Source organism: Streptomyces sp. NBC_00984, from assembly GCF_045162475.1.
In the GTDB taxonomy this organism is placed as follows: Bacteria; Actinomycetota; Actinomycetes; order Streptomycetales; family Streptomycetaceae; genus Streptomyces.
The window spans coordinates 8,302,663-8,418,005 of sequence record NZ_CP108734.1; the positions used below are offsets into that span (position 1 = coordinate 8,302,663).

98 protein-coding genes and 1 pseudogene (2 of these 99 only partly in view) are annotated in these 115,343 nt (G+C 70.8%); 58 read left to right on the forward strand and 41 right to left on the reverse strand.

The window, feature by feature from the left end; genetic code table 11:
- A protein-coding gene (gene scpA, locus OG520_RS36960) for a methylmalonyl-CoA mutase (RefSeq protein WP_406016023.1) crosses the window boundary here: on the reverse strand, nt 1-655 show its 5' portion. The gene continues 1,547 nt to the left of window position 1, outside the view; only the first 655 of its 2,202 coding nucleotides appear in the window; it begins with the start codon at nt 653-655; the stop codon falls past the left edge of the window.
- Nucleotides 655-2,517 (reverse strand): methylmalonyl-CoA mutase small subunit, encoded by a 1,863-nt coding sequence (mutA, locus tag OG520_RS36965; protein WP_406016024.1) that lies wholly within the window; start codon nt 2,515-2,517, stop codon nt 655-657. The genes scpA and mutA overlap by 1 nt, the downstream gene beginning before the upstream one ends.
- 502 nt (nt 2,518-3,019) lie before the next feature.
- On the opposite strand from mutA, the gene OG520_RS36970 reads away from it, so the two are divergent.
- The 4 genes from OG520_RS36970 to OG520_RS36985 all read left to right on the forward strand — a co-directional run bounded on the left by OG520_RS36970 (nt 3,020) and on the right by OG520_RS36985 (nt 6,013).
- The gene (locus OG520_RS36970; RefSeq protein WP_406016025.1) at nt 3,020-3,817 is read left to right on the forward strand and encodes a tyrosine-protein phosphatase; all 798 of its coding nucleotides are present in this window, start codon (nt 3,020-3,022) and stop codon (nt 3,815-3,817) included.
- A gap of 167 nt (nt 3,818-3,984) precedes the next feature.
- Nucleotides 3,985-4,926 (forward strand): hypothetical protein, encoded by a 942-nt coding sequence (locus tag OG520_RS36975; RefSeq protein WP_406016026.1) that lies wholly within the window; start codon nt 3,985-3,987, stop codon nt 4,924-4,926.
- A 136-nt stretch (nt 4,927-5,062) separates the two neighbouring features.
- A complete protein-coding gene (locus tag OG520_RS36980) occupies nt 5,063-5,467 on the forward strand; it encodes a DUF1992 domain-containing protein (RefSeq protein ID WP_385327799.1) in 405 nt (134 codons plus the stop codon).
- Nucleotides 5,468-5,521: 54 nt separating this feature from the next.
- Nucleotides 5,522-6,013: a GNAT family N-acetyltransferase gene (locus OG520_RS36985; protein ID WP_399331484.1), complete on the forward strand. Its 492-nt coding sequence runs from the start codon at nt 5,522-5,524 to the stop codon at nt 6,011-6,013.
- A 70-nt stretch (nt 6,014-6,083) separates the two neighbouring features.
- Here OG520_RS36985 and OG520_RS36990 read toward each other — a convergent pair whose 3' ends face one another.
- Nucleotides 6,084-6,473, reverse strand: a complete 390-nt coding sequence (locus OG520_RS36990; protein WP_399331486.1) for a VOC family protein — start codon at nt 6,471-6,473, stop codon at nt 6,084-6,086.
- A gap of 211 nt (nt 6,474-6,684) precedes the next feature.
- On the opposite strand from OG520_RS36990, the gene OG520_RS36995 reads away from it, so the two are divergent.
- Nucleotides 6,685-7,200, forward strand: a complete 516-nt coding sequence (locus OG520_RS36995) for a DUF6328 family protein (RefSeq protein ID WP_406016027.1) — start codon at nt 6,685-6,687, stop codon at nt 7,198-7,200.
- A 24-nt stretch (nt 7,201-7,224) separates the two neighbouring features.
- On the opposite strand, the gene OG520_RS37000 is transcribed toward OG520_RS36995, so the two are convergent.
- Both OG520_RS37000 and OG520_RS37005 read right to left on the reverse strand, forming a co-directional pair.
- Entirely contained in the window at nt 7,225-8,052 is an 828-nt protein-coding gene (locus tag OG520_RS37000; RefSeq protein ID WP_406016028.1) for a VOC family protein, read from the reverse strand.
- Between the two features lie 136 nt (nt 8,053-8,188).
- Entirely contained in the window at nt 8,189-8,521 is a 333-nt protein-coding gene (locus OG520_RS37005) for a DUF6479 family protein (protein ID WP_399331492.1), read from the reverse strand.
- Between the two features lie 259 nt (nt 8,522-8,780).
- Between OG520_RS37005 and OG520_RS37010 the strand changes: the two genes are divergently transcribed.
- From OG520_RS37010 to OG520_RS37040, 7 genes are all read left to right on the forward strand, one after another.
- On the forward strand, nt 8,781-9,170 hold the full coding sequence (locus OG520_RS37010) for a hypothetical protein (protein ID WP_385327790.1): 390 nt from the start codon (nt 8,781-8,783) through the stop codon (nt 9,168-9,170).
- A 115-nt stretch (nt 9,171-9,285) separates the two neighbouring features.
- The gene (locus OG520_RS37015; RefSeq protein WP_406016029.1) at nt 9,286-9,852 is read left to right on the forward strand and encodes a 2Fe-2S iron-sulfur cluster-binding protein; all 567 of its coding nucleotides are present in this window, start codon (nt 9,286-9,288) and stop codon (nt 9,850-9,852) included.
- Nucleotides 9,849-10,835: an FAD binding domain-containing protein gene (locus tag OG520_RS37020; RefSeq protein ID WP_399331496.1), complete on the forward strand. Its 987-nt coding sequence runs from the start codon at nt 9,849-9,851 to the stop codon at nt 10,833-10,835. Before OG520_RS37015 ends, OG520_RS37020 begins: the two co-directional genes overlap by 4 nt.
- Before the next feature lie 42 nt (nt 10,836-10,877).
- Complete coding sequence (locus tag OG520_RS37025; RefSeq protein ID WP_406016030.1) at nt 10,878-12,977, forward strand: xanthine dehydrogenase family protein molybdopterin-binding subunit; 2,100 nt, start codon at nt 10,878-10,880, stop codon at nt 12,975-12,977.
- A gap of 150 nt (nt 12,978-13,127) precedes the next feature.
- Nucleotides 13,128-13,631, forward strand: coding sequence for an ATP-binding protein (locus tag OG520_RS37030; protein WP_266423892.1), 504 nt, complete (start codon nt 13,128-13,130; stop codon nt 13,629-13,631).
- A gap of 178 nt (nt 13,632-13,809) precedes the next feature.
- Nucleotides 13,810-15,234 (forward strand): NADP-dependent succinic semialdehyde dehydrogenase, encoded by a 1,425-nt coding sequence (locus OG520_RS37035; protein ID WP_399331500.1) that lies wholly within the window; start codon nt 13,810-13,812, stop codon nt 15,232-15,234.
- A 22-nt stretch (nt 15,235-15,256) separates the two neighbouring features.
- Nucleotides 15,257-17,644, forward strand: a complete 2,388-nt coding sequence (locus tag OG520_RS37040; RefSeq protein ID WP_406016031.1) for a phosphoketolase — start codon at nt 15,257-15,259, stop codon at nt 17,642-17,644.
- Between the two features lie 27 nt (nt 17,645-17,671).
- On the opposite strand, the gene OG520_RS37045 is transcribed toward OG520_RS37040, so the two are convergent.
- Entirely contained in the window at nt 17,672-17,995 is a 324-nt protein-coding gene (locus OG520_RS37045) for a plasmid stabilization protein (RefSeq protein WP_266423899.1), read from the reverse strand.
- A gap of 136 nt (nt 17,996-18,131) precedes the next feature.
- Nucleotides 18,132-19,247, reverse strand: a complete 1,116-nt coding sequence (locus tag OG520_RS37050) for a chemotaxis protein (RefSeq protein ID WP_406016032.1) — start codon at nt 19,245-19,247, stop codon at nt 18,132-18,134.
- A 503-nt stretch (nt 19,248-19,750) separates the two neighbouring features.
- Here OG520_RS37050 and OG520_RS37055 point away from each other — a divergent pair.
- Nucleotides 19,751-20,317: a hypothetical protein gene (locus OG520_RS37055; protein WP_406016033.1), complete on the forward strand. Its 567-nt coding sequence runs from the start codon at nt 19,751-19,753 to the stop codon at nt 20,315-20,317.
- Nucleotides 20,318-20,329: 12 nt separating this feature from the next.
- Nucleotides 20,330-21,679 carry a glutaminase A gene (gene glsA, locus OG520_RS37060; RefSeq protein WP_399331508.1) on the forward strand — a complete coding sequence of 450 codons (1,350 nt, stop codon included), beginning with the start codon at nt 20,330-20,332 and terminating at the stop codon, nt 21,677-21,679.
- Nucleotides 21,680-21,780: 101 nt separating this feature from the next.
- Here the strand turns inward: glsA and OG520_RS37065 are convergent, their stop codons facing one another.
- Entirely contained in the window at nt 21,781-22,605 is an 825-nt protein-coding gene (locus OG520_RS37065) for an endonuclease I family protein (protein ID WP_406016034.1), read from the reverse strand.
- Between the two features lie 250 nt (nt 22,606-22,855).
- Here OG520_RS37065 and OG520_RS37070 point away from each other — a divergent pair, with 250 nt between their 5' ends.
- From OG520_RS37070 to OG520_RS37080, 3 genes are all read left to right on the forward strand, one after another.
- Nucleotides 22,856-23,056 carry a hypothetical protein gene (locus OG520_RS37070; protein ID WP_266423914.1) on the forward strand — a complete coding sequence of 67 codons (201 nt, stop codon included), beginning with the start codon at nt 22,856-22,858 and terminating at the stop codon, nt 23,054-23,056.
- An 85-nt stretch (nt 23,057-23,141) separates the two neighbouring features.
- Nucleotides 23,142-24,299 (forward strand): methyltransferase, encoded by a 1,158-nt coding sequence (locus OG520_RS37075; RefSeq protein ID WP_406016035.1) that lies wholly within the window; start codon nt 23,142-23,144, stop codon nt 24,297-24,299.
- A 121-nt stretch (nt 24,300-24,420) separates the two neighbouring features.
- A complete protein-coding gene (locus tag OG520_RS37080) occupies nt 24,421-25,611 on the forward strand; it encodes an acyl-CoA dehydrogenase family protein (protein ID WP_406016036.1) in 1,191 nt (396 codons plus the stop codon).
- Between the two features lie 389 nt (nt 25,612-26,000).
- Here the strand turns inward: OG520_RS37080 and OG520_RS37085 are convergent, their stop codons facing one another.
- The 3 genes from OG520_RS37085 to OG520_RS37095 all read right to left on the reverse strand — a co-directional run bounded on the left by OG520_RS37085 (nt 26,001) and on the right by OG520_RS37095 (nt 28,496).
- Complete coding sequence (locus OG520_RS37085) at nt 26,001-27,260, reverse strand: MFS transporter (protein ID WP_399331516.1); 1,260 nt, start codon at nt 27,258-27,260, stop codon at nt 26,001-26,003.
- Nucleotides 27,251-27,751: a MarR family winged helix-turn-helix transcriptional regulator gene (locus OG520_RS37090; RefSeq protein WP_406016037.1), complete on the reverse strand. Its 501-nt coding sequence runs from the start codon at nt 27,749-27,751 to the stop codon at nt 27,251-27,253. The genes OG520_RS37085 and OG520_RS37090 overlap by 10 nt, the downstream gene beginning before the upstream one ends.
- A gap of 283 nt (nt 27,752-28,034) precedes the next feature.
- Entirely contained in the window at nt 28,035-28,496 is a 462-nt protein-coding gene (locus tag OG520_RS37095; protein WP_399331546.1) for a cyclic nucleotide-binding domain-containing protein, read from the reverse strand.
- Between the two features lie 472 nt (nt 28,497-28,968).
- Between OG520_RS37095 and OG520_RS37100 the strand changes: the two genes are divergently transcribed.
- Complete coding sequence (locus OG520_RS37100; RefSeq protein ID WP_406016038.1) at nt 28,969-29,850, forward strand: universal stress protein; 882 nt, start codon at nt 28,969-28,971, stop codon at nt 29,848-29,850.
- A gap of 353 nt (nt 29,851-30,203) precedes the next feature.
- Nucleotides 30,204-31,232, forward strand: coding sequence for a zinc-binding alcohol dehydrogenase family protein (locus OG520_RS37105; protein ID WP_406016039.1), 1,029 nt, complete (start codon nt 30,204-30,206; stop codon nt 31,230-31,232).
- A 54-nt stretch (nt 31,233-31,286) separates the two neighbouring features.
- On the opposite strand, the gene OG520_RS37110 is transcribed toward OG520_RS37105, so the two are convergent.
- The 4 genes from OG520_RS37110 to OG520_RS37125 all read right to left on the reverse strand — a co-directional run bounded on the left by OG520_RS37110 (nt 31,287) and on the right by OG520_RS37125 (nt 34,578).
- Nucleotides 31,287-31,910, reverse strand: a complete 624-nt coding sequence (locus tag OG520_RS37110) for a CBS domain-containing protein (RefSeq protein WP_399331553.1) — start codon at nt 31,908-31,910, stop codon at nt 31,287-31,289.
- Nucleotides 31,911-31,956: 46 nt separating this feature from the next.
- Nucleotides 31,957-32,418, reverse strand: coding sequence for a Crp/Fnr family transcriptional regulator (locus tag OG520_RS37115; RefSeq protein WP_406016040.1), 462 nt, complete (start codon nt 32,416-32,418; stop codon nt 31,957-31,959).
- Nucleotides 32,419-32,717: 299 nt separating this feature from the next.
- Nucleotides 32,718-33,539, reverse strand: coding sequence for a polyphosphate kinase 2 (ppk2, locus tag OG520_RS37120; protein ID WP_406016041.1), 822 nt, complete (start codon nt 33,537-33,539; stop codon nt 32,718-32,720).
- 142 nt (nt 33,540-33,681) lie between these two features.
- Nucleotides 33,682-34,578: a pyridoxamine 5'-phosphate oxidase family protein gene (locus OG520_RS37125; protein ID WP_406016042.1), complete on the reverse strand. Its 897-nt coding sequence runs from the start codon at nt 34,576-34,578 to the stop codon at nt 33,682-33,684.
- A gap of 504 nt (nt 34,579-35,082) precedes the next feature.
- Between OG520_RS37125 and OG520_RS37130 the strand changes: the two genes are divergently transcribed.
- Nucleotides 35,083-35,964 carry a universal stress protein gene (locus OG520_RS37130; protein WP_406016043.1) on the forward strand — a complete coding sequence of 294 codons (882 nt, stop codon included), beginning with the start codon at nt 35,083-35,085 and terminating at the stop codon, nt 35,962-35,964.
- Here the strand turns inward: OG520_RS37130 and OG520_RS37135 are convergent.
- Entirely contained in the window at nt 35,890-37,155 is a 1,266-nt protein-coding gene (locus OG520_RS37135) for a glutamate--cysteine ligase (RefSeq protein WP_406016044.1), read from the reverse strand. The two genes, OG520_RS37130 and OG520_RS37135, sit on opposite strands and share 75 nt — an antisense overlap.
- A 133-nt stretch (nt 37,156-37,288) precedes the next feature.
- On the opposite strand from OG520_RS37135, the gene OG520_RS37140 reads away from it, so the two are divergent.
- The 3 genes from OG520_RS37140 to OG520_RS37150 are packed head-to-tail and all read left to right on the forward strand — an operon-like array spanning nt 37,289 to nt 42,047.
- A complete protein-coding gene (locus tag OG520_RS37140) occupies nt 37,289-38,182 on the forward strand; it encodes an oxygenase MpaB family protein (protein WP_406016045.1) in 894 nt (297 codons plus the stop codon).
- Nucleotides 38,183-38,203: 21 nt separating this feature from the next.
- Complete coding sequence (locus tag OG520_RS37145; RefSeq protein ID WP_406016046.1) at nt 38,204-40,450, forward strand: tetratricopeptide repeat protein; 2,247 nt, start codon at nt 38,204-38,206, stop codon at nt 40,448-40,450.
- Nucleotides 40,451-40,502: 52 nt separating this feature from the next.
- Nucleotides 40,503-42,047 carry a phytoene desaturase family protein gene (locus OG520_RS37150; protein WP_406016047.1) on the forward strand — a complete coding sequence of 515 codons (1,545 nt, stop codon included), beginning with the start codon at nt 40,503-40,505 and terminating at the stop codon, nt 42,045-42,047.
- A gap of 10 nt (nt 42,048-42,057) precedes the next feature.
- Here the strand turns inward: OG520_RS37150 and OG520_RS37155 are convergent, their stop codons facing one another.
- The 11 genes from OG520_RS37155 to OG520_RS37205 are packed head-to-tail and all read right to left on the reverse strand — an operon-like array spanning nt 42,058 to nt 56,047.
- A complete protein-coding gene (locus OG520_RS37155) occupies nt 42,058-43,032 on the reverse strand; it encodes an acetylxylan esterase (RefSeq protein ID WP_406016048.1) in 975 nt (324 codons plus the stop codon).
- Between the two features lie 4 nt (nt 43,033-43,036).
- Nucleotides 43,037-45,529: a polysaccharide lyase 8 family protein gene (locus OG520_RS37160; RefSeq protein WP_406016049.1), complete on the reverse strand. Its 2,493-nt coding sequence runs from the start codon at nt 45,527-45,529 to the stop codon at nt 43,037-43,039.
- The gene (locus OG520_RS37165; RefSeq protein ID WP_406016050.1) at nt 45,486-46,637 is read right to left on the reverse strand and encodes an SGNH/GDSL hydrolase family protein; all 1,152 of its coding nucleotides are present in this window, start codon (nt 46,635-46,637) and stop codon (nt 45,486-45,488) included. The genes OG520_RS37160 and OG520_RS37165 overlap by 44 nt, the downstream gene beginning before the upstream one ends.
- Nucleotides 46,634-47,713: a DUF1565 domain-containing protein gene (locus OG520_RS37170; RefSeq protein ID WP_406016051.1), complete on the reverse strand. Its 1,080-nt coding sequence runs from the start codon at nt 47,711-47,713 to the stop codon at nt 46,634-46,636. Before OG520_RS37170 ends, OG520_RS37165 begins: the two co-directional genes overlap by 4 nt.
- Nucleotides 47,710-48,312 carry a DUF624 domain-containing protein gene (locus tag OG520_RS37175; protein ID WP_406016052.1) on the reverse strand — a complete coding sequence of 201 codons (603 nt, stop codon included), beginning with the start codon at nt 48,310-48,312 and terminating at the stop codon, nt 47,710-47,712. The genes OG520_RS37170 and OG520_RS37175 overlap by 4 nt, the downstream gene beginning before the upstream one ends.
- Nucleotides 48,313-48,314: 2 nt before the next feature.
- Nucleotides 48,315-50,300 carry a hypothetical protein gene (locus OG520_RS37180; RefSeq protein WP_406016053.1) on the reverse strand — a complete coding sequence of 662 codons (1,986 nt, stop codon included), beginning with the start codon at nt 50,298-50,300 and terminating at the stop codon, nt 48,315-48,317.
- Between the two features lie 3 nt (nt 50,301-50,303).
- Nucleotides 50,304-52,091, reverse strand: a complete 1,788-nt coding sequence (locus OG520_RS37185) for a heparinase II/III family protein (protein WP_406016054.1) — start codon at nt 52,089-52,091, stop codon at nt 50,304-50,306.
- Nucleotides 52,079-52,843 (reverse strand): SDR family NAD(P)-dependent oxidoreductase, encoded by a 765-nt coding sequence (locus OG520_RS37190; RefSeq protein ID WP_406016055.1) that lies wholly within the window; start codon nt 52,841-52,843, stop codon nt 52,079-52,081. Before OG520_RS37190 ends, OG520_RS37185 begins: the two co-directional genes overlap by 13 nt.
- A gap of 44 nt (nt 52,844-52,887) precedes the next feature.
- Nucleotides 52,888-53,811, reverse strand: coding sequence for a carbohydrate ABC transporter permease (locus OG520_RS37195; protein ID WP_266424035.1), 924 nt, complete (start codon nt 53,809-53,811; stop codon nt 52,888-52,890).
- Complete coding sequence (locus OG520_RS37200) at nt 53,798-54,766, reverse strand: carbohydrate ABC transporter permease (RefSeq protein WP_406016056.1); 969 nt, start codon at nt 54,764-54,766, stop codon at nt 53,798-53,800. Before OG520_RS37200 ends, OG520_RS37195 begins: the two co-directional genes overlap by 14 nt.
- Before the next feature lie 12 nt (nt 54,767-54,778).
- Nucleotides 54,779-56,047, reverse strand: a complete 1,269-nt coding sequence (locus OG520_RS37205; protein WP_406016057.1) for an ABC transporter substrate-binding protein — start codon at nt 56,045-56,047, stop codon at nt 54,779-54,781.
- Between the two features lie 226 nt (nt 56,048-56,273).
- Between OG520_RS37205 and OG520_RS37210 the strand changes: the two genes are divergently transcribed.
- Nucleotides 56,274-57,377, forward strand: a complete 1,104-nt coding sequence (locus OG520_RS37210) for a LacI family DNA-binding transcriptional regulator (protein ID WP_399331588.1) — start codon at nt 56,274-56,276, stop codon at nt 57,375-57,377.
- Nucleotides 57,378-57,414: 37 nt separating this feature from the next.
- On the opposite strand, the gene OG520_RS37215 is transcribed toward OG520_RS37210, so the two are convergent.
- Entirely contained in the window at nt 57,415-57,669 is a 255-nt protein-coding gene (locus tag OG520_RS37215) for an EamA family transporter (protein ID WP_406016653.1), read from the reverse strand.
- 71 nt (nt 57,670-57,740) lie between these two features.
- Between OG520_RS37215 and OG520_RS37220 the strand changes: the two genes are divergently transcribed.
- The 6 genes from OG520_RS37220 to OG520_RS37245 all read left to right on the forward strand — a co-directional run bounded on the left by OG520_RS37220 (nt 57,741) and on the right by OG520_RS37245 (nt 63,766).
- Entirely contained in the window at nt 57,741-58,574 is an 834-nt protein-coding gene (locus tag OG520_RS37220) for a MurR/RpiR family transcriptional regulator (RefSeq protein WP_406016058.1), read from the forward strand.
- Between the two features lie 347 nt (nt 58,575-58,921).
- Entirely contained in the window at nt 58,922-59,833 is a 912-nt protein-coding gene (locus OG520_RS37225) for an ABC transporter substrate-binding protein (protein WP_406016059.1), read from the forward strand.
- Nucleotide 59,834: 1 nt separating this feature from the next.
- Nucleotides 59,835-60,821, forward strand: coding sequence for an amino acid ABC transporter permease (locus tag OG520_RS37230; protein WP_399331596.1), 987 nt, complete (start codon nt 59,835-59,837; stop codon nt 60,819-60,821).
- Nucleotides 60,822-60,835: 14 nt separating this feature from the next.
- Nucleotides 60,836-61,588 carry an amino acid ABC transporter ATP-binding protein gene (locus tag OG520_RS37235; protein WP_389982416.1) on the forward strand — a complete coding sequence of 251 codons (753 nt, stop codon included), beginning with the start codon at nt 60,836-60,838 and terminating at the stop codon, nt 61,586-61,588.
- Entirely contained in the window at nt 61,588-62,838 is a 1,251-nt protein-coding gene (locus tag OG520_RS37240) for a M20/M25/M40 family metallo-hydrolase (protein WP_406016060.1), read from the forward strand. Before OG520_RS37235 ends, OG520_RS37240 begins: the two co-directional genes overlap by 1 nt.
- Nucleotides 62,839-62,866: 28 nt before the next feature.
- Nucleotides 62,867-63,766 (forward strand): MurR/RpiR family transcriptional regulator, encoded by a 900-nt coding sequence (locus tag OG520_RS37245; RefSeq protein WP_399331600.1) that lies wholly within the window; start codon nt 62,867-62,869, stop codon nt 63,764-63,766.
- 44 nt (nt 63,767-63,810) lie between these two features.
- Here the strand turns inward: OG520_RS37245 and OG520_RS37250 are convergent, their stop codons facing one another.
- From OG520_RS37250 to OG520_RS37265, 4 genes are all read right to left on the reverse strand, one after another.
- Complete coding sequence (locus OG520_RS37250) at nt 63,811-65,031, reverse strand: MFS transporter (protein ID WP_406016061.1); 1,221 nt, start codon at nt 65,029-65,031, stop codon at nt 63,811-63,813.
- Nucleotides 65,028-65,558, reverse strand: a complete 531-nt coding sequence (locus OG520_RS37255) for a diadenosine tetraphosphate hydrolase (RefSeq protein ID WP_389982404.1) — start codon at nt 65,556-65,558, stop codon at nt 65,028-65,030. Before OG520_RS37255 ends, OG520_RS37250 begins: the two co-directional genes overlap by 4 nt.
- Nucleotides 65,559-65,595: 37 nt before the next feature.
- On the reverse strand, nt 65,596-66,471 hold the full coding sequence (locus OG520_RS37260) for a phosphotransferase (protein ID WP_406016062.1): 876 nt from the start codon (nt 66,469-66,471) through the stop codon (nt 65,596-65,598).
- A 195-nt stretch (nt 66,472-66,666) separates the two neighbouring features.
- Nucleotides 66,667-68,517 (reverse strand): serine hydrolase, encoded by a 1,851-nt coding sequence (locus OG520_RS37265; RefSeq protein WP_406016063.1) that lies wholly within the window; start codon nt 68,515-68,517, stop codon nt 66,667-66,669.
- Nucleotides 68,518-68,699: 182 nt separating this feature from the next.
- Between OG520_RS37265 and OG520_RS37270 the strand changes: the two genes are divergently transcribed.
- From OG520_RS37270 to OG520_RS37280, 3 genes are all read left to right on the forward strand, one after another.
- Nucleotides 68,700-69,809 (forward strand): nitronate monooxygenase, encoded by a 1,110-nt coding sequence (locus OG520_RS37270; protein WP_399331610.1) that lies wholly within the window; start codon nt 68,700-68,702, stop codon nt 69,807-69,809.
- On the forward strand, nt 69,806-71,356 hold the full coding sequence (locus tag OG520_RS37275; RefSeq protein WP_406016064.1) for an acyl-CoA synthetase: 1,551 nt from the start codon (nt 69,806-69,808) through the stop codon (nt 71,354-71,356). Before OG520_RS37270 ends, OG520_RS37275 begins: the two co-directional genes overlap by 4 nt.
- 78 nt (nt 71,357-71,434) lie before the next feature.
- Nucleotides 71,435-72,541 (forward strand): calcium:proton antiporter, encoded by a 1,107-nt coding sequence (locus tag OG520_RS37280; protein WP_399331614.1) that lies wholly within the window; start codon nt 71,435-71,437, stop codon nt 72,539-72,541.
- 171 nt (nt 72,542-72,712) lie between these two features.
- On the opposite strand, the gene OG520_RS37285 is transcribed toward OG520_RS37280, so the two are convergent.
- Nucleotides 72,713-75,130: a penicillin acylase family protein gene (locus tag OG520_RS37285; RefSeq protein WP_406016065.1), complete on the reverse strand. Its 2,418-nt coding sequence runs from the start codon at nt 75,128-75,130 to the stop codon at nt 72,713-72,715.
- A 150-nt stretch (nt 75,131-75,280) separates the two neighbouring features.
- On the opposite strand from OG520_RS37285, the gene OG520_RS37290 reads away from it, so the two are divergent.
- Complete coding sequence (locus OG520_RS37290) at nt 75,281-76,780, forward strand: acyl-CoA synthetase (protein ID WP_406016066.1); 1,500 nt, start codon at nt 75,281-75,283, stop codon at nt 76,778-76,780.
- A 121-nt stretch (nt 76,781-76,901) separates the two neighbouring features.
- On the opposite strand, the gene paaK is transcribed toward OG520_RS37290, so the two are convergent.
- Complete coding sequence (gene paaK / locus OG520_RS37295) at nt 76,902-78,191, reverse strand: phenylacetate--CoA ligase PaaK (protein ID WP_406016067.1); 1,290 nt, start codon at nt 78,189-78,191, stop codon at nt 76,902-76,904.
- A 172-nt stretch (nt 78,192-78,363) separates the two neighbouring features.
- On the opposite strand from paaK, the gene OG520_RS37300 reads away from it, so the two are divergent.
- The gene (locus tag OG520_RS37300; protein WP_406016068.1) at nt 78,364-79,887 is read left to right on the forward strand and encodes an alpha/beta fold hydrolase; all 1,524 of its coding nucleotides are present in this window, start codon (nt 78,364-78,366) and stop codon (nt 79,885-79,887) included.
- A gap of 26 nt (nt 79,888-79,913) precedes the next feature.
- Here OG520_RS37300 and OG520_RS37305 read toward each other — a convergent pair whose 3' ends face one another.
- Nucleotides 79,914-81,542 carry an FAD-dependent oxidoreductase gene (locus tag OG520_RS37305; protein WP_406016069.1) on the reverse strand — a complete coding sequence of 543 codons (1,629 nt, stop codon included), beginning with the start codon at nt 81,540-81,542 and terminating at the stop codon, nt 79,914-79,916.
- A 267-nt stretch (nt 81,543-81,809) separates the two neighbouring features.
- Between OG520_RS37305 and OG520_RS37310 the strand changes: the two genes are divergently transcribed.
- From OG520_RS37310 to OG520_RS37340, 7 genes are all read left to right on the forward strand, one after another.
- Nucleotides 81,810-82,931: a SchA/CurD-like domain-containing protein gene (locus tag OG520_RS37310; RefSeq protein WP_406016070.1), complete on the forward strand. Its 1,122-nt coding sequence runs from the start codon at nt 81,810-81,812 to the stop codon at nt 82,929-82,931.
- Between the two features lie 76 nt (nt 82,932-83,007).
- Nucleotides 83,008-83,442, forward strand: a complete 435-nt coding sequence (locus OG520_RS37315) for a cupin domain-containing protein (RefSeq protein ID WP_399331627.1) — start codon at nt 83,008-83,010, stop codon at nt 83,440-83,442.
- On the forward strand, nt 83,439-84,707 hold the full coding sequence (locus OG520_RS37320) for a beta-ketoacyl-[acyl-carrier-protein] synthase family protein (RefSeq protein WP_406016071.1): 1,269 nt from the start codon (nt 83,439-83,441) through the stop codon (nt 84,705-84,707). The genes OG520_RS37315 and OG520_RS37320 overlap by 4 nt, the downstream gene beginning before the upstream one ends.
- Nucleotides 84,704-85,954: a ketosynthase chain-length factor gene (locus OG520_RS37325; RefSeq protein WP_399331631.1), complete on the forward strand. Its 1,251-nt coding sequence runs from the start codon at nt 84,704-84,706 to the stop codon at nt 85,952-85,954. The genes OG520_RS37320 and OG520_RS37325 overlap by 4 nt, the downstream gene beginning before the upstream one ends.
- Before the next feature lie 15 nt (nt 85,955-85,969).
- On the forward strand, nt 85,970-86,227 hold the full coding sequence (locus OG520_RS37330) for an acyl carrier protein (protein ID WP_266424106.1): 258 nt from the start codon (nt 85,970-85,972) through the stop codon (nt 86,225-86,227).
- A gap of 1 nt (nt 86,228) precedes the next feature.
- The gene (locus tag OG520_RS37335; protein WP_266424109.1) at nt 86,229-86,708 is read left to right on the forward strand and encodes an SRPBCC family protein; all 480 of its coding nucleotides are present in this window, start codon (nt 86,229-86,231) and stop codon (nt 86,706-86,708) included.
- Nucleotides 86,709-86,783: 75 nt separating this feature from the next.
- On the forward strand, nt 86,784-87,116 hold the full coding sequence (locus OG520_RS37340) for a TcmI family type II polyketide cyclase (protein WP_266424111.1): 333 nt from the start codon (nt 86,784-86,786) through the stop codon (nt 87,114-87,116).
- A 91-nt stretch (nt 87,117-87,207) separates the two neighbouring features.
- On the opposite strand, the gene OG520_RS37345 is transcribed toward OG520_RS37340, so the two are convergent.
- The 3 genes from OG520_RS37345 to OG520_RS37355 form a co-directional block, all read right to left on the reverse strand.
- Nucleotides 87,208-88,284, reverse strand: a complete 1,077-nt coding sequence (locus tag OG520_RS37345; RefSeq protein ID WP_406016072.1) for a methyltransferase — start codon at nt 88,282-88,284, stop codon at nt 87,208-87,210.
- Nucleotides 88,285-88,319: 35 nt separating this feature from the next.
- Nucleotides 88,320-89,387, reverse strand: a complete 1,068-nt coding sequence (locus tag OG520_RS37350) for a nitrous oxide reductase family maturation protein NosD (protein ID WP_406016073.1) — start codon at nt 89,385-89,387, stop codon at nt 88,320-88,322.
- A gap of 134 nt (nt 89,388-89,521) precedes the next feature.
- Nucleotides 89,522-91,150 (reverse strand): acyl-CoA synthetase, encoded by a 1,629-nt coding sequence (locus OG520_RS37355; RefSeq protein ID WP_406016074.1) that lies wholly within the window; start codon nt 91,148-91,150, stop codon nt 89,522-89,524.
- A 167-nt stretch (nt 91,151-91,317) separates the two neighbouring features.
- On the opposite strand from OG520_RS37355, the gene OG520_RS37360 reads away from it, so the two are divergent.
- The 8 genes and pseudogenes from OG520_RS37360 to OG520_RS37395 all read left to right on the forward strand — a co-directional run bounded on the left by OG520_RS37360 (nt 91,318) and on the right by OG520_RS37395 (nt 99,291).
- Nucleotides 91,318-92,118, forward strand: coding sequence for a crotonase/enoyl-CoA hydratase family protein (locus OG520_RS37360; protein WP_406016075.1), 801 nt, complete (start codon nt 91,318-91,320; stop codon nt 92,116-92,118).
- Nucleotides 92,119-92,133: 15 nt separating this feature from the next.
- On the forward strand, nt 92,134-93,078 hold the full coding sequence (locus OG520_RS37365; RefSeq protein WP_406016076.1) for a Zn-ribbon domain-containing OB-fold protein: 945 nt from the start codon (nt 92,134-92,136) through the stop codon (nt 93,076-93,078).
- Nucleotides 93,079-94,131 carry a thiolase domain-containing protein gene (locus OG520_RS37370; protein ID WP_406016077.1) on the forward strand — a complete coding sequence of 351 codons (1,053 nt, stop codon included), beginning with the start codon at nt 93,079-93,081 and terminating at the stop codon, nt 94,129-94,131. It abuts the gene before it with no gap.
- The gene (locus OG520_RS37375; RefSeq protein WP_406016078.1) at nt 94,124-95,290 is read left to right on the forward strand and encodes a thiolase domain-containing protein; all 1,167 of its coding nucleotides are present in this window, start codon (nt 94,124-94,126) and stop codon (nt 95,288-95,290) included. The genes OG520_RS37370 and OG520_RS37375 overlap by 8 nt, the downstream gene beginning before the upstream one ends.
- A 102-nt stretch (nt 95,291-95,392) precedes the next feature.
- Nucleotides 95,393-95,635 (forward strand): DUF397 domain-containing protein, encoded by a 243-nt coding sequence (locus OG520_RS37380; protein WP_266424132.1) that lies wholly within the window; start codon nt 95,393-95,395, stop codon nt 95,633-95,635.
- A 63-nt stretch (nt 95,636-95,698) separates the two neighbouring features.
- Nucleotides 95,699-96,094: pseudogene (locus tag OG520_RS37385) on the forward strand (ACT domain-containing protein); the annotation flags it as partial.
- Nucleotides 96,095-96,228: 134 nt separating this feature from the next.
- Nucleotides 96,229-96,729, forward strand: coding sequence for a hypothetical protein (locus tag OG520_RS37390; protein ID WP_018550733.1), 501 nt, complete (start codon nt 96,229-96,231; stop codon nt 96,727-96,729).
- A gap of 168 nt (nt 96,730-96,897) precedes the next feature.
- Nucleotides 96,898-99,291, forward strand: a complete 2,394-nt coding sequence (locus tag OG520_RS37395; protein ID WP_406016079.1) for a glycosyl hydrolase family 95 catalytic domain-containing protein — start codon at nt 96,898-96,900, stop codon at nt 99,289-99,291.
- On the opposite strand, the gene OG520_RS37400 is transcribed toward OG520_RS37395, so the two are convergent.
- On the reverse strand, nt 99,267-101,480 hold the full coding sequence (locus OG520_RS37400) for a germacradienol/geosmin synthase (protein WP_406016080.1): 2,214 nt from the start codon (nt 101,478-101,480) through the stop codon (nt 99,267-99,269). The genes OG520_RS37395 and OG520_RS37400 overlap by 25 nt on opposite strands.
- Nucleotides 101,481-101,865: 385 nt before the next feature.
- Here OG520_RS37400 and OG520_RS37405 point away from each other — a divergent pair, with 385 nt between their 5' ends.
- Complete coding sequence (locus tag OG520_RS37405) at nt 101,866-103,197, forward strand: N-acetylmuramoyl-L-alanine amidase (RefSeq protein WP_406016081.1); 1,332 nt, start codon at nt 101,866-101,868, stop codon at nt 103,195-103,197.
- Nucleotides 103,198-103,322: 125 nt separating this feature from the next.
- On the opposite strand, the gene OG520_RS37410 is transcribed toward OG520_RS37405, so the two are convergent.
- Entirely contained in the window at nt 103,323-104,510 is a 1,188-nt protein-coding gene (locus OG520_RS37410; RefSeq protein WP_399331655.1) for an ROK family protein, read from the reverse strand.
- Between the two features lie 165 nt (nt 104,511-104,675).
- Between OG520_RS37410 and OG520_RS37415 the strand changes: the two genes are divergently transcribed.
- The 6 genes from OG520_RS37415 (at nt 104,676) to OG520_RS37440 (ending at nt 113,428) form a co-directional block, all read left to right on the forward strand.
- Nucleotides 104,676-106,163, forward strand: coding sequence for a sugar ABC transporter ATP-binding protein (locus OG520_RS37415; protein ID WP_406016082.1), 1,488 nt, complete (start codon nt 104,676-104,678; stop codon nt 106,161-106,163).
- Nucleotides 106,160-107,176 (forward strand): ABC transporter permease, encoded by a 1,017-nt coding sequence (locus OG520_RS37420; protein WP_406016083.1) that lies wholly within the window; start codon nt 106,160-106,162, stop codon nt 107,174-107,176. The genes OG520_RS37415 and OG520_RS37420 overlap by 4 nt, the downstream gene beginning before the upstream one ends.
- Nucleotides 107,173-108,180 (forward strand): ABC transporter permease, encoded by a 1,008-nt coding sequence (locus tag OG520_RS37425; protein ID WP_406016084.1) that lies wholly within the window; start codon nt 107,173-107,175, stop codon nt 108,178-108,180. The genes OG520_RS37420 and OG520_RS37425 overlap by 4 nt, the downstream gene beginning before the upstream one ends.
- The gene (locus tag OG520_RS37430) at nt 108,177-109,391 is read left to right on the forward strand and encodes an ABC transporter substrate-binding protein (RefSeq protein WP_406016085.1); all 1,215 of its coding nucleotides are present in this window, start codon (nt 108,177-108,179) and stop codon (nt 109,389-109,391) included. Before OG520_RS37425 ends, OG520_RS37430 begins: the two co-directional genes overlap by 4 nt.
- Entirely contained in the window at nt 109,388-110,260 is an 873-nt protein-coding gene (locus OG520_RS37435) for a sugar phosphate isomerase/epimerase family protein (RefSeq protein ID WP_406016086.1), read from the forward strand. The genes OG520_RS37430 and OG520_RS37435 overlap by 4 nt, the downstream gene beginning before the upstream one ends.
- Before the next feature lie 72 nt (nt 110,261-110,332).
- Nucleotides 110,333-113,428 (forward strand): ThuA domain-containing protein, encoded by a 3,096-nt coding sequence (locus OG520_RS37440; protein ID WP_406016087.1) that lies wholly within the window; start codon nt 110,333-110,335, stop codon nt 113,426-113,428.
- 70 nt (nt 113,429-113,498) lie between these two features.
- On the opposite strand, the gene OG520_RS37445 is transcribed toward OG520_RS37440, so the two are convergent.
- Nucleotides 113,499-114,635: an aminoglycoside phosphotransferase family protein gene (locus tag OG520_RS37445; protein ID WP_406016088.1), complete on the reverse strand. Its 1,137-nt coding sequence runs from the start codon at nt 114,633-114,635 to the stop codon at nt 113,499-113,501.
- Between the two features lie 231 nt (nt 114,636-114,866).
- On the opposite strand from OG520_RS37445, the gene OG520_RS37450 reads away from it, so the two are divergent.
- Nucleotides 114,867-115,343 carry the beginning of a hypothetical protein gene (locus OG520_RS37450; RefSeq protein ID WP_406016089.1) on the forward strand. Its footprint extends 1,023 nt past the window's final position, so only the first 477 of its 1,500 coding nucleotides appear in the window; the start codon lies at nt 114,867-114,869; its stop codon lies beyond the right edge, outside the window.

Consider the following 115,343-nt stretch of genomic DNA (forward strand, 5'->3'; position numbering starts at 1 on the left):
GCTTCGGCGGATAGATGTAGGTGTTGCGGACCATGAACTCCTTCAGAATGTCGTTCTGAATGGTCCCGGCCAGCTTCTCGGGCCCGACGCCCTGCTCCTCCGCGGCCACGATGTACAGCGCCAGTACGGGGAGCACCGCGCCGTTCATCGTCATCGACACCGACATCCGGTCCAGCGGGATGCCGTCGAAGAGCTGTCGCATGTCGTAGATCGAGTCGATCGCCACGCCCGCCATGCCGACATCGCCGGTCACCCGCGGGTGGTCGCTGTCGTAGCCGCGGTGGGTCGGCAGGTCGAAGGCGACGGACAGGCCCTTCTGCCCGGCCGCGAGGTTGCGGCGGTAGAAGGCGTTGGACTCCTCGGCGGTGGAGAACCCGGCGTACTGCCGGATCGTCCAGGGCTGGTTGACGTACATCGTCGGGTACGGGCCCCGCAGATACGGGGCGATGCCCGGATACGTACCGAGGAAGTCGAGCCCTTCGAGGTCGTGTCCGGTGTACAGCGGCTTGACCGCGATGCCCTCCGGGGTCTCCCACAGCAGGTCGCCGTCGGAACTGCCGGAGGACTCCTTCACCGAGGTGCGCCACCGCTCCTCGGACACCTCGGCGGCGGCGCCCGGACCGAGCTCGATGCCGGAGAAGTCAGGGATACGCATTACGCCACATCCATACGGTCGAGGAGGGAGGAGAGCACGGCCACCACATCGGAGCCCGCGAAGACGTACTCGTCGACGTCGGTGTAGTCGCCGGGGCGGCCGGCGAGGAGCACCCGCAGCGCACCCGCCGAACCCAGCGCCTCGGCTACCGCCGCGGCCTGCTCGGCGTAGAGCGCGTCGCTGGAGCAGAGGCAGGCCACGGTGGCCCCGCTGGCCTTGAACGCGGCGGCGGCCGTGGTCGCGTCGACCGAGACCGGGTCGTGGACCGGTTCGATGCCGCCGGCCTGGAAGAGGTTGGCGGCGAACGACGCCCGCGCGGTGTGCGCCGCGGCGGGGCCGAGCGCGGCGAGGAACACCTTGGGCCGCTGCCCGGTCGCCGCGAGGTGGGCGTCCGACCGGGCGCGCAGCGCCTCGAACACCTCGTCACGGCGGACCCTGGGCAGACCGCCCGATGCCTCGGCCGGTACGGCGGGGGCCGGCTCGCGCTCCACCGGGCGTTCCGCCAGCTGCGGGAACTCGCTGACCCCGGTGATCGGCTCCTTGCGGCGCGCCAGGTCCTTGCTGCGCGCCGCCCAGGTGGCCGCGAGACGCTCGCCGATCATCCCGGAGCGAAGGGCGGCGGCCTGGCCACCGGACCGTTCGATCTCCTGGAAGAACGACCATGCGGCGTCCGCGAGTTCGGCGGTGAGCCGCTCCACGTACCAGGAGCCGCCCGCCGGGTCGATCACCCGGGCCAGGTGCGACTCCTCCAGCAGGATCGTCGACGTGTTACGGGCGATGCGCCGGGCGAACGCGTCCGGCAGGCCCAGGGCGTGATCGAAGGGCAGCACGGTGACGGAGTCGGCGCCGCCGACACCCGCACCCAGACACGCCAGCGTCGTGCGCAGCATGTTCACCCAGGGATCGCGCCGCGTCATCATCACCGACGACGTCACCGCGTGCTGGCGCTGCGCACCGGCTCCGGCCGCCCCGCACACCTCGGCCACCCGGGACCACAGCCGTCGCGCGGCCCGCAGCTTGGCGATGGTCAGGAACTGGTCGGCGGTCGCCGCGAACCGGAACTCCAGCTGCCCGCAGGCGTCCTCGACCGACAGCCCGGCGTCCGTCAGCGCCCGCAGACACGCGACACCGGTCGCCAGTGAAGCACCCAGCTCCTCGGCCGCCGAACCGCCGGCCTCGTGGTACGGCAGCGCGTCGACGGTCAGCGCCCGCAGTCCGGGAAACTCCTGTGCGCACCGCTGTGCCCAGTGGACCGCGGCCGACAGATCGGGTTCGGCGCCGCTGCGGGCGGCCTGCCCGAACGGGTCGGCGCCCAGGTTGCCGCGCACGCTCCCCGCGTCGACGCCCCGCTCCGCGCAGATCCGCAGCAACTCCGTCGCCGCGGCGTCGGTCTCGCCGCCGGCATCGAGCACCACGGGGGCCAGATCGAGGTAGACACCGTCCAGGGCCCCCGCCAGCGCCGACACCGGAACACCCGCGGCACCGCCCACGGTCAGCCACAGCGAGGTGACACCGTTCTCCAGATCGGCCAGCACCGCCTCGTTGAGGCGCGCGGGATCCGGGAGCGTGTGCCGCTGCCGTACGTCCCAGCCGCCCGCCGCGTTGCCCTCGGCCTTGCTGCCGCGGGTGAAGGGGGCGAAGCCCGGATATCCGGCATCGGGCGCGCTGTCGCGCGAGGTGTAGAGGGGGCGGGTGATGAGCCCGTCCTCCACTGTGGTGGACAGTGCTTCCTCGGCGGCCGAACCCGCGGCGTCCTTGCCCGACTTGCGCAGCACGCCTTCGACGAGGCGTTGCCAGTGCTCATGGGCGGGAGCGGGGAATTCGGCGGCCAACGAAAGCCCGTCGGCAGGCAGGACCGTCATGCCCAGATGCTAGGTCAGGGCGTTAGAGGGCAGCATGGGTTCCGCTTGTGACCTTGCCCTCTCCGAGCGCACTTGATCCTTCACCCAGCGTCGCGTAGACGACCGGGCCCGGCGCTCGGGTGATTCCTCCGATGGGCCCGGCAAGAACGTCGAGGCGGGCCGTGGTCGCTGTCGCCATCCTCTGACGGCGAAGAATCCGGGATCCGGCCCCCCGTGCCCAGAAGGGAATCGCAGCGCCAGGAATTCGAGGGTCGGCGTACCGTTCCGCGCATCGACCGCCGTTGCCCTTCCGACGGAGTTTCGGAGAATACGCCGCTATTGGTGTGGTACGCCCCTGACCTGGGTGAGGTCGGTTTCGATTTCACATTTCCTTTATCTCCGGACGTGCCCCCGATCGATACCTTCCGGCGTTTTACTTTGTCGATTTCCCGGCCGCGTGCGACGTTTGATACGGCCAGGCCGAATTAATTCGGATACGCGTCGGAAAAAGGGGAAGTTCATCGTGCAGACAGCCAGGGCCGTCCCGTCATCCACCGTCCTCAACCTGCGCGACCTGGGCGGCATCGCCCTGGGCCCGGACCACCGGGTCCGGGCGGGTGTCGTGCTGCGGTCCGGACAGCTCAGCGGGCTCGACGCGGCGCAGGATTCGCAGGTGGCCGCGCTCGGCATCCGCACCGTCGTCGATCTGCGGACCGCCGACGAGCGTGCCGCCGCACCCGACCGGCTGCCTCCCGGGGCGCGGCTGTTCGTCGCCGATGTGCTCGGGGACAATCCGGGTGTGGCGCCCGCCCGGTTGCGCGCGCTCCTCGCCGACCCCGTCGAGGCGGAGCGGATGCTGGGGGGCGGAAAGGCGGAGGGACTGTTCGCGGACACCTACCGGCAGATGGTGCTCTCGCCGGGCGCGTCCGCCGCCTACCGGGCCTTTGTCGAGACGGTCGCCGACGACCGCGCCCGGCCGGTGCTCTTCCACTGCACGGCCGGCAAGGACCGTACCGGCTGGGCCACCGCCCTCCTCCTGATGATGATCGGCGCGTCACGCGATGCCGTGCGCGCCGAGTTCCTCGCGGTGAATCCGGTGGTGCGGGTCGCCTTCGCGCCCTATGTGCAGGACTTCCTCGACGCGGGCGGCGACCCGGAGATCGCGTCCGCCATCACCGAGGTCCGCCCCCGCTATCTCGACACGGCACTCGACGCCATGGACGAGAGGTGGGGTGGGCTCGACGGGTATGTGCGCGACGGCCTGCGCATTCCTGACGTGGCGATGGAGCGGCTGCGTGGCGGACTGGTGGTGCCGGCCTGAACCGCGGGCCGTGACCCGGCCGGCCCTCCTGACGGAAGTGGCCACACATCCTCCCGCGCACCCGGGAAGCGATGGTGCGCTCCAGGGTTGACTTGATACCCCCAGGGGGTATGTTGTGGGGCATCGGGAAGCGCTGCCTCCCGGTCGACCCGATGGAGGAAACCGTCATGAACAACGCACTGAGGATCACCGCCTTCGCCGCCGCGCTCGCCGCGACCTTCGGGACCGCGTACGGAGTGGGCAGGGGTGTCGACCCGCTGGTGGCCGCCGAGGACCGCCCCGCTGGGCAGCACGGCGGCCACGGCGGGGGAGAGGAGGGCGGGGCGAAGGCGGCGACGGACCGTGCGGCCGGCGGGCTGGAGATCTCCGACGGCGGCTACACGCTGGCCCTGGAGACGCCGACGGTCCGGGCCGGGGTCCGGGCCGGGATCCGGTTCGCCGTCAAGGACGACAGTGGGCGCAAGGTCACCGCCTATCGGCGTGAGCACGGCAAGGAGTTGCATTTCATCCTCGCCTCGACCGACCTCACCCAGTACCGGCATCTGCACCCCGTCCGTGCGGCCGACGGCACCTGGTCGACCCCGGTCGACCTCCCCGAAGCCGGTGGCTACCGGGTGTTCGCCGACTTCACCCCGGCGGCCGCGGGTGCCGAGAACCTCACGCTGGGAGCGGATCTGGCCGTCTCCGGTGCCTACCGCCCCGCCCCTCTCCCGGCCTCGAGCGCCACCGCCGAGGTCGACGGCTACCAGGTCGCACTCGGCGGCGAACTCCGCGCCGGCCGGGTCGGCGAACTCGAGCTCGCCATCAGCAGGAACGGCCGTCCCGTCACCGATCTCCAGCCCTACCTCGGCGCGTACGGGCATCTGGTCGCCCTGCGCTCGGGCGACCTGGCCTATCTGCATGTCCACCCGAACGAGGGAGGTCCTGGTCCGGCGGTGTCCTTCACCGCGACGGCGCCCAGCGCGGGAACGTACCGGCTCTTCCTCGACTTCAAGCACGAGGGCAAGGTGCGCACGGCGGCGTTCACCGTCCGGGTGGCGGAGCCGGGCGACGGCGGCGACGGACACCGGGAGAGCGGCACCGGGGTGCCCGCCGCGCACGCGCACTGACGTGGACGACCCGGTTTCCGAAATGGCCCTGTGCCGAGGCGCGTTGAGGCGTGGGGGCCGGGGTGCGCCGGGTTCCCCCTCGGCTCCTGGGTATCGTGAAAGGACCAGATTTCGAATCCTCCGAGAGGGGCGTACGTTGACCGAGCGCAAGCCTGCGGGCGTCAGCTTCGAATCATGGGTCGACAAGCAGATCCGGGAGTCCGAGCAGCGCGGCGACTTCTCGCAGTTGCCGGGATTCGGCAAGCCGCTCGAAAGTCTTGAGGCTCCCTACGACGAGAACTGGTGGATCAAGCAGAAGATGCAGCGCGAGGGGGTGTCGGTGCTCCCGCCGGCGCTGGCCCTGCGCAAACAGGCGGAGGACGTGGCCGAAGCCGTGCCCGGGGCGCGGACGGAGGCCGAGGTACGGCGCATGCTGGCAGAGGTCAACGAGAAGATCCGGGCGGCCATCAGGCGGCCGCCGCCGGGACCGCCGCTGAACCTCAAGCCGTTCGACATCGACGCCGTGGTCGACGAGTGGCGCACGACGCGCGACCCCTCGTAGCCTCGACGGGCCCGTGGGGCGGTGCCCGGCCGCCGGATACGTAATACTCCATCCATGACATCGAGCATTACGCGCCGGGACGGCGGGGCGCGACGGGAGACCGTGCGCATCAGGCGGGCGACCGCCCGGGACGCGAAGCGGCTCACCCGGCTGGTCAGGACGTCCCGCGCCTACGAGGGGCAGTACGCCGCCATGGTCGCCGGATACCGGGTGGGTCCCGACTACATCGAGACCCATCGGGTCTTCGCGGCCGTGGAGCCCGGCACCGAGCGGCTGCTCGGCTTCTACTCGCTCGTTCTCGCGCCGCCGGAACTCGACCTGATGTTCGTCGCCGACGATGCGCAGGGACTCGGCATCGGGCGGCTCCTCGTCGGGCATCTGCGCGGCGAGGCGGAGCGTGCCGGCCTCACCGGCGTCCGCGTCGTATCGCATCCGCCCGCCGAGGGTTTCTACCGGAGTGTGGGTGCCCGGCGGACCGGCACCCTGGTGGCCAACCCGCCCGCGGTGATGTGGGACCGGCCCGAACTGCTGCTGCCGATCGCCTGAACCCACGCGGAGCGGTCCGGCCGGGACCCGTGCACGAGCCCCGGCCGAACCCTCTTACCGGGTCGCTGCGCTACGAGGCGACGCCCCCGTACGGGCGCGTGATGATCTCCATGGCATGACCGGCGGGATCGAGGAAGTACACACCTCGGCCGCCGTCGTTGTGGTTGATCTCGCCCGGATGCTTCTGGTGCGGATCCGCGTAGTACGTGAGCCCGAGCTCCTTGATCCGGGCGTACGCCGTGTCGAACTCCGCTTCCGAGACGAGGAAGGCGTAGTGCTGCATGACGATCGAGGCCTCGGGAATGGTCGCGAAGTCCAAGGTGACCCCGTTCGCGGTTTCGACCGCGACGAACGGGCCCCATTCCGCGCCGACTTCCAGCCCCAGTATGTCCGCGAGGAACTCGGCGGACTCCCGGTTGTCCCGGGCGTGAACGATGGTGTGATTCAACTGGACTGACACTGTGGAATGCCTCCAACAGGCATCTCCGGGCACCTCCACGCCTCACCCGGCCGGTGACCGACGCGCGATGCCGTACCTAAAATCCTAGGTGAGGTCGAACTGGTCGTCGAGTGCCGGTGATCGATCCGGCCATCACCCCGGCCCCGGTGACCGGCTACGGTGGGGGAGGGGGGAACGCGAAGTACTCCGGGTATTCGGACGGAGGCTCCCGGTGACCTCGACAGCACGTCTTCCCGACAGTCAGGGCAGCGACCACGGCCGCCACGAGACGCCCGAGGAACGAGCGGACCGGCGGTGGACCGATCTGCTCCAGGAACTGCGCGTGGCCCAGACCGGCGTCCAGATCCTGTTCGGCTTCCTGCTCGCCGTCGTCTTCCAGCCCCGCTTCGCCGAGCTCTCGGACACCGACCGCACCATCTACGTGGTCACCGTGCTGCTGGGATCGGCCACCGCCGCCGCCCTGATCGGGCCCGTCTCGTACCACCGGCTGCTGACCGGACGGCGGCTCAAACCGCAGACGGTCACCTGGGCCTCACGCATGACCGTGCTCGGGCTCGTCCTGCTGTTCTGCACCATGTGCTCCGCCCTGCTGCTCATCCTGCGGGTGGCCCTGCACAACTCCGTCGCCCTGTGGCTGGTCGGCGGCATGGCGCTGTGGTTCCTGATCTGCTGGTTCGTCTTCCCGGCCTGGGCGCTGGCCCGCTCCTCGTCCGGGCACGAGAAATGACCGCGGCGCGGGGGAACGGAACAGTCAGCCGGAATCGCCCGACGCGAGCCCCCGGACATCCGTGACCGTGAAGAGGCCGCCGTCCGGGTCCAGCAGGGTCGCCTCGCTGCCCCGAGCCAGCGGTCGCTGCTCGACCAGGCTGCCGCCGTACTCCCTCGCCGCAGCGACCGTGGCCGCCACATCGGTGACGGGGAAGTGCACCTGCCAGTGCGGGCGGACCAGCGGATCGGGCGCCGCCTCCACCGCACCGGAGCTGATCCGGGCGAGCCGGCGCCCGTCGCAGTCGACGATGACCTCGTCCTTCTCGTACGACACCTCGCAGCACCCCGGGCGCCCGCTCGCCCAGTCGAGCACCTCTCCGTAGAAGATCGCCGCGTCGAAGGCGTTCCTGGTGTGCAGACGCAGCCAGGCGTGCGAACGGTCGTCCGGCGCGCGCGGCGAGGTCGCGGGCTCGGTCCGCTCCCAGATACCGAACACCGCACCGTCCCGGTCCGCCGCCAGCGCCCCGCGCCCCTTGCCGAGCGCCATCGGCCCCACGGCGACTGTGCCGCTGCGCTCACGGATGCGTGAGGCGGCCGCGTCGGCGTCGGCGACGGCGAAATAGGGCGTCCAGGCCACGGCCACCCGGTAGGCGGTCGCCACCGCGCCGATGCCCGCGACCGGTACGTCGCCCCGGCGTGCGACCGAGAACTCCTGCCCCAGCTTGCCCGGACGGAAGGTCCACCCCAGCACGGCGGTGTAGAACTCCTGCGCCGATTCCAGATCGCGGGTCATGAGGTTGACCCAGCAGGGCGCTGCGGATCCGGTCAGCGGCGCCGGTGTCGGCGCCCTCCCCGGGTGGCTTCCGGTCATGGTCCTACTGCCTTCATCGGTTCCTAGGTCTGGGTCCGCGCGTGGCCGTCGGGCCCTCACCAGCCTCACCGGGGGCGGCCGCCCCCGCAACACGCGACGCCCTTCCCCGAGGACCGCTGCCGGAGAGGTCCGAGGGTCAGTCGCGCTGCTCGTCGGTCTCGCGACGGATGGTCTCGCTCCCGTGGTCGCCGAGCTCATAGGGCGAAAGGCCACGGCCGTCGGGCGGGAAGTGGTCGTCGCCGTGCACATCGCGTTCCTCGATGTGGCTGCGGTGGTCCGGCCGTGGTGGCTGCTCGTCGGGTCTGGGCGGTGGCAGCTCCTCGGCCCGGCGCCGCTTCCCCAGCCAGACCGCGCCGATCAACACGGCCACCAGCACCACTCCGACAATGCCCATCACCGACCCGGTCGCGCCCCGGCCGTCGGCAAGGATGAGGGCCAGCGAACTCAGGTCTGCGCTCGAAACGTCCATGCTTGCCGGATACCCCGAGGCGGAGGCCTCAGTCGATAATTCATATGAATTCATGTTTTAAGTGGATATGAACTAAAAGGTGTTTCGCGTCGAGCGGCCGCGATCGGCTCGTGCGCCGGCGGTCTCGTGTCGCCGTCGCCCTGTCACGGGGTGAGCCTGGAGACAGCCTCGAATCGCCTCAGGGGCACGGCGCCCGCCGCCGGGGCCATCGGTCCCGGGCGCGGGGCGCGCGGCGGAACACCGAGCGGAAGGAACCGCGGTGAACACCATCAAGGAGAAGCAGACGGAGGAGAGCGGGTACGGCCAGGAGGTCTCGGTCGTCATCAGCGGGTGCGAGAAGGCCGACGCGCGGATGGTCTTCGACGTGCTGCGCGCCGCGTTCACCACCGACCGGGCCTCGGTCGACGTACCGCAGAATCTTGCGGGGAAGCGCCCCACCGCTTGGGTGGTGACCGTCGATGTCACCGAGGCGAGGGTGGTCTCGGGGCCGGTCGCGCTCGGTGCGCCCGTGAGCGTCGATGTGCAGGGCGGCTACTGGGCGGTGGAGCGGCTCCGCCAGAGCCTGGCACACGCCTTCGACGTAAAGGTCGTCGGGACCGTCTCCGGTGACCAGGAGGAAGAGGTGCGGCTGCGTCTGGCGAGCCGGTAGACCGATGGGCCGACAGTCCGGAGGGCCACGGCCCGGCGGCGGGGCAATGAGGCGGGAAGCCACCGCACGTCTGGTAGAAAGCGGACAAAAGACCACCCCTGAAAGGTGCGAGTGCGTGGACCCCTCTCACGGGCGGGACGACGGTGCGCAACAGCCGGGAGCAACCGGTGACCGTTCCACCCTGACCCTGCAGATCAACGGAACCGAGCGGACGCTCACGCTCGACCACCGCACCACCGTCCTGGACGCCCTGCGCGAGCATCTCGACCTCACCGGTGCGAAGAAGGGCTGCGACCACGGACAGTGCGGGGCGTGCACCGTCATCGTCGACGGGCGGCGCGCCAACAGCTGCCTGCTGCTCGCCGTCGCCCACGACGGCGCCGCCATCACCACCGTCGAGGGCCTCGCCGAAGGCGACCTCCTCCACCCCCTCCAGGAAGCCTTCCTGGACTGTGACGCCCTGCAATGCGGCTACTGCACCCCCGGCCAGATCTGCTCGGCCGTCGGCATGCTCGGCGAGGCGGCGGACGGCTTCCCGTCCCATGTCACACCCCGGAGCGCACCCGTATCGGCCCCGGCACCGCTCGGCGCCGACGAGATCCGTGAGCGGATGAGCGGCAACCTGTGCCGCTGCGGCGCGTACCCCCGTATCGTCGAGGCGATCGAGGACGTGGCGCCGTGAAGCCCTTCGCCTATCTCCGTGCCCGGTCCACCGAGGAAGCGGTCCAGGAGGGCGCCGCCCGCCCCGGCGCCGCGTTCCTCGGCGGCGGCACCAACCTCGTCGACCTGATGAAGCTCGGTGTCGAAGCCCCCGAGCTGCTCATCGACATCCGTCGGCTGCCGCTGGACCACGTGGCCGACACCGCGGACGGCGGCCTGCGGATCGGCGCGACGGTGCGCAACAGTGACCTGGCCGCCCATCCCGCGGTACGCACCCGGTACCCCGCCCTGTCACAGGCGTTGCTCTCCGGCGCCTCCGGGCAGCTCCGCAACACCGCCACGACCGGCGGCAACCTGCTGCAACGCACCCGTTGCCCGTACTTCCAGGACACCTCCAAGCCGTGCAACAAGCGGGAACCCGGCACCGGCTGCCCGGCCCGCGACAGCGCCCAGCGCGATCTCGCCGTACTCGGCCACTCCGCGCAGTGCGTCGCCACCCACCCGTCCGACATGGCCGTCGCCCTGTCCGCCCTCGACGCCACCGTCCACCTGCACGGACCGGACGGCGTGCGGACCGTGCCCGCCACCGGATTCCACCGCCTGCCCGGCGACACCCCGGACCGGGACACCGAGATCCGGCCGGGCGAACTCATCACCGAAGTGACCCTGCCGCCGAGCCCCGGCGGCGCCGCCTCCCTCTACCGCAAGGCCCGCGACCGCGCCTCCTTCGCCTTCGCCCTCGCGTCCGTCGCCGCCGTACTGAGCGTCCGCGACGGCCGGATCGAGCACGCCGCGCTGGCCTTCGGCGGACTCGCCCACCGGCCCTGGCGCGCACGGGCCGCCGAGGACGTGCTCCGCGGCGCACCGGCCACCGACGAGACCTTCGCACGGGCCGTGGACGCCGAACTCACCGCGGCCCGGCCGCTGCGCGACAACGCGTTCAAGGTGGGCCTCGCCCGCAATCTGGCCGTCGGCGCACTCGCCGAACTCGCCGCCGACAGCTGAGCCACCGCACCCACGCCGACCCCCTGCCGTGAGGACCCCGTCATGAGCCAGGCCCCGCCACCACTGGGCACCCCCGTCGTCCGCCGTGAGGGCCGGGACAAGGTCACGGGCACCGCCCGCTACGCCGCCGAGCACACCCCGCCGGGGTGTCTGTACGGCCGGCCCGTCCCCGCCACGATCGCCCGCGGCCGCGTCGACGCCATCCGCGCGGACGAGGCACTGGCCCTGCCGGGTGTGCTCGCCGTACTCACCCATGACAACGCGCCCCGGCTGAAGGAGCCCGACGACCCGATCCTCGCCGTCCTCCAGAACGACCTGGTCCCGCACCGGGGCTGGCCCGTCGCGCTCGTGGTGGCCGACACCCCGGAGGGTGCCCGCGCCGGGGCCGAGGCGCTGCGGATCACGTACGAGACCAGCGGTCACGACGTCCTGCTGACCGAGGACCACCCCGGCCTCTACATCCCGGAGACGGTCAACGGCGGCTTCCCTGCCGTCCGCGAACGCGGCGACACTGACCGGGCCTTCGCCACGGCACCCGTGCAGGTCGACGCCACCTACACCGTCGGTGCCCTGCACAACCACCCCATGGAACCGCACGCCACGACGGCGCAGTGGGGCGAGGACGGACATCTGACCGTCCACGACTCCAGCCAGGGCTCCACCAAGGTCCGCGACAGCCTCGCGACCGCGTTCGGACTCCGGCCCCAGCAGATCACCGCCGTCTCCGAGCACGTCGGCGGCGGCTTCGGGTCCAAGGGCACCCCACGCCCGCAGACCGTCCTGGCCGCCATGGCCGCGCGTCACACCGGGCGCCCCGTCAAGATCGCGCTGCCCCGCCGCCAGATGGCCGCCGTGGTCGGCCATCGCGCACCCACCATCCAGCACGTCCGGCTCGGCGCCGACCTCGACGGCACCCTCACCGCGATCGACCACGAGATCATCACCCACACGTCCACCGTCAAGGAGTTCGTGGAGCAGGCGGCCGTACCGACCCGGATCATGTACGGCTCCGGCACCAGCCGCACCGCCCACCGGGTGGTCGCCCTGGACGTGCCGAGCCCCTCCTGGATGCGTGCACCGGGCGAGGCACCGGGCATGTACGCGCTCGAATCCGCCATGGACGAACTCGCCTCGGCCCTCGGCATGGACCCTGTCGAACTGCGCATCCGCAACGACCCGGCGAACGAACCGGACTCCGGACGCGCGTTCAGCAGCCGCGGCCTGGCCGCCTGTCTGGAGAAGGGCGCCGCACGCTTCGGCTGGTACGACCGGGATCCGCGCCCCGCTTCCCGCGAGGAGGGGCCGCTGCTGCTCGGCACGGGCGTCGCCGCCGCCACGTACCCCGTGTACATCGCCGCGTCCAGCGCCTCGGCGCACGCGGCCCCCGACGGCTCGTACCGCATCCGGGTCAACGCCACCGACATCGGCACCGGCGCCCGCACCGTGCTCGCGCAGATCGCGGCCGACGTCCTGGGCACCCCCGTGGAGAACGTCCGGATCGACATCGGCAGCAGCGAACTGCCCGACGCCCCGCTGGCGGGCGGCTCATCGGGCACCGCGTCCTGGGGCTGGTCCGTGCACAAGGCGTGCACCCTCCTGCGGCGGCAGCTGCGTGAGCGCACCGGACCGGTCCCGGCCGACGGGCTCACCGTCACCGCGGACACCCAGCAGGAGACCGCGAAGGAATCCCCGTACTCACGCCATGCGTTCGGTGCGCACTTCGCCGAAGTCGCCGTGCACACACTGACCGGAGAGGTGCGAGTGCGCCGGATGCTCGGCGTCTTCGCCGCCGGACGCATCCTCAACTCCCGTACCGCGCGCTCCCAGTTCATCGGCGGCATGACCATGGGGATCGGCATGGCACTGACCGAGGCCTGCACCATGGACCCCGTCTTCGGCGACTTCACCGAGAACGATCTCGCCTCCTACCATGTGCCGGCCTGCGCCGATGTGCCGGAGATCGAGGCGCACTGGATCGACGAAAAGGATCCGCATCTCAACCCGATGGGCAGCAAGGGCATCGGCGAGATCGGCATCGTCGGCGCCGCGGCAGCCATCGGCAACGCCGTCCGGCACGCCACCGGTATCAGACTGCGCAGCCTCCCGCTCACCCCGGACGCGCTGTTGCCGTATCTGCTGTGACCTGGGCGGTCGTCCCCTGTGTTGCGGGACCGGTTCCGCCGGGTCACTCTGTTGAGTGACCCATAAGTGACATCTGCTCACTCTTCGTGTTCGGAGGTCGTTCGTCCGACAGGGCGAAGCCAGTGAGCCTCGATGTGAGGAGCCTCGACGATGACCGTTCCACTCGACCGGCACTATCTGGTCGAACTCCAGGTTTCGACAGAGCGTGTGTCCCAGCTGCGGCGAATAATCGCGGCACACCTCCGCCACTGGAGTCTCGAACTCCACGTCCGGCCGGTGTGCCGGGGCGTGGAGGAGCTGCTGACCAATGTCCACCGGCATGTCGGTGACGACAACAACTGCGTCGTCGAACTCCGCTGGTCCGGGCGGCATCTCACGGTCTCCGTCGCCGACAACGGCTCCGAGATGCCGAAGCTGCTCAGCACCGGCGGCGGTGGCCTGAGCAGGGTCATGGCCCTGAGCGACAGCTGGGGCACCTGCCGCACGGCCGAGGGCAAGGTCGTCTGGTTCACCAGGTACGCCGAGGAGCCGTACAGCGTCGACCTGACGCCGCTCTCGCCGCTGCCCGGTGTGCGCGAGTCCCGCCGCTCGCCCGACACGGTCGCCGCCCCCGTCGCCGAGCCCGCGACGGCAGCCGACCCCGCTCTCGTCTGAGACGGGCCACCGGGACCGCCGGCTTGCGCCCCGCTGAAACGCCTCCCCGCCCGGCGCGGACGACGTGCACACGGCAGGCACGGACCGCGCCGGTCGGGTGTCCGCCCGGCGGGGCCCGCGTTGCGGCGCGGCGCACGGCGCGGCACGGTCGAAGAACCGAGGCTAGGAGGACACGGCCATGCCCATCGCGACGGTCAATCCCGCGAACGGTGAAACCCTCAGAACGTTCGAAGCGCTGGACGAGGCGGGGATCGAGCAGCGCCTCGACGCCGCCGACGCCGCGTTCAGGCAGTACCGGACCACCGGCTTCGCCGAACGGGCCCGTCTGCTGCACCAGGCCGCGGGGCTGCTCGACGAGGACCAGCAGGACATCGCGCGCACCATGACCACCGAAATGGGCAAACCCGTCAAGGCGGCCCGCGCGGAGGCCGCCAAATGCGCGAAGGCCATGCGCTGGTACGCGGCCCACGCGGAGGAACTCCTCGCGGACGAGCATCCGTCCGCCGCCGATGTGCGGGACTCCGGCGCCTCCCGGGCCTACGTCCACTACCGGCCGCTCGGCGCCGTGCTCGCCGTGATGCCGTGGAACTTCCCGCTCTGGCAGGTCGTACGGTTCGCCGCCCCGGCCCTCATGGCGGGGAACGTCGGCCTGCTCAAGCACGCCTCCAACGTCCCACAGACGGCGATGTATCTGGAGGGCCTGTTCCGCCGGGCCGGATTCCCGCCGGGGTGCTTCCAGACCCTGCTGGTGGGGTCGGGGGCGGTCGAGTCGATCCTGCGGGACCGCCGGGTCGCCGCGGCCACCCTCACCGGCAGCGAACCGGCCGGCCGCTCGGTCGCGTCGATCGCCGGCGACGAGGTGAAACACACCGTCCTGGAGCTGGGCGGCAGCGACCCGTATCTCGTCATGCCGTCGGCGGACGTCGCCAGGGCCGCCCGCACCGCCGTCACCGCGCGGGTACAGAACAACGGGCAGTCCTGCATCGCCGCCAAACGGTTCATCGTGCACACGGAGGTGTACGAGGAGTTCGCCGAGCGGTTCACCGTGGGCATGAGCGATCTGACGGTCGGCGACCCGATGCAGGAGTCCACCGACATCGGACCGCTCGCCAGCGAACAGGGCCGCACCGACCTGGAGGAGCTGGTGGACGACGCGGTGCGGCAGGGCGCGAGCGCGCTCTGTGGGGGCGGCAGGCCCGACGGTCTGGCCCCGGAGCTGGAACGCGGCTGGTTCTACGCCCCCACCGTCCTCGCCGGGATCACCCCCGCCATGCGCATCCACCGCGAGGAGACCTTCGGGCCCGTCGCCTCGCTCTACCGGGTCGACGGACTGGACGAAGCCGTGGCGCTCGCCAACGACAGCCCCTTCGGCCTCAGTTCCAATGTATGGACCCGCGACCCGGACGAGGCGCGTCGCTGCGTACGCGATCTGGAGGCGGGCGGTGTCTTCTTCAACGGCATGACGGCGTCCCATCCCGCGCTGCCCTTCGGCGGCGTCAAGCGCTCCGGCTACGGGCGTGAGCTCGCCGGTCAGGGCATCCGCGCATTCTGCAACGCGACCACGGTCTGGTACGGCCCCGAGCCCGTCGGCGCCACGTCCTAGAGCCCTTCGGCTGGAGACATCCATGAGCAACGCCCCCGCCCCGGCAGCCCCGTCCGGCCCGTCCGACGAAGAGATCGCGGAACTCGACGCGCACTGGCGGGCCGCCAACTACCTGGCCGTCGGCCAGATCTATCTGATGGCCAACCCGCTTCTGACCCGGCCGCTCGCCCGGGAGGACATCAAGCCGCGGCTGCTCGGCCACTGGGGCACCTCGCCCGGACTGAACCTGGTCCACACCCACCTCAACCGGGTCATCAGGTCCCGCGGCGTCCAGGGCCTCTGCGTCTGGGGCCCCGGCCACGGCGGACCCGCCGTCCTCGCCAACTCCTGGCTGGAGGGCAGCTACTCGGAGACGTACCCCGACGTCGGCCGCGACGCCGAAGGCATGGGGCTGCTGTTCAAGCAGTTCTCCTTCCCCGGCGGGGTGCCCAGCCACGTGGCACCGGAGACACCCGGCTCCATCCACGAGGGCGGCGAACTCGGCTACGCCCTCACCCACGCCTACGGGGCCGCCCTCGACCACCCCGACCTGCTCGTCACCTGCGTCATCGGCGACGGCGAGGCCGAGACCGGACCGCTCGCCGCGTCCTGGCACTCCAACAAGTTCCTCGATCCGGTGCACGACGGAGCCGTCCTCCCGGTCCTCCACCTCAACGGCTACAAGATCGCCAACCCGACCGTGCTCGCCCGCCTCCCCGAGACGGAGCTCGACGCCCTGCTGCGCGGCTACGGGCACGACCCCCTGTACGTCGGCGGCGACGACCCGCTCAACGTCCACCGGGCGATGGCCGCCGCGATGGACCGGGCCGTCGACCGGATCCGGGAGCTCCAGGACGCAGCCCGCACCGGCGGCGACACCGGCCGCCCGCACTGGCCGATGATCGTGCTGCGCACCCCCAAGGGCTGGACCGGCCCGGTGGAGGTCGACGGGGTGCCCGTCGAGGGCACCTGGCGCGCCCATCAGGTCCCGCTGCCCGGGGTCCGGGACAACCCGGACCACCTGCGGCAGCTGGAGGCGTGGATGCGTTCCTACCGGCCCGAGGAGCTCTTCGACGCGTCGGGGCGGCCCGGAGCCCAGGTGCTCGCCTGCGTTCCCGAGGGCGACGCCCGGCTCGGCTCGACCCCGTACGCCAACGGCGGTCTGCTCCTGCGCGACCTGCCCATCCCGCCGCTGGACGACCACGCCGTCGAGGTCGACAAGCCCGGCACCGTGCTGCACGAGCCGACGCGGGTGCTCGGCGGTCTGCTGGAGGCCGTCATGGCCGCCACCGACGAGCGCCGCGACTTCCGTGTCGTGGGCCCCGACGAAACCGCCTCGAACCGGCTCGACGCCCTCTACGGCGCCACCGCCAAGGCATGGCAGGAACGGACGCTGCCCACCGACGAGCACCTCTCCCGCGACGGCCGCGTCATGGAGGTGCTCTCCGAGCATCTGTGCCAGGGCTGGCTGGAGGGATACCTGCTCACCGGGCGGCACGGTCTCTTCTCCTGCTACGAGGCGTTCGCCCACATCGTCGACTCGATGGTCAACCAGCACATCAAATGGCTCAGGACATCCCGCCGGCTGGCCTGGCGCCGCCCCATCGCCTCGCTCAACTACCTGCTCACCTCGCACGTCTGGCGCCAGGACCACAACGGGTTCTCCCACCAGGACCCGGGTTTCGTCGACCACATCCTCAACAAGAGCCCCGAGGTCGTACGGGTCTATCTGCCGCCGGACGCCAACACCCTGCTCTCCGTCGCCGACCATGCGCTGCGCAGCCGCGACTACGTCAATGTGATCGTGGCCGGCAAACAGCCGTCCTTCGACTGGCTCACCATGGACCAGGCCCGCGCGCACTGCGCGCGCGGCGCCGGTGTGTGGGAGTGGGCGGGTACGGAGGACGGCAGCCGCGAACCCGACGTGGTGCTCGCCTGCGCCGGTGACGTACCCACGCTGGAGACACTGGCCGCCGCCGACCTGCTGCGCAGGCACCTGCCGGAACTGGCGGTACGGGTGGTGAACGTGGTCGACATGGCGCGGCTGTTGCCGCGCGAGGAGCACCCGCATGGAATGCCGGACTCCGAGTACGACGCGGTATTCACCAGGGACACCCCCGTGATCTTCGCCTACCACGGCTATCCGTGGCTGATCCACCGGCTCGCCTACCGGCGGGCGGGCCATGCGCAGCTGCATGTGCGGGGCTACAAGGAGGAGGGCACCACCACGACGCCCTTCGACATGGTGGTCCGCAACGACCTGGACCGCTACCGGCTGGTCATGGACGTCATCGACCGGGTGCCCGGCCTCGGTGTGCGGGCCGTGGCGGTACGCCAGGCGATGGCGGATGTCCGCACCCGCCATCACGCCTGGATCCGTGAGCACGGCACGGACCTGCCCGAGGTGGCCGGCTGGACCTGGAGCGGCTGACACCGCCCCGGTTCCCACGACGTGGGCTCAGCGGCCGACCGCGCGTGCCAGCTGGGCCTTCGTCATGTTCGACCGCCCGTGGATGTTCTTCTTCCTCGCCTCTTCGTAGAGCTGGTCGCGGGTCGGCCCTTCCGCTCCGCTGCGGGAGCGCAGACCGCCGCGCCGCGAGGACGACATGTCCTCGATGGAGGTACGGCTCGCCGTCCTCGACTCACCGGCGCGGGCGCGTGCCTTGTTGACCGTACGGGCCGCGATCTCCTCGGCCCGTTCCTCGCTGACGCCGCGCTCCTGCGCGCTCTCCTTGATGTGCTCGTACTGCCGTTCCCGCTTGGCGTCGTATCCGCGTGGCATGGTGCGATCACCTCTCTCCCTGGGACCTGCCTCGGGGCCCGGCGGGGCCCCTCCTCAGTCTCCCAGCGACCCCACGGGCCCGCACGCCTGAGGCGTGCGGGCCCGTGGGAGGGGTTGCGGCGTCGCGCCGGTCCGTTCAGTAGCGCAGCGTCGCCGCGATCCGTCCGTGCTCCGCGAGCGAGTCGTCCGGGAGGAAGACCACGTCGGCGCCGCTGTCCAGGGCCGCCTCGACGAGCTCGTCCACGATGTCCTCACGGACCGCGCCGTCCGTGAGGTCCGCGGCTTCGCCGCTCACCGGTTCCAGGTGCTCGTCCGTCACCCGAACGGTCTGCTGGAAGTGCTCCTCCACCGCGACCAGCCCGGCACGGCCCTCTCGCACGGCGGCCCACACCTCGTCGAGACCGCCGGCGAAGGCACGACGGCCGCGGGCCTCGTCCAGCTTGCCGTCGATCTCCGCCGCGAACCGCTGCTGCCGTTCGTCGAGCGCCGGCCGCAGCTCCTTGAGCAGGTCGCCCGGCGTCATGTCGGCAGGCGCACCCTTGGTGACCCGGCCGACGGCCGACTTGGCGCCCTCGCCGACCTCGTCCAGCAGAGCGAGCGCGGGGGCGAGGCCCATCAGATAGAGCGGCCGCGGGTCCGCGGCCAGCACCGCGCGCAGCTTCTCGTCGACCGTGCGCAGGAAATTGCGCGTCTCCTCGTCGCTGAAGGTGCTCGGGGTGTCGCCGATCCGCTCCTCGCGCTGTGGGTTGGGCGCCTCCTGCGGAGCAGCCAGCGGGAACCCGCCTGCCTGCTCCTCGCGCAGGGCGTCCGTCGTGCCGCTCCACAGGACCGCCCGGTCGGCCGACACGGTGAGCGCCCAGAACGGCTGGGCCTGTGCCTTCGCGGCGACCAGGTTGCGGGTCAGATAGGTGTCGCTGAGCACCACCCGTTCGGGCGCGGTGCGCGGAAGCTGCCAGATCTGGTGCTCGTCGGCGGTGACGAGGAGGACCAGGGCGTCCAGGGCCCGGCGGGGGTCCACCTCGGTGACCGCCCGGTCGAGCTGCTCCTTGAGCGCGGTCCGGGCCTCGCGGGTGACCTCGGGGTCCGCTTCCAGCCGCCCGGCGGCCTCGGCCACCAGGTTGCGCAGCCGAACGGCGTCCTGGGCATTGTCCGGAGCACGGCGGTGGGTCGGCATGGTCAGGGACAGGGCCGGATAGGGCTTGACCGCTCGCAGTTCCTGCAACAGGCCGGCGGTCAGGGCGTCCGTATCCATCGTTCTCTCCCAGGGTTTCGGCCGGTATCCGCTCCCGAGCGAAGCGGGTGAATTCGACGAGTCAATTCATACCTTTTGATCCTAATATGGGCGAGTTCTTCATTGTTGTTCTCAGGAGGTGCATGCGATGTCCACGCTCACTGTGTGGAAGTTCCAGTCGGCCGGGGCGCGGAGAGCATGGAGACATCGCTCAAGTCCCTTCAGGAGGAGGGGGTGACACCGGGCACTTCGGCCCTGTTCCTGCTGACCACGAACGAGGCGCCCGACCGGACCGGCGACGCGCGCCCGACGGCGGTGCCGAACTGCTCCACAGCAACCTGGACGCGCGGAGCGCGGAGCGGCCGCGCGAGGCCTTCGGTGGCGAAGCGGCCTGACCGGCCGGGGGAGAGCGGCGACCGCGCTCTCCCGGACTTGTCCCCTCCTCTCCTCCCTCATGCCCCCATCCCTCCTGCCTTTCCCTGTCCCTCCCTCTTCCCAGGCCCTTGCGAGCAGATGGAGCGTCCGTGAACCCGACCAGTCCCTTGCGGCACGCCCTCGGCGGCCGCGCAGCCCGCAGTCTGACCCTGGCCGTGCTGGCCGCGGTTATCATCACCGGTACCGCCGCCTGCGGCGGCTCCAACACCACCTCGTCGGGCACGGCCAGGAGTACCCGTACGATCTCCCCCGAACCGGCCAAGACCCCCTCCGCGAGTCCCACTCCCCGTACCCAGCGGGAATTTGCCGCCTCGGTCTCCGCCGCTGCCGAGCGCAACCGACAGCAGGCGGTGAAGCAGCTCGCGGGCGTGCAGGGCCGGGGCAACGCGGTCAAGGACGTCTCGGTGACCGGGCAGCCGGTCGCGAAGTCCGAGCAGTTCCGCAGCGCCCTCGTCCGCGTCACCAACCCCACGGACAAGGCCGCCTTCTACGCCGTCAAGGTGGACTTCGTCGACGCGTCCGGGAAGGTGCTCGACTCCGTGGTGCTCGGCTTCCCGGACGCCCCGCCCGGACGGACCGTCAGCCAGCATGCCAACAGCCGGAAGGCGGTCGGCGTCAAGACCTTCCCCCGGATCGCCCAGGCCGAGCGCAGCTGACGGCCGGGCCGGGTGAGTGCCGCCGCCGGCGCCGTCACCGACGCCCTGCGGGAACTGCACACACGGTTCACCGGGCTGCGGGACGGCCGACCCGCCGACTACATTCCGCAGTTGGCCCTGAGCGACCCGGATGCCTTCGGGCTGGCGCTGATCAGCATGGACGGCCACCGTTACAGCGCGGGTGACGCCGAGGCCCCGTTCACCATGCAGTCCGTGTCGAAACCGTTCGTCTACGCCCTCGCCCTGTCCGTCCTCGGGCTCGACGAGGTGGGCCGCTGGGTCAATGCCGAGCCCAGCGGCGAGGCGTACAACGCCATCAGCCTGGAACCGGACACCGGGCGACCCGACAACGCCATGGTCAACGCGGGGGCCATCATCACCACCGCGCTGATCCCGGACACCCCCGATGCCCCGAGGTTCGACCGCATCCTCGACTGCCTGAGCCGGTTCGCCGGCCGGCGGCTGGACGTGGACGAGCAGGTGTACGCCTCCGAGGCCGCCACCGGCGACCGCAACCGCGCCCTCGCCTACCTGATCCGGAGCACCGGCCCGCTGCCCGTCGACCCGGTCGCGGCGGTCGAGACGTACTTCAGGCAGTGCGCGGTCCGGGTCACCGCACTGGACCTGGCCGCGATGGCCGCCACCCTCGCGCACGGCGGCGTGAACCCGCTCACCGGTGACCCGGTGGTCCCGGGGCCGGTGGCCGCGCAGGTGCTGGCGGTGATGGCGACCTGCGGCATGTACGACGCCTCGGGCGACTGGCTGCTGCGCGTCGGGCTGCCCGCGAAGAGCGGTGTGTCCGGTGGGCTGATCGCCGCCGGCCCCGCGCGGTTCGGCCTGGCGACCTACAGTCCGCGGCTGGACCCGACCGGCACCTCGGTGCGCGGCCGCGCTGCGCTCGGCGCCCTGTCGGAGCGGCTCGGGCTGCATCTGATGCACAATCCGGCGCTGGCCGGTACCACCGTCACGCTCGTCGCCACCGCCGACGAGCTGCCCTCCGCCGGGGCCGCTCCGCAGGACCGTGTCCCGCGCGAACGGGTCGCCGTCGTCGCCGCCCAGGGCGCCATCGACTTCACCGCGGCCGAGCGGGTGCTGTACGCGCTGGACGAGTCGCGCCCCCGGGCGACGGAACCGGTCGTGCTGGACCTGGGACAGGTGACCGGCGTCGACGGGGTGGCTCGGGCGATGCTGCGCGGCGGGCTCGGCCGGATCGCGGCGGACGGGGTGCGCACCGCCGTCGCCGACCCGGCGCACCGGCTCGCCCTGCCCGGCCCCGGACGGCAGGACGGACCGACGGCCCTGCGGTGCTTCGCCACCCGTGCGGAGGCCGTGAACTGGTGCACGGGCGGCGGGCCCGGCTGAGCGCCGCCGCCCGCGCCGTCACGTCGACGGGCGGGCCGGCGACGTGACGGGGGCGGCAACGGGTCCGGCGGATGTCCGCCGGTCGTCCGGGGCGCTCGGGTCTACCAGATGGACTCGACCCACTCGGGGTGATCGATGAACGGGTTCCGGTTGTGCTGGTACTGGTCGAATATGACGTCGTTGCGCCGCTTCTCGAAGGTGTCCGGCGGGTCCTCCTGGCTCCACGTCTTCAGTACCGACAGGCGGCCGATGTTCGGGGCGGAGCCGTTGGACACCTTTTCGTTGGGTTCCAGGTCGGGGAACGAGTCGTCGCCCTCGTAGCGCACCGCCATGTAGAGGAGCATGCGGGCCACATCGCCCTTGACCGCGTCTCGCGGCTCGAAGGAGTCACTGTCGGTGTAGTTGCCCGGTGCGCCGCTGACCGCGCTGCCGCCGTTGTCGAAGTCCTTGTTGCCGCGGATCGAATTGACGGTGACATCCTCCGGGCGCAGGTGGTGGATGTCGGTGCCGGGGCCGGTGGCGGTGCCGAAGTCGCCGTGGGACTTGGCCCAGACGTGCTCGCGGTTCCAGTCCCCGACCGCGCCGCCGTTGGAGTTCTTGGACTGGGAACGTCCGGTGTAGAGGAGGATCACGTTCGAGCTGTTGGCGGGGTCCTCGTCGGTGTCCTTGAGGGCGTCCCAGACCTGGCTGTAGGAGAGCTTGGTCTGGTTGCTGATGATCTCGTGCAGGGCGCTCTTCAGCTGGGTCCCGGTCTTGCCGAGCGCGTCCTGGTAGTACGTGTCGTCGAGTACCCGCAGCGGTGTCGCGGTGGTGTGCGTGGCCTCGGGCGTGGCGGCCGGTGCGGCGGCGGCGGTGCCGCCGAGCACCGCGAAGGCGGCAAGGGTCGCCAGCAGCGGGCGCCGGTAACGAAGGTGACGACGGGACATGTGGGGTGTCCTCTCCGGAAATGCGTGCGCCACGACACCGTCACAAGGTGGGGGGCGGCGCCGCGGCGATCGTGTGGTACGTGGTAGCCGGGAGCCTTCCACACGCACCGTGACCATGGTGTGAACAGTGCGTACCTATCATGTGCAGGTCAAGTGATGGCTCGGCTGCGACGCCGGGAGCGGATCGTGGGGCCTCGGATGCGGCGGACCTGGCGCGGGGCGAGAATGACCGAAAGGACGAGGAGGCGGCATGAGCGACGAGCCCGAATCCGTATTCGCATCTCGGGGAGTGACTCCCGACAGCCTCTTGCACACCGGCGGCAGCGACAATCCGTCGGCAGAGGACCTGGTGCTCGCCTCCGGGCGGGACCTGACTCCGAAGAATCTTCAGTGGGCGGAGCGCAGGCTCGCCCGGGAGGGCCGGTCGGCGATCGACAAGGCGTTGCCGTAGCGGGACACGGCGGTCCGGTGGCCCGGTGGCCGGCGCGCGGGGAGTGTGTGGGCGCTCCCCGCGGCTCGGCTAGCCTGGGTGCACAATGAACCGTTTGACGACGTCAGGGGCCGGGTTCGAGCTCGCCCGCTACCCCGAGGACCCGCGCGACCCGTTCCGCGCCTGGGACGCTGCCGATGAGTACCTGCTGCGGCGACTGGAAGGGGCCGACGGGACGGATCCGGTCGATCTGTCGGGCGCCGTGGTCGTGGTGGGCGACCGCTGGGGCGCGCTGAGCACCGTACTCGCCGGGCACCGGCCCGTACAGATCACCGACTCCTACCTGGCGCAGCGCGCGACCCTGGCGAATCTGGACCGCAACGGGGTGGCCGCGGACGCGGTACGCCTGCTGTCGGCCAGGGACGCGCCGCCGGACCGCATCGACGTCCTGCTGGTACGTGTTCCGAAGAGCCTCGCGCTCCTGGAGGACCAGCTGCACCGGCTCGCGCCGGCCGTCCACCCGGGCACCGTGGTGATCGGCACCGGGATGGTCAAGGAGATCCACACCTCCACCCTCAAGCTCTTCGAGCGGATCATCGGTCCGACCCGTACCTCCCTGGCCGTCAAGAAGGCCCGGCTCATCTTCAGCACTCCGGGCCCGGGAACGGCCCGTACGCCCAGCCCCTGGCCGTACCACTACGACCTGCCCGAGGGGCTCGGCCCGGTCTCCGGCCGGACCGTCACCAACCACGCCGGGATCTTCTGCGCCGAGCGCCTCGACATCGGCACCCGGTTCTTCCTCGGTCATCTCCCCGCGCGCAGCGGCCCCGACCGGGTCGTCGACCTCGGCTGCGGGAACGGCGTCGTCGGGCTGGCCGCGGCGCTCGCCAACCCCGAGTCGGCGGTCACCTTCATCGACGAGTCGTACCAGGCGGTCGCCTCCGCGGAGGAGACCTTCCGGGCCAACACCGGCCCGGACGCCAAGGCCGAGTTCCTGGTCGGCGACGGGCCGGCGCAACTGCCGCCCGCCAGTGTGGACCTGGTCCTCAACAACCCGCCGTTCCACTCCCACCAGGCCACCACCGACGCGACGGCCCGCACCATGTTCCACGGGGCCCGCACCGCACTGCGGCCCGGCGGCGAACTGTGGGTCGTCGGCAACCGGCACCTCGGCTACCACACCCGGCTCCGTCGCATCTTCGGCAACTGCGTCACGGTCGCCGGTGACCCGAAGTTCGTCGTGCTGCGAGCCGTCAAACGCTGACCCCCGCCGTCGGGCGCCGACCCTGCCGGAACCGTCCCGGCCCTTCCGGATTCTTGCAACACGTTCTACTGTGTGCGCCGCCGCACACGGACGACGCGACCGCGAGACTCCCGGAGGGGCCGTGCACCTCGAATACACGCCTGAACAGCAGCAGTTGCGCGCCGAGCTGCGCAGCTACTTCGCCGGGCTGGTCCCCGACGACGCATACGCACGCTACGCCGCCCCGGCGGCCCAGAAGACCTTCTACCGGGAGACGATCCGCCGCCTCGGCACCGACGGCTGGCTCGGCGTCGGCTGGCCGACGGAGTACGGCGGACGCGGACTGTCCCCGATGGAACAGTTCATCTTCTTCGACGAGGCCGCACAGGCGGGCGTCCCGCTGCCGCTGATGGCCCTCAACACCGTCGGCCCGACGATCATGCGGTACGGCACCGACGAGCAGAAGGCGTACTTCCTGCCGAAGATCCTCGCGGGCGAGATCGACTTCGCGATCGGATACAGCGAACCCGACGCGGGCACCGACCTCGCCGCCCTCAAGACCCGGGCCGTGCGCGAGGGCGACGAGGCCACCGGCCACTACACGGTCGACGGGCAGAAGATCTGGACGACCAACGGCGACACCGCGGACTGGGTCTGGCTCGCCGTCCGCACCGACCCGGACGCGGCGCCGCACAAGGGCATCACCATGCTGCTCGTCCCGACCACGGACCCCGGCTACTCCTGCACCCTGATCAACACCCTCGCCTCGCACGACACCACCGCCAGCTACTACGAGAACATCCGCGTCCCCGTCTCCCGCCGCGTCGGCGAGGAGAACAAGGGGTGGCGGCTCATCACCAACCAGCTCAACCACGAGCGCGTCACCCTCGCCGCCCACGGCACCATGGCGATCCGCGCCCTCCACAACGTCCAGCGCTGGGCATCGGACACCCGGCTCGCCGACGGCCGCCGCGTGATCGACCTCGGCTGGGTCCGCGCCCTGCTGGCCCGCACCCACACCAGGCTCGACGCCATGAAGCTCCTCAACTGGCAGATGGTCTCCGCGGTCCAGAACGGAACCCTCACCCCGCAGGACGCCTCCGCCGTCAAGGTCTACGGCTCCGAGGCACGGCGCGACGCCTATGCCTGGCTGATGGAGGTCGTCGGCTCGGCGGGACCGCTCAAGGAAGGCTCGGCGGGCGCCGTGCTCCACGGCGAACTGGAACGCGGGTACCGCTCCGCCGTCATCTTCACCTTCGGCGGCGGCAACAACGAGATCCAGCGGGAGATCATCTCCTGGATCGGCCTGGGGATGCCGCGCGTACGGCGGTGAGGACGGGTGACGCGGATTTCTAGTTGGCACGAAAGATGGATAGTTGGCACTGCGCAAACTGCACATAGTGATACGCAAGGGTGCGTAGGGCCCGCGATGAAGGCGAAAGGTGGACGTTATATCACTTTTGATCCTTCGTCGAGTTGGCGCCGTTCGTACGTGATTCGTCCGCGACGACTTCAGCCATCGAGACAGTCAGAGGGAGGCCCCGATCAAACGCGGTGCTGATGCGCGCGGCGTAGAGATCCAAGCGCCGCCGGAGGCGCAGCCGCGCACCCAGCGTTCCAGGACTGGCGGGGTTCAGCGCGCCGGCGCGGGAGGTGAGTTCCCGCGCGTTCCCTCCGCTGCTCAGTCGGGATGCCGAAGGGCTGCTCCCAGCAGGAGCAGGCTCATGGGCTGGCAGAGCTTGTCTGGCCAGAAGAGGAGGGCGCGGAGGAACTGCGCAGGTCTGCCGTCGTGGCGCCCACCACGGCCACGGCCCCGAGACAGAGGAGGCCACCGCTGATGAGTGCTGTTGCTCCTGAGGAGGCATCTGCCACGAGGCCGCCGCGCATATTGCCGATGTCGGGCCCGGCTTGCCCGACGATCTGTTCAGCTGCACTGACGCGGCCAAGCAGCTCGTGAGGCGTGTGCATCTGGACGACGGTGCTCCGGGAGACGACGGAGACGGTGTCCGCGGCGCCGGCTATGACGAGGAAGGCCAAACCGACCCATCGGTTGGGTGCCATGCCGAACAGCGTCAATGCTGCGCCCCAGGTGGCGGAACCGCAAAGCATCACCAGGCCGGGGCGGGGGAACCGAGTGAAGGTTCCGGAGAAGAGTGATGCTGCAACGCCGCCGACAGCGATGGCCGTGAGGAACAGTCCGAGGGTGCGTGGGTTGCCGCCGAACCGTTCGGCGTTGATCAAGGGAAACAGGCTGATGGGCATCGACAACACGGTGGTGGCCAGGTCTGTGAGCAGAGCCCCGCGAATGACGGGGGTGCGGCCCAAGAAGGCCAGGCCGTCCAACACCCCCCGCAGGCCGGGCCGTGCAGGCTCGTCTCCGGGATTCATCTGCGGCAAGCCGAAGGCACCGTAGAACGCGGCGACGAACGTCAATGCGTCGATCAGGTAGCAGGCGCCGACTCCCAGCCCGCCCACGATCAATCCGCCGAGCGCGGGACCGAGCAGCATGGCGCCCTGGAAGGCGACTCGTTTCAACGCCAGTCCTGCAGCCAGTTGATGCTTGGGGAGAAGGTGCGGAATGAAGGTGCGTGAGGCCGGGCCGCCGCCTGCGACGAAGCATGACTGAAGTGCGACGAGCCCCAGCACGCCGGCGGCAGGAACGTGCCCGAGGAGGCCCTGAAGCGCGAGGAGGAGCGAACACACGGCTTGTCCGCTGGTCGTGAGCAGGTAGAACTTCCGGCGGTCCACCCGGTCGACGAGCGATCCGGCGAAGAGTCCGAGCGCGATGAGCGGAACCGCCTGTGCCAGCCCGACGGCACCCGTCCACGTGGGGCTCTTCGTCATCTGCCAGACCTGGAACATGACGGCGACGAGCGTCATCTGGCTGCCGAAACCGGACAGTGTCTGCCCGATCCACAACCGCCGGAACGGTGGTGACGACCGTAACGGAGTCACATCGATCAGCGTGCGTTTCAGCCCCATGAGGGATCCTCCGACAGCTTCTCGGCGATTCGGTCGTGGAAGCTCTTGCGCTCCAGAGCCCGCTCGAGATCGGTGACGACCTGGGAGAGCGGGTACGGAATCTCGGCTTCCAGGTCAGCGATGGCAGCCTCGGTGGCCCGCCATTCCGCCGCCAGGCGATCCACGACGCGGCGGGCTTTGTCGGTGAGCGTCACCTTCCTGGTGCGTGCGTCGTCGCCCACGGCGGTCTGAACCCAGCCGGCCGTGCGCATCGCCGCGACCTTCTGGCTGAGTGCCGAATGTGTGAGCTGAACCGACTCGGCCAGATCCGCGATAGTCATGGGTCCGCAGGCGTGAAGCCGGAGCAACTCCATGACAAAGCTGGGCTTGAGCCCGTCGATCTGTTGCTCGGAGTAGATACGGGCAATGTCGGCGTCCATGGACGCCTGCAGCAGACGCAGGGGTCGCCAGAGGCTCTGTTGCGTCGGGTCGAGCGCGTGGGTGTCGGCCATGCAACGCATCGTAACAGCGCTTATATAAGCACTGTTGCTTTTGCTGTTCTCCGCCGCTGTCACTACACCCGGCGCGGTCACTCCTTCGCGGGACAGGCCGGGCGAACCCGCCCCGCACTCGAGACCACCCCGCTACAATCCCCGCACCCAAGCCGTCGACCAGGACACACACCGAAGTCCGGCTGGAGTACCAATGCCAACTAGCAGTCCTGGTCACAGGACGGTCGGCCTTCCCCGGCGGACGACACCGGTACCGGGCCGAACGGTCCGTTTCCCGGTCCGCTCAGGCCTCGGGAGTGTCGGCCCGGGGACCGTACAGCTGCAGCAGCCGTGTCCGTGTTCCGTACAGGCGCTCCGCGACCGTCTCGGCGACGAACCTGTACACCGCCCGGCCCAGCGCCGCATCGGCCTCGCACAGCGAGCGGACGGCAGCGGCATCGAATTCCACTGCCTGCCCCGCCTGGATCACACGCGCACCCAGGTGCCACACGTGCGGCGGGAAGAGCCAGGACCAGCCCAGCAGATCATCCCGTCCCAGTGTCTCGACGACCGCCGCACGGCGGCCGGGCACATGGAGGTCGACCTCGACCCGACCCGAGCGGATGACCCAGAAGCGGTCGGCCCTTCTGCCTTCCTCGAAGAGCCGTGAGCCGAGGACCAGCGGCACTTCGCAGGCCGCCTCGTCGAGCAGGCGGGCCCGGCTCCCGGGCGGGATCACGTCGAGCAGACTTCTGGCCGTTGACACGGAACCTCCGTTCCCGGCGGGCGGTGTGTACCCGCACGCCCGCTCTGAACGATAGGCGTGCTTCCGTAGGAGCGCTCGGCCGTGCCGGGTGGTGCGGAGCGTCATGCCCACGCGTCCATCATGGGAATCCGGTCCAGCCATCGGGCCCGCCGCTGTTCCGCTGCTCCCCGTCCACTCCATCGCGTGCCGCCCGGGGCGGACGGCGCTTGCGCCGACCGGCCTGGTTCCGCGACCCGCTCAGCCCTTGCCGCGGGCCGCACGGCGCACGGCGCACGCAGGACGGTGGCGTCCGCTCCTGCCCGCAGGCATGGGGTTGGCTGGCGCCACGGTAGCGAACCGGACCACGCTTGGATGAGGCAACAGCGCATCAGGGGCAGGGGGGAGAGACGGAGCGGGACGAGGTGGAGGCCGAGCCGCCCGAGCGGCTACGAAAACGGCGGCGGATCGACACTCGTGACTTCGAGGAGAGACCATGGACAGCACTCGATCAAGCGTGACCGTGACGGGACCGGTCGTGGTCGGCACCGATGGTTCCGACCATGCGACGCGGGCCGTTCGGTGGGCCGCGGGCGAGGCTGCCGCTCGCAGTCGGCCGCTGCGGATCGTGTACGCCACCGGGACGAGCCACGGTGGTCTGTATCTCTCCCGGGAGGACATCCAGCGGATCGACGGCTTGGCGGAAGGTGTGCTGGAAGAGGCTGCCGCACTCGTACGCCGACTTGCTCCCGGCGTCCCCGTGACGACGGCCGTGTGCGAGAACGAGACGACAGCGTGCCTGCTCGGCGAAGCCGGTTCCGATGCCACGATCGTCGTGGGCTCCCGTGGACGCGGCGGATTCACGTTCCTGCTGGTCGGTTCGGACTCGCTCCGGGTGGCCGCGCGCTCCCAGGTCCCGGTCGTCGTCGTGCCCGGCGGTGAGGACCGTGAACCGGCAGGTGTCGTGTTGGCAGCGGTCCGGGACGAGCGTGACGAGGAAACGCTGTGCGTCGCCGCCGCTCTGGCCGCCCGGGAAGGTGTCTCGCTCCGGGTGCTCAGCACATGGGTCCTGCTAGAGAACGTCGGCAGCATGGCGACGATGTTCGACGGTGTGGACCGGCTCGCCGCGGATCGGGCGACCGCGACGGCGCGGCTCGTCGCGCCCGTGCGCAAGGACTTCCCGGACCTCACGGTGACCGAACACGTCGTTCGTGCCGGGTCCGTCCCCGAGGTGCTCGTGGCAGCGACCGCCGACGCCGACCTGATCGTCATCGGATCGCGTCGGCGTTCCCACCCCGTCGGCTCGCCGCTCGGCCGCGTGACGCATGCTGTCCTGCACCACGCGCACTGCCCGGTCGTCCTCGTTCCCAATCCTTGACCGCTTGATCAAAGGGATCACTTGATTCAGAGGCGCCCGTCGAGCGCCGGTGCCGCAATGCGCAGCCCCTGTCTGCCGACTCCGTGAGCGGCACCTCGGCACCTCGGCACCCGGGAACCGCTCCGGAGGCAGCAGCAGCGGGGGACGGGGCTCGCACCGGTCACGGTTCGACCCTCAGCAGCCCGGAGCACGGCCGGGCCGACCCTTCCGGGCTCTGACCTCCGTCCTCTCCGGGGGCAGCAGCTCGCCGGGGCCTGTGACGACCACATCGGCACCATGGCGGCGCAGTCCTGCCGAGTCGGCTTGTCCGGCCTGCGTTTGCGGGGCCCGTCGGCCGGCGCCAGGCTGGGAACATGGTCGGGACACCGGCTTCGCACGCGCTGACCGGGTGGGCTGTTCAGAGTCCTGGTCCGATCGCGGGCGGCCCACTGGTGCCCGTGCGGCGTGCCGTGCCCTCACCGGGGCCCGGTGAGCTGTGGCTGAGCGTGGAGGCGTGCGGGGTCTGCCGCACGGACCTGCATCTTGCCGAAGGAGACCTGCGCCCGCACCGGGCGTCGACCGTTCCCGGCCATGAGATCGTCGGCCGCGTGACCGCCGTCGGCGCGTCCGTCACGGGGTTCCGGGTCGGCGACCGAGCCGGTGGGGCATGGCTGCGCAGCACCTGCGGCCACTGCCGCTACTGCCGGGCCGGTCGCGAGAACCTCTGCCCGGCCTCCCTCTACACCGGCTGGGACGCGGACGGCGGTTTCGCCGATGTCGCCCTCGTTCCGGCGGACTACGCCTACCGGCTCCCGGACGACCAGGACGCCGCGCTGCTGGCGCCGCTGTTGTGTGCCGGGATCATCGGCTACCGGGCTCTGCGCCGCAGCGCCCTGCCGCCCGGCGGCCGGCTCGGGATCTACGGCTTCGGGGCCTCGGCACATCTGGCGGCGCAGGTCGCCCTGGCCGAAGGAGCGACCGTGCACGTGCTGACCCGTTCGGCACGCGCCCGCGAACTCGCCCTCGACCTGGGCGCCTCCTCGGTGAGCGGCGCCTACGACCGCCCGCCCGAACCACTGGATTCCGCGATCCTGTTCGCACCGGTAGGTGATCTGGTGCCCGTGGCACTGGAGGCACTGGACCGTTCGGGAACGCTCGCCGTCGCGGGCATCCATCTCACCGACATCCCCGTGCTCGATTACCACCGCCACCTCTTCGAGGAGCGGAATCTGCGCAGCGTCACCTCCAACACCCGGCAGGACGGACGCGACTTCCTGGACACGGCCGCGCGGATCGGCATACGGGTCACCGTCAGCCCGTATCCGCTGAGCCGTGCCGACCGGGCGCTGAGGGACCTGGCCGCCGACCGGGTCAGCGGCGCCGCCGTGCTCGTGCCCGGCTGACCCGCCGCGACATGCTCGGCGGGGGCAAGCCGGCCCTCCGGCCTCCGGGGTGCTTCAGTCAAGCTCCATGCGTACGTCCACGACGCCTTCGACCGCGCGAATGGCCCGAGCCAGCAGTGGTACCAGAGCACGGTCCCGGACGGGCCCTCGAACGGTGACGACACCGTCCAGCACAGTGAATTCCACCTGGTCCGGAGGAGACATTTCGGCGATGACAGCGGATTGGATCTCCTCGCCGATCTCCTCGTCCGGGCGCAGGAACACCTTCAGGAGGTCGCTTCGGCTCACCACGCCCTCCAGCATGCCGAGATCGTTCACGACGGGCAGTCGTTTCACTCGCTTGCGCACCATGATGCGGGCGGCCTCGGCAAGGGTGGCGTCGGCGTGGACGGTGACGGCCGGACTCGACATCAGCTCCTCGGCCAGTACGGCGTCGGCTTTGGACGCCTCCTCCAACTGGCCGGGCAGCTTCGGGTCGTCCTGCCGGAACTCCTCTTTCGGCAGCAGGTCCGCCTCCGAGACGACCCCGACGACGCGGCCCTCGCCCTCGAGGACCGGCACGGCGCTGACCCTCCACCGATGCATCAGCTCGACGATCTCCTTGTACGAGGCCTCGCGACCGATGGCCACGGCCGTGTGGGTCATGACGTCATCGACGGTGTACGGGGACGCGGCCATGGGTGCTCCTCGGGCGTGACTCCTGGGTGGTGGCACGACGGCGCACTCACATGAACCCACCGCTGCCATGAGGGGCGTAGAGATCGAGCAGACGGATCCGGGTGGCCTGCAACCGGTGGGCGAGGACCTCACCGACCCAATGGCCGATGGCCGAACCGAAGGGGGGATCCGCGTCCATCATGGTGCGCACCGTCTCCGCGTCGAACTCATGGGTACGGACAGGCGTCATCGCCTCTGCCCCGAGGTGCCAGATGTAGGGCTTGAACAACCAGGCCCAGCCGACCAGTTCGCCGGAACCCAGGCTCTCGATCGCGGCCGGGACACTGCCCGGCACGTGGATGTCCAGGGTGACGGTGCCCGAGCGCAGGATCCAGAAGCGGTCCGCGTGATCCCCTTCCTGGAAGAGACGGGTTCCCTGGGCGAAATTGACCTCCTGCCCGATCCCCATCAGACGGGCGCGGTACTCGGCGGGCAGAGCTGCCGTGATGCGAGTCGGAGAAGCGTTCATCGGCGGCCTCCTCTGTGGTCTCCGGTGTCAGCATCGCCGGGCAGTCGGTACGCGGCCATGGGCCGGGCCCCTGCCGCGGGCCCGTCCGGTCCCTCCACTATCGCCCGACGCGCCTCATGGGCCAACCGGACGCCGGGGCGGCGACGAGCACATTCGACGCCCGTCCTGCCGTTGCCGAGGAGCACGCCGTGCGTGCGGTCCAGCCGGACCACGACGAGGGCCGGACGTTCCGGTCCGGCCGGACCGGCCCGGTGGCCGTCGTACCTCTCGCGGCCCGATCGTGCCAGCCCCGCCTCGTCTCACTTCCCGAGCCGTGAGGCGTGGTCGGGCACGTATGTCTGCAGGCTTCTCGGCGGCCGTTGGTACCCGGTGGCCGGAGGCCGCGGGGGCAGTTCGATCACCGGCGGAGCGACCGTCTCGTACGGCACGGTCGACAGGAGATGGGCGATCATGTTCAGCCGGGCCCGGCGCTTGTCGTCGCTCTCGACGACGTACCACGGAGCCTCCGAGATATCGGTATGGATGAACATGTCGTCCTTCGCCCGCGAATAGGCCTCCCAGCGGGTGATCGACTCCAGGTCCATCGGCGAGAGCTTCCACCGGCGCGTGGGATCCCGCAGCCGGCGCCGGAACCGCTCCTGCTGCACCGCGTCACTGACCGAGAACCAGTACTTGCGCAGCAGAATGCCGTCCTCCACCAGCATGCGCTCGAAGATCGGGCACTGGCGAAGGAACCGCTGGTGCTCCTCCATGGTGCAGAAATCCATGACGCGCTCGACGCCGGCGCGGTTGTACCAGCTCCGGTCGAACAGGACCACTTCCCCCGCGGCCGGAAGGTGCTCTGCATAGCGCTGGAAGTACCACTGGCCGCGCTCGCGCTCGGTGGGCCGCGGCAGCGCGACGATACGTGCCACTCGGGGATTGAGGTGCTCGGTGACGCGCTTGATGGTGCTGCCCTTGCCCGCCGCGTCACGTCCCTCGAACACCACGACGAGCCGGGCGCCTTCGGCGCGTACCCACTCCTGAAGCTTCACCAGCTCGGTCTGGAGCCGGTACAGCTCCCGCTCGTACAGCGAGCGCGGCAGTTTTCCGGGCGTGCCCGAGCTCTTCTCGTCCGACATGGGACGACGTTACGGAGGAGACCACCCCCGAAGTCAAGTGTCAGCGCCGAGCGGGCTGCCGGGACCACGGTGCGGTCAGGACCGGATCGTGGCCGAGGAAGCCCACCGGATCGGCGGCGGTCCGCTGCCGGTCGGTCACCGATCAGGCCGGACCGATGCGTCGCCCGGTGAGGCGCGTGGGCCGGATCGACACCCACGTCGTGAGGTCGCCCCCCGCCCAGGGCGTGGTGTGGGCGCCCTCGGCAAGCCGCCGCAGTACGTCGGGCTCCGTGACGATCCGGGCCGGGCCCACGGCAAGCACGCTCCAGCCCTGGCTCATGGCCTCGTCCACGTGGTCGACCTCGAATGCGACATCTGTTCCCCCGGCTCTCACGGGCGCCGAGTCGGGCGTGGTCCGGAAAGCGATCGTGTCATCGATGACCTCGTAGTTCACCGGATAGACCGTCGGGCCGTCGGGTTCCGACACCGCGATGCGTCCTACGCCGTGCGTGGAGAGCCGGGCGCGGCATTCGTCGGGGGCCAGGTCCTCCAGCCGGGGATGCAGGGGCGCCCGGCCCCGGCCGGGTGGCAGATCGATGCCGCCTCCGCGCAGGGCCTCCACGGTGGTGCCGAGCACGTCGGCCAGGCTGATGAGACTCGCCGGACTCGGGTCGGCCGGTCGTTGTTCGAGGTAGGCGAGGTAGTCCGGCGCCATGTGGGCGCGGTGGGCCGCTTCTGCGCGGCTGAGCCCCTGTCGCTCGCGTTCCATGGCCAAGCGCCGGCCGATGTCGCCGGGGTTGGGTGCCCCGTCGGGCCGGGTCCCGGCGGACTCGGTACCGTCCCCGGCCGCCATGGCCGGCGGGAGTGGTTTGTCCTCAAGGTGGCGGACATGGGCGTCGGGCCCGGGGAACACGAGCGTCACCTGGCCGGTGTCCGACCAGTGCACGTCGTAGGGAGGGGTTCCGTCCTCGTGGTGCAGGCCGACGATCTCGCCGTCGCGCCTGCCGGCACCGGTGGCCGGGCTTTCGACAACAAGCTGATCGCCGAGGTGAGCTCGCATGATCGCCGCCGTTTCCTCATCGCGTTGCTGTACCCAACGTGCCACGCGTGACGTGCCGTCGCACGGGATGGGAAGCGGTGATTCCGCAGGGCCGAGCGGGCCGGCACCGGGCCCGTCGGTCCACCGGCGAGCCGGGGCGGCCCACCTGCGCCGCCCGCGGCCGACCGGTCCCGATCCGCTCGGCCCGTCGCCCGTCGCCCGTCGCACCGACGACGTCCGGGCTTCCCGTACCACCGGCCCGTGAGGCATCGGGGCAGGGCCGTGCGGGAATCCCCGGCCCCACGGGTTCTGCCGCACCGGGGTCGGCGTGCGGCAGAAGGAGATTTGCGGTACTCCTCGAATGAGAAGAAGCCGTGATCCGCTCGCCGGCGCGGATGCTCGCACCATCGACGGCCGCTCACCCCGTCCGGTCAGGGACGACAACAGGCCGGGCAGGCGGCCGCGCTCGCCGTCGTTCCGGCCTTCACGAGGCCGTACGGGACTCACGAGACGGAGACAGTCGCCATGGAGCCAGTCGTCACCGTGGGCCTCGACGGCTCACCCGAGAGCCTTGCCGCCGCTCGTTGGGCCGCCGACGAAGCCGAGCGGCGCAAGCTCACGCTGCGCCTCCTGCACGCGTGGCCGCTGCTGGTGCCGGAGTCGGCCCATGTCCCTGCGGAGATGGATCAGAACTACTGGGCGAGGCGGATCGTGCACAAGGCGCGGGCGGAGCTTCAGAAGCGTCACCCCGGCCTTCCCGTCGTCGGCAGCCTGGTCGCCGACGACGCCCAGCACGCGCTGCTGCGAGCGGCGGCGGAGTCCGAGATGACCGTGCTCGGTTCGCGCGGACTCGTGCCCGTCGAGAGCTACTTCCTCGGAGACATCAGCATGCCCGTCGTGGCGCGGGCCGACGGGCCGGTGGTGCTGGTACGCGACGGGACGGGCGGACGGGGGCCGCACCCCGCACCCGCACCGGCTGTGGAAGGCGGTGTCGTGGTGGCACTGAAACTGCACGGCCCCTGCGACCACCTCCTCGAATTCGCCTTCACCACCGCTGCGGCGCGAGGCGTGCCTCTTCGGGCCGTCCACGGCCAGAGCCTGCCGGTGGCCGCGTACACGCCCTGGGGCGTGGATCACGACGTGGCGGAAGAAATCGCTCTGGACGCGCGGAAGCAACTCGATCAGATCCTCCGCCCCTGGCGGGACAAGTTCCCGCACGTGGAGGTGGACGACGGCATCGTTCTCGAAAGCCCCGCCAAGGCCGTCGTGGGCGCCGCCCAGGGCGCGGGGCTGCTGGTTGTCGGCCGGCGCAAGCACCACCCCGCCTCGGCATCACACCTGGGATCCGTCACCCATGCCGCCATCCATCACGCGCGCTGCCCCGTCGCCGTCGTCCCCCACACCTGATCCGGGCGACCGCACGGAGCCGGTCCGGAAAGCCGGCGCCGCCGGTCCGGCCGCCCGGGGGCGGCGCAACCCGACGGCCGGGGACTGCGCCACCAACGCGTCCACGACGTCGAGGAGCGAACCGCGGCGCGCGTGGACGGCGCGCTGCCGGTCGGCGCCCGTGCCGACGGCCGTCAGCCGGCGGAGCAGCGCGACGGCGGTCTCCCGGTCGCCGGTCTCCTCCAGAGCGGGGCCGATGTGGCGCAGCAGGGACGGGACCTGGCCGTCGGCCGGTGACAGCCGCCCCGTGCGCGGATCCATGGTCTCGCCGCGCAGCCCGTCGCGCGCCGCTCGCCAGCACGCCGCCCGCAGCAGTTCGGCGGACGGTTCGGGGCCGGGGTCGCCCCGCTCGACGGCCCGCAGGGCGGTGATGGTCAGCGCCCGCACCAGCACGGCCAGCAGGGCGCTCTCCTCGGCCGTCACCGGGACGTCGGCCGCCCGCACCTCGATGGTCGGATAGCGGGACGAGAGCCGGACGTCCCAGAAGAGCGTGCGACGGTCCGGCAGGGTTCTGGAGTCGGTCAGCGCCGTGAGGAGATTCTCGTACTCGTCGTAGGAGGCGAAGTACGGCGGAGGTCCGGAGACCGGCCACCGCTGCCACATCATCCGGCGCCAGCTGGCGTACCCCGTGTCACGCCCGCAGAAGAACGGCGAGTTGGCCGACAGCGCGATCAGATGCGGAAGCCAGGGACGCAGATGGTTGCCCACGAGCACGGCGCGCTCCCGGTCCGGGACGCTCACGTGCACATGGGTCGCACAGATGACGTGCTCGTCGACCAGACCCCGGTAGTCCCGCAACTGCTCCGCGCAGCGGGGCCCGTCGCTGACCGGCATCGGGATCGGGGTGCCGAGCGGAACCGCGCCGACCGCTGCCGTGCGGGCTCCCATGGTCTCGGCAGCGGCTGCGACGGCCGTCCGCGACCGCCGTAGCTCCCCGTGCAGTTCTTCGAAGGAGCCGCACGGCGGAGTCCTCGTCTCCACCTGGTACCGGCCCAGTTCCCGGGACACCAGATCACCCAGGTCCTCCGCGGCCTTCCGCACCACATCGCCCGCGTACGGCACGACTTCACGGGTGAGGGGATCGACGAGAAAGTGCTCCTCCTCGACGCCCATGAGCGGCACCGAAGGACGTAATCCGCTCGAATCGGCCATGGAGGTCACCCTAGGAGCAACCCATGTACACCGCAATGGACCGTCCCGGCCCCGCCGCGGGAACCATGGGAGGTGTCGGCGCCCGCGCGTATCCTTCGCGTGCGTACGTCGCCGAGCGGGAGGTACGAACAGCATGGTGGACGCCGACCCCGGGCTCTTCGGGCCCGAATCCGTCACCTGGCAGATGCACGGCGACCCCATGATGTGGATCGCCGGAGTGCGGGCGCTCTACCTCCAGGCACTGCACCCGCGAGCCGTACGCGGCGTGATGCAGAACTCCGACTTCCGCAAGGACGCCTGGGGGCGGCTGATGCGTACGGCCGGCTTCGTCGGCACGATCACCTACGGCACCACCGAGGCCGCCGAGCAGGCCGGTGCCCGGGTCCGCAGGATCCACCGGCTCATCAAGGTCACCGACCCGGAGACCGGGGAGACCTACGGGGTCGACGAGCCGGAACTGCTGCTCTGGGTGCACTGCGCGGAGGTCGACTCCTACCTCCAGGTCGAACGCCGCTCGGGCTTCCCGCTCACCGACGCCCAGGCCGACCGCTACATCGACGAACACCGCCACAGCGCCCGCCTCGTGGGCCTCGACCCCGCCGACGTACCGGCCACCACCGCACAGCTCGCCGCCTACTTCGAGCGGGTGCGTCCCCGCCTCGCCGCGTCCGCGGACGCGCTGGACGTCGACGACTTCCTGCGCCGGCCCCCCGTCCACCCGCTGCTCGTTCCGGCGCGGGCACTGCTGTGGCGGCGCGTCGCGGCACTCGCCTACCAGTCGCTGCCCCCGTACGCCCATGAGCTCTACGGCAGACCCGCCGCCCCGGCGCACACCGTCGACCGCCGCCTGCGCACCGCGGGAACCACGCTGCGCTGCATCCCCGCCCGGCTCCGCTGGCAGCTCCCGCCCGGTCACATTCTGAACGCGATGGCCCGGCTCGGTCCCGGCAGCCGCCCCACCCCGTACAAACTGCGCAGCCGGGCCGCCATACTGGACGGGCCGGGGAGGGTGCGGAAACAGGCGTAACGACGGGGGCGACAGCAGGCGATGGCGGACACCAGGCTGATCCAGAGCCGGTACCGACTGCTCGATCTGATCGGGCGCGGAGGCATGGGTGAGGTGTGGCGCGCCCGCGACGAGTCGCTCGGCCGTCATGTCGCCGTCAAATGCCTCAAGCCGATGGGGCCCCAGCACGATCAGTCCTTCACCCGCGTCCTGCGTGAGCGCTTCCGCCGCGAGGCCCGGGTCGCCGCCGCGCTCCAGCACCGCGGCGTCACCGTCGTCCACGACTTCGGCGAGCACGAAGGCGTCCTCTACCTGGTCATGGAACTCCTCGACGGCCGCAATCTCAGCCAGCTCCTGGAGGACAACAAACAGCACCCGCTGCCGGTGCCCGACGTGGTCGACATCGCCGAACAGGTCGCCGACGCCCTCGGCTACACCCACCAGCAGGGCATCGTGCACCGCGACCTCAAGCCCGCCAACATCATGCGGCTTTCCGACGGCACGGTGAAGATCTGCGACTTCGGCATCGCCAGGCTCGGCCACGACATCGGCTTCAGCTCCCGCCTCACCGGCACCGGCATCGCCATGGGCACCCCGCACTACATGTCGCCCGAGCAGATCAGCGGCGGCCAGGTCGACCACCGCAGCGACCTCTACTCACTGGGCTGCGTGCTGTACGAGATCGCCACCGGAGCACCGCCGTTCGACCTCGACGACGCCTGGGCCGTCCTCGTCGGACACCGCGACACCCAGCCCCGGCCGCTGCGCACCCACCGGGCCGAGCTCCCGGGCTTCTTCGACCGCGTCGTACTGGAACTGCTCTCCAAGACCCCCGAGGAGCGGCCCGTCGACGCGGGCGACCTGCGCCGGCAGATCGCCGTCGGCCGCACCGGCGAGCAGCCGCACCTGCCGCCCACCGGGCCGGTACCGCTCGCACCGCCCGTTCCCGTCGTACGCCCCGGGCAGCAGCTGCCGGCCTGGACCCGTGGCATGACCACCGGGCACAAGGCGACCGGTACCCACCCCGGGCTCGCCCCGCCGGACCACTCCGCCGGTCTCACCGGCGAATGGACCACCGGCACCGACATGCGCAGCCTCACCGGCGAACTGCCACCGGTCGGGGCCGAGCGCCCGACCCCGTCGCCGGAGCTGCTGTCCGTCCTTGCCAGCCGCCACAGCGCGGGACTCGACCTGGGCCGGCTCGGCCACTGGGAGGAGGCCGGCGAGGTGCACCGCGCGGTCGCCGCCGAACGCGAGCACGCCCTCGGCCCCGACCACCCCGACACCCTTTCCAGCCGGTACGAGATCGGCTTCACCCTCAGCCGCACCGGACGCGCCTCGGACGCCCTGCGGGAGTTCGACCGCGTCGCCCGGGGCCGCGAGCGCAGCCTGGGCCCCGACCACCCGGAGACCCTGGCCGCCCGCCAGGAGACGGCGTTCGTGCTGGGCCGGCTGGGCCGGCACTTCGAGGCCCATCAGGTGTACGCCGCGGTTCTCGCCTCCCGGGAACGCTCGATGGGCCCCGACCACCCCGACACCCTGCGCTGCCGTCACAACCTCGCCTTCAACCTCAGCAGGCTCGGCCGCCTGGAGGACTCGTACCGGATGGCCAGGGACGTGGCGTCGGCCCGCAGCCGACTGCTCGGCACCGACCACCCCGACACCCTGGTCACGCTCTACGAGGTGGCGTACACACTGGGCAGGCTGGGGCGCTGGACGGAGGCCCTGCAGGCGTACCGGGAGGTCGCCCGGGGCCGGTCGAGGTCGCTCGGCACCGACCACCCCGACACGCTCGCCGCCCGCTACGAGGTCGGAATCAGCCTGGGCCGCCTGGGCCGCAGCGCGGAAGCCCTGGAGCTGTACCGCGTCCTGGTGGAGGACCGGACCAGGGTGGGCGGCCCCACCGACCCCGAGACGCTCCGCGCCCGCCACGGCCTCGGCGTCAACCTGGGGCGCCTCGCCCGCTGGGAGGACGCGCTCGCCGAAGCCCGCGACGTGTGCGCGATCCGCGAACGCGTCCTGGGACCCGACCACCCAGACACCCTCGTCAGCCGCCGCGAGGTCGCCGTCGGCCTCGGCTGGCTCGGCCGCTGGGCCGACGCCCTCACCGTCTACCGCACGGTTGCCGCGGCCCGCGAGCGGCTCCTGGGCGCCGACCACCCCGACGCCCTCGCCGCGCGCAACGACGAGGCGCACTGCCTGGAGCAGCTCGGCCGCGGGACGGAGGCCGTCGAGCTGTACCGGCAGGTCGCGGCGGTGCGCCGCGGGCAGCGGGCGTCGCCGCACTGACCGGGCACCACGGCCTCTGGTCAGGGGCGATCGTGCCGTGCTACGAAGGGTCATGCCCGCACCCGACAGCTATGACGCAGTGATCGTGGGCGGCGGCCACAACGGTCTGGTCGCCGCCGCCTACCTCGCCCGCGCCGGACAGTCCGTCCTGGTCCTGGAACGCCTGGCCACCACCGGGGGAGCGGCCGTCTCGACCCGCCCCTTCGACGGGGTCGACGCCCGCCTGTCGCGCTACTCGTACCTGGTCTCCCTGCTCCCGCCCAAGATCGTCCGTGACCTCGGACTGGACTTCGCCGTACGGAAGCGGACCGTCTCCTCGTACACCCCGACCGTCCGCGGCGGCCGTGCCACCGGGCTGCTCGTCGGCGGGGACCGCACCCGGGACTCCTTCGCCGCGCTCACCGGCTCCGACCGGGAGTACGCGGCGTGGCAGCGGTTCTACAGCATGACGCGGCACGTTGCCGAACGGGCCTTCCCGACGCTCACCGAGCCGCTGCCCGGCCGCGACGCCCTGCGCGAGCGGATCGATGACCCGGAGGCCTGGCGGACGCTCTTCGAGGAGCCCATCGGTGTCGCCGTCGAGAAGAACTTCACCGACGACCTCGTACGCGGAGTCGTCCTCACCGACGCCCTGATCGGCACCTTCGCCGACGCGCACGATCCGTCGCTGCTCCAGAACCGCTGCTTCCTCTACCACGTCATCGGCGGCGGCACCGGCGACTGGGACGTCCCCGTCGGCGGCATGGGCGCGCTCACCGACGCCCTCGCCCGCGCCGCGCGCGAGGCCGGGGCGGAGATCCGGGTCCGGCACGAGGCGACCCGGATCGACACCGACGGGACACGGGCCGAGGTCACCGTCCGCGCACCCGGGGCGGAACATGTCGTCGCGGCCCGCAAGGTCCTCGTCAACGCCTCGCCGCAGGCGCTCTCCGCCCTCCTCGGGGACGAACCGCCCGCCCCGGCCGAGGGCGCGCAGCTGAAGGTGAACATGCTGCTCACCCGGCTGCCCCGGCTGCGCGACTGCTCCGTCGACCCGCGCGAGGCCTTCGCCGGAACGTTCCACATCGCCGAGGGGTACGGGCAGCTCGCCGACGCCTACCGGGACGCCGCGGCGGGCCGGCTGCCCGCCGCCCCGCCGTCCGAGATCTACTGCCACTCGCTGACCGACCCGTCGATCCTCGGCCCGGACCTCGCCGCCCGCGGCTACCAGACCCTCACCCTCTTCGGCCTGCACACCCCCGCCCGGCTGTTCGCCGCCGACAACGCGGCGACGCGGGCCGAGCTGCTGGCGGCGACGCTCGCCGAACTCGACGCGCACCTGGAGGAGCCGATCACCGACTGCCTGGCACGGGACGAGAACGGCGAGCCGTGCATCGAGGCGAAGACCCCGCTCGACCTGGAGCGGGATCTGCGGCTGCCCGGCGGCCACATCTTCCACCGGGACCTCGCCTTCCCGTACGCCACGGAGTCCACCGGCCGGTGGGGAGTGGAGACGGCGCACGCCAATGTGCTGCTGTGCGGGGCCGGCGCGGTGCGCGGCGGCGGGGTCAGCGGGGTACCCGGCCACAACGCCGCGATGGCGGCGCTGGGCCGGTGACCAGCGTCTGCTACTGGCCGAAGACACCCCGCAGCGCGCCGAGTTTGCGCGGCAGGTCGTACTCGGCGCCGCCCTCGTGCCCGTTGTACGTGAACACCTCGATCTCCGCCGGACCCGCATAGCGGTGGTAGGCGGCGAACACCGTGGAAGACGGGCAGATCTTGTCCATCAGGCCGACCGAGAACCACGCAGGGGCGGTCGCCCGCGCCGCGAAGTTGACCCCGTCGAAGTAGGACAGGGTCTCCATCGCCTCGTCGATCCGGAAGCGGTGTCCGGACAGCCAGCGGGCGATCTCCGCGTACGGTCCGGCGTCCGTGATCTGTGAGGCACGCCGGTAGTGGCAGAGGAAGGGCACATCGGCGACGGCCGCCACGATGTCGTCCCGCAGCCCGGCGACGGCCAGCGCGAGCCCGCCGCCCTGGCTGCCGCCGAGCACCGCAACCCGCGAGGCGTCCACCGCATCGTGGGCCTTCGCCGCGTCCACCGCCCGCACCGCGTCGGTGATCAGCCGCCGGTAGTAGTGGCGGTACGGGTCCTCGATGCCCCGGGTCAGGAAGCCGGGGGAGGAGGAACCGTGCCCGTCCGGGCCGATGTCCGGGGTGTCCGCGGTGTTCTTGCCGCCACCGCCCTGGCCCCGGTTGTCCATCACCAGATGCGCGTACCCGAGCGCGCTCCAGGTCAGCCAGGAGTACGGAATGCCCCGGCCGCCGTTGTAGCCGATGTACTGCACCACGGCGGGCAGCGGGCCCGAACGCCCCTTCGGCAGCAGCAGCCATGCCTTCACCGGCTGCCCGCTCCAGCCCCGGAATGTCACGTCGAACACGTCGACGGTCGCGAATCCGGCGTCGTACGGGACGAACGCGGCGTCCAGGTCGTGGCGGGCCGTCTCGGTGAGGGTCTTCTCCCAGAAGGCGTCGAAGTCGGCCGGCTCCTCCGGTTCCGGCCGGTAGTCGCGCAGCCGGTCCAGAGGCATGTCGAACAGCAAGGGTCTAGCTCCTCTTCAGGGTGAGGTTGAGGGTTGCACCGTGGCGTCCGGCCGTGTCGGCGGTGATCCGGATGCCGTTTCCGGTGGGTGCCGCGCTGACACCCGGATCGGCCGAGACGACGCTCAGACCGCGTTGTGCCAGGTCCAGCACGACCGAGGACCGCAGTTGTGTCGGGTCGGACAGCGACACCTTCACCGTTTTCCCGTCCGGCCGTACCAGCACCGAGGCCGGGCCGTCCGCGGTCAGTTCCTGCGCGGTGCCGGCGGTCCAGAAGTTCGCGGCGACCAGCCCGTCCGCGCAGCGGCGTACCGCGTGCACGGCGGTGGAGCGGGCGATCAGCTTCACCGGCGGCGCGGACGACCACTGCTTCGTCCGCTCGGCCGAGGCCGCCGGGGCCTGGAGCCAGTAGTAGCCCGCCCCGCTCGGCGCGGCGCCGTGGTCCTGCCAGAGCGTCAGATACGGGCGGGTGACCGAGGTGTCCGTGCCGTACTTGAGGTTGATCTCGCGCCAGGTTGCGGTGCGCTCCTCGCGCAGACCGTTCAGTGTGACGGGCTCGGGGAAGACATAGCCGCCGGTTCCGGCCAGATGCAGCCACCGGACCTCGTCGAGGCGGTCCGACCAGCCGGCGTCCGTGGGCGCCGCCGTGCCGTTGACGAGCAGGGCCGCCTTCGGGTCGCGGAGCTTGCGGTTCTCCACCACCGTCTCGGCCGTGCCCGAGTCCGCGCCGATGCCCGAGCCGACGCAGGCGATCACGTCGTCCAGGCAGAACCAGCTCTTCAGCCCGTGCAGCGAACTGCCGTACGCGCGCAGCTCCATGCCGTACGCGCCGAGCGTCGTGCCCGGCAGCGCGGTGCCGCCCGCCCAGTCGGCCGTGCTGGTGGTCCGCTGACCCGCCGCGTCCGCCGGGCGTCCCGCGATGACCGTGGTGCCCGGCAGCCGGGCCGGGTCGACGGTCGGCCAGTAGTCCTCGCTGTAGTGCCCGAGGTCGTCGGTGTAGAGCAGGACCATGCCGTCGGAGAGGTGCCAGGCGTGCAGGTTCTCGTTCTGGATCGACTCGTAGTTGTAGATCCGGGACGAGTACGCGGAGATGCCGAGCGAGAAGGACGGCCTGCGGTGGGCCGCCTTGTCCATGCGCGGGTGCTGCTTGTGCGCGACCAGCGGCCCCCGGGCCGGCACCGGGGAGGCGATGACCTGCCGGGCGGCGACCAGCGAGGCGAGGTCGGTGGCGGCCAGGAAGTCCCGGTAGGTGTCCTCGGCGATCCACTGCTTGACCAGGGCGGTGAACCGGTCGGCCGTCTCGCCGGGGAAGCTGGGGATCAGGCGCACCACCGCCTCGATGACCGTCTGCGCCGACACATGGCCCTGCTTGCTGGGGCGGGCGATCTCGCGCCCGCACACCGATGCCATCACGTCGCCGCGCACCAGCAGCGGGTCGAAGCCGTCGTCGACCCAGCCGCGGATGTTGTCGAGGTCGGGGTCGGTGACCGTCCACGCCGTACCGGCGAGGAGGTTCAGCAGCCGGGAGAGGTTGTTCAGCAGCTCCTTGCCGTACCCGCCGTTGTACGGATGCTTGTAGTGCTGGAGGAAGGAACCGTCGGAGTAGAAGCCCTCGCCGGTCCCCTCCGCCGCGGCGCTCGCGTCGTTGAAGGCGAGGACGCTGTTGGCGCCCGAACCCTCGACGTCCGAAAGAGCGTCACGGACCCGGGCCAGATCGTCGCCCGTGCCGCTGAGCACCGCGTTGACGGCGACCACGGTGGAGATCCACACCCGGTTGGCGCCGGTCGCGATCTGCCGGTCGGCCCGCCAGAGGTTCGGGTCGGGCGTGTAGTGCCGTACGGCCCCGGTGATCCGGCCCAGCCGTTCCGTCCCGAGCGCGTCGTACAGCAGCACGGCCGCGTCGTTGAGGGCGAGCGCGGAGCCGATCTCCCAGTCCCAGTCGTTGTCGAACCGGGTGTGGCCGGGACCGTAGCGGCTCGTCAGCATCCAGTCGAGGCCGGCCAGCAGCAGATCGCGCAGCACGGTGTCGCCGTACTGGGGGGTGCCGGGGACGGCCCACGCGGTCGCGACCGTGGCGAGCCGTTTGAACGACGTCGTCACGTGGTTGGAGAGCGTGGTGCTGGTCAGATCGGGGAACAGCCCGTCGGTCCGGGCCGGGTCGAGGCCCTTGACCGAGGTGGTCGCGGCCTTGCCGATCCTGGCCACGGCCGCGGCGATCTGCGGGTCCGTCAGGTCGAGGCCGGGGCCGCCGGTGAGCAGTGTGTGCCAGCGGGTGCGCAGGGCGGCGGCGTCGTCGATGACAGCGTCCGCGTCCGCCGCGTCCGCCGCGTGCGCGGTGCCCGCGGTGGCGGTGAGCGTCAGCGGCAGCGCGGCAGCCGCGCCGAGGGCCGCCGCCCCGGCGAGAACGGTGCGCCGGGTGGCGCCCGGAGTGGTGCCTGGGTTCGTCATACGGCCCTCACAGGAGGTGTCGGCGGTCGACGGCCGCTGCCAGCGCGGCATGACCGGAAGGGTTGGGGTGGAGTCCGTCGCCGCTGTCGTACGCGGGCAGCATCAGGGACGGGCGTTCCGGGTCGCGCAGTGCGGCGTCGAAGTCGACGACGGCGTCGAAGACCCGGCCGGTACGTACCGCCGCGTTGATCTGCTGTCGTACCGCTTCGAGTTCGGGCGTCCAGCGGGTCCAGCCGCCGAACGGGGCGATGGTCGCGCCGACCGCCCGCAGTCCGGCGTTGCGGGCGCGCAGCACCAGCTGCCGGTACCCGGCCAGGACGAGCGCCGGATCGGTCTGGCTCGGCGGCTGCTGGAGATCGTTGACGCCGAGGTGGACGAGTACGGTGCGCAGTCCGGGCAGCGACAGCACATCGCGGTCGAAGCGCGCCTGCCCGCCCGGACCGAACCGGGCGTCGTCCAGCAGCAGCCGGTTGCCGCTGATGCCGAGATTGGCGACGGCCGAACCGGGCAGCCGCCTGGCCAGTTGGTCGGGCCAGCGCAGATCGGCGTCGTCGGGGGTGCCGACGCCCTCCGTGATGGAGTCGCCCAGCACCGCGACCACCGGTCCGTGCGCGCCCGTCACCTCGACGCCCGTCAGCAGGAACACCGAGGTGGTGCGCTCGCCGTCGACGGAGTGCGAGGCATGGGTGTTGCGGTGGAAGGACAGCGGCCCGGTGGGGCCGGGGAGCCGGGTCTCCACCGTCAGCCTCGCCGCCTCGGCGGCACGCAGACCGGCGACCGGGTCGCTGGTCAGCGAGGCGCCCGCGGCGATCCACGCCTGCCGCCGCCCGCCGAACGTCACCGGCAGGCCGCCCGCCGTCACCGGGCCGATGAGGACCGGGACCGTGCCGAAGGCGTGCCCGTAGCGCAGCCGGACCGCTCCGCCCGCGGACAGCCGCACGTTCGCGGTGCACGTGCCGTCGGTCAGGCCGGCGCTCGCCACCGTGTCCGTGGCGGTCGGCGCGGTCTGCGCGGTCGCCCACGACGTCGTCCAGCGCGAGGGTCCCGCGCCGCCGCCCGACGGCCCGGCCGCGTGTGTCTGCGGCGCCGTGGCCGCGACCGCCGCCAGACCGGCCGCCGCCGTCAGTACCCCGCGTCTCGCGGGTCCCCGCCCGCTCACTGGGGGCACGCACCCGTCGGGTCGTACTCGCTGCCGTAGGTGCCGACCGCGTCGCCGCCGGTGTTGCCGCTCATCGTGTTGGTGCACACCGCACCCTGCGGGGTGCGCATGAACTTGATGCCACCGCCCGCGTTACCGGTGACGGTGTTGCCGTAAATGCTGGTGTCGATGCCGTCGGTCGCGGTGTCACCGCCGAGCCGGATGCCCGAACCGACGTTGTCGTGAATGGTGTTGTAGCGGAAGATGTTGCCGCTGCCGCGTGCGTCCAGGCCGCCGGAGCTGGAGTCCTTCTGGCCGCTGCAGTCGTTGTACTCGACGTAGTTGTTGGTCGAGTTCTCCTTCACGTCGACGCACTCGTTGCCCTGGGTGGCGATGGTGTTGTGATGGATGCGGTTGTTCCTGCTGATGTCGGGGGCCGCGTCCGGGGCGCCGTTCGCCCCCTGCTGCTCGGGGGCCGTGCCGAGGTAGATGCCCTCGCCGTTCTTGCCGCCGCCGCCGAACTTGAAGTCGTTGACCCCGCAGTTGGTGATCGTGTTGTCGGAGATGTCGGCGCCGGTCACCAGATAGCGCACCCGCAGGCATTCGTCGGCGGCGTTCTTCAGCGTCATCCCGGTGATCCGCAGGCCGCCCACACCGTTGCCGGGAGTCGTGCTCATGACATAGATGAGCTTGAGGCGGTACCCCGACACATCGGTGGACGACCCGTGCAGCCCGTCCACGGTGAAACCGCTGAGCGTCGTCGAGTCGTGCTGCACCTGGATGATCCGGGCGTCGCCTGCCCCCTTCACCACGGCGTTCGACGGGCCGGTGATGGTGACTCCGGCGCGCCTGGTCACGATGTCCTGCTTGTACGTACCGGCGGCGAGGTTCACCACCGCGCCCGTCGGCGCCAGGTCGACCGCCTTCTGGATCGTGGCGAGCGGGGCGCTCGCCGACGTACCGGCGTTGGAGTCGCTCCCGGACGGCGACACGTAGTACGCGGTGGCCGCCTCGGCGGCCACGGACGGCGGGGGGAGGACGAGCGGGGCGCCTGCGGCGAGCGCGGCGACCAGAGTGGTGCGCAGTACACGGCTCATGAGGTGTGCCTCCTGGGGTCTGCGAAGGACAGAGCGAGCAGTACGGGGATGCTGGGGCCGAGGAGCAGGGGGCCCAGCGGTACGACGAGGGAGAGCAGCGCGGCGGAGATCACCGCGCCCAGCAGGGCGGTGCCACGGGCCGCCGACCCGAAGCCGAGGGCCAGCGCACCGCGCGACCAGGTGCGGACCGTGCCGTGCGGGGACCGGCCCGCCTCGGCCGCGAGCGCCACATGATGGATGACGAGCGCGGCCGCGATGCCCACCTGCGCGGCGAGCAGCACGAACGTCCACGGCTCCGAACGGCCCAGCAGATGGACGATGTTGGCGGCCAGGACGATCCCCGCAGCGGTGGACGCCAGGGAGTGGCGCCACAGGGACCGCCAGTACTGCGGGAAGGCGGTGAACGTGTTGGTGAAGCAGCGGCTGTCACCCTCCGCCCGCCATCGCTGCAGGGCGTGCCCCATCGCGGCGAGCGCGGGAAGCCAGGTCACGACACCGAGCGACAGCACGGTGAAGGCGGCCCCGGCGGCCGCCGGGTAGGCCACGAACTCCAGCCGCCGCAGCAGCGTCGGCCAGCCGGACGAGAGGGTTGCCTGCATGATCAGCCGACCTTTCCTGTGTACGGCTCCGGGACATCGAGCAGCACGCGGCCGTCCAGCACCAGCCGGCTGGCCGCCACCACGTACGGGGCCGAGCCGTCGGTGCCGAGCAGCACCGCCGCCGCGTCGGCCGACACCGCGGCGGTACGGATACGACGGGCGACGGGGGAGAGGAGCACGGTCTCCTCGCCGAAGGTGACGCCCTGGCCCTCCTCGCACCCGACCCGCTCGGCGGCGGCCGGTGCCGGGCCCGGGACGATCGAGGTGAGGAAGAGCGCCTGTGCCGAGCGCGCGGTCGTCGCACGCAGGGTGTGCAGCGTGCGGGTGAGCCGCAGCTCCGGCGTGCTCGACGTCGGATTGGCCTCGACCCCGGTGGCCTCGGAGACGACCGGGGCGTCGAGCGGTGCGAACCACCGCACCACGGCGGAGGCCGCTCCGGACCGGATCAGCCGGCCGCCGTCCGGCCGCGGTTCGGTCGGCCGGTCGGTCTGGAGCAGGAACGTCCACTCCCGCTCCGTGTCCGCCTCGGCGAGATCCAGCAGTACGAGCCGTCCCGACGGGGTGAACACCAGCGTCCGGTCCAGCCGCCGCACCCCGAGCGCGGGGTCGTACATCGCGGCGATCTCCGCCGTGGCGTGCGCCCAGCCGCAGTCGGGACCGGCGAGCACATCGCGCTGCCGGGCCTGCCGCTCGAACGGGATGTCCTTGTACACGTGGTACCGGTCCTCGTCCGCGTACCCCTGCCCGTCCACCAGCAGCAGATTGTGGTGCGCGGCCCGCTTGCGGTTGCTGTAACCCTCGTCGACCGCGAGGAACGCGCCCTGCGAGACCAGCACGAACGAGCCCGAATCGGGGTGGTGGTGACCCTGGTTGAGAGTCTCCCAGCCCAGTTCCGCCCGGTGCTTCGCGGAGGTCTCCCAGGCCTTGTGACCACCGCCGGGGCTCGCCTTGAACGAGACGAGCGTGGCGTCGTCGTCCCATCCGGTGCGGGCCGCGAGCAGGCCGAGGTCCGGGAAGAACGCCCGCGTCTCCGTGGGCCGGGCGGCGGCCACGGACGGGTCGTACCAGAGGTATTCGAGATACGCCTCCGGCAGGATTCCCGGCCGCACCCCGCTCTCCGCCGCCTCCTGCCACAGCAGTTCGCCCGAGGCGAGATCGCCCAGCCACTGCGCCTGAGGAATCCCGTACTGCGCCGCGAGACGGTAGTACAGGCCGGCGCTGTGTCCGCTGCGCCGGTCGTGGCAGTCGCCGTGGTCGACATTGAACGCGAAGCCGGGAGCCAACTGGTGCAGCCGGTAGCGGAAGGTGTGCGAGAGGAAACCGCCCCGCCCCCACCAGTCGATGCCCTCCGCCTCCTGGAGGAGATCCAGATGGACGGCGAGGAAGGGCACGCCGTAGCGCCAGTAGACGACGCCCTCGGCGTGCGAACCGTCGTCCGGCATCAGGTCGAGGACCGTGCCGAGGTTGTCCTTGGCGCGCTCGGTCCACTCCTCCTTGCCCAGCACATAACCGGCCGTCGCCAGACCGGCGTAACAGATCCAGTTGTGGTTCTGCCAGTACGACGACGACCACCAGCGGCCCTCGCTCGCCACCGCGAACTCGTACATCCGCCGCCCCTGGAGCAGCAGCTTGTACCGCAGCAGCGCCCGCACCCCGTCCGGGAGCTCGTCGCCGACCCACCGGTAGGCCAGCGACAGATGGTGCAGCAGCCAGCCGGCGTCCAGATCGTGGTCCGGCATATGGGCCTTGCCCCAGTGCGGCAGCCGCACCGCGGCCTCGATCCAGCGCCGGCTCTCCGCCAGATGGACCGGATCGCCGCTCACCCGGTAGGCCAGCGCCGGGTTGGAGGCGGCGGGGCCGAGCCAGGTGATGCTGGCCAGGGGGTGGGTACGCGGCGGGGTCAGCCCGCGGTGGCGGGCGGCCTCCTCGTACAGCCGCGCCTGCTGTGCGGGGCGCGGGCCGGGCGGCGGGGTCGCCGAGAGCAACAAGGGTCAGTCCTCCGTCCGGAACCGTGCGGTGTCGCCATCGGTCAGCGAGACCGTCAGCACCCCGTCACCGTCCAGCCGTACGTCGGTCACGGCGGGCCCGGCCGCCGCCTGGTACACCGAGGCGAAGACGACCCGGTCCGACTGCGCGGTGAAGTCGACCCGGGTGCGCACGCGCTGCGGATCGTCGGCCGGACCCGGGCCCGGCCGGGAGACCGGACGCACGGTCGCGCCGGGGGTGTGGGTGTGCCAGCCGTGCAGGGTCTCGTCGCCGTACCAGGTGGTGCGTACCTCGCCCGAGGCCTGGAGCTGGATGTCCAGCGCGACACCGGGGCGCAGCTGCGCGGTGAGGCGCCGCTCGTCCTCGGCACGCACCGTCAGCAGATCGACCAGATAGCTGTCACCGAGCACCACCCGCCGCACCGCGCACACCCCCTCGTACGCCGTCGTCACCTCGGCGGTGACGGACGAACCGTCCGAGCCGAGCAGCCGGCCGGTGCACTCGGCCTGTTCGGCGTCGTCCACCCGGAACGCCGGATGGGCCTTTGTCGACGCGTACAGATCCCGGAACTCGACGTGTGCGTAGGGCACTTGACCGGGGTCGGGCTGCCACGGGGTGGTGTCCCCGTACAGATACAGCGACAACTTGTCGCGATGGCCGTGCGATCCGCCGTGCGGTCCGAAGTCCAGCAGCGCGTGGATGCCCGCGTGGTGCAGCACCGCGTACCCGGCGGTCGGGAACACCGTCACCGGGCCGGGCGCCGGCCGCTCGGGCAGCGGCGGACCGGCGAACCAGCCGCCCAGCTCCCGGTCGAGCCCGTCGTCGTGCGCGCCGAGCTCGGTCCGGGCCCGCCCGGCCACTGCTTCCAGGGCCGGTGAGGGAACCAACTGCTGTGCCAACGCAACGATTTCGAGCCATTCGAGGGCAAGTGGGCCGCGCAGATACGGGCCGTCGTGCAGCGCCGGCAGGATGCCGCCCGGCGTGGCGATCGTCGCCAGCACATCCGTCATCCCGGCCAGCACATCCACCACGTCGGACGGTACGGACGCCGGGTCGGTGCCCCGCAGCGCCAGCAGCGCGGCCCGCAGCACGAACCCGTGGTAGTAGGTGCTGCCCTCCCACTCCCAGCCGTCATCGGCGACCGCGACCCGCAGATGCGCGTACAGGCCGTGCTCGCCCTCCAGCCACCGCTTGCCGCCGTCCCACTCCCGGCCACGGGCCGCGGCGGCGGCCCGACTCGTCGCCACGCCGGCGGCGTTGAGCCACGCGGTGTAGTTGGAGGCGAGATGGCCCTGACCGGTCAGCACGTCCCGGGCGTCGAGCGCCGCCCGCTCCAGGTCGTCGAGGAGCGGCAGCAGCGCCGCCAGGTGTTCCGTGGAGTGCTCGGCGAGTGTGATCACGGTGTGCCCGATGTTCACCGCCCAGATGGCATCGGTCAGCGCCTGGTGGAAGAGTCGGCCCCGCAGCATCCAGGTCTGGGCCTCGCCGTGCCGCTCCGTGGCCAGCTCCGCGTACAGCCCCGCGTACTCCACCAGCCGCGCCACCGACTCCGCGCGCTCCTTGCGGTGGGCGAGCACCCGCAGGTGCCGCGCCCACGCCTGGTGCGAGAGCACCAGCCAGGCGCCGCGCACCGCCTCGTCGTCCACCCGGCAGCCGTACGCACAACGCGCACCACCTGCGGGGAACACCCCGGCGAGCAGATCACCGTGGTCGAGCTCCACACCGTGCGCCGGGCAGACGTACGCGTGCCACCAGCCGCCGCGCTCCCGGGCGATCCGCCTCAACGCGGCCACACGCCACCGTCGATGTCCACCGTGGTGGCGGTGAGGAAGCCGGACGACGGCGACGCCAGGTGGACCACCGCCGCGGCGACGTCCTGCGGGGTGCCGGCCCGGCCGACCGGGATGCCGGCCTCCATCGCCTGCTGCGCCTCGGGCGCGGTGAACGTGTCGTGGAAGGCGGTGCCCTTGATGAAGCCGGGCGCGACGGTGTTGACGGTGATGCCCGTACCGCCGAGCTCCTTGGCCAGGCCCTTGGTGAAGCCGCGCACACCGGCCTTCGCCGCCGCGTAGGCGACCGAGCCGGGGCCGCCGCCGTTGTGCGCGGCCAGCGAGGACATCGTGATGATGCGGCCGGCCGAGGACTCCTTGAGATGCGGCAGGGCGGCGCGCACGGTGCGGAACGTGGACGTCAGATTGGTGGAGAGGACCTGGTCGAAGTGGTCGTCGGACATCTCGGCGATGGTGGCCCGGCCGATCAGATGACCCGCGTTGCAGACCAGGATGTCCAGCCCGCCGAGGAAGCCGGTCGCCTCGTCGACGAGCCGGTCCACATCGCCGGTCACCGTGACATCGGCCTTGAACGCCTTCGCCCGGCGGCCCAGCGCCTCGATCGCGGAGACCGTCTTCGCGGCCTCGTCGGCGGAGGAGTGGTAGTGGACGGCGACATCGGCACCGGCCTCGGCGAGCGCGACGGCGATGGCGCGGCCGATTCCGTGGCCTGCCCCTGTCACCAGTGCGCGGGAGCCGTTGAGATCAGCAGACATGGAGTAAGTACCTTTCGAAGAACGGTGGTTCGGGCCGGAATCGGTTACTTGAGACCGGCGGTCGCGAAGCCCTGCACGAAGTAGCGCTGGCCGATGAGGAAGAGAATGACCATGGGCAGGGTGGCCAGCGTGGTGCCGGCCATCAGGAAGTGCCACTGAGGGCCGTTCTCCGTCTTGAAGACGGAGAGCCCCACCTGGATCACCCGCAGGCTGTCCGTGCGGGTCACCAGCAGCGGCCAGAGGAAGTTGTTCCACGACGACTCGAAGGTCAGCAGCGCCACGGTGGTGAGCGCGGGCTTGACCTGCGGCGTCATGATCCGGGCGTAGATCCGGAACTCGCCCAGACCGTCGAGCCTGGCCGCCTCCTCCAGCTCCACCGGAAGGTCCAGATAGAACTGACGGAAGAGGAAGACCGCGAAGGGGGTGACGGCGCCGGGAATGATCAGTGCCCACCAGGAGTCCAGCCAGCCGCTGCCGCCCTGGCCGAAGATGTCGTTCCCGCCGGCCAGCGGCATGAAGCGGACGATCAGGAACTCCGGCAGCACCTTGGTGTACGTGGGGATCATCAGTGCGGCGATGAACAGGTAGAAGATGACCTCGCTGCCGCGGAACTTGATCCGCGCCAGCGCGTACCCGGCCATCGACGCCACGACCACATTGATGAGGGTGTGGCTGAACGCGATGATGAAACTGTTGCGCGCGTACGTCGCGAACGGTGCAGCCTTCAGCGCGTCGACATAGTTTCCGAACTCCCAGTGTTCCGGGAGCAGTCCGGCGTCCTGCGAGGCGATCTCGACCGGCGTCTTGAGCGAGGTGAGCACCATCCAGACGAACGGCACCACCATCAGCAGTGAGACGACGGTGAGCGTCAGATAGAGCGCGATCCGGCCGACGGAGAGCGGCTTGCCCTTCGTCCGTGGCCGGGCCTTCTCTGCAACCCCGGGCCTGTGCAGCTCAGTTGTGGCCACGGGTGCCTCCCATGATCCGCCGGTTGACCAGAGTGAAGCCCATCAGCAGCACGAACAGCACCAGTGACTGCGCGGAGGCGTAGCCGATGCGGAACTCCCGGAAGGCGGACTTGTAGATCTCGAACGTCATCATCGTGGTGCTGTTGGCCGGGCCGCCGTCGGTCAGGATGTAGATCTGGTCGAAGGACTGGAACGCGCTGATCATCGACGTGATGAGCACGAAGAACGTCGCGGGCTTCAGCAGCGGCAGGGTGATCGAGAAGAACTGCCGCACCTTGGACGCACCGTCCACCGAAGCCGCCTCGTACAGCTCCTTCGGCAGGGACTGCAGCGCGGCCAAGTAGATGAGCATCTTCATGCCGATGCCCTGCCAGATGCCGACCAGGATCACCGAAGGCATCGCCCACGATGTCGACGACAGCCAAGCCGGGCCTTGGATCCCGAGGAACGACAGGAGTGTGTTCAGCAGCCCGTTGCCCGGGTTGTAGATCCACAGCCAGACCAGAGCGATCGCGACGGTCGCCGTCACCTGGGGAATGAAGACCGCGGTACGGAAGATGCCCCGCGCCTTCAGCCCGGTGTGCAGCGCCAGGGCCACGAGCAGCCCCAGCAACATGCCGAACGGCACGGTGAAGAAGGTGTAGATGACGGTGTTGACGACGGACTTGCGGAACACCGCGTCGTCCAGCATGTCCCGGAAGTTGTCCAGGCCCACGAACTGCGGCGCCGTCAGCACGTCGTACTTCGTGAAGGCCAGAACCACCGACGCGACGACCGGCAGGCCGATCCAGAGCGAGGCGTGCAGCAGCGCGGGCGCCACCATCAGCATGCCGGCGCGTTGCCTGCGGCGCCCCGGGCCGGTGGGTGCCCGGCCGGTGTGTTTCTTCGCGACCGTGTGCTCGGTCGGGGAAGGCGGCCGCGCGGGCCTCGCCTTCAATACGGATGTCGCTCCCACAGTGACGGGTCCTTACATCCGGCCGATGGCGGCCTCGGCTAGCCGGCCGAGTTCCGCGATGGCGTCCTTCGCTGACTGGCCGCCCACGATGGCGGGCTCCAGCGTGGGCTTGATCTTTTCGCGGATCTCCATCCAGGCAGCGGTGCCGCCCTCCGAACACGCGTCACCCATGCTCTGCAGGGAGAGATCGACGAACTTGTTCTCCTTCACATAGCTGGAGTCGCTGAGATCCTTCAGCCCGGGAACCGAACCTCGCTGCTTGGCCGCACCGAGGATCGACTCGGGCGTCGCGAGGTACTCGACGAGGGCACGGGCCGCTGCCGGGTGCTTGGAACTGGCGGACTGGGTGACGAGCGTGCCGCCCTGGAGCATCGCGGGCTTGCGGTTGGCGAGGACGAACGCCCCGAGCTTGTCGTCCTTGAGGAGTTCCGGATTCTGTTCCCCGACCTGCCTCCACAGCGCACTGGACGTCATCATCATCGACGCCTTGCCGGTCTGTACGTTGGTCGGGGCCCCGAGGTCCGTCTTCTTGGCGTAGACGGCGGAGCCGTCCTTGATCAGGTCCTTGAAGAACTGCAGCGCCTCGACCCCGCGGGCGTCGGTGAACAGCACCTTCTTGCCGTCCGCGCTGAACAGCTGGCCGCCGTTGGCGAAGAGGAAGGTCTCCCAGCACTGGCGCAGATGGATGGAGAACGGGTCGAAACCGATCCGGCCGTCCTTGGTCAGCTGCTTGGCCACGGCGCGCAGTTCGGCCCAGTTCGCCGGGGTCTTCTTGATGCCGGCCTCGGCGAAGTGGTCTTTGCGGTAGACGACGATGCGGGTGTCGAGGACGACCGGCAGCGCGTACAGCTTGCCGTCGTACCGGGACGGCTCCAGCACCCGCTTCTCGTAGTCGTGCGCGGTGGCGAACTTCTCCGGCAGCTCGGCGATCGCCTTCTTCGCGGCGAACGGCGGGATCCAGCCCACGCCCATCATCAGCACGTCGGGCAGCAGACCGCCCGCGAGCCCCGTGGTGATCTTCTCGTTGAGCTGTTCGTACGTGGTGTAGTCCACGTTCACCTTGACGTCCGGATACTTCTTCCGGAACCCGCCGAGTATCTCCTTCTCCAACAGCGTCTTGCCGTCGGCGCCTTCGTAGATCGGGGTGAGCAGCGTGATCTCGCCGTCGGCGGGGCCGTCGGCGGAGCCGCCCGCCGAAGTGCCGGTGCCGCACGCACTGAGGGCGGCGGCAGCGGTGCCGGCGCCGATGGCAGCAAGCAGCGACCGTCTTTTGAGTTCCATGGGACACCCCTTTTGAGGTGGAGACTGTGGATCGATCCAGCGATGGCATCCCGGCCATGGCTGAGAAGCGCTGGTAAATCGATGCACTGATGCTAGGAACGCCGTGAGAGCGACGTCAACAGCTGATGCACATGAATTTTCAGGGATGTTAACGGGTGTACCGGTAAACGAAGTTAAGTAAATCGATACACTGGTAGGGTCAGACGGGTTCCGAACCGGAGGTGGCATGAGCGGGGTAACGATCCATCAGGTCGCGGAGGCCGCGGGGGTCTCCGCGAGCACGGTCTCCAACGTCCTCAACGGGCGTACGGACCGTATGCAGGCGGCCACGCTGGCCCGCGTGGAGCAGGTGATCGAGCAGCTCAGCTACCGGCCCAACCGCGCCGCCCGGATGCTGCGCACCGGCCGCATCAAGGTCATCGGGCTCATCGTGCCGTCGGTCGCCAACCCCTTCTGGGGGGCGCTCGCCCGTGAGCTGGAGGCCATCGCGCTCGCCGAGGGGTACCACGTACTGCTCTGCAACAGCGAGCGCGACGCGGCCCGCGAGCTCAAGTACGGCGAGGAACTGCTCGCGGACGGGGTGAGCGGAGTGGTGCTGTGCTCCTCGCTGCCCTCGCTCGACCATGTGACACCGCTGCTGAGCCGCGGGCTGAAGATGGTCGCCTTCGACCGCACGGCCCAGGCGGGCGACCCGCCGTCGCTGGCCTCCATCAGTGTCGACAACGCGATGGGCGCCGAACTCGCCACCCGCCATCTGATCGAACTGGGCCACCGCCGACTGGCCTTCGTCTCCGGTTCGGTCAACAGCGTCAACCGCCGCGAACGGCTGCGCGGCTTCCGGGCCGCCCTGGAGTCGGCGGGTCTCGACCCGGCCGACGCGATCGTCTGGCCCGGCGCCGAGACCACCGAGTACGGTGACAAGGACGCGGCCGAACTGGGGCGCAACGCTGCCAGGGAGCTCCTCGGCGGCCCGCGTCCGCCCACCGCGTTCGTCGCCATCAACGACATGTGCGCGATCGGGATCTGCCGGGGCGCCAAGGATGCCGGGCGCAACGCCGGACAGGACATCTCCGTGGTCGGCTTCGACGACATCCTTCTCGCCGACCTCTTCGAACCGCCGCTCACCACGGTCCGCCAGCCGCTGCCGGAGATGGCGGCGGAGACGTTCCAGCAGCTGAGGGCCCGGATCGACTCGGCGCCTGCGGCGGGACGGTCACTGCTCATCCGGCCGAGGCTGGTCGTACGGGAGTCGACGGCCCCGGCCCCGGCGTCGACGCCGGCCGACGTGCCGACCGCGGCCGGGCAGCGGGTGGCGGGCCGCTCGGCGTAAGGGTGCCGATGTTCAGGGCCCGGCACGGTGCCCGCGCTCAGGGGTGGGCGAGTTCGAGAACGGTGCTGCCGGCGAGGACGACCGCGCCGGCGGTGAGGCGCAGACGGCCGAAGCGCTCACGGAAGAGGAGCGTGGCGATCAGCGCCGCGATCAGGATGCTGGTTTCACGCAGGGCGGCGACGGTCGCCAGATCGCCGTGGGCCTGGGCCCAGATGACGAGGCCGTAGGCGAGCAAGGAGATGGCGCCGCCCGTCAGGCCGATCCCGCAGACCGGCTTGAGCTGTGCGAACAGGGGGCGGCTCCAGGCGGCAGCAGACTATCTGGAATAGGATTCCGCGCTACTCTGAACAAAATTCCGCCGACGTGTACCGGCTCGGCGCTCACGTACGGGCCAAGCTGCCGGAGCTCCGCGAGACCGAGGCCCGTGTCGCGCAGGTGATCCTCGACCAGGGCGCCGACCTCGTCGGGCTCAGCGTCAGCGACGTCGCCGCCCTGGCCGGCACGGCACCGTCATCGGTCGTCCGCGCCTGCCAGCGCCTCGGCTTCCGCGGCTACCAGGAACTCAAGATCGCGGCGGCGCGCCAGGGCCCCACCCGCGCACCGGCGCCGGACCCCCACGACGATCCGGCCGCCCGCGCCCTGGCCGACACGATCCATGCCTCCCGCGAAGCCCTCGACGACCTCGCCACCACGCTGACCGCCGACCGGCTGCTCGCCGCGGCCACCGCGCTGGATGCCGCGCCCCGCGTCGTGGTCGCGGCGGCGAGCCTCTCGGCCGCCGTGGCCGCCGACGCCGCCTACCGCCTGCGCGCCCTCGGGTGCGTCGTCGACGCCCCCGCCGACCCCCTCACCGCTCAGCTCGCCGCCGCCCAACTGCCCCCGGGCGCGGTGTGCCTGGCCATCAGCCACACCGGCGCCACCCGCAGCACCGTCGACACCGCTCGCCGCGCCCGCCGTGCGGGGGCCGAGGTCGTCGGCCTCACCAGCTACGCACACTCACCCCTGAGCGAGGCCTGTACGCACACCCTCGTCGCCGGGGGACAGGACCTCGTCTTCGGGCTGGAAACCACGGCCAGCCGGATCGCCCACCTCGTCGCCGTCGACGCACTCGCCCAGACCCTTCTCGCCCTGCGCGCAACCACGGCGCAACAGACCCTCCACCTCTCCGCCGACGTCACCGCCGACCACTCCTACTGACCGGGCCGGGCTGATGTGAGTGTCACCCGCCGACGGGCAACGGCAACGTCACGCGTTCGGATGCGTTACGGATCTCCATGAAGATCGACGTTCTGAAACGAAGGTGCGGCGAGGTGCGTGATGCGAAGGCTGCGTCAAAGGGTGGGAAATTCGCAGGTGGTGGCCAGCTTCGCCACCGGGTCCGACCGTTATTGATCCGTTACGGGCATTACAGTATGGCCAGAATGGATCCGACATGTAACGTGCGGGCATCCGGTCGGCGGTGAAGCAGCCGCACGGCAGTTCCGCGAGAGGGGTTCGTGTTGCACACCCGCCCAGTCCGCCGCGCAGTAGCGGCCACTGCACTGTTGATCGCATCGTCCACGGCGCTGTCCGCATGCGGAGAGGGCGGCGCCACCGATGGTGCTGCCGCTCCCGCGGGCGATGTGGCCGTCGCGGGTGTGCACGTCACCCGCGACGCGGAACTCCACGCGTCCCTGCCCGCGGCCGTCAGGTCCAGCGGCACGGTCCGGGTGGCCACCGACGTACCGTATGCGCCGTTCGTCATGTTCAAGACCGAGGGGCGGCCCGAGCTCACCGGGCTCGACTACGACCTCGGCCAGGCGCTCGGCGCCAAGCTGGGGGTGCGATTCGCCTTCACCGCCCAGAAGTTCGACGGCATCGTGCCCGCCATCCAGGCCGGCAAGTTCGACGCGGTCCTGTCGGCCATGACCGACACCAGGGAACGCCAGCGGGTCCTGGACTTCGTGGACTACTCCGTATCGGGCTCCGGAATCCTCGTGGTCAAAGGGAACCCGGACCGGATCGCGCGGCTCGACGATCTCTGCGGCAAGAAGGTCGGTACCCAGGCCGCCAGCCACCAGCTGGAAGTGCTGAAGAAGCACCAGTCCACGTGCGCCGAAGCGGGCAAGGACGCGGTTTCCATCCAGACGTTCCCGAAGGATTCCGACGCCCAACTCGCCCTGCGCTCGGGGAAGGTGGTCGCCGACCTGGTGACGAAGCCCGGCGCCGGCTGGACGGCGAAGACCGCCGACGGCGGCCGTGCCTTCGAGGCCGTAGAGGACCCCGCCGCGGGCGGCGGCTACGAGGCGACACCCAACGGCATCGGTGTCGGCAAACAGCTTCCCGGGCTGACCGAAGCGATCCGGAAGGCCCTGCAGGCACTCATCGACGACGGCACACTCGACAAGATCTGCGACAAGTACGGCGCCGCCTCCATCGCGGTGAAGCAGGCCACCAAGAACGCGGCGGTGTCCTGACATGAGCGCCCTCACACCCGCCGGGGCCGTACGCGGCGCCCAGGCCACCGCACCGCCCGCCGAGGCGAGCCTCACCGTCGTACCGATCCGCCATTGGGGCCGATGGCTGGCCGCCGCGGCGGCCCTCACCGCCCTCGTCGGCCTGACCGGCTCCCTCGCCGGGAACAAGAACCTGCACTGGGACATCGTCGGGCACTACGTCTTCGCCGGCCTCGTCTTCGACGGCCTGGCCACCACCCTGTGGCTCACCGCGGCAGCCATGGCTGTCGGCCTCGGGCTGGGCGTTCTCGTGGCCGTGATGCGCCTGTCGTCCAACCCCGTACTCCGCGCCCTGGCCAACGCGTTCGTCTCGGTCTTCCGCGGCACCCCGCTACTGGTCCAGATCATCTTCTGGGGATACGCGGGCGCCCTCTACAAGCACATCCTGATCGGCATCCCGTTCACCCACATCACCTTCCTGGACCTGGACACCAACACGGTCCTCACCCCCGCGGTCGCCGCACTCCTGGCACTGGGGCTGAACGAGGCGGCGTACGCGAGCGAGATCGTCCGGGCGGGTATCCAGTCCGTCGACCCGGGACAGGCGGAGGCCGCCCAGTCGCTCGGCATGCGACCGGCGCTCACCACCCGGCGCATCGTGCTGCCCCAGGCCATGCGGGTCATCATCCCCCCGCTGGGCAACGAGACGATCAACATGCTCAAGATGACCGCTCTGGTCTCGGTGATCTCCGCCCACGACCTGATGTCCAACATCCAGGACGTGTACGCCCAGAACTACCAGGTCATCCCCATGCTCGTGGTCGCCAGCATCTGGTACCTGATCCTCGTCACGGCACTGGGCCTGCCGCAGTCCTGGCTGGAGCGCCGTTACGGCCGCGGCACGGCACCCGCCGCCCCCGCCGCCGGGCCGCTGCGACGCCTCGTCACGGGCGCCGCGCTCCGGATCTCCCGGACCGGCCCCGCCACATCGACCGACACGAAGGGCTGAGAGTGGAAACGCCGATGGTGCACGCCGAGGGCGTGCGCAAACACTTCGGGAAGGTCTCCGTGCTCCGGGGCATCGACCTGACCGTCGAACGCGGCCGCGTCTGCTGCCTGCTGGGCCCCTCGGGCTCGGGGAAGTCCACGTTCCTGCGCTGCATCAACCATCTGGAGAAGATCGACGGAGGCAGCCTCTCCGTCGACGGCGCCCCGGTCGGCTACCGGCAGCAGGGCAATCGGCTGTACGAGCTGAAGGAACGCGAGATCGCCCGCGCCCGCCGCGACATCGGGATGGTGTTCCAGCGGTTCAATCTGTTCCCGCACATGACCGCGCTGGAGAACGTCATGGAGGCGCCCGTGAAGGTCGCGGGCGTCACCAGGGCCGAGGCACGTGCCGACGCGCTGCGGCTGCTGGAACGGGTCGGCCTCGCCGACCGTGCCGAGCGCTATCCGGCCCAGCTGTCCGGCGGCCAGCAGCAACGCGTCGCGATTGCCAGAGCGCTCGCGATGAAGCCCAAACTGATGCTCTTCGACGAACCGACGTCGGCCCTGGACCCGGAACTGGTCGGGGAAGTGCTCGACGTGATGCGGCAGTTGGCCGCGGAAGGGATGACGATGGTCGTCGTCACACACGAGATCGGATTCGCCCGGGAGGTCGCGGACACGGCCGTCTTCATGGACGGCGGTGTCGTGGTCGAGGCCGGTGACCCCCGGCAGGTACTCGGCGATCCCCGGCAGGAACGCACCCGCACCTTCCTGTCGAAGGTCCTGTGATGCCCGAGGTATCGCAGCGGGGCACGGCGGCCCTGCTGCTGTCCGACGCCTTCGCCCGCCGGCCCCGCTACCTGGCGGACCTGGAACATCTGGTGTCCATCGACTCCGGCTCGTACAGCCCCGAAGGAGTCAATCGCGTCGCGACATGGACCGCGCGGCGCCTGACCGGCCTGGGGTTCGAGGTGGACCGCTCGCCCGTCGCGGTCCCGGGCCGCGACATGCGCTTCGGTGACCTGGTGGTCGGGCGGCTGCGCGGCCGGATCCCCGCCGAACAGGGCGGACGGCGCATCCTTCTCGCCGGACACCTGGACACCGTCTTCGACGACGGGACGGCGGCGCGGCGCCCCTTCACCCGCAACGGCCGGCTCGCCCACGGCCCCGGAGTCAGCGACGACAAGGGCGGCCTGCTGGCCGGCCTCACCGCCGTGGAGATCCTGCTGCGCCGCGGGATCACGGACTTCGCGGAGATCGTCTTCCTCGCCACCCCCGACGAGGAGATCGGCTCCCCGGCCAGCCGCCGGGTGACCGCGGAGCTCGCCGCGGGCGTCGACTACGGGCTGGGCCTGGAGTGCGCCCGGGAGAACGGCGACCTCGTCATCGCCCGCAAGGGGGTGGCGGACTTCCTGATCACCGTCACGGGACGGGCCGCCCACGCAGGCATCGAACCGGAACGCGGAGCGAACGCCGCACTGGCCGCTGCTCATCTGCTCATCGCCTGCCAGGAGATGAACGGGCTCTGGGGCGACGTCACGGTCAATGTGGGGATGGTCCGGGCGGGCAGCCGTATCAACATCGTCTGCCCCGAGGCCGAGTTGCACGTGGAGGTACGGTCCTCGACCCAATCGGGCATCCAGTGCGCCAGGCAGGCCATCGTGGTGGCCGCCTCCCAGCTGGCCGTACCGGGCACCACGGCCACCGTGCGGCAGACGGAAGCATGCCCGGCCATGGAGGACACCCCGGCGGCCCGCGCCGTGTTCGCCCGTGCCCGGGAGGCCGGGGCGGAGCTCGGCCTCGACCTGGGAGCGGCCGCCACCGGTGGCGTCGGCGACGCCAACACCATTGCCGGAGCCGGGGTGCCGACGCTCGACGGCCTCGGCCCGGTCGGCGGCGGCGACCACAGCCCGCAGGAGTGGCTGGACGTGACGACGGTCCCGCACCGGGTTGCCCTGCTCGCGGCGCTGATCACCGCACTCGGCGCCACGACGACGGCTGACCCGGATACCCGGAGCACGCCGGTCCGCGTAACCTGAACCCCTTCAGAAAGGTGGCGCCCGGCCCATGTCCTCACTCGCCGAAGAGATCCGGCAACGGTTCGGTGACCTCAGCCCCGCCGAGCGCAAGGTGGCCCGGGTGCTGCTCGCCGGCTACCCGTCGGCCGGCTTCGAGACGGTGGCCACGCTCGCCGAACGCGCCGCGGTGAGCGCGCCCACGGTCATCCGGTTCGTCAACCGGCTGGGCTACAAGGGGTTCCCCGACTTCCAGGCGGCGCTGCGGGGGGAGCTGGAGGAACGCACCGCCTCACCTCTGCAGCTCTACAGCACACGGGGATACGGCACCACGCCACCCGGCGCTCCGGACGAGGAGGGGCGGGACGCCGCGCACCCCGAGGGCGGACAGGACGTGTTCAGCTCCGAGGTCGCACGCACACTGCGGGAACTGCCGCCCCACGACGTGCAGGCGGCGATCGCCCTGCTCTGCCACCCCAAGCGCCGCATCATCCTGGCCGGTGGCCGGTTCACCCATCTGCTGGCGCAGTACCTGGGGCTGCACCTCATGCAACTGCGCGGCGACGTGGTCATCCTGCCGGACCGTGACGTGGAGCGGACCGCCGTCCTGGCGGGTCTCGGCCGACAGGACGTCCTCGTGGTCTTCGACTACCGGCGCTACGAACCGGACAAGATCGTCATCGCCGAGATGGCCGCGCAGTGCGGAAGCAAGGTCGTCCTGTTCACCGACGCCTGGCTCTCGCCGGTGACCAACCTCGCCGACGTCGTCCTGCCCAGCCATGTCGCCGCGCCTTCGCCGTACGACAGCATGGTCCCGACACTGGCCACCGTCGAGACCGTGCTCGCCGGGGTGCTCGGGCAGCTCGGCGAGAAGGGGCGCGGCCACTTGGCGCACAGCGAGGACGTGTCCCGCCGGGCGGGCATCCAGCCGGACGACTCCGGGGCGGTCTGAGCCGGTGGCCCACCCGGTGCGCTGTCGAGTGCACGCCGCCGTGCTCAGACGCGGTTGACGCGGTACACGTCCCGTACGCAGAGGTTGAGGACCGTGGTGGCCACGATGGCACCCGCACAGACCAGGAGCACGGTCCGATCGGCCCAGGCATGTGCGGCGAGCGCGGTGATGAGGTAGCCGAGCGGGATGGCGATACGCTCCCCGACACCGTTGAACGAGCTCATGCGGCCCAGTTCCTCCTGGGGCACCTGCTGTTGGAGTGCGGTGTTCCACGCCACGATGGCGACATCCAGCCCGATGCCCGCGAGCACGGCGGCGAGCAGGATCCAGGGCAGGGCCAGCCCGAAGCCCAGCGCCGCCGGTGGCAGGCAGAGCCCGGAGCCGGTGACGACGGCAACGGCCAGCAGACGGTGGGGCTTCCAGCGCAGGCACACCACCGTCCCGGCCAGGAGCCCGAACGCGAACGCGCCCTGGACGAGCCCCCAGGAACGCGCCCCCGAGTAGTGCTCGGCCGCGATCACGGGACCGAGGAGCTGAAAACCGGCCAGCCACGCGGCGACCACCACCGTGCCCGCGGCGGTGTACGTCCACAGCCAGGTACGGGACCGGAACCCGGACCAGCCGGTCCGCAGATCGGCCAGGGCGCTGCTCGTCGTGACCGGTGCGCTCAGCCGCAGGCCGAGCAGCAGGAGCGCCGCGACCAGAAAGCTGAGCGCGTCCCACGACAGCGCCCACGCCGGTCCGCCGATCGCGACGATCACTCCTCCGACGACGGGACCGAGCACCTTGACGGCGTTGCTCGGAAGCCGGAGCAACGCGTTGGCCTGTTGCCGGTGTTCCGCCGCGACGACCTGCGCCACGACGCCCGCCGCGGCCGGAGCCGTGAAGGCGGTGGCGATCCCGGACACGAAGCCGCACACGGCGATCGAAGCGGTCGCCGCCTGGCCGGTGGCCACGAGCGCCGCGAGCACCCCCTGCGCCGCCGCGGCCAGCAGATTGCCCAGGAACAGGATCCGGCTGCGCGACAGCCGATCCGCGAGAACACCACCCGCGACGGTGAAGACGATCGTCGGGACCGAATTAGTCGCCAGCACGACACCGAGCGAACCCGCGCCACCACCCTGCCCGATCACCGCGTAGGCCAGGGCGATCGGAGCCATCGCGGACCCGGTCGCCGAGACGAGATTGGCGAGTACGAACCGCCGGAAGGCGGGAACCCGTAGCGGCGCCAGGCGAGGCGCGGCCGGGTCGGCAGCCGTCTTCACACCGCTCCCGTGGCCGGCGCGCCGGGCGCCGCGGGGCCGATGGGCCGCCTGCCTCCCGCCGCCACCCGGTCGAGCTCCTCGCCGATCGCCGCCCGCAGTGCGTCGTGTCGCGGGCCGAGCGCGAAACGTCCGTCGCTCCACCGGTCCTGCGGATACAGCCAGACGGGCATGCCGACCAGATCGCCCGGCTCCCACTCGTAGCGGGGCCACACGTGTGCGTGCAGAAACCCGTCGGTGTTGCCGAGGATCTCCAGGTTCACCCGGCGAAACGCGGGGTCCGTACGGCGGCAGGCACGTTCGACGGCTTCGCCGAGCCGGTCCATGTCGGACAGGAAGGCCAGCCGCTTGGCCCTCGGGAGTTCGGACAGGCGCTCCACTCCTGGTTCGTCGACCAGGAGCACCGAGTACCCCGGCAGGAACTGCACGTCCCCGATCACGGCGAATCCTGCCTCCAGGCGCCGCAGGACGGTCGGGTTCCCGCCCCGCAGGGCACTGCCTATTCGATCGTTCTTCCAGTCGTGGATCACGACCGGAACCTACAGCGTCCGGCCGGCACCGGATCCTTCACAGGCGCTGTTCGGCCAGATCCAGCCAGTGTGCGACATCGCCCGGGGCGAAGTGCCGGATGGCCCAGTCGGTCATGCGCAGACTCATATGGGCCCAGCAGGGACGCAGTATGTCCTCGGGCAGGGCGTCCAGGATGTCGTCGAGGCGACGCACGACCCCCGGCGCCTGCTCCTTCGCGTGCAGCCCGAAGCGCAGGGTGACCAGGTCGAAACGGTGGTCTCCCCGTCCGGCGCCGTCCCAGTCGATGACTCCGGTGACGGTACCGTCCACGGCGAGCAGGTTGCCGTGGTGGAAGTCCTGGTGCACGACGTCGTGTCCGGCCAGCAGGCGAGGACGGCCGGCCCCCACCGACCTGATCCGTCGCTCCAGGGCATCGCCGCGCCGGCTGTGCCGACGCAGTGGCTCGTGGAGACAGTAGCCGGGGCCGTCGTCGAGCAGGTACAGGTTCATCGACGGGACATGCGGGTGCTCGGTCAGCAGTCCTGCCTGCGAGGCGTTGAGGGCGAGCGCCTGATTCAGCCCGTGGTGGTCCAGACGCTCCATGGGTGTCCCCGGCAGCAGCTGCTGGACCAGCACCACCGCACGGTCCACCTGGAGCGCCAACTCCGTCGACGGGCACGGATACCCGCGAGCGCCCAGCACCTCGCACACCGCCAGCGGACCCGCCCGCAACTCCTCGATCCGGGTGTCCGGCCGCGCCTTGAGGACCGACCGGTGGCCGTCGGGCCACCGCACGTACGCGGCACCGACCTCACCGCCCGGACAGGGCCCTTCTACCACCAGCCGCACACCGGCCCCGGCGTACACGGCGGCTGCCATCCGCTCGGCGTCCAGGCGCTCGACGCGCTTCCAGGTCTGCGGTGATGTGGTCATCGGGGCATTCTCCGATGCGGCGCACCCGGTTCCCCCGGTGGGGGTCCCGCGACGGCGTGCGGGGGCGGTGGGCCTACGAGGCACGCCGATCGGTCGAGTGCCACCCGGCTCGTGCTGCGTCGCGCTGCTGCCGTGCCGGGAAAGGGGGACGGCCCTTCCCCGGCACGGCGTCCCATCGGCCCGGCCCGGCGCGACTCAGTCCGCCGACACCGTCCAGCCCAGCGCCTCGATGCCCGCGGCATCCCCGGACCGGCTCTCGTCGAAGACCGTCCGGTTGCCGTCCTCGACCCGGACGGCGTCCACGTACACCCCACGCCCGATGTACAGCTGATCCGTGGCGTACCGCCACCGCAGCCGCACTTCCTTGCCGCGCCATGCGGCGAGGTCCGCGTCGAGGCGGTGCCAGACCCGGCCGGACCAGCCGGAGAGCGAGCCCGTCGGATGCGGTTCGGGCTCCGGGTGGTGTCGACCGGCCATCGGTACGGTGGTGAACGGCACCGCCTGCCAGGTCGCCCCGGCGTCGGCCGACGCCTCCAGGAAGAGGGAGTCGGAGCCGGGCTCGGTGTCCCACCACAGGGCCGAGCTCAGCCGGGCGTGCGAGGAGGCGAGGCGCAGTGCCGGCAGGGTGAGCGTGGCGGAGGCGGCGCTCGCCATCCCCGAGAACCACGCCGTACGACCACGCGCGGGACGGACCGCGACGGCGCGCGCCATGCGGTTGGCCGTGGCGACGCGCGGCGCGCTGCCGGAACGCCAACTGCGCACCGGGTGGACCGAGTTGCCGAGCACGATCAGGAACGAGTCGGTCGTCGGGTCCAGTACGAGACTGGTGCCGGTGAAGCCGGTGTGGCCCGCGGTGCGCGGCGTGGCCATCGCCCCCATGTACCAGTGCTGGTAGAGCTCGAATCCGAGGCCGTGCGCATCGCCGGGGAACGCGGTGTTGAAGTCGGTGAACAGCAGGTCGACCGACTCGGCGGAGAGGATCCGCGCACGCCCGTACACCCCGCCGTTGAGCAGCGTCCGGGCAAGGACCGCGAGGTCCCAGGCGCAGGAGAAGACTCCGGCGTGACCCGCCACGCCGTCCAGGCTGTACGCGTTCTCGTCGTGCACCTCGCCCCAGACCAGTCCGCGGTCCAGTCCGGACCAGGGCAGCCGGGCGTCCTCGGTCGCGGCGATCTTCGGCTTCCAGGAGGCCGGTGGGTTGTACCGGGTACGGTGCATCCCGAGCGGAGCGGTGATCTGCTCACGGAGCAGGACATCCTGAGTGCGGCCGGTGATCCTCTCCAGGACCAGCTGGAGCGAGATCAGATTGAGGTCGGAGTAGAGGTACGCCGTGCCGGGCGGGCTGGCCGGCACCTCGTTCCACAGCAGTTGCAGCTTCCCCTCCCGCGTCGGCGCCTTGTACAGCGGAATCCAGGCACGGAAGCCCGACGTATGCGTGAGCAGCTGACGGATCGTGATGTCCTGCTTGCCGCCACCGGCGAAATCGGGGAGGTACGAGGCGACCTTCGCCTCCAGTTCCAGCGTCCCGCGTTCGATCTGCTGCACGGCCAGGATCGAGGTGAACAGCTTCGAGACCGAAGCCAGGTCGAAGACGGTGTCCTCGGCCATGGGGATCTGCCGGTCGGGCGGGAACTCCACTCCGGTGTCGGTCTTCTCGTCGTACGCCGCGTAGCGCACGGCCTTGCCGATCGGCTGGTGCAGGGCCACCGTGCCGCCCCGCCCGGCGAGCAGCACCGCACCCGCGTACCAGGGGTGCTTGGGGGAGTCGGAGAGGAACTTTTCCGCGTCGGCGACCAATTGATCCAGGGGCTCCTGAAGCAGCCCGGCATGGGCAGCCGGTCCGCGCCGCAGCGTCGGCCGGCCCTGCCCCGACGCGGCGCTCCCGAGGGCTCCTGCGCGCATATCCGACGACCCCGCCCCCGACTCCATGGCCGACGCCCGCTCCGCGAACGGAATCGGCGCCAGGGCGAGTGCCCCGCCCAGGGCCAGCATTCCACCCCCGAGCCTCCGTCGGCTGATCCCTCTGCCCGCCGCGTCCTCGGTCATCCGGAACCCCTTCCTGCTGCGCGAAAGTAACTTTCGAAATTTCGTCCGACAATGAAACTTCCTGCCGCCGCAGAGATTACTGTCACCCCCGCCGTCACGGAGGCCCCCTGCGTCACAAAGAATCTGACACAGCATCAGAAAATCTCTTCCCTCGGCTGTCCTGCTGCGGCATCCTGCGGCCCATGGAGACGGAGCTGAGCAAGAAACTGGGAGTCGAGCACGCCATCTTCGGCTTCACGCCGTTCCCCGCGGTGGCCGCGGCCATTACCCGGGCCGGCGGATTCGGTGTACTCGGCGCGGTCCGCTACACCGCCCCCGAAGACCTCGCGCGCGACCTCGACTGGATGCAGGAACACACCGACGGCAAGCCGTACGGTCTCGATGTCGTCATGCCGGCGAAAAAGGTGGAGGGGGTGACCGAGGCCGATGTCGAGGCGATGATTCCGGCCGGACACCGGCAGTTCGTCCAGGACACCCTCGCCAAGCACGGCGTACCGGAACTCGCCGAGGGCGAGGCGTCCGGCTGGCGCATCACCGGCTGGATGGAGGAAGTCGCCCGCAACCAGCTCGACGTCGCCTTCGACTACCCCATCCGGCTCCTCGCCAACGCCCTCGGGTCACCGCCCGCCGACGTCGTCCGGCGCGCCCACGACCGGGGCGTGCCCGTCGCCGCCCTCGCCGGGAGCGCCAAGCACGCCCGCCACCACGCCGACGCGGGCATCGACATCGTCGTCGCCCAGGGGTACGAGGCGGGCGGCCACACCGGCGAGATCGCCTCCATGGTCCTGGTCCCGGACGTCGTCGACGCCGTCGGACCGCTGCCCGTCCTCGCCGCCGGCGGGATCGGCAGCGGCGAGCAGATCGCCGCCGGACTCGCCCTCGGCGCCCAGGGCGTCTGGCTCGGCTCCCTCTGGCTGACCACCGAGGAGGCCGACCTCCACTCCCGCGCGCTGACCCGCAAACTCCTCGCCGCCGGCTCCGGCGACACCATCCGCTCCCGCGCGCTCACCGGCAAACCCGCGCGCCAGCTCCGTACCGAGTGGACCGACGCCTGGGACGACCCGGCGGGACCCGGCACCCTTCCCATGCCGCTCCAGGGGCTGCTGGTGGCCGAGGCCGTATCGCGTATCCAGAAGTACGAGACCGGCGCGCTGCTCGGCACCCCCGTCGGCCAGATCGTCGGCCGGATGAACAGCGAACGCTGCGTGCAGGCCGTCTTCGACGACCTGACCCGCGGTTTCGAGCGTGCCGTGGACCGGATCAACCGCATCGCCGGACGGAGTGCCTCATGACTCGAACCCCCAACGGCTTCTGGGCCCAGGCCACCGCCGACCCCGACCGCACGGTCCTGATCGCACCCGACGGCGAGAGCTGGACGGCGGGCCGGCTGCACGCCGCCGCCAACCGCCTCGTCCACGGACTGCGCGCGGCCGGGCTGCGGCGGGGCGACGCGTTCGCGGTCGTGCTGCCCAACGGCGTCGAGTTCTTCACCGCCTATCTCGCCGCCGCCCAGGCCGGTCTCTACCTCGTACCCGTCAACCACCACTTCGTCGGCCCCGAGATCGCCTGGATCGTCTCCGACTCCGGCGCCAAGGTGCTCATCGCCCACGAGCGGTTCGCGCAGGCCGTGAGCGAGGCCGCCGACGAGGCGAAGCTGCCGGCGGCCCAGCGCTTCGCCGTGGGCACCGTCGACGGCTTCCGCCCGTACGCCGAACTGCTCGTAGGACAGCCCGGACGAGCCCCGGACGACCGCACCCTGGGCTGGGTCATGAACTACACCTCGGGCACCACGGGCCGCCCGCGCGGCATCCGCCGTCCGCTCTCCGGCCGGCTCCCCGAGGACAGCCACCTCGGCGGATTCCTCGGCATCTTCGGCATCAAACCGTTCGACGGCAACGTCCACCTGGTCTGCTCGCCGCTCTACCACACCGCCGTTCTGCAGTTCGCGGGCGCGTCCCTGCACATCGGACACCCGCTGGTGCTGATGGACCGATGGACGCCCGAGGAGATGCTGCGGCTCATCGACACCCACCGCTGCACCCACACGCACATGGTCCCGACCCAGTTCCACCGCCTCCTCGCCCTCCCCGACGAAGTGAGACGGCGCTACGACGTCACGGCCATGCGGCACGCCATCCACGGTGCGGCGCCCTGCCCCGACCACGTCAAACGCGCCATGATCGACTGGTGGGGGAGGTGCGTCGAGGAGTACTACGCGGCCAGCGAGGGCGGCGGCGCCTTCGCCACCGCCGAGGACTGGCTGAAGAAACCGGGCACGGTCGGCCGGGCCTGGCCGATCAGCGAACTCGCCGTCTTCGACGACGACGGCAACCGGCTGCCGCCCGGCGAGCTCGGCACCGTCTACATGAAGATGAACACCGGTGGCTTCAGCTACCACAAGGACGAGACCAAGACGCGGAAGAACCGCATCGGTGACTTCTTCACCGTCGGCGACCTCGGCATCCTCGACGAGGACGGCTACCTCTTCCTCCGCGACCGCAAGATCGACATGATCATCTCCGGTGGCGTCAACATCTACCCCGCCGAGATCGAGGGCACCCTCCTCGGCCACCCCGCGGTCGCCGACGTCGCGGTCTTCGGCATTCCGCACCCCGACTGGGGGGAGGAGGTCAAGGCGGTCGTCGAACCGGCCCCGGGACACGAGGCGGGCCAGGAGCTCGCCGCCGGGATCCTGAGCCACTGCGAACAGCGTCTCGCCGGGTACAAGCGCCCCAGAACCATCGACTTCATCGACACGATGCCCCGCGACCCCAACGGCAAGCTCTACAAGCGGCGGCTGCGCGACCCGTACTGGGAAGGACACCAGCGGGCCCTGTGAACCACCGCCAGCCCGTGAACCACCGGCCGTCCGCCGCCCGACGAGCGCCTTCGTACCGGTTCTGGCAGGGTGTGGTCCATGAACGCGAGCGCGACGGTCCGGTCACTGGCGACCCGGTGGACGGTGGTCGTGCCGATCGTCGCCGCCCTCGCGCTGGTCTTCAGCTGGGGACGGGAACTGCCGGCGTTCGCCGTCGCCGTGGTCGCGCTCTGTCTCGCGGGCGCCGTCCTGGCCGCCGTGCACCACGCCGAGGTCATCGCCCACCGGGTCGGGGAACCGTTCGGCTCGCTCGTCCTGGCCGTCGCCGTCACCGTGATCGAAGTGGCCCTCATCGTCACCCTGATGGTGGACGGCGGCCCCAAGACGTCCGCACTCGCGCGCGACACCGTCTTCGCCGCCGTGATGATCACCTGCAACGGAATCGTCGGGCTGTCCCTGCTCGTGGGCGCCGTCCGTTCCCGCGTCGTCGTCTTCAACGCCGAAGGCTCCGGGGCCGCCCTCGCGACCGTCGCCACGCTCGCCACCCTCAGCCTGGTCCTGCCGACCTTCACCGTCGGCAAACCCGGCCCCGAGTTCTCCACCGCCCAACTGGCGTTCGCCGCCGTCGCCTCACTCTTCCTGTACGGGCTGTTCGTCGCCGTGCAGACGGTGCGGCACCGCGAGTACTTCCTGCCCCTCACGCCCGAGGGCGTCCTCAAGCCGGACGAGCACCACGCGCCGCTGCCCGGCCGGGGTGCCACCGCCCTGAGCCTGGTGATGCTGCTGGTCGCGCTGGTCGCGGTCGTCGGCGACGCCAAGTCCGTCTCGCCGACCATCGAGTCCGGGGTGGAGGCGGCCGGGATGCCTCAGGCGGTGGTCGGTGTCGTCATCGCCCTGCTGGTGCTGCTGCCGGAGACCTTGGCGGCGGTGCGGGCCGCCCGTCGCGAGCGCGTCCAGACCAGTCTCAATCTCGCCCTCGGCTCGGCGATGGCGAGCATCGGTCTGACCATTCCGGCCATCGCCCTCGCCTCGGTCTGGCTCGACGGACCGCTCCATCTCGGCCTCGGCGCCACCCATATGGTGCTGCTCGCACTCACCGTGGTGGTCGGCGCGCTGACCGTCGTACCGGGACGGGCCACCCTGCTCCAGGGCGGCGTCCATCTGTCGATCTTCGCCGCGTTCGTCTTCCTCGCGATCAGCCCCTGATTCCTCGCGATCAGCCCCTGATTCCGCGCGATCAGCCCCTGATTCCGCGCGATCAGCCCCTGATTCCGCGCGATCAGCCCTTGATTCCGCGCGGTCGATCCCTGATTCCTCGCGGTCGGTCCCTGTCCACCCGCCGGGCGGGCAGGGACCGACCGATCGCACCGTGAGGAACTACCGGCGTTCGTGGACCCGCACGACCCGCAGCGCGGGCGAGCGCAGGATGTCCTTCTCGCAGAACCGGGACGTCACCCACCGCTCACCCGAGTACAGCTCGGTCTGGTCGCTGTAATGCGGCGAGTGCGGATCGGAGGACTGGGAGTACGTGAGCAGGGTGCGCGCCACCGGGCATGCGCTGCCGTCCCAGCCGACCGCCTGGATGTAGCTGGAGCCCGCCGACACCTCCCGGTAGCCGCCGGCCGCCGCGTCCCACACCGGCTCCGTCTTGTTCCAGATGCCGAGCGATTCCGTACCGCCGCCGATCGGGATGCGCTTCCCGTTCCGTTCCACCGACTGGTGCCCGCCCAGCGGGGCGTCCAGCGCGATCCCGGCCGCCCGCAGTTCGGCCACCGCGTCGGCGAGAGCCCTGGTGACGCCGGGCGCGGAGACGTTCAGCGTGTTCGGCGTACCGACCGGGTCGGCGGGGGAGAACGGCACCTTCCACAGCTCGGCCTGCGGGACCGTAGCCGTTGCCCTGCGCCAGAACCGGTCGAAGAGCAGCGCGCCCCGGCTGCCGGTGTCGACCTTCCGGTCCCAGCGCCGCAGCACCTCGCACGCCGCCGACACATCGACCGCCCTGCCGTCGCTGCCGACCGCACTGCCGCCGGGCAGCGCCGCGCAGGCCGCGGCCATGTCCGCGGCGGTCAGATCACCGGCCGGCGCACGGTTCGCGAACTGCTGGCCCTGCAGATCGGCCACGGTCAGCCGGCCCTTCGCCGCCATCGCGGACACATCCTCGACCGCGCCCCGGGTCCGCATCGAGCGGGGCGTGCCGACCGTGCCGAAGATCCTCTCGAAGCCGGTCAGCGGCGCGGACGCGTTCGTCAGCCAGGCGCTGTCGTTGGAGTTCTCCACGTACGGGGCGTCCTTCACGGTGGGCATCCGGTCCGGCCCGAAGATGCCCGGCTGGACGGCCTCCGGGTCCGAACCAAGTGCGCAGTCGCTCCTCGAACCGTCCAGCACCGCGAGCCCGGACGACGGATACGTCGCCCTGCCCAGCGGGGTGGAGCACCGCGCCGCGAGCTCGTCCGTGATCCTCGGCAGCACCTGCGACTGCGAGAAGAACGAATGCCCGGACGAATCGGCGGCGATGGTGTTGACCCACGGCAGCCCCTGGGTACGGTGCAGCGCGGCCTGGATGTCGGCGGTGCTGCGGGCCCGGCTGAAGCCGAGACCGGCGTCGGAGAATCGCAGATTCACGGCGTTCGGGTCATTGAGCGCGTACGCGGTCGTCGTCGTCCAGGGCAACGGCAGCCCGGCACCGAGCGAGGTGACGACCGGCCCGTACCGGGTCCACCACTGCGTGCGGGTCACGGCACCGCCGCCCTTCACCGCGACCGAGACCGTGCGCCTCGTCATCCGCTCGGCTCTGCCGTCCACCAGATACGCGGTCGGATCGGCCGGATCGAGGGTGAGCTGATGCAGGTTGAGCGGGACACCGGTGGCCACGGTGTGGCTCCACGCGATGTTCGCGTTGTGCCCGATGGACACGATGGGCGCGCCGAGCAGTGAACCGCCCGCCACGTTCAGCTCACCGGGAATGGTCTGCTGCGACTGCCAGAACCGCCGTCCGCCCTGCCACGGGTAGTGCGGATTGCCGAGCAGCAGGCCCCGCCCGTTCGCCGTCGTGTCCCCGCGGAACGCGACCGCGTTGGAACCCATGTCGGCGTTCTGCGTCGACAGCAGCCTCCGGGCCGCGTCCGCCGCCTCGTCCGGCGTCGGAGCCGTGGGCGGCCGCGAGCCCTCCGTGGGCGGCCCAGCGTCCGTGATGCCGTCGATGCCGCGCCCCTGACCGGCGAGCACCGAGAGCGCGTAGCCGCGCGCCACCACATCCAGCGTGGTCACCGGCCGTACCCAGGCGGCGCCCCGACAGGCCGGGTCGTCGATCCGGTTCTGCGCCAGCCACGCGTTGTATCCGGCCGCCCAGCCGCGCTCCAGCTCCCTGACGTCACGGCTCTGACCTGCCGGTGCGGGAGCCTTCAGCAGCTTCTCCACCGTGCGGCTCTGGCGGACTCCGCGGAAGTAGAGGTCGCTGGAGAGGTTCTTCGTCGCGGCGGACAGTGAGCCGTCCGGAGCCGCGTCCGGACCGAAGTACCGGGACCGCTCGCCGCGCAGCGTCACGAAGCCGTCGGCGAGGGTGCACACCTGGTCGGCGGCCTGGGCCCAGCCGTTGCCGAAGCCCAGGCTCGCGTAGTCCTTCGCCACGATGTGCGGGATGCCGTACTCGGTGTACCGGATCGTGGCGGACAGCCCGCCGCCCGATGGGCGGTGGGAGCGCGAGGCGTCGGCCGCGGCGGGCGGCAACGTCGCCGAAACGGTGAACAGCGCGAGGCCGGATATCGCAAGAAGTCTCAGACGGTTGCGGAGAGGCAACGGTCCTCCCAACTGTGCGGGTGCGAAAGGCGGTTGCCCGAGGGTTCGAGTCGCCACGCGCAACTCAGCCAGCAGCTGCGCACCCCTGTCAACATCCCCTCCGGTATCCGGACCCTTGACCCCCGGGTTCCGGCCGCACAGGATCACGCCATGACAGGTGTACGGAGCAGCACAGTCGACGGAGTCCTGGCACGCAGCGCCCGGCGCACGCCGGAGCGCACCGCCCTGCGGTACGCGGACAGGTCATGGACCTACGCGGAGCTCGACGCGGCCGTCAGCACCGCCGCCGCCGTGCTCGCCGGCGAGCACGGACTGCGCCCCGGCGACCGGGTCGCCTGCTACGCGCACAACTCCGACGCGTATCTGATCGGCTACCTCGGCTGCGCCCGCGCGGGCCTGGTCCATGTGCCGGTCAACCAGAACCTCACCGGCGACGACCTCATGTACATCCTCGAACAGTCCGGCAGCGCCCTCGTCCTCACCGACCCGGCCCTCGCCGACCGGATTCCGGCCGCGTTCCCCGTACGCCCGCTGCGCGACGCACCGGACTCCCTCCTGGCGGCCACCGCCACCCCGCGCCCCTTCGCCCCGGAACGCGAACCGGCCGCCGGAGACCTCGTCCAGCTGCTCTACACCTCGGGCACCACCGCGCTGCCCAAGGGCGCGATGATGACCCACGGCGCACTCGTGCACGAGTACGTCAGCGCGATCACGGCGCTCGATCTGCGGGCCACCGACCGGCCCGTCCACTCGCTGCCGCTCTACCACTCCGCCCAGATGCATGTCTTCCTGCTGCCCTACCTCGCGGTCGGGGCACAGAACACGATCCTCGACGCGCCCGACGCGAACCGGATCTTCGACCTCGTCGAGACGGGACAGGCGGACAGCGTCTTCGCGCCGCCGACCGTCTGGATCGGCATCTCCCAGCACCCCGGCTTCACCACCCGCGAACTCGGCGGCCTGCGCAAGGCGTACTACGGCGCGTCGATCATGCCCGTGCCCGTACTGGAACGGCTCCGCGAACGGCTGCCCGCGCTCGCCTTCTACAACTGCTTCGGGCAGAGCGAGATCGGCCCGCTCGCCACCGTCCTCGGACCGGACGAGCACGAGGGCCGGATGGACTCCTGCGGCAGGCCCGTCCTCTTCGTCGAGGCCCGGGTCGTCGACGAGGACGGCAAGGAGGTCCCCGACGGCACGGCCGGCGAAGTGGTCTACCGCTCACCCCAGTTGTGCGAGGGCTACTGGGACAAACCCGAGGAGACCGCGGAGGCCTTCCGCGACGGCTGGTTCCGCTCCGGCGACCTTGCGGTGCGCGACGCCGAGGGATTCCTCACCGTCGTCGACCGGGTGAAGGACGTCATCAACTCCGGCGGTGTCCTCGTCGCCTCCCGGCAGGTCGAGGACGCCCTCTACACCCACCCCGCCGTCGCCGAGGCCGCCGTCGTCGGACTGCCCGACCAGCGCTGGATCGAGGCCGTCACCGCTGTCGTCGTGCTGCGCGGCGACGCGACGGCGGCCGAACTCATCGACCACGCCCGCGAGCGGCTCGCCCACTTCAAGGCCCCGAAGCACGTCCTCTTCGTGGACGAACTGCCGCGCAACGCCAGCGGGAAGATCCTCAAGCGGGAGCTGCGCGACCGGTTCGCGTAGCGGATGGCGGTCGGCCGTCCGGCCATGACCGGGTACCCGCCGGTCATGGCCGCGCAGCAGGCCGCGGTGAAGAACATCCCCACGGGCGTGATCCAGTAGGCCTGGGGCGGCCCGAGGACCTTCAGCACCCGCCGCGCTCGTCCACGATCCGCCGGAACTTGCCGACCGACCTCTCCAGCGTCTCGGGATCGACGATCTCGACCCCGACCGACACCCCGATCCCGTCCTTGACGGCCGCCGTGATCGACGCCGCGGCCGCCGTCCGCTGCTCCGGGGTGGCCCCCGCCCGCGCCTCCGCCCGCACGGTCAGCGCGTCGAGACGGCCCTCGCGGGTCAGCCGCAACTGGAAGTGCGGAGCCACCCCGGGTGTGCGCAGCACGATCTCCTCGATCTGGGTCGGGAAGAGATTCACGCCGCGCAGGATCACCAGATCGTCGCTGCGCCCGGTCACCTTCTCCATCCGCCGGAACACCCTGGCCGTACCCGGCAGCAGCCGGGTGAGGTCCCGAGTCCGGTAGCGGATCACCGGCATGGCCTCCTTGGTGAGCGAGGTGAAGACCAGCTCGCCCTCCGTCCCCTCCGGCAGCACCTCGCCGGTGAACGGATCGACGACCTCGGGATAGAAGTGGTCCTCCCAGATGTGCAGCCCGTCCTTCGTCTCGACGCACTCCTGCGCCACCCCGGGCCCCATCACCTCCGAAAGGCCGTAGATGTCCACCGCGTCGATCGCGAACCGCTCCTCGATCTCCCGCCGCATCTCCTCCGTCCACGGCTCCGCACCGAAGATCCCGGCCTTCAGGGAGGTCGAACGCGGATCGACGCCCTGCCGTTCGAACTCGTCGAGGAGCGTCAGCATGTACGACGGCGTCACCATGATGATCTCGGGGCGGAAGTCCTGGATCAGCTGGACCTGCCGGGCGGTCATGCCCCCGGAGGCGGGGATGACCGTGCAGCCGAGCCGCTCCGCCCCGTAGTGCGCGCCGAGTCCGCCGGTGAACAGCCCGTATCCGTAAGCGACATGGACCTTCTGCCCGGGACGTCCACCGGCGGCCCGGATCGAGCGGGCGACCACGTCGGCCCAGGTGTCCAGGTCCCGTTGGGTGTAGCCGACAACGGTCGGGCGGCCCGTCGTCCCGCTGGACGCGTGGATCCGCCGTACGCGCTCCTCGGGGACGGCGAACATGCCGAAGGGGTAGTTGTCCCGCAGGTCGGCCTTGGTCGTGAAGGGGAAACGGGCGAGATCGGCGAGGGTATGGCAGTCGTCCGGGCGCAGTCCGGCCTTGTCGAACGCGGCCCGGTAGTGCCCGACGTTCTCGTACGCATGGTGCAGCGTGGCCCGCAGCCGCTCCAGCTGGAGTGCTTCCAGCTCGTCCCGGCCCAGTCGTTCCGCCTCGTCCAGCAGAGCCGTCATCCGGATCTCCCTCTTCCGAGCAGGCGACCGATCATTCGGTCGATCTTTCGACAGTAGTAATTCAGGATGTTCCGCCCCATGGCAAGAGGGGTGACGCAGCTCATCCGCGTCGCGGATTCGCTCACACCGAACACGGCTGCGCCGCTCGTGCGGCCCTGTTTGGATGGCGGGCATGCCGATCTTCCACGCATACGACGGGACCGAACTCGCCTACCGCCTTCTGGGGAAGGGCACACCGCTGATCTGCCTGCCCGGCGGGCCGATGCGGGCCGGTGCGTACCTGGGGGACCTCGGCGGACTCTCCGCCCGCCGCCGGCTCGTGGTGCCGGATCCGCGCGGGACCGGGGACTCCGCGGTGCCGGACGACCCGTCGACGTACCGCTGCGACCGCCTGGTCGACGACGTCGAGGCGCTGCGCGAACATCTCGGCGAGGAACGCATCGACCTGCTCGCCCACTCCGCCTCCGCCAACCTGGCCGCGCTCTACGCCGCCAGGCATCCCGAGCGGCTGCGTACGCTCACACTCGTCACCCCCGGCACCCGGGCGGTCGGCATCGATGTCACCGACCAGGACTGGCGCGAGGCGAGCGAACTCCGGCGCGACGAACCGTGGTACGCGGACGCACGGGCCGCCCTGGACGACTTCCTCGCGGGCCGCGCCTCCGACCGGGTCCGTGCCGTTGTCGCGCCGTTCGCCTACGGACGCTGGGACGAGGCCGCCCGGACCCATGCCGAGGCGGCGCCGGCACAGACCAACTCCGCGGCCGGGCCCTTCTATTACCAGGACGGCGTCTTCGAGCCGGCCACCACGAACGCCGCGCTGACGGCGGTCACCGCACCGGTTCTCGTCCTCGCGGGGGAGTACGACGCGGGGCCGACTCCGGACCGCGCCGCCGAACTGGTCGCACTCTTCCCGAACGCCGAGTTCGTCGTGCAGCGCGGCGCCGCGCACTTCCCCTGGCTGGACGACCCGGGCGCCTTCGTCCGTACGGTGGAGGCCTTCCTCGACCCGGAGGTGCTCAGCGTGCACGCCGGTGGAACCCGGCTCGCCCACCGGGTGTGGGGGGATCCGTCGGCCCCGCCCGTCGTGCTCGCCCACGGCCGCTGCGACGACAGCAGGACCTGGACCACGATCGCCGAACGCCTCGCGGCCGAACACCGGGTGTACGCCTTCGACTTCCGCGGCCACGGACTCAGCGACTGGCCCGGCCGCTACTCCCTCGAACTGTTCCGGGACGATCTGCATGCCTTCCTGGAGGCCCGCAACCTGGCGGGAGCCACCGTGGTCGGGCACTCCATGGGCGCCGCTGCCGCCTATCTGCTCGCCGAGCGGGAACCCGGGCTGATCGGCCGGCTCGTCCTGGAGGAGGTGCCGCCGCCGTTCCCGCTCGATCCGCCGCGCGGTGTCGCCGAACGGCCCGACGGGGAACTGGACTTCGACTGGCCGGTGGTGCCGTCGACCGATGCCCAGCTGAACGAACCGGATCCCGCCGGACGGGAACGCCTCGGTGAGATCGTTGCCCCGACGCTCGTCATAGGCGGCGGCCCCACCAGCCAGATCGCCCAGGAGAAACTGGTCTGGATGGCGGGGCGGATACCCGACGGCCGGTTCGTCACCATCGACGCCGGACATCTCGTCCACACCGAGCGGCCGGATGAATTCCTCGCGGCACTGAGGAAGTTCGGCCTGTCCTGACTCCGACACGGGCGTCGACGGAGGGGTCAGGAACGGTGCAGCAGGGAGGTCAGGACCTCGTGGAGGGTGCTCTCGGCATCCGCCGCGGGGCCCGTCGACCGCCAGGCCACGAAACCGTCGGGACGCACCAGCACGGCGCCTTCGGACGTCGTCCCGTGGATCTCGGCCCAGTCGGCGCCGGTCTCCGGCTCCAGATCGGCACCCGGGCCGATGCCGTACGCCTGGAGCCGGACCGAGAGCCGGTCGGCGACCCGCGCCGCCGCCCGGCGCCACGCCACGTCCTCACCGTCGGTGAGCAGCACGAGCGTGTGCTCGTACAGATCGAGTGTGGACTTGCGCTCACCGCCTTGATGGACCCACAGATGCGGTGCACGACTGCCTGGTTCACCGTTCAACTGCACCCCCTGCGGCACCACCGGCTGCTCGGGGTCGGTGCCCAGCACCGCGCCGCGGACATAGCGGTAGCCCAGCGCCACGCTGAGCATGCCGCCCTGCTTTCCGCCGCCCGCGCCCGGCGCCGCGGAGTATCCCGGGTGGCTGTGCTCGCTGGAGCGCGCCGAAGCCCGTGCGCTCGTCGCCCGTGCCACCGGCAGCCGCTCCGCCTCGTACGTGTCCAGCAGACCCGGACCCGCCTCGCCCTTCAGCACGGTGGCGAGCTTCCAGGCGAGGTTGTGCGCGTCCTGGATACCGGTGTTGGACCCGAACGCCCCGGTGGGGGACATCTCGTGGGCCGAGTCGCCGGCGAGGAAGACCCGGCCGGAGGAGTACCGTTCGGCGACCCGCTCCGCGGCGTGCCACGGCGCCTTGCCGGTGATCTCGACGTCGATGTCCGGAGCGCCGACCGCCGTACGGATGTGCTCGGCGCACCTCTCGTCGGTGAAGTCCTCCAGGGTCTCGCCGAGTTGGGGATGCCACGGCGCGTGGAACACCCACTCCTTCCTGTTGTCGACCGGCAACAGGGCGCCGTCCGCAGTCGGGTTGGTCAGATAGCAGACGATGAAGCGCCGGTCGCCCAGCACGTCGGCGAGCTGCCGGGAGCGGAAGGTGATGCTGACGTTGTGGAAGAGGTCGCCGGGACCCGTCCGGTCGATGCGCAGCTGGTCACGGATGGGGCTGCGCGGACCGTCGGCCGCGATCAGGTAGTCCGCGCGCACAGTGATGTGCTCGCCGGTCTCCCGGTTCTTCAGCGTCGCGTCCACCCCTGACGAGTCCTGTTCGAAGCTCTGCATCTCGGTGGAGAACCGCAGGTCACCGCCCTGTTCCCGAGCCAGCTTCACCAGCACCGGCTCCAGGTCGTTCTGGCTGCACAGGCACCAGCCGGTCGGACTGAAACGGGCGATCCCGCCACCCGGGTCGATCTCCTTGAACAGCCACTCCTGATCGTCCCCGGTGAGCGAACCGGCTTGCAGGATTCCGTGGTTGTCGGCGAGGACGGAGGCCGCCTGCCTGATGCTCGCCTCGGCACCCGCCGTGCGGAACACCTCCATCGTGCGGACGTTGTTGCCGCGGCCGCGCGGGTGTGTCGAGGTGGACCGGTGCTTCTCGACCAGCAGGTGCTCGACCCCGAGCCGGCCGAGGAAGAGTGAAGCGGACAAGCCCACCAGGGAGCCGCCCACGATGAGGACCGGCACGCGGATGTCGACGTTCTCGTTCATCAGTTGCTCCAGCTCGGACGCCGTTCGGTTGCATTGTTCAATGCCCTGGTGAGAGCGGTTCGGACGCTCGCTCACCTGAACGGTTCATAAATCTCGCGCCACCCGGACCAGCGTTTCACGATCGGTCACGGAGACGACGTCCGCGGCCTCGGGGGCGGACCATTCACATCCGCCGGGAGAGTCCCCGCTCCGAATCCACTCGCCAACCGACGGTTGACGGCATGCCACTCGGCTCGACCACGAAACCGTCTCGAAGGAGATCGAAAGATGACCACCACCCTCTCGGAACGGATCTCCCAGTCCGCCTTCGACGGTTCCCGGCTGCGCGTCGTGCTGCTGCTGGACCTCTACGACGGGGCCCAGAAGGAGTTCCTCGAGGCGTACGAGCACCTGCGCAATCAGGTGGCGTCCGTCCCCGGACACATCAGCGACCAGCTGTGCCAGTCCATCGAGAACCCCTCCCAGTGGCTGATCACCAGCGAATGGGACAGCGCACCTCCCTTCCTCGCCTGGGTGAACAGCGAGGAGCACGTCGCGACGGTCCAGCCGCTGCACAACTGCGTGCGTGACACCCGGTCGCTGCGCTTCAGCGTTCTGCGGGAGACCGGGAAGGCCTTCGAGATGGCGCCCGAGACGGCCAAGGGCCGCCTCCAGGCGTTCCCGCGCCTGGGCGACGGGGTGGTGCGCCACGCGCTCACCTTCACCGTCAAGCCGGGCACCGAGGACGTCGTGGCGAAGATCCTGGCCGACTACGACTCCCCGAACGCACGGGTCGACGAGGACACCCGGCTGCGCCGCACCTCGCTCTTCATGCACGGAAACCGCGTCGTGCGGGCCGTCGAGGTCGAGGGCGACCTGCTCGCCGCCCTGCGCCACGTCGCCCGGCAGCCCGAGGTCAGGGCCGTCGAGGAGGCGATCAACCCGTACCTGGAGCAGGACCGGGACCTCAGCGACCCGGACTCCGCCCGGATGTTCTTCACCCGGGCGGCGCTGCCGACCGTCCACCACGTGACCGCCGGCCGGCACAAGGCGGAGGACATCCGCCGGCACGCACTCTTCTACGAGGCCAAGGAGGGCTGCGGCATGGCCCTCGCCCGGCTCCTCGCCGAGCACGACGAGGAGGCGGCCGACGACCCGGCGAGCATCATCGACAGCAGCACCATCTTCCAGCGCGACGACGTCGTCGTCCGCCTCCTCGAAGCGGTCGAACCGATCGACGCGCAGCCTGCCCAGGCGGTGGGCATCGACGGCCCCGGCAAGGTGGCCAGGCTCGGACGTCTTCTCGACGGCGGCGGCAACGCCGTCCCCACGGACGAGCGGGGCATCTCGCAGTTCCTCAAGCAGTCCGAGATGACCCTGATCACGGATCGGCGGGCCGTGGAGTCCTGAACCGCGCATCCGCACCCTGGGGGGTTCTCGCTCAACCCGTCAACACAACGCGCAATGCGCCAGGAGGAAAGCAGTCATGACCACGCACCGGCCACGCATCGTGGACCTCAGTGAGACGCAGCCCAACCGCAGGCGTGGAGGGGATCTTCGCGCCATGCTCACGCCGACAGCGGTGGGAGCCACCAGTGGCTTCATGGGGCTGGCGATCGTTCAGCCCGGCGACCGCATCGGCGAGCACTACCACCCGTACTCCGAGGAGTTCGTGTACGTCGTGAACGGTCTGCTGGAAGTGGATCTGGACGGTGAACCGTACCGGATGCGGCCCGACCAGGGCCTGCTGATCCCTCCCCATGTACGCCACCGATTCCGCAACGTGGGCGACGTCGAGGCTCGCATGGTCTTCCACCTCGGCCCGCTCGCTCCGCGTCCGGAGCTCGGCCACGTCGACACCGAGCACACCGAATCCGCCGACCGCGTCGCGCCTCCGGAACGATCGGAGGCCGCCTCATGACCCGCCGGGTGGCGGTCACCGGCGTGGGCGTCGTCGCCCCCGGCGGGATCGGCGCACCGGCGTTCTGGGACCTCCTCGCGAACGGACGCACCGCGACCAGGGGCATCACGCTCTTCGACCCGGCCGGATTCCGCTCCCGGATCGCCGCCGAGTGCGACTTCGACCCGGCGGCGTACGGGCTGGACGCCGCCACCGTCGACCGGTCGGACCGCTACATCCAATTCGCGATGGTGGCCGCCAGGGAGGCCCTCGGCGACGCGGGCCTCGATCCGGAGAAGGTGGACCCCTGGCGGATGGGGGTGTCGCTGGGCACCGCGGTCGGCGGCACCACCCGGTTGGAGTACGACTACGTCGCCGTCAGCGAGGGCGGTGCCCGCTGGGACGTCGACCACCGGTCGGCCGGCCCCCACCTGGAGCGGGCCTTCTCACCCAGCACCCTCGCCTCGGCGGTGGCCGAGCAGGTCGGCGCGCACGGCCCGGTGCAGACCGTCTCCACGGGCTGCACCTCCGGCCTCGACGCGATCGGGTACGCCTTCCAGTCCATCGAGGAGGGGCGCGTCGACGTGTGCATCGCCGGTGCGTCGGACTCACCGATCACCCCGATCACCGTGGCGTGCTTCGACGCCATCAAGGCCACGTCGGCGAACAACGACGACGCCGAGCACGCCTCCCGGCCGTTCGACGCACGCCGCGACGGCTTCGTCATGGGCGAGGGCGGGGCGGTCCTCGTCCTGGAGGAGCTGGAACACGCCCGTGCCCGGGGTGCCACCGTGTACTGCGAGATCGCGGGCTACGCCACCTTCGGCAACGCCTACCACATGACCGGGCTGACTCCCGAAGGCCTGGAGATGGCCGAGGCGATCAACCGGGCGCTGGGCCACGCCCGTATGGACGGGTCGCAGATCGACTACGTCAACGCGCACGGCTCGGGCACCAAGCAGAACGACCGGCACGAGACGGCCGCAGTGAAGCGGGCACTGGGGGCACACGCCTTCGACATCCCGATGAGTTCGATCAAGTCCATGGTCGGCCACTCGCTGGGGGCGATCGGCGCGATAGAAATCGCGGCCTGCGTACTCGCCCTGGTCCACCAGACGGTGCCGCCGACGGCGAACTACGAGAGCCCCGACCCCGAATGCGACCTCGACTACGTGCCGCGCACCGCCCGTCCCCTGAAGCTGCGCAGCGTCCTCTCGGTGGGCAGCGGATTCGGTGGCTTCCAGTCGGCGGTGGCCCTGACCCGAACAGGTGGGAGGACACCATGAGAACCCGCAAAGCCCGGCGCACCGTCGTCACCGGCATCGGTGTGGTCGCCCCCAACGGAAGTAACACCGAGGCCTTCTGGAAGCGGACGCACGAAGGAATGAGCGTCCTGGACCGGGTCACCCGCGAGGGCTGCGAACACCTGCCCCTGCGGGTCGCGGGCGAGGTGCGGGGATTCGATGCGGTCGAGCTGATCGAGGAGCGCTTCCTCGTCCAGACCGACAAGTTCACGCACTTCGCGATGGCCGCCGCGGACATCGCGCTGGACGACGCCCGGCTCGGCCGCGCCGACTACGAGGATTCACCCTTCGACGTCGGCGTGGTGACCGCTGCCGGGTCCGGCGGGGGTGAATTCGGCCAGCGCGAACTCCAGCGGCTCTGGGGACAGGGCTCCACCTACGTGGGCCCGTACCAGTCCATCGCCTGGTTCTACGCGGCCAGCACCGGCCAGATCTCGATCCGCGGCGGCTTCAAGGGGCCGTGCGCGGTCGTGGCCAGCGACGAGGCCGGCGGTCTGGACGCACTGGCGCATGCCGCCCGTTCGATCCGCGGCGGCACCGAAGCGGTGGTGGTCGGCGCGGCCGAGGCCCCACTGGCGCCCTACTCGGTCGTCTGCCAGCTCGGGTACGAGGACCTGAGCACCGTCGAGGACCCCACCCGCGCCTACCGGCCGTTCACCTCGGAGGCCTGCGGCTTCGTGCCGGCCGAGGGCGGCGCCATGCTGGTGGTCGAGGAGGAGCAGTCGGCGCGCCGGCGCGGGGCCAAGGTCCGGGCCGAACTCGCCGGGCACGCCGCCACGTTCACCGGAGCGTCCAGGTGGGCGGAGTCCCGGGAGGGCCTCGCCCAGGCGATCATCGGCGCCCTGCGGGAGGCCGACTGCGCGCCGGACGAGATCGACGTCGTCTTCGCGGACGCCCTCGGTGTGCCCGCGGCCGACCGCGCCGAGGCGCTGGCCATCGCCGACGCCCTCGGCGCGCACGGCAGGCGGGTGCCGGTGACGGCGCCCAAGTCCGGTATCGGGCGTGCCTATTGCGGTGCTCCGGTGCTGGACGTGGCCGCCGCGGTGCTCTCCATGGAGAACGCGCTCATACCGCCGACCCCGAACGTCTTCGAGGTGTGCCACGACCTCGACGTGGTCACCGGCAGCGCCCGCCCCGCCGAACTCCGGACGGCGCTGGTGCTCAGCCGCGGGCTCATGGGCTCGAACGCGGCGATGGTGCTGCGGCGCTCCACCGACCCCCAAGCGTGAGAAGGAGAAGTCCTCATGACCGACCGACTGACCTACACGGAACTCGCCGTACTGATGAAGAAGGGCGCCGGAGTCACCGTCGACCCGCGCGACATGGAGCAGCGCCCCAGTTCGGCCTTCGACGAGTACGGCCTCGACTCGCTGGGCCTGCTCGGCATCGTGGGCGTGCTGGAGAACCGGCACGGCCGGGCGCTGCCGGCCGATGCCGACCGTTGCAGGACCCCCCAGGAATTCCTCGACCTCGTCAACAACAGCCTCATGACAGGAGCCTGACGTGCCCGGACACACCGAGAACGAGATCACCATCGCCGCCCCCCTGGACCTGGTCTGGGACGTGACGAACGACCTGGAGAACTGGCCGCGGCTGTTCAGCGAGTACGCCGCGGTCGAGGTCATCGAGCGGGACGGCGACAGTACGACCTTCCGTCTGACTATGCACCCCGACGAGAACGACAAGGTGTGGAGCTGGGTCTCCGAGCGGACCGTGGACCGTGCCAACCGCACCGTCCGTGCCCGCCGTGTGGAGCCCGGTCCGTTCCAGCACATGAACATCCGTTGGGAGTACTCGGAGGTTCCCGGCGGCACCAAGATGCACTGGGCCCAGGACTTCGCGATGCGTCCCGACGCACCCGTCGACGACGCCTGGATGACCGACAACATCAACCGCAACTCCAAGGTCCAGATGGAGCTGATCCGGGACAAGATCGAGCAGCGCGACCGGGAGCGCCGCACGGCCTCGGTCGGGGCCAACTGACCCGCCATCCGCCCACGTCCCGCCACCCGGCCGGCCGGCCGGGTGCCGGGCCGGGAACCAGAAAGGCATCTCCCGATGCACCACGCTCTGATCGTCGCCCGGATGGCCCCGGGTTCGGCGCCGGACATCGCGAATCTGTTCGCAGCCTCCGACAGCGGCGAACTGCCGCACCTCGTCGGCGTCACCCGGCGCAAGCTCTTCCAGTTCGGCGACGTGTATCTGCACCTGATCGAGTCGGAGCACCCGCCGGGTCCCGAGATCGCGAAGGTGACCGAGCACCCGGAGTTCAAGGACATCAGCGACAAGCTCACCGCCTACGTCAGCGCGTACGACCCGCTGACCTGGCGTGGTCCCAAGGACGCCATGGCCCATGAGTTCTACCGGTGGGAGCGCGGCGTCCCCGCCTGAGACGGACGATCGCCCCGGGTCCGGCCGAAAGGCCGGGCCCGGGGCGATTTCCGTGGTGCAGGGGGATTTCCGTGGTGCCGGGGAGGGGAGGTCAGTCGGGGACCACGCACTCGAACGCGTGGAGGTAGGCGTTGACCGCGACGACCTCGCCGATCAGCAGCCCGGCGTCCGAGATCCGGGTGACCAGGCTCTCCCTGGTGTGCTTCGCGCCCCCGACATTGAGGAGCAGCAGCAGGTCCATCGCCGTGGTGAACCGCATCGAGGGGGTGTCGTCGACGAGGTTCTCGATGACGACGACCCTGGCTCCCGGGCGGGCCGCCGCGACCACGTTGCGCAGCGTCCGGCGGGTGCTGTCGTCGTCCCACTCCAGGATGTTCTTGATGATGTAGAGGTCGGCTTCGACGGGGATGGCCTCACGGCAGTCCCCGGCGACGATCCGGGTCCGGTCGACGAGCGCGCCCTCGTCCCGCAGCCGGGCGTCCGCCCGCGCCACCACGCCCGGCAGGTCCATCAGGGTGCCGTGGAGCGACGGGTGCTTCTCCAGCAGGCTCGCCACCACGTGCCCCTGGCCGCCGCCGATGTCGGCGACCGAGGACACCCCGGTGAGGTCGAGGAGTTCGGCGACGTCCAGCGCGGACTGCATGCTGGAGGTGGTCATCGCGCGGTTGAAGATCTGCGCGGACTCGTGGGCTTCCTGGTGGAGGTAGTCGAAGAACCCCTTGCCGTGCACGTCCGCGAAGACGCTCCTGCCGGTGCGTACCGCGTTGTCGAGGTGCGGCCAGACGTCCCAGGTCCAGGGCTCGGTACACCACAGCGAGATGTCGCGCAGGCTGTTGGGGTCGTCCTCGCGCAGCAGGCGTGACATCTCCGTGTGGGCGAACTGCCCGTCCGGGGTCTCGGTGAAGATCCCGTAACAGGACAGGGCGCGCAACAGCCGCCGCAGCGGCGCCGGCTCGGCCTTCACCAGGGCCGCGAGTTCCTGCGCCGTCGCGGGCGTCTCACCCAGCGCGTCGGCGACGCCGAGCCGGGCGGCGGCGCGCACGGCGGCGGCCCTGGCCGCGCCGAAGACGAGCTCACGCAGCTGCATGGCCGGCTGCGGGGGAGTGACAGGGTGCGGGAGGGCAGCGTGTACGGGGGTGGGTGTGGGGGTGGGGCTCACAGTGGTCATACTGTTTCGCTTCTCCTCGTGCGGGGGTGCACCGGTCAGCACATCCCGGCCGGTGCGGACTTGGCGCAGACGTTGTCGGTGAACGTGTTGCCCTTACCGGTGTCCCCATTGGCGAGGTCGGCCGGCTTGTTGCCGAGCACGACGTTGTCGCTGATGGTGTTGCCGGTGTTCTTGGTGCCCACGAAGCTCTTGAACAGGACGACACCGCCGGACATCGGGGCGGTGCCCGAGTTGTCGCGGATCGTGTTCGAGCGCACCTCGGTGTCCGCGGTGCCGGTGAGCACGATGCCGGAGCCCTGGAGGGCCGGCAGCCGTTCGGTCGCGGAGCAGAACTTGTTGTTGCCGGTGATCTTGTTGGACTCGATCTTCATCGCGCCGGCCTGCGGCTTCCCCTCGTCGCCCACGACGAACACACCGGTGCAGTTGCCGGTGAAGCTGTTGTCGTGGACCGACAGGTTGCGTACCCGTCTGGCGGTGAAGCCGATCCGGTTGTCGGTGAGTGTGTTGTCCTGGAGCTCGGTGCCCCGGGTGTCGGTGGCGCCGCCCTCCTTGTCCACGGTGTTCGCGACGAAGATGCCCGCGTCGCCGTTGGCACGGGCGATGTTGCCCGTGAAGACACCGCGGGTGGAGCGCTCCTGGGCGATGCCCCAGACGCCGTTGTGTTCGGCGGTCACCCGCCGGACGGTCAGCCGGTCGGTCCAGGAGGCCCAGACGCCGTTCTTCTTGAAGCCGGAGACGGTCAGCGAGTCGATGCGCACACCGTCCACGGTCTTGCCCGCCTTGCCCAGGACGCAGATTCCGCTACCGGTCTTCGCGCAGGCGTCGGCGGCCTTCGAACCCGGCTCGGCCGGCCGCAGCACGGTCCCGCTGCCGGAGCCGCGCAGGGTCAGGCCGGGCTTGGTGACCAGGACGCTCTCCCGGTACGTGCCGGGCAGCACGACGACGGTGTCACCCGGCCGGGCGGCGTCCACCGCCTTCTGGATCGACTGGCCCGGACGGACCTCGTGCGAGTCCGTGGCCGAGGCGGAGGGGACGGACATTCCGCATCCCGCGGCCGAGAGGACCGCGACGGGGACAAGGATCTTGATGCTTCGTTTCCTCATGAGCCGAAGCTATGGTCGATCTCCCCCGGTTGCCACATAGGGTGAGCGGATGGGTTCGGAGCGTGCCCGAATGGCTTACGCGGGATCGGCCGCCCGGCGGCCGGGCCGGCTCCGGCCGCGCGGGTGCCCGGCTCTCATTCCCCGGGTTCGCGCCGGGGTGCGACGACCGAGCGGGCCCACCGGTAGTCGGCCTTGCCGCTCGGCGAGCGCTGGATCCGGCGGGTGATCACCAGCCGGCGGGGGATCTTGTAGCCCGCCAGACGGGTCCGGCAGTGGGCCTGGAGGTCGTCGAGCGAGGGCTCGGACGCCCCCTCGCGCAGCTGCACCACCGCCGCGACACGGTTCCCCCACCGTTCGTCGGGCACCGCGGCGACCAGTACGTCGTACACATCCGGATGGGCCTTCAGCGCCTGCTCGACCTCCTCGGGGTACACCTTCTCGCCCCCGGTGTTGATGCACTGCGAGCCGCGGCCGAGCACCGTGACGATGCCGTCCTCGTCGACCGTCGCCATGTCACCGAGCAGGACCCATCGCTCGTCGTCCCTGTGGAAGAAGGTCTCCGCGGTCTTCTGCGGGTCGTTGTAGTACCCGAGCGGCACGTGTCCGCGCTGGGCGATCCGCCCCGGCTCACCCGGGGCCACCGGCTCGTACGTGGCCGGATCGACCACCGCCGTACGGGAGTTGACCTTGAGCCGGAATCCGTTCTCGGGGCCCGAATCGGCCGTGGCCGTGCCATTGAACCCGGACTCCGACGAGCCGAAGTTGTTCAGCAGCATCACCGTCGGCACGAGTGCCTGGAACTCCGCGCGCACCGAGTCCGACATGATCGCGCCCGAGCTCGACACGGAGAACATCGACGAGCAGTCGGTGCCCTTCAGCGGGCCCTTCAGTGCGTCGATCAGTGGCCGCAGCATCGCATCGCCCACCAGCGACACGCTGGTGACCTTCTCCTTCTCGATCGTACGGAGCACCTCCTGGGGCACGAACTTGCGGTGCACCACGATCCGCTGCCCGAAGTTGAAACCGATGAAGGCGGTGAGCGTCGAGGTGCCGTGCATCAGCGGTGGTGTGGGGAAGAAGGTGATCCCGTCCCCGCCCGCGGCGACCCGCTCGGCGAGCTCCTGCGGTGTCTTCACCGGCTCGCCGGTCGGCGCGCCGCCGCCCAGGCCGGAGAAGAAGAGGTCCTCCTGGCGCCACATCACGCCCTTGGGCATTCCGGTGGTGCCGCCCGTGTAGATGATGAACTGGTCGTCGGCCGACCGCGGCGGGAAGCCGCGCTCCGGACTCCCGGCCGCCTCGGCATCGGTGAACGCGACGGCGTCGGGGCCCCGGACCCCCGCCTCCGGTGCGCCCACCCGCACCAGATGACGCAGGCCCGGGGCCTTCGGCGCGGCGGCCGCGACCCGCTCGTCGAACTCGGCGTCGAAGACCAGCGCGGCCAGATCCGCGTCGCGGTAGAGGTAGATCAACTCCTCTTCCACATAGCGGTAGTTCACATTGACGGGGACGATGCGGGCCTTGAGGCAGGCCAGCACGGTCTGGAGGTACTCGACCCCGTTGTAGAGGTGCAGCCCCAGATGCTCGCCGGGGGCGATGCCCGCCTCGATCAGATGGTGGGCGAGGCGGTTGGCCGCCGCGTCCAGCTCCGCGTACGTCAGCCGGCGCTCCGCACCCGTGCCGGGATGGTCGAGGTAGACGAGCGCCTCGCGTTCCGGGACCGCGTCGACGACCGACTCGAACAGGTCGGCAAGGTTGTACTCCACCGTTCCTCCTGACCCCGGAAGCTGACTGGCTCGGCGGTCATTAGAGCGCCGGGAGGCGCAACTGGGAAGAGGTGCCGCCGAGGAAATCTGACTAGCTGTCAGAAAACTATTGAACTGGGCCACCACCTACTGCAACCTGTTCTAGGTCTTTGGATGGGAGGCGGACAATGGCTGGTACGGAACACCTCGGCGTGCGGCGCGAGGGCGCCACGCTGGTGCTCACCCTGAACAGGCCGGAGGCGAAGAACGCCCTGTCGCTGCCGATGCTGGTCGGGCTGTACGACGGCTGGCTCGCGGCGGACGAGGACGACACGATCCGCTCGGTCGTCCTGACCGGCGCGGGCGGCTGCTTCTGCGCCGGTATGGACCTCAAGGCCCTGGCCGGCAAGGGAATGGAGGGCGAGCAGTACCGGGACCGGATGACCGACGACCCCGATCTGCACTGGAAGGCGATGCTGCGCCACCACCGCCCCCGCAAACCGGTCATCGCCGCGGTGGAGGGCCACTGCGTCGCGGGCGGCACCGAGATCCTCCAGGGCACCGACATCCGGATCGCCGGGGCGGGCGCCACCTTCGGGCTCTTCGAGGTGCGGCGCGGACTGTTCCCCATCGGAGGGTCGACGGTCCGGCTGCCACGCCAGATCGCCCGGACGCACGCACTCGAAATGCTCCTCACCGGACGCCCGTACAGCGCCGCGGAAGCGGCCGGCATCGGGCTGATCGGCCGGGTCGTCCCCGACGGCACCGCGCTGGAGGAGGCTCTCGCCGTCGCCGAGCGGATCAATGCCTGCGGACCGCTCGCCGTCGAGGCCGTCAAGGCCTCCGTGTACGAGACCGCCGAGATGACCGAGACCGAGGGACTGGCCGCCGAACTGGAACGCGGCTGGCCGATCTTCGCGACCGACGACGCCAAGGAAGGCGCCCGCGCCTTCGCCGAGCAGCGCCCGCCCGTCTACCGGCGCGCCTGAGCCGAGGAGGCAACCGTGCCCGAAGCCCTCAGCGCACCGCTGGTGGTCGAATTCCCCTTCACCCGCTCCCTCGGACCCGTCCAGAGCGCCTTCCTCACCGGACTGCGCGAACGCACCGTCCTCGGCGTCCGCACCGGCGAGGGAAAGGTCCTGGTCCCGCCCGTCGAGTACGACCCCGTCACCGCGGAGGAGATCCGCGAACTGACCGAGGTCGCCGCCACCGGCACCGTCACCACCTGGGCCTGGAACCACGCCCCGCGCCGTGGCCAGCCCCTGGACACCCCCTTCGCCTGGGTCCTCGTCCGGCTCGACGGCGCCGACACCGCGCTGCTGCACGCCCTCGCCGCACCCGGCCCCGAAGCCGTACGCACCGGCATGCGGGTACGGATCCGCTGGGCCCCCGAGCGGACCGGCGCGATCACGGACATCGCCTGCTTCGAGCCGTACGATGGCGAGGACACCGGACAATGCGCCCCGCACGACGGCGAGTTCACCGACCCCGTCACCGGCATCGTCACCCCCGCCAGGCTCGACTACCGGTACACCCCCGGCCGCGCCCAGAGCGCGTACCTCGACGCACTCTCCCGGCAGCGCATCGTCGGCGAGCGCTGCCCGTCCTGCCACAAGGTGTACGTCCCGCCCCGCGGTGCCTGCCCCACCTGCGGAGTCGCCACTGCCGAACGGGTCGAGGTCGGCCCGCGCGGCACCGTGACCACGTTCTGCATCGTCAACATCAAGGCGAAGAACCTCGACATCGAAGTCCCGTACGTCTACGCGCACATCGCACTCGACGGCGCGGACCTCGCCCTGCACGCGCGGATCGGCGGCATTCCGTACGACCGGGTGCGCATGGGCCTGCGCGTCGAACCCGTCTGGACCGAGGGCGGGCGGCACCCCGACCACTACCGGCCGACCGGCGAGCCCGACGCCGACTACGACGTGTACAAGGAGCTGCTCTAGATGCGAGACGTGGCGATCGTCGCCTTCGCGCAGACGGACCACCTGCGGCAGACCGACGAACTCTCCGAGGTCGAGATGCTGATGCCCGTCCTCCACCGGGTCCTCGACGCGACCGGGCTCAGGGCCAGCGACATCGGTTTCACCTGTTCCGGCTCCAGCGACTATCTCGCGGGCCGCGCCTTCTCCTTCACCATGGCCCTCGACGGCGTCGGCGCGTACCCGCCGATCTCCGAGTCCCATGTGGAGATGGATGGTGCCTGGGCGCTGTACGAGGCCTGGGTGAAGATCCAGACGGGCCAGGCGGACACCGCGCTCGTCTACTCCTACGGAAAGTCCTCGCCCGGCAAGGTGCGCGACGTCCTCACCCGCCAGCTCGACCCGTACTACGTCGGCCCGCTCTGGCCGGACTCCGTCGCACTCGCCGCCCTCCAGGCCCAGGCCCTGATCGACGCGGGCGACACGGACGAGGCCGCCCTCGCCGCGATTGCCCACCACAGCCGCGCCGCCGCGGCGGACAACCCGCACGCCCAGGTCGGGGGACCGGTCCCGGCCGGGGAGTACGTCGTGCAGCCACTGCGCACCGGCGACTGTCCGCCGGTCGGTGACGGCGCGGCCGCCGTGATCCTCGCCGCCGGTGACACCGCACGGGCCCTGTGCCCCCGCCCCGCCTGGATCCGCGGCATCGACCACCGCATCGAGGCCCATGGCGTCGGGGTGCGGGAGCTGACCGAGTCACCGTCCACCCGGCTTGCCGCCACCCGCGCCGGAGTCTTCGAACGACCGGTGGACACCGCCGAGTTGCACGCACCGTTCACCTCCCAGGAAGTCGTCCTGCGCAAGGCGCTCGGGCTCGGCGACAACGTGAACGTCAACCCGTCCGGCGGCGCACTGGCCGCCAACCCCGTCATGGCCGCCGGGCTGATCCGCCTCGGCGAGGCCGCTGCCCGCATCCACCGCGGCGAGTCCGACCGGGCGCTCGCCCACGCCACCTCCGGGCCCTGCCTGCAGCAGAACCTGGTCGCCGTCCTCGAAGGGGAGAGCGCTCATGCCTGAGGAGCCCGTGGCCGTCGTCGGCATCGGACAGACGAAGCACGTGTCCGCGCGCCGGGACGTCTCCATCGCCGGACTCGTCCGCGAGGCCGCCGTCCGCGCACTGGAGGACGCGGCACTGACCTGGGAGGACATCGACGCCGTCGTCATCGGCAAGGCGCCCGACTTCTTCGAGGGCCTGATGATGCCGGAGCTCTATCTCGCCGACGCCCTCGGCGCGGTCGGCAAACCGATGCTCCGGGTGCACACCGCGGGCTCCGTCGGCGGCTCCACCGCACTCGTCGCGGCCAATCTGGTCTCCGCGCAGGTGCACCGCACCGTCCTCACGCTCGCCTTCGAGAAGCAGTCCGAGTCCAACGCCATGTGGGGGCTCTCGCTGCCCATCCCGTTCCAGCAGCCGCTGCTGGCCGGAGCGGGCGGCTTCTTCGCCCCGCACGTGCGGGCGTACATGCGCCGCACCGGAGCACCGGACACGGTCGGTTCCCTCGTCGCGTACAAGGACCGCCGCAACGCGCTCAAGAATCCGTACGCGCACATCCACGACCCGGACATCACCCTGGAGAGGGTCCGCTCGGCGCCGATGCTCTGGGACCCGATCCGCTACTCGGAGACCTGCCCGTCCTCCGACGGGGCCTGCGCGATGATCCTCACCGACCGTGCCGGAGCGGCCCGTTCGCCGCATCCGCCCGCCTGGGTGCACGGCGGCGCGATGCGCAGCGAGCCGACCCTCTTCGCCGGCAAGGACTTCGTCTCGCCGCGGGCGGGCCGGGACTGTGCCGCCGACGTATACCGGCAGGCCGGCATCAGCGACCCGCGACGCGAGATCGACGCCGTGGAGATGTACGTGCCGTTCTCCTGGTACGAGCCGATGTGGCTGGAGAACCTCGGCTTCGCCGACGAGGGCGAGGGCTGGAAGCTCACCGAGTCCGGAGTCACCGAACTCGACGGCGACCTGCCCGTGAACCCCTCGGGCGGAGTGCTCTCCACCAACCCCATCGGCGCCTCCGGCATGATCCGCTTCGCCGAGGCCGCGTTGCAGGTGCGGGGACAGGCGGGCGAACACCAGGTGCCGGGAGCCCGGAAAGCGCTCGGTCACGCGTACGGCGGCGGGTCGCAGTTCTTCTCCATGTGGCTGGTCGGAGCCGAGCCTCCCACCCGCTGACACCAGGTCGTCCCGGACCGGCGCGAGCCCCTTCGCGCCCTGTCCGGGACCGCCGGGTGTGACTACGCTTTGGGCCCGGGACGACAAGTGGGAGGAGCCGACGTGGCGGAGCGCACCACGGGCCAGCAGCCCTTCGCGGGCTGGGACAAGCCGGACCTCGATCTCAGCGACGCGCACTGGCGGTCGGGCAGCCAGGGCGTGGGAGATGTCCAGATCGCCTTCGTCGAGGGATTCATCGCGATGCGCAACGCCGGCAAACCCGGCAGCCCGTCGCTCATCTTCACCCCGGCCGAGTGGCGCGCCTTCGTGGTGAACGCCCGCGACGGCGAGTTCGACCTCACCTGAGGGCCGGACGACGGCGTTCCCGTTCGGGTCGCGTCACCGCACACCGTGGGTAGCGTGGTCGCCGTGAATGGTGAGCGTGATCTCCGAACCCTGCTGAGCGGAATGCGACCGGAGCTGAACCCCGGTCGCTACGTCTTCACGACCGTGCCCGACGGCGTCGTGCCCCGCGATGTCACCCCCGTCGTCACGGTCACCGAGGCCGAAGGGCTGACGCTGGTCCTTCCGGAGGCGCAGGCCGTCTCGGCCGGGCTGGGCCACGACTACGCCGCGGCCTGGATCACCCTCCGTGTCCACTCCGCGCTGGACGCGGTCGGACTCACCGCCGCCGTGGCCCTGGCGCTCACCGACGTGGGGCTGAGCTGCAATGTGGTGGCCGGCTTCCATCACGACCACCTGTTCGTCCCGTACGACCGGGGCGAGGAGGCCGTCGGCGTGCTGGAGGCGCTGGCCGCGGAATCCTCCCGGGAGCCGGGGCGTGGATCCGCCCGAGCCCCGGGCGCGGACCCGGCCGGGTCCGGCCCGCGCGCCCGTCGGCGCCCCGGCCTGCGCGGACCCGGCTCCGCAACGTGAGCCCGGACACGTAACATGGCTGCATGTCCTTCCTCCGCCGCCGTAGCGCCGCCACACCCGCGGGCCCCGACTTCGACGTCCTGGCCATGGACCCGGGGGACTGGCCCGGAAACCTCGGCGCCGGTCTGCTGCCCGCGCCCGACGGAAGCTGTCAGGGCGTCTTTCTGCGTTACGACCTGTTCGGCGGACGCGGCCCCGCGATGATCATCGGCAATCTCCCGGAGGGCTCGCCCGCCCGCGAGACCGAGGAGGGCCAGGTCCCGTTCGAGGTCGCCCAGCTGCTGCTCGCGCTGGAGAACGACGAGCCGGTCGAGGTCACCGGCACGGAGGACATGCCCGTGATGCAGGGCGACAACCTGCTGATCGTCCGCCGGGTCAAGCTCTCCGAGAGCCGGATCTCCTGCGTCCAGTTCGACCGCAGCGACGGCGTGCTCGTCACCATCGCCAGCTGGGACCGGCCGATCACCGACGATCTGTACACCCTGCTGAAGCCCCTGCCCGCCGAGCTGTTCCAGCAGGGCTGAAACGGTCCTAGCAGGGCTGAAGCAGTCCTCCCGTCGGCCGTCCGCCTGTCCCGGGCGGCGGCGGGGCACATACCCCAACATCCGTCCAAGTGCTCGCGGCCTCCGTCCAAGAGGCCGCTTTGTCGTGCTCCTTGTCGGGCCAGTCATCGGACCTTTACCGTCGGCCGCATGACATCCGGGATCACGCGACGCACCACAGTCAAGACAGCGATCGGCGCAACCGGTGCTCTGGCGCTGGGAATTCCCACCCTCTCCGGCACGGCTACCGCTGCCGGCACCTCCGATGAATCGCAGGGTGCCGCCTACTCGAAGAAACAGGCGGATCCGACTCTCCGGTACGACGCCCCGGCCGCGAACTGGGAACGCGAGTCGCTCCCCATCGGCGGCGGCGCCCTCGGCGCGAGCGTGTACGGGACGCTTGCCTCCGAACAGCTCACCTTCAACGAGAAGACGCTGTGGACCGGTGGACCCGGCTCCGTCCAGGGCTACGACTTCGGGAACTGGACCGCCCCCAGGCCCGGCGCCCTCACCGGCGTACAGCAACGCCTCGACAGCCAGGGCGCACTCGGCCCGGACGCCGTCGCCGCCGAACTCGGACAGGCGCGGCGCGGCTACGGCGCCTACCAGGTCTTCGGCGACCTGCGGCTGGATCTGCCGAACGCACCGGCCGCCCCCGACGCCTCCTACCGCCGCACCCTCGATCTGCGCAGCGCCCTCGCCTCCGTGACCTACACCCATCAAGAGGTGGGCCACACGCGGGAGTTCTTCGCCTCCCACCCGGGCAGGGTCATCGCGGGGCGCCTCCGCGCCGACCGTCCGGGGCAGGTGTCCTTCACCCTGCGCTACACCTCACCCCGCAGCGACTGCACCGTCACCGCCGACCGCGACCGGCTCACCGTACGCGGCGCGCTGGAGGACAACGGTCTGCGCTTCGAGGCCCAGATCCGCGTCCTGACCAGCGGCGGCACCATCACCGCGGGCACGGACGGCACCCTCACCGTCACCGGCGCCGACAGCGCCTGGTTCGTCCTCGCCGCGGGCACCGACTATGCCGACGACTACCCCTCCTACCGGGGCGACGACCCGCACCCGGCGGTCACCGCCGCCGTGGACTCCGCCGCCCGGACCTCCTACGAGAAGGTCCGCGACACCCACGTACGCGACCACCGCGCCCTCTTCGACCGGGTCGCCCTCGACATCGGCCAGGAACTGCCCGACCTGCCCACCGACCAGCTGCTCGCCCGCTACACGGGCGGTGCGAGTCCCGCCGACCGGGCGCTGGAAGCACTGTTCTTCCAGTACGGCCGCTACCTGCTGATCGCCTCCTCGCGGGCCGGCTCGCTGCCCGCCAACCTCCAGGGCGTCTGGAACAACTCCACCACCCCGCCGTGGTCGGCCGACTACCACAGCAACATCAATCTGCAGATGAACTACTGGCTCGCCGAGGTCACCAACCTCGCCGAGACCACCGCACCCTACGACCGCTACATCGAAGCGATGCGCGCCCCGGGCCGGAAGACCGCGAAGGAGATGTTCGGGACCGCCGGCTGGGTGGTGCACAACGAGACCAACCCGTACGGCTTCACCGGCGTCCACGACTGGTCCACTGCCTTCTGGTTCCCGGAGGCCGCCGCCTGGCTCACCCAACAGATGTACGAGCACTACCGGTTCGGCGGATCCACCGACTACCTGCGCTCCACCGCCTACCCGGCGATGAAGGAGGCGGCCGAATTCTGGCTGGCCAATCTGCGCACCGACCCGCGCGACGGACTGCTCGTCGTCACCCCCAGCTACTCGCCCGAGCACGGCGACTTCACCGCCGGTGCCGCGATGTCCCAGCAGATCGTGCACGACCTCCTCACCAACACCCTGGAGGCCGCCCGCACCCTCGGCGACTCACCTGCCTTCCGCAGCCGCCTGGAGACCGCCCTCGACCGGCTCGACCCCGGGCTGCGGATCGGCTCCTGGGGCCAGCTCCAGGAGTGGAAGAGCGACCGCGACGACCCGGCCGACGACCACCGCCATGTCTCGCACCTCTTCGCCCTGCACCCCGGGCGGCAGATCGAACCCGGCAGCAAGTGGGCCGAGGCGGCCGAGGTCTCCCTCGGCGCGCGCGGCGACGGCGGCACCGGCTGGTCCAAGGCATGGAAGATCAACTTCTGGGCGCGGCTGCGCGACGGCGACCACGCCCACAAGATGCTCGCCGAACAGCTGAAGAGCTCCACCCTGCCCAACCTCTGGGACACCCACCCGCCCTTCCAGATCGACGGCAACTTCGGCGCCACCTCGGGCATCGCCGAAATGCTGCTGCAGAGCCAGCACGACACCGTCGACATCCTGCCCGCCCTCCCGTCGGGCTGGCCGGACGGATCGGTGCGCGGGCTGCGCGCCCGGGGAGGCTTCGCGGTCGACATCGAATGGGCCGCGGGGCAGGCCCGCCGTGTGGTGATCACGGCGAGCCGCAGCCGTGAAGTGACCGTCCGCAGCTCGCTGTTCGCGAGCGGCGAGAAGGTCTTCAAGGCACGTGCAGGCGGTCGCTACACACTGGTCGCCGAGGGCTGAGCGAACAGCGCGGTCACCCGCGCCGCCGAGACACCGAGCCCCGTGGGACCGTTGATGTGCCACGGGGTTCCGGTGCCGCGCAGCAGGTCCTGCTCGCGGTACCGTCGGCAGTCCCGGTGCCAGATCAGGATGCCCGCGATCCAGTGCTTGAGCTCCAGCACGTACCCGGCGAGGACCTCCCTCGCCTCCGCGTCCAGCCCGAAGTCGTCGTAGAGCACCGGGAGTTCCTGCTCGGCGACGTGCAGGAACTGCCTCAGCCGCGACTTCATCAGGTCGTACACGATCGCCACCCCGGTCGGATAGTCCACCCCGAAGAAGTTCTGCACGACCAGGACGCCGTTGTGCACCTCACCCTCGAACTCGATCTCCTTCTGGTACGAGAACAGGTCGTTGAGCAGACACGCGTAGTCCGCCGCCGCGTTCTCCAGGGAGCGCAGCGGCCCGCTGTGGTAGATCTCCGGCGGGACCTTCCTGCCGTGCCCCAGCCGGCACAGGCTCATCGTGAGGTCGGAGCCGAAGGTCATGCGCCGCATCTCGACGTAGTCCACCGGGTCGGGGATGCGGTTCTGCACCTGGTTCGCCAGCTCCCACACCCAGCTCGCGGTCATGTCCTCGACCGCCTTCCGGAACGCGCGGCGCCCGTCCGGGCCCATCGGGGCCGAGGTCCTCGCCCAGAGATCGGCGAGCCCCCGCTCCAGGGCGTTGACCGGTTCGGGCGTCCCGGATCCGTCCAGGGGCATGAACAGCGACAGACGCTCATTGGCGAGCTTGGCCCCCGCCAGGTCGCGGGCCCGTCCGTGCACCACCGGGAACCAGTCGTCGCCGTACGTCCCCCAGGTCAGCCACTGCGAGGAGAGGTCCAGCTCCTCCGGCGTCGCGTCGGGGTGCAGCCCCGCCGCGCACAGCGGCAGATCGGTCGCGAGGAGGCGCTCCTCGTCCCAGATGTGCGAACCGGGCACCCCCGGCTGCGCCTCCAGGATGCCCATCCGGCCCGCCCAGTCGACGATCCGTACCCGCGCCCCGTCCAGATGCGGACTGAGCGTCGTACCGAAGGGCAGCTCGAAGTCCGGCAGCAGCGACGGGCCGACGCGCTGGTACGGCACATGCGTATGGCTGCGCAGCCGGGCCGCCTCCGAGCGTGACGTGAACCGGATCGACGCCGCGGCCATGCCGAAGCCGGTCGTGGCCGCTTCGACCGCGCCGTCGTTCATGTAGCGGCTGGAGCGCATGTGCCACTCATGACCGCCGGACTGCCAGTCCTGCAAGCCCTTGACGTACGCGAGAACGGCCGCGGCATCGGTGGGGTCGAGCCCCTTCTCCGCGCAGAGCGGCCCGAGTTCGGTGAGCGCGGTGTTCTCGAACTGCTGCAGCCGGGAGGTCAGCAGATCGTTCACCGCGTCGGCGGCCTCCTGCGTGGTACAGCCGAGGAAGTGCTCCAGGACCAGCACACCGTTGCTGTTCTCGCCCTCGTCCTCGACCTCCCGCTGGTACGAGAAGAGGTCGTTGCGCAGGTGCACGCCGTCGGAGAAGGCGTCCCGCAGCACCCGCAGCGCACGCTCGTCGGCCACCGCCTCGGGGACCTCGGCGTCCGCCGCGTACTCCACGAGACCCGCCGACCAGGGGGCGCCGCCCACCTTGCGGCGCATCTCGATGTACTCGACGGGGTTCGCGATGCGCCCCTCGTTGATGTTGGCGAGCTCCCACAGCGACTCGTTGAGCAGGTTCTCTGTCGCCACGGCGAACCTGGCCCGCCAGGCGTCGGACATGCTCGGCACCGTACGCGTCCAGAGATCGGCGAGTCCCGCCTCGACCGGATTCGTCGGCTCCGGCATCGGGGCCCCGCGGTCCATCGGCATGAACGCCGGCAACCGGTCCAGATACTGCTTGGCACCCTCACGGTCGGGGTTGCGCTTGAAGAGCTCCAGGAAGTGGTCGTCGAAGAAGAAGACCCACACGTACCAGTCGGTGACCAGGGAAAGCGCCTCGGCCGAGCAGTCGGGGTGGGTGTACGCGCACAGCAGCGCGTAGTCGTGGGAGTCGATGTCCTTCTCCTCCCAGATGCCCGAACCCTCCACCATTCCTATGCTGCGCGCCCACTGCTTGGTGTGTACTCGGGCCTCCTCGACGTGGGCGTTGAGCCGCGCCGGATACGGAACGTAGAAGTCCGGCAGGGTGAACGGCTGAGCCATGTGCGTCCGGCCTTTCCTGGATCGCCGTGCGAACGTCGCACGGACATGATCGTGTCGGCGCGAGCACTACCCTTCGGCCGTTCGGGGCACGCACATCCGGCATTAGTCACACAAAAGGCGTGCTCATGGATGGCGACCGGACACGGGTCCGCGGCCGACCCACCGCTCCGCGGGACCCGGGCAACGAGCCGTCGCCGAAGATCGGTTGAATCTTTCCGCCGCAGGTCAGACGCCCTGTCAGTGGTCTGGTCCACTGGCTCGACCCGCGACCTCCACGGATCCCTTGACGTGCTGTCATCTCAGGTCGGAGAGTGTGCGCGCACAGCGGAACAGTGGGATCGGATCACGCACGGCTCCATCACGCACGGCTCCAAGAAGGGTTGTCATGACGTCCAAGCAGAGGACCGGACTCGCGCTCGCGTTGACAGGTGTCGGCGCACTGAGCATGGCGCTGCTCAGCCCCACGGCGCAGGCCGGTGCGGCCGGAGTGCGGCCGGAATGCCCCCGCAGCCTCGGATGCGACTGGGTACCGGCGGCCTACCAGCAGACGGGTGACCCGGCCGACAAGGAGACGTACGGGAATTACGACACCGCGGACCGACCGCACACCAACAAGGTCAGATTCATCGTTCTGCACGACACCGAGGAAGACTTCGACACCACCCTGAAGATCTTCCAGAACCCGCTGAAGCAGACCTCCGCCCACTACGTGGTGCGCTCGGCCGACGGTCATGTCACCCAGATGGTCAAGGGCAAGGACGTCGCCTGGCAGGCGGGCAACTGGTACGTCAACAGCCACTCCATCGGCATCGAGCAGGAGGGCGTCGCCGTCGAGGGCGCCAAGTGGTACACCCCCGAGATGTACCGCTCGACCGCCGAGCTGGTGCGCTACCTCGCGGCCAAGTACGACATACCGCTCGACCGCCAGCACATCATCGGTCACGACGGAGTGCCGCCCACCAGCGCGGCCGGCACCAAGAACATGCACTGGGACCCGGGCACGTACTGGGACTGGAACCGCTTCATGGCGCTGCTCGGCAAGCCCACCGTGCCGAGCGCCCCCAAGCGAAGCGAACTGATCACCGTCAGCCCGGACTTCAAGAAGAACCAGCAGGCGTTCCGCGACTGCGAGAAGGGCGTCGACCTGCCGGTCCAGGGTTCCAGCGCCGTCCCGCTGCACACCGCACCGTCCACCGACGCGCCCCTCTTCTCCGACCCCGGCCTGCACACCGACGGCTCGCCCGGCACGAACTGCGTCGCCGACTGGGGCAGCAAGATCAGCGCCACCCAGCAGGCCGTCGTCGCGGACCACGCCCCCGGCTGGACGGCGATCTGGTGGTACGGCCAGAAGGCCTGGTTCGAGACCCCGGCCCGCAGCCGGAACACCACGCCCACCTCCGGCTACGTCGTCAGGCCCAAGGCGGGCCGCACGGACGTACCGGTGTACGGGGTCGCGTACCCGGAGGCCTCCGAGTACCCCGCGGACTTCGCGGACAAGCGGGTGGGCTCGCCGCTCCAGTACACGATCAAGGCCGGCCAGTCCTACCCCGGCGGGGGCGAGGCGCCGACGGGCTTCTTCTACGCGCCGACGATCGACTCCTCATACCCGCTCGACCACGCGTACTTCGGTGGCAAGGAGAAGTACGTGACGGTGCAGATCGGCCACCGGATCGCCTTCGTGAAGGCGTCCGACGTGGACATCGTGCGCACGCGCTGAGACCGCGCCGAAGCCGTCGCAGCGGCGACGGAATGCCGGGTAACCCGTCGTAACCGCACGGCGAAGTGCCGGAGTGACCGGTGCCCCTCCGCGCGCATCATCCCTGCGCGGAGGGGCACTCGGGCTCAGCCCGCGACCAGCCGGTTCACCTGCGCGGGAGACAGGGCGTGCTCGATGGCGAGAATCCCCGCCCCCACCGCCGCCGCGTTCTCACCCGTGCGGCTCGGCTCGATCCGCAGCAACTGGGTGGCCAGCGGATGCGAGCGCCGGTACACCGCCTCCCGCACCCCCGCGAGCAGCTGGTCGTGAACCGCGGCCAGCGCGCCGCCCATCACCACCGTGTCCGGATTGAAGAAGTTCACCAGACCGGCGAGGACCTCGCCCACCGCCCGCCCGGCCTCCCGCACCATGCGTACGGCGTCCCGGTTGCCGGACTGCACCAGCCGCACGACATCGCTGCCCGATGCCGCCTCCAGCCCCAGTCCGACCAGCTTCGCCGCCAGTGACGCACCGCCCGCGACCGCCTCCAGGCAGCCCGAATTGCCGCACCGGCACGGATCGTCGAGATCCCCGACCCGGATATGGCCGATGTCGCCCGCGCACCCCTGCGCCCCCCGGTGCAGCCTGCCGTCGGCGACGATTCCGCAGCCGATGCCCGTACCGACCTTGATGTACAGCAGATAGCGGCAGTCCGGGAACGCGCGTCGCTGTTCACCCAGCGCCATCACGTTCACATCGTTGTCGACGAGCGCCCGCACCCCGAACCGGGAGGCGAAGAACTCCGGGATCGGGTACTGGTGCCAGCCCGGCATGATCGGCGGATCGACGGGACGGCCGGTGGAGAACTCCACCGGACCCGGCACCCCGACGCCGATGGACCGCAGCGTCCTCGGTTCCCGGTGCGTCTCCTCCAGCAGGGCGCGCACGGTGCGTTCCACGTGCCGCAGCACGGAATCCGGGCCGTCCCCGATCGACAGCGGCTCCTCGTGCGTGGCGAGCGTGGTCCCACCGATGTCCATCAGCGCCACCCGGCAGTGCGAGGCCCCCAGATCCACCCCGGCCACCGCGTGCTCACGGGTGCGCAGCGCCAGCCGCCGGGGCGGCCGGCCGCCGGTGGAACCGCCGTCGGCGTCCTCGTCCACAAGACCGTGCGCGATCAACGCGTCCACCCGCTGGGAGACCGTCGAACGGGCCATTCCGGTGACCCGGGCAATATCGGCACGGGTCGCCACCGCCCCGGAACCGATCAGTGCGAGCACCTCGCCCGGCGAGTGCGATGCGGCAGCGGAATTGCGATCCGACGGCGAAGACATGGCAGTCACCCTAGGGACGACTTTCGCTGCTCACAAGGCATCCAATGTTCGGTCATCGGCATAAGTGAGGGCCAAGTCGCCGTAAATCAAAGGTGCTTGAGACCTTGACACTCCCAATGTCTGTCACGACTCTGCTCTGCAGACCACTGAGCGAGGAGCAGTTCGATGCTGACGATGCAGGGTGTGTCCAAGAGTTTTCTCGGGGTGCGTGTGCTCGAAGGGGTGGGGCTCGACCTCGAAGCCGGAGAAGTGCATGCCCTGGTGGGGGAGAACGGTGCGGGGAAGTCGACACTGATGAAGATCCTCGCGGGCGAGCACTTACCCGATGCGGGGACCCTCACCATCGACGGCACCGCTCACTCCTTCAGCCACCCGGCCCAGGCCCAGGCCGCCGGGATCGGCATCATCCACCAGGAGTTCGCGCTCCTGGAGCACCGCACGGTCGCCGAGAACGTCTTCCTCGGCCGCGAACCGACCCGGTACGTACTCGTCGACCGACGCACCATGGAGCGGCGCACCGCCGAACTCCTCGCCGAGCTCGACGAGACCGGCATCACCCCCCGGACCCCCGTCCACGAGCTGTCCGTCGCACGCCGGCAGACCGTGGAGATCGTCAAGGCCCTCGCATCCGACGTCCGCATCCTGGTGATGGACGAACCCACCGCCGCACTCGCCGACCACGAGGTCGAGCGGCTCTGCGCCCTGGTCCGCCGCCTGACCGCCCGCGGACTCGGCATCCTCTACGTCTCGCACCGGCTCCGCGAGGTCTTCGACCTCTCGCGGCGCATCACCGTCCTCAAGGACGGCCGCCGCGTCACCACCCTCGACACCCGCGACACCGACGCCGACACGGTGGTGCGCGCCATGGTCGGACGGGAACTCGGCGCCTACTACCCGCCCCGGGCCCGCCCGGGAGAGCCCGGCGAGGCGCGGCTCACGGTGAGCGGCGGCGGCAACGCCCGGATCTCCGGCATCGATCTGACCCTGCGGGCCGGCGAGGTCGTCGGCGTCGCCGGTCTCCAGGGCTCCGGCCGCACCTCCCTCGCCCGCGCCCTCTTCGGCGTCGACCCCTTCACCACGGGCACCATGACCGTCGGCGGGGAGCCGCTGCGCCCGGCACGCCCCCGGGAAGCCGTCCGGGCCGGAATCGCCCTGGTCACCGAGGACCGCAAGGGGGAGGGACTCGCGCTGCACCAGTCGGTGGCCGACAACGCGCTGCTCGTGACCCGCGCCGTCCCCGCGCGCGGCGGACCGGCCGCGCGCCGTGAGGTGACCGCGCTGCTGGAACGCGTACGCCTCCACGCCCACGGCGACGACCAGCAGGTCCAGTACCTGTCCGGCGGCAACCAGCAGAAGGTCGTCATCGCCAAATGGCTCGCCGCCCGCCCCCGGGTGCTCCTCTTCGACGAGCCGACCCGCGGCGTCGACGTCGGCGCCAAGGCGGCCATCCACATCCTCGTGAGGGAACTGGCACGCGAGGGCCTCGCCGTACTGATCATCTCCTCCGAACTGCCCGAACTGATCGGCATGAGCGACCGCATCCTCGTCATGGCCGAAGGCCGCCTCGCCGGTGAACTGCCCGCCGGTGCCCCGGAAGAGGCCGTCATGCGCGTCGCCACCGGCGGCGACCGCGCACGGGAGGGAGCAGCATGACCGCGCTACGGCCCGACTTGAGCACCCGGCCCCGTGCCAACCCGTCACGGACGGCCCGGCCGCGCCTCAGCGGCCCCGTGGCCGGGGTCTGGCTCGCCGCCCTCGCCGTCACCGTGCTCGGCTGGATCGCCGTCGCGGCCCGCGGCGGGGACTTCCTGACCGTGACCAACGTCGTCACGATCCTCCAGAACTGTGTTGCCCTCGGGCTGGTGGCCGTCGGCCAGTCCGCGGTCATCCTCACCGGATCGCTCGACCTCTCCGTCGCCTACCTCATCAGCCTGGGCACCCTCGTCGCCGCGGAGACGATGAAGAGCGCCGGCGTGCTCGTCGCCGTCATCGCCGTCCTCGCGCTCTGCGCCGCCGTCGGCCTGGCCAACGGGCTGATCGTCACCGGCCTCAAGGTCAACGCGTTCATCGCCACCCTCGGCACGGCCTTCATCCTGCGCGGCTGGATCGAGGACAACTACACCGGCCCTGCGGGCAAGGTCCCCGCCTCCTTCCAGCACCTCGGCTACGACCGGATCGGACCGGTTCCCGTCTCCCTCTTCCTCCTCCTCGCGGTCGCCGCCGCCCTCTGGCTGATCACCCGCCGCACCCGGCTCGGCCACCACATGTACGCGACCGGCGGTGACGAGCACGCCGCCCGGCTCTCCGGCGTCCGCACCCGGCGCACCGTCATCGCCGCGCACCTCCTGTGCTCGCTCTGCGTCGGCGCGGCGGCCCTCTTCCTCGCCGCCCGGCTCGGCGCCGGGGCTCCCTGGGCGGGCACGGAGGCCCGCTACGACCTGGAGTCCATCGCTGCCGTCGTCCTCGGCGGCACCGCGCTCGCCGGAGGGCGCGGGGGAGTGTCGGGCACCCTCGGCGGAGTCCTCGTCCTCGCCGTGCTCGACAGCGTCTTCAACCAGCTGTCCGTGGACCCGTTCTTCAAGAACGTCGTCCGCGGCGTCGTCATCATCGCGGCCGTCGCCCTCTACGCGCGGGGCCGCCGCACCCCGCAGGAGAGGACCGCATGACCGCCGCCGCCCAGGCGCCCGCCGGCCGCCGTGTCCTGCGTGCCCTCACCACCGGCACACCCGTCTACCTCCTGCTCGCGGTGCTCCTCGCCGCGCTCGCCCTCACCGACCCGGGCTTCTACGAACCCGACCGCTTCCTCTCCTTCGCCAAGCGCGCCGCACCCCTGGTGATCCTCGCCGCCGGCCAGTACCCGGTCATCGTCTGCGGCGAGTTCGACCTCTCCGTCGGAGCGATCGTCACCGCCGGGGTGGTCGTCGCCGCCGAACTGTACGGTTCGTTCCCGGCCGCTCCCTGGCCGCTCGTCACCGCGGTGCTGCTGCTCGCCGGGGCCCTCGCCGGTCTCGTCAGCGGACTGATCACCACCCTGCTGCGCGTGCCCTCGTTCATCACCACGCTCGGCATGATGCTGATCCTCGAAGGTGCCGTCTTCTTCTGGACCGGAGGCTCCCCGCACGGCGCGCTGCCCGGGGAATTCCGCAGGCTGGGGCGAGGCACCGCGTTCGGCTGGCTGCCGTGGGCCGTGCTCGCCTGCGTCGTCGCGGGACTCCTGGCCGTACGCCTGATGCGTTCCGACTTCGGCCGTACGCTCCTCGCCACCGGCGACAGCGAACGAGCCGCGGCGCTGGCCGGAGTCCGGGTCGCGCGCGCCCGGACCATCGCCTTCGTGCTCTCCGGCGTCGCGGCGGCGCTCGCGGCCGTACTCGTCGGCGGCTTCTCGGGAGTCTCGGCGCAGGCCGGCCGGGGCTACGAGTTCGAGGCGATCACGGCCGTCGTGCTGGGCGGCGTGGTGCTCGGCGGTGGCCGGGGCTCCGTCGTCGCGGCGATGGCCGGGGCGTTCTCGCTCCAGGCACTGTTCACCCTGCTCAACCTCCAGGGCGTCTCCGGAGCCCTGGAATCGACCGTGCAAGGCGTCATCGTCATCGCCGCCGTCGCCCTCGGCGCAGCCGACTGGTCCCGGCTGCGCCGCCGCGGCACCGAATCCCCGGGAGCGAACACCTCATGAGCACGCGAAAGTTCGGACATGCCCTCGCGCCGGTCGCCGCCATGCTGGGCGCGGCCCTGCTGGCCGGCTGCACGAGCGACGCACCGCCCGACGCGCCCGCCGCCCGAGCGAGCGGCAGCTCGGGCGACCCGGGTACCGGCGAGCAGTCGAAGTTCTTCGACCGGGCCGAGTACGAGCGCCAGCTCGGCCTCGCCGAGGTGACCCCGCAGGGGCCCGCCGGAAAACCGTGGGAGCAGATGCTCGGCCCGAAGCTCGTCGACACCACCCAGTACCGGAAGAAGGGATCCGGGGGAATCCGTCTCTGCTTCTCCAACGCCGGAGTCTTCAACCCCTGGCGCCAGGTCGGCCTGAAGAACATGCGGGCCGAGGCCGCACTCCACAAGGAGATCACCGGCTTCACCGTGCTCGACGCACAGGGCAAGGACGACAAGCAGATCTCCGACATCCAGGAACTCGCCGACCAGGACTGCGACGCCCTGATCGTCTCCCCGAACACCACGGCCACCCTCACCCCCGCCGTCGAGCAGGCCTGCGGAAAGGTGCCCGTGATCGTCTTCGACCGGGGTGTCGAGACCGACTGCGCCGTCACCTTCATCAACCCGATCGGCGGTTACGGATACGGGGCGGTCGCCGCCGACTTCCTTGTCGGGAAGGTGAAGCCCAAGGGGAAGATCCTCGCCCTGCGGATCTCCCCGGGAGTCGATGTGCTGGAGACCCGCTGGTCGGCGGCGAAGCTCGCGTTCGACAAGAGCGGACTCGACGTCGTGGACGTGAAGTTCACCGACGGCGACCCGGCGAAGACCAAGGCGATCGTCACCGACGCCCTCACCCGCAACGGTGACATCGACGGCGTCTGGATGGACTCCGGGGCGACCTCCGTCGCCGCCGTCGAGGCATTCGAGGACGCCGGAAAGGACGTACCGCCCATCACCGGTGAGGACCAGCAGGACTTTCTCCAGGTCTGGAAGGAGAAGAAACTCACTGCCATCGCCCCCTCGTACCCCACCTTCCAGTGGCGCACCCCGGTCATCGCCGCGCTGAAGATCCTCAAGGGGGAGCGGGTCCCGAAGGAGTGGAAGCTTCCGCAACCCACCGTCACCCAGGACACCCTCGACCAGTACTACAAGCCCGGCATGCCGCCCCTGCACTACGCGATGTGCGGCTGCGAGAACCTGCCCGGCTTCCCGGAGAAGTGGGGAGGAAAGAAGTGACCGCCGCCTTCCCGCTCGGCGCCAATCCGTGGATCTGGCACTCGCCGGTGACGTACGAAACGCTCGGTGACGTCCTGCCGCGGCTGTCCGGGTGGGGCTTCGACTGCGTCGAGATCCCACTGGAGAACGAACGGGACTGGGCACCCGCATCCGTCGCCAAGCTCCTCGACGCCTCCGGCCTCGCCCCCGCCGCGGTGATCGCCGTCATGCCGCCCGGCCGCGACCTGGTCCGCACCGATCCGCAGACCGTCCGGGGCACCCAGGACTACCTGTACCGGTGCGTCGACGCCGCCCGCGCCCTCGACGCCCCCACCGTCGCCGGACCCATGTACGCGGCGGTGGGCCGGACCTGGCGGATGGACCGCACCGAACGCGCCGCGGTGTACGAGGAGTTGCGCGAGAACCTCGCCCCGGTCGTCGAACATGCCCGCGCGGCGGGGGTGCGCCTCGCCGTGGAGCCCCTCAACCGGTACGAGACGAGCCTGCTCAACACCGTCGACCAGACCCTCGAAGCGCTGACCGGGCTCCCCGGGGCCACCATCGGCCTCGCGCTCGACGTCTACCACCAGAACATCGAGGAACGCTCGCTGCCCGACGCCGTGCGCCGCGCGGCCGGCCGTATCGTCCATGTCCAGGTGTGCGCCAACGACCGGGGCACGCCCGGCGCCGACTGTCTCGACTGGCCCGGCTTCCTCACCGCGCTCACCACGAGCGGCTACTGGGGCCCGCTCTGCATCGAGTCGTTCACCGCGCACAACGACGCCATCGCGGTCGCCGCCTCGGTCTGGCGGCCGCTCGCCGGTACCCAGGACAGCATCGCGACCGACGGCCTGGCCTTTCTGCGCCGCGCCGTGAGGGCTGTCCCCTGACCCTGCTCGTCCGCAACCCACAGAGAGGACCCACTCGTGAGCCGTCACCGATTGCGCTGTCATGTACGTGACATGCGGCGAACGTTCATCACGCTGGTGGGCGCACTGCTCCTCGCGCTCACCGCACTGCCCGCGACCGCAGCCACCACCGGCAAGGCCCCCGCCTTCAGAGCCCTGCTCTTCACCCGCGCCGTCGGCTACGTGCACGCCTCCATCCCGGCCGGCATCCAGATGTTCAAGGAGGAAGCGGCCGCCGGTGGATTCGAGGTCGTCGAGACCGCCGACCCCGCGGTCTTCGACACCACGAAGCTCAAGGACTTCGACGTCGTCGTCATGCTGCAGAACTCCGGCATGGTCTGGGACACCGACGCCCAGCGCGAGGCGATGCAGGCCTACGTACGCGGCGGTGGCGGCGTCGTCGCCATCCACAACACCCTCGACATGGGCATCGAGGAGACCTTCCCCTGGTGGGACGAGGCCATCAACGGCGGCGTCCACATGCCCGCCCACTCACCCGGCGTCCTCCAGGGCACGGCCAAGGTCGCCGACCGCGTCCACCCCTCCACCGTGGGACTCCCCGAACGCTGGGAGCGCCCCGAGGAGTGGTACAACTTCGACCGGAACCCCCGCGGCGACGTCCACGTCCTGGTCACCGCCGACGAAACCACGTACAACCCCGGCGGCTCCGCCATGGGCGCCGACCACCCGATCTCCTGGTGCCGCAACACCGAGGGCGGCAGGGTCTGGGCGACCGCCATGGGTCACGACACCGCCTCGTACAGCGAAGCCGCCTTCCGTACCCATGTCATGGGCGGCGTCAGGTGGGCCGCGGGCAACAAGCCCGGCGACTGCGGCGGCACCGTCTGGAGCGGCTACGAGAAGGTCGCACTCGACGACAACACCGCCGACCCGATGGAACTCGACGTGGCCAAGGACGGACGGGTCTTCTACGTCCAGCGCAGCGGCGAGGTCAACATCTACGACCCGGCGACCCACGCGACCACCACCGCCGGGAAGCTCGACGTCTACACCGGCGGCGAGGACGGCCTGGTCGGCATGGAACTCGACCCGGACTTCATGAAGAACCACTGGATCTACCTCTACTACGCCCCCGCGGGTGCCACCGAGGACGTCAACCGGCTCTCCCGCTTCACGGTCGAGGGCAGCACCCTCGACCGCGCGAGCGAGAAGAAGCTCCTCGACGTCCCCGCCTACCGCGACCGCACCTTCCCCGAGCCCGGACACACCGGAGGGGCCGTCGAGTTCGGCCCGGACCGCACGCTCTACCTCGGCGTCGGCGACGACACCCCGCCCAACCTCGACCCGAACTGGCAGGGGTACGCCCCGCTCGACTGGCGCGAGGGCAAGCAGATGCTGGACGCCGCCCGCACCGCGGGCAACACCGACGACCTGCGCGGCAAGATCCTTCGCATCAAGCCCAAGAACTCCGGCGGCTACACCATTCCCAAGGGCAACCTCTTCGCCCCCGGCACGGCGAAGACCCGCCCCGAGATCTACGCCATGGGCTTCCGCAACCCCTTCCGCTTCACCGTCGACCCGAAGACCGGCTACGTCCACGCCTCCGACTACGGCCCCGACCGCGGACTGCCCACCACCGACCGGGGACCCGAGGGCCTCGTCGAGTACAACGTCATCAAGAAGGCAGGCAACTTCGGCTGGCCGTTCTGCCACGGCAACAACCAGGCATACGCCCCCTACAACCCGGACACCAAGGAAATCGGCCCGAAGTTCGACTGCGCCAACCCGGTCAACCCCTCGCCCAACAACACCGGGCTGACCGAACTCCCGCCGATCCAGCAGCCGGAGATCTGGTACGGCTACGGGGAGTCGAAGGAATTCCCCGAGGTCGGCAGCGGCGGCTCGGCCCCGATGAGCGGCCCCGTCTACCACTACGACCGGAAGAACCCGTCCACCACGAAGTTCCCCGCCTACTTCGAGGGTGCGAGCTTCTTCTACGAGTGGTCGCGCGACTTCGTCAAGGAAGTCCGCTTCGACAAGGACCAGAAGGTCCTGAAGATCAATGACTTCCTCTCCACCCAGAAGTTCAACAAGCCCATGGACATGACGTTCGGACCCGACGGTTCGCTCTACGTCCTCGAATGGGGCAGCTCCTTCGGCGGCGGCAACAACGACTCCGGGCTCTACCGCATCGACTACGCGCAGGGGCAGCGCGCACCGGTCGCCAAGGCCGCCGCCTCCGCCACCGACGGCCCCGTCCCGCTGAAGGTCGACTTCTCCAGCCGGGGCAGCGAGGACCCGGACGGCGACACGCTCAGCTACGCCTGGGACTTCGACGGCGACGGCACCTACGACTCCACCGAGGCGGACCCCAGCCACACCTACACGGCCAAGGGCGACTTCGCCGCCCAGCTGAAGGTGACCGACTCCACCGGCAGGTCCGGCTACGCCAACATCCCCGTCACGGCGGGCAACACGGCCCCGAAGGTGACCATCGACTTCCCGGTCAGCGGCAAACTCATCGAGTTCGGCGACAAGATCCCGTACAAGGTCACGGTCACCGATCCCGAGGACGGCCCGGTCGACTGCTCCAAGGTCACCGTCAATCCGGCCCTGGGCCACGACGACCACGAGCACCCCACCACCGACATACCCGGCTGCGAAGGGACCGTGGACACCGGTGACCTGGGCGGCCACCCCGAAGGCGCGGATCTCACCTACGTACTCAACGCCAAGTACACCGACAAGGGCGGCGACGGCGTCTCCGCCCTGACCGGCTACGGCCGCGCCGTGCTCCAGCCGAAGCACAAGCAGGCGGAGTACTACGACGCGCAGTCCGGCACCCGGATCGTTGCCCAGGAAGGAGCCGAGAACGGCAAGCGGATCGGAGACGTCTCCGACGGCGACTGGGTCGCCTTCGACCCGATGAGCGTCGAAGGCATCGGCACGGTCAGTTACCGGCTGTCCTCACCCAACGGGGTCGGCGCGATCGAACTGCGCGCGGACGCCGCCGACGGCCCGCTGCTCGCCACCACCCCGGTGCCCAATACAGGCGGCTGGGACAACTACCAGGCGACTTCGCCCGTGCCCGTCCAGGAACTGGCGGGAACCCACAAGCTGTACCTCGTCTTCACGTCCCCGCAGGACAATTCCTTCGACGTGGACGCGGTCGACTTCAAGAGTCCCTGACAGCGCATCGGCGCGCTGCGGGCCCGGTGTGTCGGCACCGGGCCCGCAGCGCGCGTCCCCCCTGGCAGGGTCAGCGAGTGCCGACCGCGGCACGCACGGCCCTGCGGGCCATCGCGCAGTCGTCGTGCAGCCGGCGCAGCAACAGCCGCTGCTCCTCGCTCGACGACAGCGCACCCGGGCGGTCCTGCCCGGCGCCCGAGGTCGCCGAGTCGCGCATGGCCCGCTGCACGGCCGTCTCGTACGTACGGATCTCGCGGGTCAGCACCAGCATCAGGTTCACCAGGAACGCATCCCTTGCCGCGGGCCCGGCGGCCTGCGCCAGCTGGCTGATCTGACGCCGCGCCGCCGGTGCGTCACCGAGCACCGTCCAGAGCGTCGCCAGGTCGTAGCCGGGCAGATACCAGCCCGCGTGTTCCCAGTCCACCAGCACCGGGCCCGTGGGCGACAGCAGAATGTTGGAGAGCAGCGCGTCACCGTGGCAGAACTGCCCCATGCCCTGACGGCCGCCCGCGTGCGCCAGGCCGTGCAGCAGCTTCTGGAGATCGCCCAGATCCCGGTCGGTGAACAGCCCCAGCTCGTGATAGCGGGCGATCCGCGAGGCGTAGTCGAGCGGGGCGTCGAAGAGCCTCGGTGCCGGCCGCCAGGCGTTGACCCGGCTGATCGCGCCCAGCGCCGCCCGAATATCGGCCCGGGGCGGAGCCTCCGACGGATGTCTGGTCAACGCGGCCACCCGGCCGGGCATCCGTTCGATCACCAGGGTGCAGTTCTCCGGATCGGCCGCGATGAGCCGTGGCACGCGCACCGGCGGACGGTGCCGGACGAACGCACGATATGCAGCTATTTCGTGACGGAACCGTTCCGACCACGCGGGGGAGTGGTCCAGTAAACACTTGGCGACCGCGGTCGCACGGCCGGTGGAGCCGACGAGCAGCACCGAACGGCCACTGCGGCGCAGCACCTGGACCGGGTTGAACTCGGGGCAGATCCGGTGCACCGAGGCGATCGCCATTCTCAGCTGCGCGCCCTGCGCGCCGGACAGGTCCAGCCGGCCGCTGAGCGGGGGGCCCACCAGACCCGCCGGCCGCCGCGGCCGGACCGCGCCGGGCGCCGATGGAGCGGCATGCGGAGCGAGGTACGGTCCGCCGCCGGCCCCCAGGGGACGAAGCGGCCGGGGCGGGGCGGTCACGGAGGACGATGCTGTGTACATGGGCGAGACAGATCCCTTCGCGCGCCGACAAGTTGCGTGCACCGCCCCGGCCGGCGGCCGTTCGGCACCCTGGGGAGTACCTAGGGCTGCCGGGCGGGGTGGCGCTTTCCTACCCGACACCGGCGGACGGGTGGCAGACCATGTGGCGCACCCTGGCGAACCCTGGCGAATAGTCGCAAGGCATCTGACAGGGGGTTACTGTCAACACAGCCGAGAACCTGGGGGCTTGACGTGACCGGAGAACCCAACACCCGCCTGTCCGACCTGTTCGGCCTTGCCGGCTGGTCCAAGGGCGAACTCGCGAGAATGGTGAACAGACAGGCGGCGGCCATGGGCCACCCGCAACTGGCCACCGACACCTCGCGGGTGAGGCGTTGGATCGACATGGGGGAGTCCCCCCGCGATCCCGTGCCCAAGGTGCTGGCTGCCCTGTTCACCGAGCAACTCGGTCGTGTCGTGACCATCGAGGACCTCGGGTTCGGCCGACGCGGGCGTGTGGGGAAGCGGCGAGAGGTCGGGACGCAGGACAATCCCGACGGACTGCCGTGGGCGCCCGAGCGGACGGCAGCGGTCCTCACCGAATTCACGGGAATGGACCTCATGCTCAACCGACGCGGCTTGGTGAGCGCGGGCGCCGCGCTCGCCGCAGGATCGACCATCACCGGCCCCATGCACGACTGGCTGCACTCCGACCCCGTACTGGCGGCC

Coding starts and splice junctions, on each gene's coding strand:
- mutA (WP_406016024.1), bottom strand. CDS start 2,517: ATGACGGTCCTGCCTGCCGACGGGCTTTCGTTGGCCGCCGAATTCCCC.
- OG520_RS36975 (WP_406016026.1), top strand. CDS start 3,985: ATGAACAACGCACTGAGGATCACCGCCTTCGCCGCCGCGCTCGCCGCG.
- OG520_RS36985 (WP_399331484.1), top strand. CDS start 5,522: ATGACATCGAGCATTACGCGCCGGGACGGCGGGGCGCGACGGGAGACC.
- OG520_RS37000 (WP_406016028.1), bottom strand. CDS start 8,052: ATGACCGGAAGCCACCCGGGGAGGGCGCCGACACCGGCGCCGCTGACC.
- OG520_RS37005 (WP_399331492.1), bottom strand. CDS start 8,521: ATGGACGTTTCGAGCGCAGACCTGAGTTCGCTGGCCCTCATCCTTGCC.
- OG520_RS37025 (WP_406016030.1), top strand. CDS start 10,878: ATGAGCCAGGCCCCGCCACCACTGGGCACCCCCGTCGTCCGCCGTGAG.
- OG520_RS37030 (WP_266423892.1), top strand. CDS start 13,128: ATGACCGTTCCACTCGACCGGCACTATCTGGTCGAACTCCAGGTTTCG.
- OG520_RS37035 (WP_399331500.1), top strand. CDS start 13,810: ATGCCCATCGCGACGGTCAATCCCGCGAACGGTGAAACCCTCAGAACG.
- OG520_RS37040 (WP_406016031.1), top strand. CDS start 15,257: ATGAGCAACGCCCCCGCCCCGGCAGCCCCGTCCGGCCCGTCCGACGAA.
- OG520_RS37045 (WP_266423899.1), bottom strand. CDS start 17,995: ATGCCACGCGGATACGACGCCAAGCGGGAACGGCAGTACGAGCACATC.
- OG520_RS37050 (WP_406016032.1), bottom strand. CDS start 19,247: ATGGATACGGACGCCCTGACCGCCGGCCTGTTGCAGGAACTGCGAGCG.
- OG520_RS37065 (WP_406016034.1), bottom strand. CDS start 22,605: ATGTCCCGTCGTCACCTTCGTTACCGGCGCCCGCTGCTGGCGACCCTT.
- OG520_RS37070 (WP_266423914.1), top strand. CDS start 22,856: ATGAGCGACGAGCCCGAATCCGTATTCGCATCTCGGGGAGTGACTCCC.
- OG520_RS37075 (WP_406016035.1), top strand. CDS start 23,142: ATGAACCGTTTGACGACGTCAGGGGCCGGGTTCGAGCTCGCCCGCTAC.
- OG520_RS37085 (WP_399331516.1), bottom strand. CDS start 27,260: ATGGGGCTGAAACGCACGCTGATCGATGTGACTCCGTTACGGTCGTCA.
- OG520_RS37090 (WP_406016037.1), bottom strand. CDS start 27,751: ATGGCCGACACCCACGCGCTCGACCCGACGCAACAGAGCCTCTGGCGA.
- OG520_RS37100 (WP_406016038.1), top strand. CDS start 28,969: ATGGACAGCACTCGATCAAGCGTGACCGTGACGGGACCGGTCGTGGTC.
- OG520_RS37105 (WP_406016039.1), top strand. CDS start 30,204: ATGGTCGGGACACCGGCTTCGCACGCGCTGACCGGGTGGGCTGTTCAG.
- OG520_RS37110 (WP_399331553.1), bottom strand. CDS start 31,910: ATGGCCGCGTCCCCGTACACCGTCGATGACGTCATGACCCACACGGCC.
- OG520_RS37115 (WP_406016040.1), bottom strand. CDS start 32,418: ATGAACGCTTCTCCGACTCGCATCACGGCAGCTCTGCCCGCCGAGTAC.
- ppk2 (WP_406016041.1), bottom strand. CDS start 33,539: ATGTCGGACGAGAAGAGCTCGGGCACGCCCGGAAAACTGCCGCGCTCG.
- OG520_RS37125 (WP_406016042.1), bottom strand. CDS start 34,578: ATGCGAGCTCACCTCGGCGATCAGCTTGTTGTCGAAAGCCCGGCCACC.
- OG520_RS37130 (WP_406016043.1), top strand. CDS start 35,083: ATGGAGCCAGTCGTCACCGTGGGCCTCGACGGCTCACCCGAGAGCCTT.
- OG520_RS37135 (WP_406016044.1), bottom strand. CDS start 37,155: ATGGCCGATTCGAGCGGATTACGTCCTTCGGTGCCGCTCATGGGCGTC.
- OG520_RS37140 (WP_406016045.1), top strand. CDS start 37,289: ATGGTGGACGCCGACCCCGGGCTCTTCGGGCCCGAATCCGTCACCTGG.
- OG520_RS37145 (WP_406016046.1), top strand. CDS start 38,204: ATGGCGGACACCAGGCTGATCCAGAGCCGGTACCGACTGCTCGATCTG.
- OG520_RS37150 (WP_406016047.1), top strand. CDS start 40,503: ATGCCCGCACCCGACAGCTATGACGCAGTGATCGTGGGCGGCGGCCAC.
- OG520_RS37160 (WP_406016049.1), bottom strand. CDS start 45,529: ATGCCGCGCTGGCAGCGGCCGTCGACCGCCGACACCTCCTGTGAGGGC.
- OG520_RS37170 (WP_406016051.1), bottom strand. CDS start 47,713: ATGAGCCGTGTACTGCGCACCACTCTGGTCGCCGCGCTCGCCGCAGGC.
- OG520_RS37175 (WP_406016052.1), bottom strand. CDS start 48,312: ATGCAGGCAACCCTCTCGTCCGGCTGGCCGACGCTGCTGCGGCGGCTG.
- OG520_RS37190 (WP_406016055.1), bottom strand. CDS start 52,843: ATGTCTGCTGATCTCAACGGCTCCCGCGCACTGGTGACAGGGGCAGGC.
- OG520_RS37205 (WP_406016057.1), bottom strand. CDS start 56,047: ATGGAACTCAAAAGACGGTCGCTGCTTGCTGCCATCGGCGCCGGCACC.
- OG520_RS37210 (WP_399331588.1), top strand. CDS start 56,274: ATGAGCGGGGTAACGATCCATCAGGTCGCGGAGGCCGCGGGGGTCTCC.
- OG520_RS37230 (WP_399331596.1), top strand. CDS start 59,835: ATGAGCGCCCTCACACCCGCCGGGGCCGTACGCGGCGCCCAGGCCACC.
- OG520_RS37235 (WP_389982416.1), top strand. CDS start 60,836: ATGGTGCACGCCGAGGGCGTGCGCAAACACTTCGGGAAGGTCTCCGTG.
- OG520_RS37240 (WP_406016060.1), top strand. CDS start 61,588: ATGCCCGAGGTATCGCAGCGGGGCACGGCGGCCCTGCTGCTGTCCGAC.
- OG520_RS37245 (WP_399331600.1), top strand. CDS start 62,867: ATGTCCTCACTCGCCGAAGAGATCCGGCAACGGTTCGGTGACCTCAGC.
- OG520_RS37260 (WP_406016062.1), bottom strand. CDS start 66,471: ATGACCACATCACCGCAGACCTGGAAGCGCGTCGAGCGCCTGGACGCC.
- OG520_RS37265 (WP_406016063.1), bottom strand. CDS start 68,517: ATGACCGAGGACGCGGCGGGCAGAGGGATCAGCCGACGGAGGCTCGGG.
- OG520_RS37270 (WP_399331610.1), top strand. CDS start 68,700: ATGGAGACGGAGCTGAGCAAGAAACTGGGAGTCGAGCACGCCATCTTC.
- OG520_RS37275 (WP_406016064.1), top strand. CDS start 69,806: ATGACTCGAACCCCCAACGGCTTCTGGGCCCAGGCCACCGCCGACCCC.
- OG520_RS37280 (WP_399331614.1), top strand. CDS start 71,435: ATGAACGCGAGCGCGACGGTCCGGTCACTGGCGACCCGGTGGACGGTG.
- OG520_RS37290 (WP_406016066.1), top strand. CDS start 75,281: ATGACAGGTGTACGGAGCAGCACAGTCGACGGAGTCCTGGCACGCAGC.
- paaK (WP_406016067.1), bottom strand. CDS start 78,191: ATGACGGCTCTGCTGGACGAGGCGGAACGACTGGGCCGGGACGAGCTG.
- OG520_RS37300 (WP_406016068.1), top strand. CDS start 78,364: ATGCCGATCTTCCACGCATACGACGGGACCGAACTCGCCTACCGCCTT.
- OG520_RS37305 (WP_406016069.1), bottom strand. CDS start 81,542: ATGAACGAGAACGTCGACATCCGCGTGCCGGTCCTCATCGTGGGCGGC.
- OG520_RS37310 (WP_406016070.1), top strand. CDS start 81,810: ATGACCACCACCCTCTCGGAACGGATCTCCCAGTCCGCCTTCGACGGT.
- OG520_RS37315 (WP_399331627.1), top strand. CDS start 83,008: ATGACCACGCACCGGCCACGCATCGTGGACCTCAGTGAGACGCAGCCC.
- OG520_RS37320 (WP_406016071.1), top strand. CDS start 83,439: ATGACCCGCCGGGTGGCGGTCACCGGCGTGGGCGTCGTCGCCCCCGGC.
- OG520_RS37325 (WP_399331631.1), top strand. CDS start 84,704: ATGAGAACCCGCAAAGCCCGGCGCACCGTCGTCACCGGCATCGGTGTG.
- OG520_RS37330 (WP_266424106.1), top strand. CDS start 85,970: ATGACCGACCGACTGACCTACACGGAACTCGCCGTACTGATGAAGAAG.
- OG520_RS37340 (WP_266424111.1), top strand. CDS start 86,784: ATGCACCACGCTCTGATCGTCGCCCGGATGGCCCCGGGTTCGGCGCCG.
- OG520_RS37345 (WP_406016072.1), bottom strand. CDS start 88,284: ATGACCACTGTGAGCCCCACCCCCACACCCACCCCCGTACACGCTGCC.
- OG520_RS37350 (WP_406016073.1), bottom strand. CDS start 89,387: ATGAGGAAACGAAGCATCAAGATCCTTGTCCCCGTCGCGGTCCTCTCG.
- OG520_RS37360 (WP_406016075.1), top strand. CDS start 91,318: ATGGCTGGTACGGAACACCTCGGCGTGCGGCGCGAGGGCGCCACGCTG.
- OG520_RS37370 (WP_406016077.1), top strand. CDS start 93,079: ATGCGAGACGTGGCGATCGTCGCCTTCGCGCAGACGGACCACCTGCGG.
- OG520_RS37375 (WP_406016078.1), top strand. CDS start 94,124: ATGCCTGAGGAGCCCGTGGCCGTCGTCGGCATCGGACAGACGAAGCAC.
- OG520_RS37390 (WP_018550733.1), top strand. CDS start 96,229: ATGTCCTTCCTCCGCCGCCGTAGCGCCGCCACACCCGCGGGCCCCGAC.
- OG520_RS37395 (WP_406016079.1), top strand. CDS start 96,898: ATGACATCCGGGATCACGCGACGCACCACAGTCAAGACAGCGATCGGC.
- OG520_RS37400 (WP_406016080.1), bottom strand. CDS start 101,480: ATGGCTCAGCCGTTCACCCTGCCGGACTTCTACGTTCCGTATCCGGCG.
- OG520_RS37405 (WP_406016081.1), top strand. CDS start 101,866: ATGACGTCCAAGCAGAGGACCGGACTCGCGCTCGCGTTGACAGGTGTC.
- OG520_RS37410 (WP_399331655.1), bottom strand. CDS start 104,510: ATGTCTTCGCCGTCGGATCGCAATTCCGCTGCCGCATCGCACTCGCCG.
- OG520_RS37415 (WP_406016082.1), top strand. CDS start 104,676: ATGCTGACGATGCAGGGTGTGTCCAAGAGTTTTCTCGGGGTGCGTGTG.
- OG520_RS37420 (WP_406016083.1), top strand. CDS start 106,160: ATGACCGCGCTACGGCCCGACTTGAGCACCCGGCCCCGTGCCAACCCG.
- OG520_RS37425 (WP_406016084.1), top strand. CDS start 107,173: ATGACCGCCGCCGCCCAGGCGCCCGCCGGCCGCCGTGTCCTGCGTGCC.
- OG520_RS37430 (WP_406016085.1), top strand. CDS start 108,177: ATGAGCACGCGAAAGTTCGGACATGCCCTCGCGCCGGTCGCCGCCATG.
- OG520_RS37440 (WP_406016087.1), top strand. CDS start 110,333: ATGCGGCGAACGTTCATCACGCTGGTGGGCGCACTGCTCCTCGCGCTC.
- OG520_RS37445 (WP_406016088.1), bottom strand. CDS start 114,635: ATGTACACAGCATCGTCCTCCGTGACCGCCCCGCCCCGGCCGCTTCGT.